The organism is Ruegeria sp. AD2(2025), from assembly GCF_056542385.1.
On sequence record NZ_JBQFZS010000008.1, the window covers coordinates 57,672 to 173,014 of the forward strand.

96 protein-coding genes (1 of these 96 only partly in view) are annotated in these 115,343 nt (G+C 60.0%); 49 read left to right on the forward strand and 47 right to left on the reverse strand.

Translation table 11 applies throughout. From position 1 onward, the window contains the following. From ACR1XV_RS15695 to ACR1XV_RS15720, 6 genes are all read right to left on the reverse strand, one after another. Positions 1-269, reverse strand: the beginning of a protein-coding gene (locus ACR1XV_RS15695) for an ABC transporter substrate-binding protein (protein ID WP_480532979.1). Its footprint begins 1,180 nt before the window's first position; only the first 269 of its 1,449 coding nucleotides appear in the window; the start codon lies at positions 267-269; its stop codon lies beyond the left edge, outside the window. A gap of 31 nt (positions 270-300) precedes the next feature. Continuing rightward, positions 301-1,338, reverse strand: a complete 1,038-nt coding sequence (locus tag ACR1XV_RS15700; RefSeq protein ID WP_480532981.1) for an ABC transporter ATP-binding protein — start codon at positions 1,336-1,338, stop codon at positions 301-303. After that, positions 1,335-2,561, reverse strand: coding sequence for a Tm-1-like ATP-binding domain-containing protein (locus ACR1XV_RS15705; RefSeq protein ID WP_480532983.1), 1,227 nt, complete (start codon positions 2,559-2,561; stop codon positions 1,335-1,337). Before ACR1XV_RS15705 ends, ACR1XV_RS15700 begins: the two co-directional genes overlap by 4 nt. Positions 2,562-2,575: 14 nt before the next feature. After that, on the reverse strand, positions 2,576-3,430 hold the full coding sequence (locus ACR1XV_RS15710; RefSeq protein ID WP_480520958.1) for a phosphoenolpyruvate hydrolase family protein: 855 nt from the start codon (positions 3,428-3,430) through the stop codon (positions 2,576-2,578). Further along, complete coding sequence (locus ACR1XV_RS15715; protein ID WP_480532985.1) at positions 3,411-4,187, reverse strand: alpha/beta fold hydrolase; 777 nt, start codon at positions 4,185-4,187, stop codon at positions 3,411-3,413. The genes ACR1XV_RS15710 and ACR1XV_RS15715 overlap by 20 nt, the downstream gene beginning before the upstream one ends. 203 nt (positions 4,188-4,390) lie before the next feature. After that, positions 4,391-5,185, reverse strand: a complete 795-nt coding sequence (locus tag ACR1XV_RS15720) for a helix-turn-helix domain-containing protein (protein ID WP_480532987.1) — start codon at positions 5,183-5,185, stop codon at positions 4,391-4,393. Between the two features lie 209 nt (positions 5,186-5,394). Between ACR1XV_RS15720 and ACR1XV_RS15725 the strand changes: the two genes are divergently transcribed. Next, a complete protein-coding gene (locus ACR1XV_RS15725) occupies positions 5,395-6,876 on the forward strand; it encodes a sulfatase-like hydrolase/transferase (RefSeq protein WP_480532989.1) in 1,482 nt (493 codons plus the stop codon). On the opposite strand, the gene ACR1XV_RS15730 is transcribed toward ACR1XV_RS15725, so the two are convergent. The 3 genes from ACR1XV_RS15730 to ACR1XV_RS15740 are packed head-to-tail and all read right to left on the reverse strand — an operon-like array spanning position 6,873 to position 9,531. After that, a complete protein-coding gene (locus ACR1XV_RS15730) occupies positions 6,873-7,694 on the reverse strand; it encodes an amidohydrolase family protein (protein WP_480532991.1) in 822 nt (273 codons plus the stop codon). The genes ACR1XV_RS15725 and ACR1XV_RS15730 overlap by 4 nt on opposite strands. Before the next feature lie 13 nt (positions 7,695-7,707). Continuing rightward, positions 7,708-8,868, reverse strand: coding sequence for a mandelate racemase/muconate lactonizing enzyme family protein (locus tag ACR1XV_RS15735; protein WP_480532993.1), 1,161 nt, complete (start codon positions 8,866-8,868; stop codon positions 7,708-7,710). A 9-nt stretch (positions 8,869-8,877) separates the two neighbouring features. Then, positions 8,878-9,531, reverse strand: a complete 654-nt coding sequence (locus ACR1XV_RS15740) for a GntR family transcriptional regulator (RefSeq protein WP_480532995.1) — start codon at positions 9,529-9,531, stop codon at positions 8,878-8,880. A gap of 203 nt (positions 9,532-9,734) precedes the next feature. Between ACR1XV_RS15740 and ACR1XV_RS15745 the strand changes: the two genes are divergently transcribed. The 6 genes from ACR1XV_RS15745 (at position 9,735) to ACR1XV_RS15770 (ending at position 15,977) form a co-directional block, all read left to right on the forward strand. After that, positions 9,735-10,844: an ABC transporter ATP-binding protein gene (locus ACR1XV_RS15745; protein WP_480532997.1), complete on the forward strand. Its 1,110-nt coding sequence runs from the start codon at positions 9,735-9,737 to the stop codon at positions 10,842-10,844. Between the two features lie 29 nt (positions 10,845-10,873). Then, the gene (locus tag ACR1XV_RS15750) at positions 10,874-12,151 is read left to right on the forward strand and encodes an ABC transporter substrate-binding protein (RefSeq protein ID WP_480532999.1); all 1,278 of its coding nucleotides are present in this window, start codon (positions 10,874-10,876) and stop codon (positions 12,149-12,151) included. Positions 12,152-12,213: 62 nt separating this feature from the next. After that, complete coding sequence (locus ACR1XV_RS15755; protein WP_480533001.1) at positions 12,214-13,125, forward strand: carbohydrate ABC transporter permease; 912 nt, start codon at positions 12,214-12,216, stop codon at positions 13,123-13,125. A 7-nt stretch (positions 13,126-13,132) separates the two neighbouring features. After that, positions 13,133-14,023 (forward strand): carbohydrate ABC transporter permease, encoded by an 891-nt coding sequence (locus tag ACR1XV_RS15760; protein WP_480533003.1) that lies wholly within the window; start codon positions 13,133-13,135, stop codon positions 14,021-14,023. Then, positions 14,020-14,973 (forward strand): aldo/keto reductase, encoded by a 954-nt coding sequence (locus ACR1XV_RS15765; protein ID WP_480533005.1) that lies wholly within the window; start codon positions 14,020-14,022, stop codon positions 14,971-14,973. Before ACR1XV_RS15760 ends, ACR1XV_RS15765 begins: the two co-directional genes overlap by 4 nt. Further along, entirely contained in the window at positions 14,970-15,977 is a 1,008-nt protein-coding gene (locus ACR1XV_RS15770; RefSeq protein WP_480533007.1) for an alpha/beta hydrolase, read from the forward strand. The genes ACR1XV_RS15765 and ACR1XV_RS15770 overlap by 4 nt, the downstream gene beginning before the upstream one ends. Positions 15,978-16,089: 112 nt before the next feature. Here ACR1XV_RS15770 and ACR1XV_RS15775 read toward each other — a convergent pair whose 3' ends face one another. Genes ACR1XV_RS15775 through ACR1XV_RS15800 form a run of 6 tightly spaced genes read right to left on the reverse strand, consistent with a single transcriptional unit; the run spans position 16,090 to position 23,057 of the window. Further along, positions 16,090-17,763, reverse strand: a complete 1,674-nt coding sequence (locus ACR1XV_RS15775; protein ID WP_480533009.1) for an amidohydrolase — start codon at positions 17,761-17,763, stop codon at positions 16,090-16,092. A 15-nt stretch (positions 17,764-17,778) separates the two neighbouring features. Then, complete coding sequence (locus ACR1XV_RS15780) at positions 17,779-18,699, reverse strand: oligopeptide/dipeptide ABC transporter ATP-binding protein (protein WP_480533011.1); 921 nt, start codon at positions 18,697-18,699, stop codon at positions 17,779-17,781. After that, entirely contained in the window at positions 18,696-19,676 is a 981-nt protein-coding gene (locus ACR1XV_RS15785) for an ABC transporter ATP-binding protein (protein WP_480533013.1), read from the reverse strand. The genes ACR1XV_RS15780 and ACR1XV_RS15785 overlap by 4 nt, the downstream gene beginning before the upstream one ends. Beyond that, positions 19,673-20,530: an ABC transporter permease gene (locus tag ACR1XV_RS15790; protein WP_480522141.1), complete on the reverse strand. Its 858-nt coding sequence runs from the start codon at positions 20,528-20,530 to the stop codon at positions 19,673-19,675. The genes ACR1XV_RS15785 and ACR1XV_RS15790 overlap by 4 nt, the downstream gene beginning before the upstream one ends. A 10-nt stretch (positions 20,531-20,540) precedes the next feature. Beyond that, positions 20,541-21,479: an ABC transporter permease gene (locus tag ACR1XV_RS15795; RefSeq protein ID WP_480533015.1), complete on the reverse strand. Its 939-nt coding sequence runs from the start codon at positions 21,477-21,479 to the stop codon at positions 20,541-20,543. 15 nt (positions 21,480-21,494) lie between these two features. Further along, positions 21,495-23,057, reverse strand: a complete 1,563-nt coding sequence (locus ACR1XV_RS15800; RefSeq protein WP_480533017.1) for an ABC transporter substrate-binding protein — start codon at positions 23,055-23,057, stop codon at positions 21,495-21,497. Positions 23,058-23,281: 224 nt separating this feature from the next. Here ACR1XV_RS15800 and ACR1XV_RS15805 point away from each other — a divergent pair, with 224 nt between their 5' ends. Beyond that, on the forward strand, positions 23,282-24,061 hold the full coding sequence (locus ACR1XV_RS15805; protein ID WP_480533019.1) for an XRE family transcriptional regulator: 780 nt from the start codon (positions 23,282-23,284) through the stop codon (positions 24,059-24,061). Positions 24,062-24,161: 100 nt separating this feature from the next. Here ACR1XV_RS15805 and ACR1XV_RS15810 read toward each other — a convergent pair whose 3' ends face one another. Continuing rightward, the gene (locus ACR1XV_RS15810) at positions 24,162-25,889 is read right to left on the reverse strand and encodes a M28 family metallopeptidase (RefSeq protein WP_480533021.1); all 1,728 of its coding nucleotides are present in this window, start codon (positions 25,887-25,889) and stop codon (positions 24,162-24,164) included. Between the two features lie 144 nt (positions 25,890-26,033). Further along, positions 26,034-26,822 (reverse strand): IclR family transcriptional regulator, encoded by a 789-nt coding sequence (locus tag ACR1XV_RS15815; protein WP_480533023.1) that lies wholly within the window; start codon positions 26,820-26,822, stop codon positions 26,034-26,036. A 212-nt stretch (positions 26,823-27,034) separates the two neighbouring features. Here ACR1XV_RS15815 and ACR1XV_RS15820 point away from each other — a divergent pair, with 212 nt between their 5' ends. The 13 genes from ACR1XV_RS15820 (at position 27,035) to ACR1XV_RS15880 (ending at position 42,397) form a co-directional block, all read left to right on the forward strand. Further along, positions 27,035-28,690 carry an ABC transporter substrate-binding protein gene (locus ACR1XV_RS15820; protein WP_480533025.1) on the forward strand — a complete coding sequence of 552 codons (1,656 nt, stop codon included), beginning with the start codon at positions 27,035-27,037 and terminating at the stop codon, positions 28,688-28,690. An 87-nt stretch (positions 28,691-28,777) separates the two neighbouring features. Next, positions 28,778-29,755, forward strand: coding sequence for an ABC transporter permease (locus ACR1XV_RS15825; protein WP_480533027.1), 978 nt, complete (start codon positions 28,778-28,780; stop codon positions 29,753-29,755). Further along, a complete protein-coding gene (locus ACR1XV_RS15830; protein ID WP_480533029.1) occupies positions 29,748-30,647 on the forward strand; it encodes an ABC transporter permease in 900 nt (299 codons plus the stop codon). Before ACR1XV_RS15825 ends, ACR1XV_RS15830 begins: the two co-directional genes overlap by 8 nt. Before the next feature lie 2 nt (positions 30,648-30,649). Continuing rightward, positions 30,650-31,669 (forward strand): ABC transporter ATP-binding protein, encoded by a 1,020-nt coding sequence (locus tag ACR1XV_RS15835; RefSeq protein ID WP_480533031.1) that lies wholly within the window; start codon positions 30,650-30,652, stop codon positions 31,667-31,669. Continuing rightward, the gene (locus ACR1XV_RS15840) at positions 31,666-32,643 is read left to right on the forward strand and encodes an ABC transporter ATP-binding protein (RefSeq protein WP_480533033.1); all 978 of its coding nucleotides are present in this window, start codon (positions 31,666-31,668) and stop codon (positions 32,641-32,643) included. Before ACR1XV_RS15835 ends, ACR1XV_RS15840 begins: the two co-directional genes overlap by 4 nt. Before the next feature lie 73 nt (positions 32,644-32,716). Further along, positions 32,717-34,528: a hydantoinase B/oxoprolinase family protein gene (locus ACR1XV_RS15845; protein ID WP_480533035.1), complete on the forward strand. Its 1,812-nt coding sequence runs from the start codon at positions 32,717-32,719 to the stop codon at positions 34,526-34,528. Next, positions 34,515-36,560 (forward strand): hydantoinase/oxoprolinase family protein, encoded by a 2,046-nt coding sequence (locus tag ACR1XV_RS15850; protein WP_480533037.1) that lies wholly within the window; start codon positions 34,515-34,517, stop codon positions 36,558-36,560. Before ACR1XV_RS15845 ends, ACR1XV_RS15850 begins: the two co-directional genes overlap by 14 nt. Further along, on the forward strand, positions 36,560-37,930 hold the full coding sequence (locus ACR1XV_RS15855; RefSeq protein ID WP_480533039.1) for a M20/M25/M40 family metallo-hydrolase: 1,371 nt from the start codon (positions 36,560-36,562) through the stop codon (positions 37,928-37,930). The genes ACR1XV_RS15850 and ACR1XV_RS15855 overlap by 1 nt, the downstream gene beginning before the upstream one ends. Positions 37,931-38,083: 153 nt before the next feature. After that, positions 38,084-38,989: a LysR substrate-binding domain-containing protein gene (locus ACR1XV_RS15860; RefSeq protein WP_480533041.1), complete on the forward strand. Its 906-nt coding sequence runs from the start codon at positions 38,084-38,086 to the stop codon at positions 38,987-38,989. Between the two features lie 88 nt (positions 38,990-39,077). Beyond that, positions 39,078-40,259 (forward strand): CaiB/BaiF CoA transferase family protein, encoded by a 1,182-nt coding sequence (locus ACR1XV_RS15865; RefSeq protein ID WP_480533043.1) that lies wholly within the window; start codon positions 39,078-39,080, stop codon positions 40,257-40,259. Further along, positions 40,256-40,966, forward strand: a complete 711-nt coding sequence (locus tag ACR1XV_RS15870; RefSeq protein WP_480533045.1) for a glutathione S-transferase family protein — start codon at positions 40,256-40,258, stop codon at positions 40,964-40,966. Before ACR1XV_RS15865 ends, ACR1XV_RS15870 begins: the two co-directional genes overlap by 4 nt. A gap of 29 nt (positions 40,967-40,995) precedes the next feature. Further along, entirely contained in the window at positions 40,996-41,409 is a 414-nt protein-coding gene (locus ACR1XV_RS15875; RefSeq protein WP_480533047.1) for a GFA family protein, read from the forward strand. A gap of 79 nt (positions 41,410-41,488) precedes the next feature. Next, positions 41,489-42,397: a carbon-nitrogen hydrolase family protein gene (locus tag ACR1XV_RS15880; RefSeq protein ID WP_480533049.1), complete on the forward strand. Its 909-nt coding sequence runs from the start codon at positions 41,489-41,491 to the stop codon at positions 42,395-42,397. Positions 42,398-42,579: 182 nt separating this feature from the next. Here the strand turns inward: ACR1XV_RS15880 and ACR1XV_RS15885 are convergent, their stop codons facing one another. The 9 genes from ACR1XV_RS15885 to urtA form a co-directional block, all read right to left on the reverse strand. Then, entirely contained in the window at positions 42,580-43,440 is an 861-nt protein-coding gene (locus tag ACR1XV_RS15885) for an ABC transporter permease (protein ID WP_480533051.1), read from the reverse strand. Further along, positions 43,437-44,303, reverse strand: a complete 867-nt coding sequence (locus tag ACR1XV_RS15890; protein WP_480533053.1) for an ABC transporter permease — start codon at positions 44,301-44,303, stop codon at positions 43,437-43,439. Before ACR1XV_RS15890 ends, ACR1XV_RS15885 begins: the two co-directional genes overlap by 4 nt. Positions 44,304-44,306: 3 nt before the next feature. Next, entirely contained in the window at positions 44,307-45,413 is a 1,107-nt protein-coding gene (locus ACR1XV_RS15895; RefSeq protein WP_480533059.1) for an ABC transporter ATP-binding protein, read from the reverse strand. A gap of 66 nt (positions 45,414-45,479) precedes the next feature. Further along, on the reverse strand, positions 45,480-46,541 hold the full coding sequence (locus tag ACR1XV_RS15900) for an extracellular solute-binding protein (protein ID WP_480533061.1): 1,062 nt from the start codon (positions 46,539-46,541) through the stop codon (positions 45,480-45,482). 283 nt (positions 46,542-46,824) lie between these two features. Continuing rightward, on the reverse strand, positions 46,825-47,520 hold the full coding sequence (urtE, locus tag ACR1XV_RS15905; RefSeq protein ID WP_480533063.1) for an urea ABC transporter ATP-binding subunit UrtE: 696 nt from the start codon (positions 47,518-47,520) through the stop codon (positions 46,825-46,827). A gap of 3 nt (positions 47,521-47,523) precedes the next feature. Next, entirely contained in the window at positions 47,524-48,264 is a 741-nt protein-coding gene (gene urtD / locus ACR1XV_RS15910) for an urea ABC transporter ATP-binding protein UrtD (RefSeq protein ID WP_480533065.1), read from the reverse strand. Next, on the reverse strand, positions 48,261-49,490 hold the full coding sequence (gene urtC / locus ACR1XV_RS15915) for an urea ABC transporter permease subunit UrtC (RefSeq protein ID WP_480533067.1): 1,230 nt from the start codon (positions 49,488-49,490) through the stop codon (positions 48,261-48,263). Before urtC ends, urtD begins: the two co-directional genes overlap by 4 nt. Before the next feature lie 3 nt (positions 49,491-49,493). Next, positions 49,494-51,446, reverse strand: a complete 1,953-nt coding sequence (urtB, locus tag ACR1XV_RS15920) for an urea ABC transporter permease subunit UrtB (protein ID WP_480533069.1) — start codon at positions 51,444-51,446, stop codon at positions 49,494-49,496. A 60-nt stretch (positions 51,447-51,506) separates the two neighbouring features. Beyond that, entirely contained in the window at positions 51,507-52,787 is a 1,281-nt protein-coding gene (urtA, locus tag ACR1XV_RS15925) for an urea ABC transporter substrate-binding protein (protein ID WP_480533071.1), read from the reverse strand. A gap of 361 nt (positions 52,788-53,148) precedes the next feature. Between urtA and ACR1XV_RS15930 the strand changes: the two genes are divergently transcribed. From ACR1XV_RS15930 to ureG, 8 genes are all read left to right on the forward strand, one after another. Further along, on the forward strand, positions 53,149-54,003 hold the full coding sequence (locus ACR1XV_RS15930; protein WP_480533073.1) for an urease accessory protein UreD: 855 nt from the start codon (positions 53,149-53,151) through the stop codon (positions 54,001-54,003). A 1-nt stretch (position 54,004) separates the two neighbouring features. Continuing rightward, on the forward strand, positions 54,005-54,307 hold the full coding sequence (locus ACR1XV_RS15935) for an urease subunit gamma (RefSeq protein WP_152460019.1): 303 nt from the start codon (positions 54,005-54,007) through the stop codon (positions 54,305-54,307). A 15-nt stretch (positions 54,308-54,322) separates the two neighbouring features. Beyond that, a complete protein-coding gene (locus tag ACR1XV_RS15940; protein ID WP_480533075.1) occupies positions 54,323-54,484 on the forward strand; it encodes a peptidase M23 in 162 nt (53 codons plus the stop codon). After that, positions 54,481-54,786 (forward strand): urease subunit beta, encoded by a 306-nt coding sequence (locus ACR1XV_RS15945; RefSeq protein WP_480533077.1) that lies wholly within the window; start codon positions 54,481-54,483, stop codon positions 54,784-54,786. Before ACR1XV_RS15940 ends, ACR1XV_RS15945 begins: the two co-directional genes overlap by 4 nt. A 548-nt stretch (positions 54,787-55,334) precedes the next feature. After that, positions 55,335-57,044 (forward strand): urease subunit alpha, encoded by a 1,710-nt coding sequence (gene ureC, locus ACR1XV_RS15950; RefSeq protein WP_480533079.1) that lies wholly within the window; start codon positions 55,335-55,337, stop codon positions 57,042-57,044. Between the two features lie 18 nt (positions 57,045-57,062). After that, positions 57,063-57,515: an urease accessory protein UreE gene (gene ureE / locus ACR1XV_RS15955; protein WP_480533081.1), complete on the forward strand. Its 453-nt coding sequence runs from the start codon at positions 57,063-57,065 to the stop codon at positions 57,513-57,515. Beyond that, a complete protein-coding gene (locus tag ACR1XV_RS15960) occupies positions 57,499-58,152 on the forward strand; it encodes an urease accessory protein UreF (protein ID WP_480533083.1) in 654 nt (217 codons plus the stop codon). Before ureE ends, ACR1XV_RS15960 begins: the two co-directional genes overlap by 17 nt. Continuing rightward, positions 58,149-58,784 (forward strand): urease accessory protein UreG, encoded by a 636-nt coding sequence (ureG, locus tag ACR1XV_RS15965; RefSeq protein WP_480533085.1) that lies wholly within the window; start codon positions 58,149-58,151, stop codon positions 58,782-58,784. The genes ACR1XV_RS15960 and ureG overlap by 4 nt, the downstream gene beginning before the upstream one ends. Before the next feature lie 499 nt (positions 58,785-59,283). Here the strand turns inward: ureG and ACR1XV_RS15970 are convergent, their stop codons facing one another. Together ACR1XV_RS15970 and ACR1XV_RS15975 are read right to left on the reverse strand one after the other, a co-directional pair. Further along, positions 59,284-60,390, reverse strand: coding sequence for a ParB/RepB/Spo0J family partition protein (locus tag ACR1XV_RS15970; RefSeq protein ID WP_480533087.1), 1,107 nt, complete (start codon positions 60,388-60,390; stop codon positions 59,284-59,286). Next, positions 60,387-61,694 (reverse strand): AAA family ATPase, encoded by a 1,308-nt coding sequence (locus ACR1XV_RS15975; protein ID WP_480533089.1) that lies wholly within the window; start codon positions 61,692-61,694, stop codon positions 60,387-60,389. Before ACR1XV_RS15975 ends, ACR1XV_RS15970 begins: the two co-directional genes overlap by 4 nt. A gap of 469 nt (positions 61,695-62,163) precedes the next feature. Between ACR1XV_RS15975 and ACR1XV_RS15980 the strand changes: the two genes are divergently transcribed. The 3 genes from ACR1XV_RS15980 to ACR1XV_RS15990 all read left to right on the forward strand — a co-directional run bounded on the left by ACR1XV_RS15980 (position 62,164) and on the right by ACR1XV_RS15990 (position 65,648). Next, complete coding sequence (locus ACR1XV_RS15980) at positions 62,164-62,856, forward strand: DnaA N-terminal domain-containing protein (protein ID WP_480533091.1); 693 nt, start codon at positions 62,164-62,166, stop codon at positions 62,854-62,856. 114 nt (positions 62,857-62,970) lie between these two features. Beyond that, positions 62,971-64,752 (forward strand): ABC transporter ATP-binding protein, encoded by a 1,782-nt coding sequence (locus ACR1XV_RS15985; protein ID WP_480533093.1) that lies wholly within the window; start codon positions 62,971-62,973, stop codon positions 64,750-64,752. Continuing rightward, positions 64,749-65,648: a glycosyltransferase family 2 protein gene (locus tag ACR1XV_RS15990; protein WP_480533095.1), complete on the forward strand. Its 900-nt coding sequence runs from the start codon at positions 64,749-64,751 to the stop codon at positions 65,646-65,648. The genes ACR1XV_RS15985 and ACR1XV_RS15990 overlap by 4 nt, the downstream gene beginning before the upstream one ends. Positions 65,649-65,836: 188 nt before the next feature. Here the strand turns inward: ACR1XV_RS15990 and ACR1XV_RS15995 are convergent, their stop codons facing one another. The 5 genes from ACR1XV_RS15995 to ACR1XV_RS16015 form a co-directional block, all read right to left on the reverse strand. Next, positions 65,837-66,517 (reverse strand): 4'-phosphopantetheinyl transferase family protein, encoded by a 681-nt coding sequence (locus tag ACR1XV_RS15995; RefSeq protein WP_480533097.1) that lies wholly within the window; start codon positions 66,515-66,517, stop codon positions 65,837-65,839. Beyond that, positions 66,514-71,133, reverse strand: coding sequence for a MupA/Atu3671 family FMN-dependent luciferase-like monooxygenase (locus ACR1XV_RS16000; RefSeq protein WP_480533099.1), 4,620 nt, complete (start codon positions 71,131-71,133; stop codon positions 66,514-66,516). Before ACR1XV_RS16000 ends, ACR1XV_RS15995 begins: the two co-directional genes overlap by 4 nt. Before the next feature lie 2 nt (positions 71,134-71,135). Continuing rightward, the gene (locus ACR1XV_RS16005; protein ID WP_480533101.1) at positions 71,136-72,146 is read right to left on the reverse strand and encodes a glycosyltransferase family 2 protein; all 1,011 of its coding nucleotides are present in this window, start codon (positions 72,144-72,146) and stop codon (positions 71,136-71,138) included. Further along, positions 72,125-78,547: a type I polyketide synthase gene (locus ACR1XV_RS16010; protein WP_480533103.1), complete on the reverse strand. Its 6,423-nt coding sequence runs from the start codon at positions 78,545-78,547 to the stop codon at positions 72,125-72,127. Before ACR1XV_RS16010 ends, ACR1XV_RS16005 begins: the two co-directional genes overlap by 22 nt. 454 nt (positions 78,548-79,001) lie before the next feature. After that, positions 79,002-80,303, reverse strand: a complete 1,302-nt coding sequence (locus ACR1XV_RS16015; RefSeq protein ID WP_480533105.1) for an oligosaccharide flippase family protein — start codon at positions 80,301-80,303, stop codon at positions 79,002-79,004. A gap of 558 nt (positions 80,304-80,861) precedes the next feature. Here ACR1XV_RS16015 and ACR1XV_RS16020 point away from each other — a divergent pair. The 11 genes from ACR1XV_RS16020 (at position 80,862) to ACR1XV_RS16070 (ending at position 91,004) form a co-directional block, all read left to right on the forward strand. After that, positions 80,862-81,764: an ExeA family protein gene (locus ACR1XV_RS16020; protein ID WP_480533107.1), complete on the forward strand. Its 903-nt coding sequence runs from the start codon at positions 80,862-80,864 to the stop codon at positions 81,762-81,764. Continuing rightward, positions 81,761-83,320 carry a GumC family protein gene (locus ACR1XV_RS16025; protein ID WP_480533109.1) on the forward strand — a complete coding sequence of 520 codons (1,560 nt, stop codon included), beginning with the start codon at positions 81,761-81,763 and terminating at the stop codon, positions 83,318-83,320. Before ACR1XV_RS16020 ends, ACR1XV_RS16025 begins: the two co-directional genes overlap by 4 nt. 12 nt (positions 83,321-83,332) lie before the next feature. Then, positions 83,333-84,175 carry a CpsD/CapB family tyrosine-protein kinase gene (locus ACR1XV_RS16030; protein WP_480533111.1) on the forward strand — a complete coding sequence of 281 codons (843 nt, stop codon included), beginning with the start codon at positions 83,333-83,335 and terminating at the stop codon, positions 84,173-84,175. 73 nt (positions 84,176-84,248) lie between these two features. Beyond that, positions 84,249-85,124, forward strand: a complete 876-nt coding sequence (locus ACR1XV_RS16035; protein ID WP_480533113.1) for a class I SAM-dependent methyltransferase — start codon at positions 84,249-84,251, stop codon at positions 85,122-85,124. Positions 85,125-85,256: 132 nt separating this feature from the next. Beyond that, complete coding sequence (locus tag ACR1XV_RS16040) at positions 85,257-85,889, forward strand: PI-PLC domain-containing protein (protein WP_480533115.1); 633 nt, start codon at positions 85,257-85,259, stop codon at positions 85,887-85,889. Continuing rightward, positions 85,879-86,511 carry an HAD family hydrolase gene (locus ACR1XV_RS16045; protein ID WP_480472327.1) on the forward strand — a complete coding sequence of 211 codons (633 nt, stop codon included), beginning with the start codon at positions 85,879-85,881 and terminating at the stop codon, positions 86,509-86,511. Before ACR1XV_RS16040 ends, ACR1XV_RS16045 begins: the two co-directional genes overlap by 11 nt. Further along, the gene (locus ACR1XV_RS16050; RefSeq protein WP_480533117.1) at positions 86,508-87,254 is read left to right on the forward strand and encodes a glycosyltransferase family 2 protein; all 747 of its coding nucleotides are present in this window, start codon (positions 86,508-86,510) and stop codon (positions 87,252-87,254) included. The genes ACR1XV_RS16045 and ACR1XV_RS16050 overlap by 4 nt, the downstream gene beginning before the upstream one ends. After that, positions 87,251-87,571, forward strand: coding sequence for a cupin domain-containing protein (locus ACR1XV_RS16055; RefSeq protein WP_480533119.1), 321 nt, complete (start codon positions 87,251-87,253; stop codon positions 87,569-87,571). Before ACR1XV_RS16050 ends, ACR1XV_RS16055 begins: the two co-directional genes overlap by 4 nt. Continuing rightward, complete coding sequence (locus tag ACR1XV_RS16060; RefSeq protein ID WP_480533121.1) at positions 87,565-88,323, forward strand: glycosyltransferase family 2 protein; 759 nt, start codon at positions 87,565-87,567, stop codon at positions 88,321-88,323. Before ACR1XV_RS16055 ends, ACR1XV_RS16060 begins: the two co-directional genes overlap by 7 nt. Further along, positions 88,316-89,395, forward strand: a complete 1,080-nt coding sequence (locus tag ACR1XV_RS16065; RefSeq protein WP_480533123.1) for a WavE lipopolysaccharide synthesis family protein — start codon at positions 88,316-88,318, stop codon at positions 89,393-89,395. Before ACR1XV_RS16060 ends, ACR1XV_RS16065 begins: the two co-directional genes overlap by 8 nt. A gap of 31 nt (positions 89,396-89,426) precedes the next feature. Further along, positions 89,427-91,004 (forward strand): hypothetical protein, encoded by a 1,578-nt coding sequence (locus tag ACR1XV_RS16070; protein ID WP_480533125.1) that lies wholly within the window; start codon positions 89,427-89,429, stop codon positions 91,002-91,004. Position 91,005: 1 nt separating this feature from the next. On the opposite strand, the gene ACR1XV_RS16075 is transcribed toward ACR1XV_RS16070, so the two are convergent. The 3 genes from ACR1XV_RS16075 to ACR1XV_RS16085 all read right to left on the reverse strand — a co-directional run bounded on the left by ACR1XV_RS16075 (position 91,006) and on the right by ACR1XV_RS16085 (position 94,315). Next, complete coding sequence (locus ACR1XV_RS16075; protein WP_480533127.1) at positions 91,006-91,992, reverse strand: polysaccharide deacetylase family protein; 987 nt, start codon at positions 91,990-91,992, stop codon at positions 91,006-91,008. A gap of 3 nt (positions 91,993-91,995) precedes the next feature. Beyond that, positions 91,996-93,201 carry a glycosyltransferase family 4 protein gene (locus ACR1XV_RS16080; protein ID WP_480533129.1) on the reverse strand — a complete coding sequence of 402 codons (1,206 nt, stop codon included), beginning with the start codon at positions 93,199-93,201 and terminating at the stop codon, positions 91,996-91,998. 133 nt (positions 93,202-93,334) lie between these two features. After that, a complete protein-coding gene (locus ACR1XV_RS16085) occupies positions 93,335-94,315 on the reverse strand; it encodes a glycosyltransferase family 2 protein (protein ID WP_480533131.1) in 981 nt (326 codons plus the stop codon). A gap of 432 nt (positions 94,316-94,747) precedes the next feature. On the opposite strand from ACR1XV_RS16085, the gene ACR1XV_RS16090 reads away from it, so the two are divergent. After that, complete coding sequence (locus ACR1XV_RS16090; RefSeq protein ID WP_480533133.1) at positions 94,748-99,151, forward strand: PA14 domain-containing protein; 4,404 nt, start codon at positions 94,748-94,750, stop codon at positions 99,149-99,151. A gap of 124 nt (positions 99,152-99,275) precedes the next feature. Here ACR1XV_RS16090 and ACR1XV_RS16095 read toward each other — a convergent pair whose 3' ends face one another. Further along, positions 99,276-99,485: a hypothetical protein gene (locus tag ACR1XV_RS16095; RefSeq protein ID WP_480533135.1), complete on the reverse strand. Its 210-nt coding sequence runs from the start codon at positions 99,483-99,485 to the stop codon at positions 99,276-99,278. 541 nt (positions 99,486-100,026) lie between these two features. On the opposite strand from ACR1XV_RS16095, the gene rfbC reads away from it, so the two are divergent. From rfbC to rfbA, 4 genes are read left to right on the forward strand one after another with little or no spacing between them, the layout of a single operon-like run. Then, positions 100,027-100,587, forward strand: coding sequence for a dTDP-4-dehydrorhamnose 3,5-epimerase (rfbC, locus tag ACR1XV_RS16100; protein ID WP_480533137.1), 561 nt, complete (start codon positions 100,027-100,029; stop codon positions 100,585-100,587). 3 nt (positions 100,588-100,590) lie between these two features. Next, entirely contained in the window at positions 100,591-101,634 is a 1,044-nt protein-coding gene (rfbB, locus tag ACR1XV_RS16105; RefSeq protein ID WP_480533139.1) for a dTDP-glucose 4,6-dehydratase, read from the forward strand. Continuing rightward, positions 101,631-102,482 (forward strand): dTDP-4-dehydrorhamnose reductase, encoded by an 852-nt coding sequence (gene rfbD, locus ACR1XV_RS16110; RefSeq protein ID WP_480533141.1) that lies wholly within the window; start codon positions 101,631-101,633, stop codon positions 102,480-102,482. Before rfbB ends, rfbD begins: the two co-directional genes overlap by 4 nt. Further along, positions 102,479-103,354 (forward strand): glucose-1-phosphate thymidylyltransferase RfbA, encoded by an 876-nt coding sequence (gene rfbA / locus ACR1XV_RS16115; RefSeq protein WP_480533143.1) that lies wholly within the window; start codon positions 102,479-102,481, stop codon positions 103,352-103,354. Before rfbD ends, rfbA begins: the two co-directional genes overlap by 4 nt. A 15-nt stretch (positions 103,355-103,369) precedes the next feature. On the opposite strand, the gene ACR1XV_RS16120 is transcribed toward rfbA, so the two are convergent. Further along, positions 103,370-104,332: a hypothetical protein gene (locus ACR1XV_RS16120; protein WP_480533145.1), complete on the reverse strand. Its 963-nt coding sequence runs from the start codon at positions 104,330-104,332 to the stop codon at positions 103,370-103,372. 142 nt (positions 104,333-104,474) lie between these two features. Between ACR1XV_RS16120 and ACR1XV_RS16125 the strand changes: the two genes are divergently transcribed. Beyond that, complete coding sequence (locus ACR1XV_RS16125; RefSeq protein ID WP_480533146.1) at positions 104,475-105,695, forward strand: glycosyltransferase; 1,221 nt, start codon at positions 104,475-104,477, stop codon at positions 105,693-105,695. A gap of 63 nt (positions 105,696-105,758) precedes the next feature. On the opposite strand, the gene ACR1XV_RS16130 is transcribed toward ACR1XV_RS16125, so the two are convergent. From ACR1XV_RS16130 to ACR1XV_RS16170, 9 genes are all read right to left on the reverse strand, one after another. Continuing rightward, complete coding sequence (locus ACR1XV_RS16130; protein WP_480533147.1) at positions 105,759-106,451, reverse strand: sugar transferase; 693 nt, start codon at positions 106,449-106,451, stop codon at positions 105,759-105,761. Between the two features lie 376 nt (positions 106,452-106,827). Then, complete coding sequence (locus tag ACR1XV_RS16135; protein WP_480533149.1) at positions 106,828-108,294, reverse strand: hypothetical protein; 1,467 nt, start codon at positions 108,292-108,294, stop codon at positions 106,828-106,830. A gap of 88 nt (positions 108,295-108,382) precedes the next feature. Beyond that, the gene (locus ACR1XV_RS16140; RefSeq protein WP_480533151.1) at positions 108,383-109,120 is read right to left on the reverse strand and encodes an SDR family oxidoreductase; all 738 of its coding nucleotides are present in this window, start codon (positions 109,118-109,120) and stop codon (positions 108,383-108,385) included. Beyond that, positions 109,117-110,442 (reverse strand): FAD-binding oxidoreductase, encoded by a 1,326-nt coding sequence (locus tag ACR1XV_RS16145; RefSeq protein WP_480533153.1) that lies wholly within the window; start codon positions 110,440-110,442, stop codon positions 109,117-109,119. The genes ACR1XV_RS16140 and ACR1XV_RS16145 overlap by 4 nt, the downstream gene beginning before the upstream one ends. Beyond that, complete coding sequence (locus ACR1XV_RS16150; protein ID WP_480533155.1) at positions 110,439-110,864, reverse strand: GtrA family protein; 426 nt, start codon at positions 110,862-110,864, stop codon at positions 110,439-110,441. The genes ACR1XV_RS16145 and ACR1XV_RS16150 overlap by 4 nt, the downstream gene beginning before the upstream one ends. Beyond that, positions 110,861-112,324, reverse strand: a complete 1,464-nt coding sequence (locus ACR1XV_RS16155) for a UbiA family prenyltransferase (protein ID WP_480533157.1) — start codon at positions 112,322-112,324, stop codon at positions 110,861-110,863. The genes ACR1XV_RS16150 and ACR1XV_RS16155 overlap by 4 nt, the downstream gene beginning before the upstream one ends. Continuing rightward, complete coding sequence (gene galE, locus ACR1XV_RS16160; RefSeq protein WP_480533159.1) at positions 112,325-113,347, reverse strand: UDP-glucose 4-epimerase GalE; 1,023 nt, start codon at positions 113,345-113,347, stop codon at positions 112,325-112,327. It abuts the gene before it with no gap. After that, the gene (locus ACR1XV_RS16165; protein ID WP_480533161.1) at positions 113,344-114,228 is read right to left on the reverse strand and encodes a glycosyltransferase family 2 protein; all 885 of its coding nucleotides are present in this window, start codon (positions 114,226-114,228) and stop codon (positions 113,344-113,346) included. The genes galE and ACR1XV_RS16165 overlap by 4 nt, the downstream gene beginning before the upstream one ends. 2 nt (positions 114,229-114,230) lie before the next feature. Beyond that, positions 114,231-115,040 carry a WecB/TagA/CpsF family glycosyltransferase gene (locus tag ACR1XV_RS16170; protein WP_480533163.1) on the reverse strand — a complete coding sequence of 270 codons (810 nt, stop codon included), beginning with the start codon at positions 115,038-115,040 and terminating at the stop codon, positions 114,231-114,233. Between the last annotated feature and the right edge of the window lie 303 nt (positions 115,041-115,343).

Sequence of the window (115,343 nt, forward strand, 5' to 3'; positions counted from 1 at the left end):
TCGGACACCAGCATCTGGTATTTCTGCTCGCCCGAGTTCAGCGAAGCATTCACCCGGTCAAAGAAATTCGGCCACGGGATAAAGTCGATCTCAAGCTTGACGTTGTTGCCCGACGGGGCGGTGTAGGTTTCATTGGCATAGTCCTGCATGAAACGCGTGGGCCCCCAATCGGGTGCCGCCATGCGGATGGTGATGTCTTCTGCGGCGACGGCCGATCCGGCCAGTATCGTCGCTGACAGAAACGCCCCCGTTTTGCTGAATCTGGTCATTCTCTCCTCCGTTGGTTGTTCAGTTGCGTTGTTAGACCTGCACACCCTCCTCTGCGGGCAGGTACATGGCGTGATTGATTTTGAGCGGTAGTTGATCGCCGATCCGGACCCGCGCCGCGTCCGCCCCGTACAGAACGGTGCGCAGCTGGGCGTCACCGGCCTGAACCGTGACGACGCTGACATCGCCCAGGGCCTCGGTCAGAACGACCGCGCCTTCGAAATCGGCCTCATCCGGGGCGACGGTCAGATCATGCGGGCGAATGGCACAGACCGTGCCGTCAGGCGCCGCGATCGAAAGCTGCGCAAAGCCCAGCCACGTGCCCGCGTTCGAGCGTGCACGGATGGGCACAATATTGACCGGCGGTGAGCCCACCAGCTGCGCCACCCGCGCATCCGGCGGCGCGTGATACAGGTCCTGCGGCGTGCCGGTTGCGATGATCCGCCCTTCGTCGATCACCGCGATCTGATCGGCCATCGTCGTGGCCTCTAGCTGATCGGGAGTGGCATACAGCATCGTGATCCCCAACTCGCGATGCAAGCGCTTGAATTCGACCCGCATGGCGTCGCGCAGTTTGGCGTCCAGATTGGTCAGCGGCTCATCCAGCAACAGAACCTGCGGCTCGCGGATCAGAGCGCGGCCAATGGCGACGCGCTGTTGTTCGCCGCCCGAAAGCTGGTCGGTGCGGTTGCCCAGCCGGTGCTGGATGTTCAGCGTTTCGGCCACGCGCCCGATCTTTTTGTCGATCTCCTGCGACGGCAGACCGCTGCGGCGCAGGGGATAGGCCAGATTTTCGCGCACGTTCAGATGCGGATAGAGCGCAAAGCTTTGAAAGATCATCGCCAGCCCGCGCCCCTGAATAGGCGCGTCATTGGCGCGCTGGCCAAATAGGGTCACTGTCCCTTCGTCTGGCGTTTCCAACCCGCAAATCACCCGCAACGCCGTGGTTTTACCGGCCGAGGACGGCCCAAGCAGCGCATAGAACGCGCCTTCGGGAACATTCAGATGCACGCCTTTCAGCGCGTGCAGCCCGCCATAGCGTTTGTGGATATTGCTCAGCGACAGGGTCATTTGCCCGCCGCCTCGATATTGCCGATCAGCGTGTCGACGGCCCGTTCGATAAAGGCGGCGTCTTCGGCGGCGGCGTCGACCTCGATCACCGGGCCGATGCCGGACAGGGCGTCATGGGCCGCCGCAAACAGGGCCTTGTCGGCCTCTTTGTCCTGCAGCGGCCCGCCCTCGACCGAATAGGCGCTGCCCCCCTTCATCGGCAGCAAAAAGCTGGTGTGCTTTGCCTGCGCCGCCCGGCGGCCAAGCTCGGCCATCATCTGCTGGCCTTCCCCGGCGGTGGTGCGCGGCACGAAGATCACCGGGTTGTGGAAGGCATAAGGCCGGTCGGCATATTGATCCGGCACGGTGTTGGGCTCATCCAGCAGAATGCCCAGATGATCGATCCCGCCCGGCACGATCACCTGCGGCAGGCCCAGTTCCGCTGCCACAGTCAGGCGCGTGTCGTCACAGGCGCGGATGCCGCCGAACATCTGATCTGCCAGCTCACCCAGCCCGTAATCGAACACCGCCGAGATCACGCCCTCGCGCATCATCGCCTCCATCGCGGCCCCGCCCGAGCCGACCGCGTGGAACACGATCACCTCGTATCCCTTGTCATTCAGCAGCTCGATGGCGCGCATGGTGCCTTGCGTCAGCACACCCAGATTGGTCATGCCGATCACCGGGCGGTCGGATTGAAAGTTCAGATCGGCCCCCGCCTTGGCCATCCCGGCGATGGCCCCGGCGGCATTGGTCAGCATGGCGCGGGAAAACGGGTTGAGCCCCAGAATATCGCTGACCGAGAACATCATGGTCACGTCGCGAATGCCCACATAGCCAGACGTATCGCCCGACGCCATGGTCGAGAACATCACCTTGGGCACTCCGTACGGCAGAGCCTGCATGACGGTGGCAATAGCAGCGGTTCCCTGCGTGCCGCCCAGCCCGATCACACCCTGCAACTGACCCTTTGCCAGACGGTCCAGCAGCAGCTTGGTCATGCCTGACGACATGGTGGCGCTGGCTTCTTCGCGTTTGCCATCCGCGCGCAGGGTAGCCAGATCGGCCCCGCCCACCTGCGCGATCTGATCGGCGCTGACATCGACCGCGATCTGCGGGTCACCCATCACACCGAAATCGAACACCCGGGCCGTGACGCCCTGTGCGGTGATCTGATCCCGCAGAAAGGCAATCTCGTGCCCTTTGGTATCGGCTGTGGCCAGAATGGCGATGCTGGGGGTCATGTCACACCTGTCGATTACTGAAATGAAAGCTTGCGAAAATCCGAGGCCGCCTGCGTCACCGCACGTTCAATCGGCAACCGCTCGGTCGAGGATCCGGTCCAGAAACCGTGGCCGCTGGTGTTGTTCAGCATGAACTGCGCGTCTTCGGGGGTTTCCATCGCGGCCCCGTGGCCGACCAGAATGGTGTCGGGTGCGATCTCAAGCGCGCGCTGGTACACGGCCTCGGTGTCGCGCGCGGTGTCGGCGATGGTCGAGCCATTGTCATACCCGGTGCGCCCGCCCTTGGTGGTCCCCGCGTGGTAGCAGAAGATATGCGGCTGTGCCTCGGCCACGATCCGCTCGGAGTCTTCGGGCGTGAAGGCCAGACCGACCGCGACCATGCCCATCTCTTTGGCCAAACGCAGCATCTCGATCTCATTGTCCAGAGTGACACCGGCGCTGGTCAGGACTTTCTTGATCTCGCTGCCCTCGTCCACATAAGACACCGACGGCCCGATATTCGAGACCGCATTCGCCCCCATGCGCTGGCAGTCCTCAAGCACCATGCGCATATCCCGCAGGGGATCATTGGCGTTGAGGCAAGCGCAGATCATCGCCTTGCCGGATAGCGCCGGCATGATGTCTTCGCGGGTGTAGTTCAGCGTCTGCGCGTTGCTGTCCAGAATGGGCCACATCATCGACATTGTGCCCATCCCGTTGGCCCGCAGCCGCGCGCCGGAAAAGGTGTTGATGATATCGACCCCCTGCTCTTCCAGCAGCTTGGCGACCAGCCCGCTACCGGCGCTGGCGATCATGATCGGATCGCGGTTCTGCACCTTCTGACGCATCCGGGTCAGAAAGTCCTGCGGGTCAACTCGCTTTGTAATCATCTTGTTCTCCGTCAGACAGGGCGACCACATCCCGGATCAATTGCTTCAGGGCACACGCATGTGCCTCGGGCTCCAGATACCGGGGGGGCAGAATTTCAAGGCGCGCATTCGGCAGCGCGTTGGCCGTCTGATGCGCCAGTTCAACCGGGTGCAACGCATCGGCGTTGGTACCGACAACACAGACCGGGCAACGGATCTCGCGCAATTCGGCAACACGGCGAAACGGCGCGTCCTGCACCATCGCCGCCAGAACCGGCGCGTGCTGTTTCGCGTGCGGACGTTTGATGGCCGACAAAACCGACTGAGCGGCGCGTGGCACATCCTGCATCATGTCGCAAAATTCCGGTTCGGCCTCGATCTTTGCCTGCACCTGTTCGCTGTCGAGATCACGGAACAGTTCACCGATCTGCCCGATAAAACGTAGGTTTGCCGGGCAGTTCTCAGTCAGCCATGCGGGTCGAATAGCCATCACATAGCTGCACAGGTCCGGTCGTCGCGCGGCGACCATCAAGGACAGTGCCGAACCCATGGAGATACCGCAGAAAACTGCGTTTCGAATGCCAAGTTCATCGCAAAGCCCGATCAGAAGATCGCGGAACGCGGAAAACCCAACGGGGTCGACTTGCGGATCGCAGACATTATCCCCGTGTCCCGGAAAGTTGACACAAATCAGCCTTACCCGCGAAGAGGCGAGATCAACCAGCTCATCGAACTGCCGTGCCGAGGCCCCAAGCCCATGCACCAGCACCAGAGTCACCCGAGATGTATCCGAGCCATGGGACTCGAACTCTATCTTGTTGATTAAAGACAATATTTCTTATCATTCAGACAGATCGCCTGAATGCCTCCTCCCAGTTTCCATGGCCATTCATGCCATGAACAGGGAAAAGCTTTTCACGTTCCGAGCGCGATATCTTGCACGAACTTCGTCGTATTTTTGAACTATTCGATCATTTTGGCTTAGTTACTGCGCCATCTCAGCCGATATTTCTTGGGGGATTGTCCAAAGAACCGGGCAAACTGGCGGGTGAAATAGCTTTGATCCGAAAAGCCGCATCTTAACGAAATCACCGAGAACGGATCGGCGCTGTTGGCGATCATCCGCGATGCGGCAAGCAGTCGTGTGCGCAATATGAACTCCTGCGCCGACACGCCAAAGGCTGCTTTGAACCGTCGGCGGAAATGGCTTTCGGACATACCCGCCATAGCAGCCAGATCCGGAACCCGGATGGCGCGCGCAATGTTATTCTCGATATGCGCAACGATTTCGCGAAACCGTTCCAACGGCCCCGGAAGCGCACCGCTTTCCGGAAGAATGCGCGTCACGCCCGCCAGACCCAGCGCCTCTCCGCTCGTGTTGAGAATGGGAAGCTTGTTCGTCACCACCCAGATGAGTTGTCCACGCTCATCCGCGATCAGTTCGAACTTGTTGATGATACGGACCTGATTGCGGATGACGTTCAGGTCGTCCTGTTTGATGGCCTCGGCGATCAGAGGCGGGAAAAAGCTCTCTTCCCGCGCCCCGAAAATCTCGTGCCTTTTGGTCAGCGACAGCAATCTAAGGCTTGCAACATTACAGGTCACCCAGCGCCCCGTTGTGCCCTTAACGTAGAAATAGATGTCGGGGATCAGATCAAACAGCAATTCAAACTGCCGCACGTCCGAACGGCTAAGTATACCGTCGACCGGCAGCGTGAACTGCCGGGCCAAAAGCTCCGGGTCGATCGGAGTAAGATGGGCGTCGTCTTCTTTCACATCTCTACCGCATCATTGGTCGTACCGGCGACTATAGGCATAGGTTCTGGCGATGTATCCATCCCTTCGGGAAACATCCGCGAAATACCGTTTTCACCGGGTTGTCGCATACAAGCACAGAGTCGAATTCTTCAACACCCAGGGCGATATCGGTGAAGGCGGAAACTCTTGGCTAGGCATACTATTCTAGGCATGGCATGGTGAAAATCATGACACCCGGATCACCTGACCGCCCTAACATCCTCTACATATTCAGCGACCAACATGCTGCCCGTATCATGGGCTGTGCGGGCGGCATCGGCGCGGATACGCCAAACCTCGACCGGCTTGCCCAGAGCGGGGTGCGCTTTGATCGCGCCTATTGCCCGTCGCCTGTCTGCCTGCCGGCCCGGATGTCCATGCTGACAGGTCTGCGGCCACATGAACAAACCTGCTGGACCAATGACGATATCCTCGACAGCGCGCACCCGACATGGCTGCACGGTCTTGGCGCTGTGGGATACAAACCGGTTCTGATCGGACGTATGCACTCGCTTGGTCCTGACCAACTGCGTGGCTACGTCTCGCGCCCAATCGGAGATCACAGCCCCAGCTGGCCCGGCGTAGCGCGGCGCAGTCTTGGAGAGCTGAGCAAAACCAGCGGCCCCTTCAAGGACAGCATCGAGAAATCGGGACCCGGCCAAAGCTCTTATCAACTCATGGACGAAGATGTCTTGGCGGCCAGTATCGCGTTTCTCAAAGACCATGCGGCGCGGAAGGCGGACGAGCCCTTTTGCCTGACAGCAAGCTTCATGCTGCCGCATCCGCCTTATGTCGCCGGCGAACAGGATTTCAACGCCGTGGCCGCGCGCGTACCCGTCCCGCATATTGCCCATCCCCCGAATGACGAACATCCCTGGATCCGCAGCTGGCGCGAGCTGAAACAGGTCGGCGACGTTTCACCTGAAGAGGTTCAGCGTGCGCGCCAAAGCTACTATGCACTGGTTCGTCAACTCGACCGTCACATCGGGGACTTGTTGGCAACGCTGGATCAAATCGGGTGTGCAGACAATACTTTGGTCGTCTATGTCTCGGATCACGGGGATCATATTGGCGAGCGTGGACTGTTCTGGAAACACACCTTCTATGACGACGCGATCCGCGTACCGCTGATCATGCGCTGGCCCGGTCGCATCGCGCCCGGTCTCGAAATCCGCGAACCGGTCGAGACGGGCGGGTTGGGTAACACGATCCTGTCTCTGGTCGATGCACCGACGTTGCCGAACGCAACCATGACCAGCTTTGCCGACCTGATCACAAACCCGGATGCCGCAGCAACGCGACCCATATTCATTGAGTATTGCACCGATGACATGCCCGCCTGGGCGGAAGGACAGGCCGTGCAACAACGTGCCGTCATCGAGGGTCGATACAAGTTCATCTACTACCATACCTATCCGGCGCAGCTTTTTGATCTGGAAACCGACCCTTTGGAACTGCGCGATCTTAGCCAGGCCCCAGAGTATGCCGAGATCGCGGAAAGGCTCAGAAATCTGGTCCTGCGGGATTGGGACCCCCAAGAGATTGGCGATCTGATTGAACGCCGTAAGGCAGACAAATTGCTGCTCAAGGCATGGGCTGAAAACACCAACCCGGCCGATCCTTGCCGCTGGGACCTGCAAGAAGATCAGAATTACCTGCTGCGGGATTAGCTGTCGTCTGACGCGCGGCGATAGAAACCAAGTGCTGTTCGATGCAGAATTTGCTCCCTCTCAGCCGCCGTGAGGTCGGCGAGAAGGTCGCGCGTTATCTGCCGCCATTCACCGTAGTCAGAGGTCCCCAGCAGAACGGGGTAATCGCTGCCCCACATCAGCCGCGCGGGTTCAAAAACCCTTATCAGGTGCTCGAAAACCTTACGGTGATGATCGGGCTCCACGCTTTGCTGCGTGAAGCCTGAAACCTTGCAAAATACATTACGAAGATCGGCAAACTGTTGGATGGCTACTGACCAGCCGGGCAAGTCCTGTGGTGCAGGTTTTGCGGCATGGTTGATGACGATGCGCAAATGGGGATGCGCGCGAGCGACGGCCGCGACTGAATCGAGATGATGCGGTAAGGCCAGCGCTTCCAGCGCAAGCCCTGACTGTGCCAGCGCCGCAAGTCCGGCAGTATATTCAGCGGTCGCAAGCCACTCGATCCCGCGCGCGGCACCCGGCATGGGTCGGATCGCCCGCAGCTTGGGGAACCGCCGAAGACGCTCAAGCGTCCGGTCGATCTCAGCGGACGTCAGATCGGCCCAGCCTGTGACGCCGATGATCCAGGGATGCTGCTCTGCAAGGTCAAGAAGATAACGCGTTTCGTCCTCGGTCGGGGCCGCCTGCACCGCAATGCATCCCGACACGCCTGCCTTGGCCATGACATCCGCAAAATCGGTTGGAAGAAAGTCGCGAAATAGCTTTGGACGCGCATCGGTCAGCCAGGAATAGTCGCCTCGCGCCAGATGCCAGAAATGGACATGCGTATCGATCACGAAGGGTCGCCAATCAAAGCGACAGATCAAAGCTGCCGACGGACATGGCCTTTATTGCGCCAGCGTCCGGCACGAACCCGATGCCGGGGCCCTCCGGGACGGCGAGCCGACCCGCGGAAACGGTCAGGTCAATCTCTCCCAACTCTGTTCTCAGCGGATTGGGATTTGCATCCAGCTCAACCAGTCCCTCACCACCTACTGCGGCAAGAACGTGAAGCGACGCCGCAAGCCCAAGCCCGGTGCCCATGTAGTGCATCGTGCAGGTTGCCGCCGCTTTTGCCGCGTGCTGACCGACCGCGAAACTACCGCTAACGCCTCCCCATTTGGCCACATCCGGCTGGGCGACACCCAGCCTGCCGATATCCATGAAATCCTGAAACTGCGTCAGGGACGTGATGTTCTCTCCACCTGCAATGGGCACGTCCACCGCCCGCGCCAGTTCGGCCCAATCGCTGAGCGGCGCATCAGCCCGCAGGGGTTCTTCGACGAAACCCAGCCCTGCATCAGACAAGGCCGTCACGGTTTCGATCGCATCGGAAACAGACCAGTTCTGATTGGCATCGACCATGATGGCGAGCCGATCCCCGACAACCGAGCGGACATCGCGCAGGATTTCGCGATCCCTGGCCAGCCCGTGGCCGATCTTGAGCTTCACACCCCGGTGCCCATCGCTGATGATCTGTTCCAGCGAGTGGTTCATATCCGACAGGTTCGGCGTGCTGGCATAGACAGGCACGGATGCGGGCGGGGCCGCCGACAAAAACTCGGACAAGGGTACACCGCGCCGCCGCGCCGCTATATCGGCCATTGCGGTATCGATCCCCGACAGGCAATGGGCAAAGGGTCCGTATTCGCCGGTGTGAATGATCATCCGCGCAAGGCTTTGTTCCAGAGTTGCGCGACAGTCCGAGTAATGATCGAACTGCGCCCCGATCAAAAGCGGCGCGATCACATCCTGCATCAGGTTTTGCCGCGCCAGATTTCCCCGGGGCGGGAAATTGCACCAGATTTCACCCCAGCCGACAACGCCATCGGTTGAGGTCAGCGCGATCAACAGCCCGTTGCGAACCGGCATGGCGCCAAGTGAGGATTCAGGGCCGACCGGGGGACGGGCCGACACCGCGAAGGCCTGCACGCGGTCGATCTTGATGGGGTCCGGATCAGAGGGGGTCATGTCGCTGTCCTAGTAACCGACCAGAGTGTTGCGGGCCGAAGTTGTGAAATGCGCATCCAGCGCCTTTTGCACGCGCGCCAGATCACGCGTTTTCAACGCGTCAAGGATTGTCAGATGATCCTGCATCGCGGTGATATTTATCTTGCGCGGCGGCACCCGGCGGTGGACCTGCCGGGCGATACGCAGTTTGGTCTGCGTATATTCATGCGCCTTGGTGATCGCCTTGTTTTCCATCGACGCCACGATGGTGCGGTGAAAGTCGCGGTCGAAATCCAGAATGAACGCGTTATGGGCCGTCAGGTCTTCGGCGGTTTCCAGACCTTGCAGGGCCGCGTGGTGGCGTGCGATCTGATCCTCGATCCATTCATCCGTGACGATATCGATGAAGAAGGTCAGCGCATGATTTTCTATCATCACACGGAACTGCATATTTTCGCGCATGAAATCGAGATCGGGATAGATGATCTTGAAACCGGCGCGCGGCTTGACCTCAACCAGATCCAGTTCTTCCAACAGCACCAGAAGTTCGCGCAGCGGGGACATCGACGTTCCTAGAATCTCGCACAGTTCAGCCTGGCGCACGACTTCGCCAACCTTGATTTTCCCGGATAGGATGGCCTGAACGAACTTTTCCAGGTCCTGGGATTTATGCGTTATCTTCATTGCCCCGCAGAGCTCCTGGCTGATCTGGCATCAGAATTGACTAATGATTGCCGACTTAAAAGGCTTCGTCAATCTCGCAATTGCCATTTTAAATATATTTAAACTTGCCGTAAAGAATTTTCCCGTCTAGGCTCCTGTCAAGCCGCCCCACCGCATTGGCGGGCCAGGTGGATCAGTATCAAGACCGGGAGGCGACCTGAAACATGGCTCAGGTTTCGTTGTCGAACATCAAGAAATCCTACGGCAGCGTCGAGTTGTTCGATGGTGTCGACCTTGACATCGACGCAGGTGAGTTTGTCGTGTTTGTCGGCCCCTCCGGCAGCGGAAAGTCCACGCTGCTGCGCATGATCGCGGGGCTGGAATCGGTGACAGATGGCGTCATCGAGATCGAGGGGAATGACGTCACCTATGACGAGCCCTCTGATCGCGGCATCGCCATGGTGTTTCAGAATTACGCTCTGTATCCGCATATGGACGTTTACGGCAACATCGCCTTCAACCTGCGCCTCGCCAAGATGCCCAAGTCTGAGGTGCATGAACGTGTGATGGAGGCCGCGCGCATCCTGCATTTGGATGAGCTGCTCGACCGTTCGCCGGCGCAACTTTCTGGCGGACAGCGCCAGCGTGTTGCCATCGGCCGGGCCATTGTCCGCAAGCCCAAAGTGTTCCTGTTTGATGAGCCATTGTCGAACCTTGACGCGGCCCTTCGCACTCAGATGCGGCTGGAGATCGAAACCCTGCACCGCGAAATCGGGGCCACAATGATCTATGTGACCCATGATCAAACCGAAGCAATGACGCTGGCCGACCGCATCGTCGCGCTGGATTACGGGCAGGTTCAACAGGTCGGCTCGCCCGACGATCTATATAATGCACCGACAAACAAGTTCGTGGCCGGGTTCATCGGCTCGCCCAAGATCAACTTCCTTGCGGCAACAGTTCTGTCCGTCGAAGGGGACGCTGTTGTTGCCCGGATCGAAGGACATCCCGACACTCAGATTACCCTGGCCGCATCTGGCCTGCAGGAAGGCGACCAAATCGACCTTGGTATTCGCCCCGAAGAATTTCACATCACCGAGGCCGATACCCAGCAGGACAATGTGCTCAGCCTTCAGGGAACCGTCGAGATTGCCGACCGGCTGGGCAATATCACCTATGCCTATGTCAATGCGGGTCTGGGCCAGAACCTGACGGTCCAGACATTTCAGAAACGTAAAATCCAGACCGACACCACCGTCACTCTGACGGTTTCCGCTGACCGGATCGATGTCTTCAATCCGCAGGGAAACCGTTGTTCACCGGCCAAGCCATAAACTGACGCGCCCAAGAGGGAGGAATTGGGATGAATAAGACATTGAAAACACTGGCGTTCGGATGCGCCGCCGCGATCTGCGCCACGGGTGCTTTCGCGCAAGACAAGGTTAAGCTGTTGGTCTGGGGCGACCCGGTCCGCGAGCCCTTCTATCAGGCATTCGACGAAGCCCGCGACGACATCGACGTCGAGTTCGTGTCGGTTGCCCGCAACGAAATGGTCGCCAAGCTGCAACTGGCCCTACGTTCGGGCGAAGGCGTTCCCGACGCGATCTTCATGCAGGATGTCAACTTTGCCGCCCAGTTGTCGACCCGGCGCGCGAACTACCTGATGGAGCTTTCGGACAAGGTGGATCAGGAAACGGTGGACGGGTTTTACCCCACCTCACTGGCCCCCTGCGAAAAGGCCAACGGATCGCTGATCTGTCTGCGCAACGACGTGGCGCATTTCATGCTGTGGTACAACAAGCCCCTGATGGACGAACTGGGCCTCAGCGTTCCCACCACGTGGGAGGAATATGAGGCCGTGGGCGCAGCAGCGGCGGCCAATGACTCGGGCATCGTGTCCGGTGCGGTGGCGATGCATATCCCGCTGATGAATTTCCTCTACTCGAACGGGTGCGAACTGGCGGTACCGCTGGCGGATGATCCGGAGACGCTCAAGATCAACGCAACCGCACCCCAGTGTGTCGAGGCCGCGCAACTTGTGGACCGGATGCTGGACTCTGGCGCGCTGGCCCGCGTCGCGCCGTTCGATCCCGAGTTTCTGGAACTGGCGAAGGCCAACAAGCTGCTGATGATCCCCGGCCCCACATGGTTTGGAGAGTTCATCATCAAGCGCCGCTATGAATTTGCCGATGGCGTGACCGGCGTTGCCATGACCCCGAAATGGGCGGCACAGGATGAGCCCCTGATCTGGAGCTGGGGCGGCGGCGTCTGGGGTGGCTGGAAAGACACCGAGCACCCCGAGGCAGTTGTCGACCTGCTCAAGTTCGTGACCACCGATGCAGACGTGAACCGCACCGCTGTGACCATGCCCGCTTATCAGCCCGCTTCAGTCGAGTGGGGTGCTGAGTTTGACGGGTCCGGCTACTACGGCACTGACGGGTCCTTCGGAACCATGGTAGATGCGGCAGCGTTCGGCCATCCGGGCTACGCTTCCCTGCGGCTGGACACACGCGCCAGCTTTACCAAAGCGGTCGTCAACGATCTGGCCAGTGGGGCAAGCTTTGAATCTCTGCTGCCGCAGCTGCAGGAAGAGTTTGCAAACGCCGCGCAACTGGCCGGTTACAAGGTCGTGACAGACTGAAACCGTTAACGGGTGCGCCGCGACCCACATGCGGCGCGCCCGGTCCAAAGGGCTGAGAGACCATGCCATCACTCACGGAAACCGAACGAGAGACCCGCAAGCGCCGCGCGGCACGCAGACAGACATCGGTGTCTTATGCGCTGCTGCTGCCCTATCTGGCGCTGATGGTCATGTTCGCGGTCTTCCCCGTTCTCTACGCGTTCGGGCTCAGCTTCTTTGACACTTTCGAGAACGTGTTCTGGGGTCTGACCAATTATCGCGAAGCCCTCAATGATTATCGTCTGGTGCCGGCAATCTGGAACGTGCTGCAATATGTGGTGGTCTGGGTCTCGATGATGGTGATCGGCGTGACGTTGCTTGCGCTGCTGCTGGACACTTTGTCCGAGCGTCCCGCGGCGATTGTACGCTCCGTCTATTTCATGCCTGGGGCCATCGCCTCATCCGCTGTTGTCGTGCTGTGGCTTTTCTTGCTGGACCCCTTGGTGTCGCCGTTCAGCTTTGTTTTTGAGGCAGTAGGCTGGGACAACCGGCAAAGCACCATCAGCGGGTTGGGAGAGGTCTGGATCTTTGCGCTGATGGGTTTTCTGGGCAATTCAGGCGGCTGGATCGTAGTTCTGGGTGGAGCGTTGTCGGGCCTGTCCCGCGATATTCTCGAAGCCGCGCGGATTGATGGCGCAAATCCGTGGCAAATGGCCATCCGGATCAAAATACCGATGATTTCGAAGACCATCACGCTGATGGCGATCATGACGCTGGCGGTCGGGATGCAGATCTTTGTCGAGCCCCAGCTGATGTCTCTGGCAGGCGGTCAGTTCGACAAACCCGACTGGTCGGTCACGCAGCTGGCTTACTTCTACGCCTTCCGCTTTGGTGATTTCGGTGTTGCCGCCGCGATCAGTACGCTGTCGCTGGTCCTGCCCCTGATCATCGCCTTCACGTTGATCTTCGCCACCCGTTTCTACAAGATCGACTAGGCCCGCCATGGATACGCTTCTTCCCAAAAACAAACTGCGCCTCAGTTCCTTTGTGATCTGGTCGATCCTTGCCTTCTTCGTCGTGGTCTACGGCCTGCCCCTGCTGTGGTTGTTCATAGCGGGGACGCGCAGCGAAAGCTCGCTCATATCCGATCCGCCGCTGGCCTTCGGCAGCTTTGCCACAATGAAAGAAACCTTTCTGAACCTTGCGGGTTATAACAACTTCCAGATCCTGACCTGGGCCCTGAACTCGGTCATCTACACGGTGGGCAGCGTGACGCTGACACTGGTCTCATGCATTCCCGCCGGATACGCGCTGGCAATGTCAGAGTTCCGGGGCCGGAAACTGATCCTGATCATGACGCTTGTGGCCATGATCACCCCGTCGCAGGCGATTATCCTGCCGATCTTTCTTGAGATGACGCTGCTGGGTCTGACCAACACCTATCTGGGGCTGATCCTCGCCTCGTCCTTCTTTCCGTTCGGCGTTTATCTGTCTTATATCTACTACACCACATCGCTGCCCAAAAGCGTGGTGGAAAGCGCCCGGATTGACGGCTGCGGGCACTTTCAGTGCTTCATTCACATGGCGCTGCCTCTGGCGAAACCGCTGCTGGCGCTGGTTGCGTTCTTCAGCTTCGTCAACAACTGGAACAACTACTTCCTCGCCTTCGTGCTGATCTCGGATGACAGCAAGCAAAACCTGCCGGTGGGTCTGACCACGCTGATCAACTCATCCGGAGCCCTGAACCCGCAAGCGGCGGCAAACAACCTTCCCATCGGCCAGCCCGAAGCAATTCAGGCCGCAATTCTGGTCGTCCTGCCCATCATTCTGGTCTTCCTCGTGTCGCAGAAATACGTGCGCTCGGGCCTGAATGCCGGGGCCGAAAAGGGATGATCCCAACCCGCAGGCTGACCCGATCCGGGCTTGAATTATCCGAGTTGGGTTTGGGCTGCGCAACACTGGCCTTTGATGCGTCCCCAGACGCCCTCTCCGACGCGCGCCAGATGCTGGGACAAGCCGTCAAAGCCGGTATCGCGTATTACGACACCGCCCCCTTTTATGGGCGCGGACTGTCTGAACGTTTGGTAGGGGACGTGCTGCGCGAACAGGATGGTGTTGTAATTTCAACCAAGGTTGGACGCCTTCTGAAGCCGGAAATCCAAGCACCGACGCATATGCCCTTTCGTGTGGAATTTGACTATACCTACGATGGCATCATGCGCAGCTTCGAGCATAGTATTCAACGGCTTGGGCTGTCCAAGATCGACATCCTTCTCTGCCACGACCTTGGCCAGCACACCCATCGCGACGCCGCCCCTGCGCAATTTGCCGCTTTCTTCGACAAAGGCGGATATCGCGCCATGGAAGAGCTCCGCGGCTCGGAAGACGTACACGCGATCGGGTTGGGGGTGAACGAAACTCAGGTCTGTCAGGATGCTTTACAGCATGGAGATTTTGATCTCTTTCTACTGGCTGGTCGGCATACATTGTTGGAACGGACCAATGCGTTAGCCCTGTTCAAAGCATGTAGCGCCATAGGGACCGACATCGTGATTGGCGGACCCTTCAACTCTGGCATGCTTGTGGGCGGAACCACCTATAACTACGGTAAAATTCCAGAAGATATGGCGCTGCGGCATCAAAACCTTCTGGCCTATTGCGAAGCATGGGATGTGGAGCTGGGAGCGGCAGCCCTGCAATTCCCCCTGCGTCAGTCCACCGTCAAATCGGTAGTACCGGGGTCAAAGTCACCCTCAGAACTACATCAAATTCTCGATTGGTTCGAAACCGAAATCCCTCAGGACTTCTGGGCAGGCCTCGAAAAGGGAACGTCAGGCGAATGAAAGCCCCATGGATCGACCCCGAACTTCAGTATTTGCTCGAAACCACTCCAAATCGACCACCGCTTACGCCGGCGACCGTTGAATACTATCGCACAACCAGAATTGAGGCCGATCCAAAGCCGTTTTTTCCCAACGCAAAACAACCAACACGCCACAGGGTCGATGCCGAACATGGTGCGATCGACGTCTACGAGTTCAGGCCGTCCGAGCCGAACGATGACACAGGCGCGCTACTCTGGCTGCACGGCGGCGGCTATGTGATGGGCCATGGCAATGACGCTTGGTTCGGAACCTTGTTTGCCGAATCCGCAGGCGTGCGCGTCTTCTCAGTGGACTACCGGCTGGCACCGGAATACCCCTACCCCGCTGCCCTGGATGATGCATGGGCCGTCTTGAACTGGATGGCAGATGAGGCCCAAGCACTCGGGATCTCACAGTCGCGCATCGCAATTGGCGGAGCAAGCGCGGGTGGCGGGCTGGCCGCGGGCCTTGCGCTGCATAATCGTGATCTGGGCGGGCCTGAGGTTGCGTTTCAACTGCTCCTTTACCCCATGCTCGACCACCGCCACGATACAGCGTCAGGAAAGATGAACGTCCCGCGCTGGCCACGCGCGACATCTTTGGCCGCCTGGGACATGTATCTTGCTGGTAAGCCACCGCAGGCTGCGTCGGTTCCAGCGGTTGCGAAGAACCTATCAGGATTACCGCCCGCCTTTCTGACGATCGGCGAGGCGGATTTGTTTCTTGACGACATCCGAACTTATGCGACCCGGCTAACGGATGTTGGTGTATCCTGCCAGATCAAAACCTATCCGGGCGTGTTTCATGGGGCCGAGATACAAGGATATTCCGCATCTATTGGCCAAAAGATGACGGCAGACTATGTCCAGGCGCTCCAGCAAGCTTTGGCCAAAACACATCTCTCCTGGGATCCTCTCTCGGACACAGAGAGCCCGAGCCGCTGTCTTTTCCTCGTGCGAAGGCGTGCCCATCCTGACTTTTGACCACGAAGTCGCTTCAAGTTGGGCCCAAAAAGATTGCCGCCTCGCTGATGCTCATGCAGGGCGCGACGTAAAGATGTGCCACATCCTGCAGATGTGTAAGACTTGATCTGGTTCACTTAGCTTCGAGCGGTTGCATATTCGCCTTGCGTTCACATGCGCCGCCCTGTTCAAAAACAAGCTTCCCACACCGGTAGGTCTGCGTGACCAATATCTCTTTCAGGCGTTCAGGGGCCAATAGCGGATTCTGCGACAACACCGTCAAATCGGCCACTTTACCAGGCTCAATTGATCCGCGTTTGTCTTCGAGAAAGACTTGCCAGGCCGCGTCGATCGTCTGTGCCTTAAGCGCTGACATCACGGAAATCCTCTGATCCTGCCCCAGCAACCGCCCGGAGGCCGTCAGCCGGTTCACCGCGCAATGGGCCAGATGCAGGGGTCGCGTTGGCGTAACCGAAGCGTCATTGTGCAGGGTGAACCGCACACCGAACCGTTCCGCCGATCCGGCGGGGGTCAGGCGGTTGGCGCGTTCGGGGCCCATGATAGTGTCGTAATGCCGATCGCCCCAGAAATGCACATGAGCCGAGAAGAAACTGACAGTCATGCCAAGCCGGGCCATGCGCTTTAGCTGATCGTCGCGCAGCACCTGCCCGTGGATGACCGTGTGCCTATGATCGTTGCGCGGGGAGTCGAGTAGTGCGGCCTCAACTGCATCGATGAACATTTCGGCACCGGCGTCGCCGTTGCAATGGCAATGGACCTGAAAGCCAAGCCTGTGCAGGCGGATGACCTCGGACCGGAACAGGTCCGGGTCCATATAGGGCATGCCATTTGGACAATCCGACTTGCGAACCTCGTGATAGGGTTCACTCAGAAATGCGGTTTGCAACTGGAACGAACCATCCGAGAACAGCTTGCGCGGTCCGGTGCGGACATGCGGGGTGTCTTGCCAGTCCACCTCAGCCCGTCCTTCGGACAATGCGGGTTCCAGTTCCGCGATGGGCAACAGCATCAGGCCGATACCCGGATCACCCTGCGCGGCCAGCGCAGCGAAATGCTCAAGTAACTCGGCATTGACCCAGGCGTTCTGCGCAAAGGTCACACCATGTTGCAGATACTCGTCACGGGCGGCGGCGCATCCTTGCAGGAAACGCACACGGTCGATCAGAAAACAGGTCTCGCCCAGCGGTCCCATCGCGGACAGACCTTCGATCAGGCCAGTTAGTTCTCCGGTCTCGGGGTCGCGATCAAAACGCCCTCCGACTGGGTCCGGCGTGTTCGCATCGGCCCCCAGAAACGCCAGCGCAGCCGAATTCGCAACGCCGTTGTGGCCCGAGGCGTGGATGACCCACACCGGATGATCGCGTGACACCGCATCCAACTCGGCGCGGGTGGGCATCCGGCGGTCGGCAATGGCGGTGTTGTCAAACAGAACGCCCATGATCCACTCGCCTTTCGGGGTCTGACGGGCGCGGTTGGCCAAACGGCGCAGGGCTGTGGGAATATCCAGACAGTCGCCGCGTGGCGGTGCGGACAGATCCACCCGGAACAGTTCGACAAAGCCGGAATCCGGGAAATGCCCGTGCGGATCGATAAAGGCGGGCATCAGGGTTTGTCCCTGCAGATCAACCTCTTGCGTATCCGCAGGCATCCGGGCGCGCAAGTCCGCCTCGGACCCGACCGCAGCGATCTGCCCGCCCCGTGTCAGCACAGCCTCGCATTCCGGGTTCTGTGCATCCATGGTCAGGATCGGGCCGTTGAAAAACAGTTTGGCGTCCGGGTTGGTCATTGGGGTCTCGTCATTTCATAATGGTTTCAGACAGCGCAAACCGTGGCCATCGGTCTGTTCCCAGACGGGGGTCTGTATGCAGATATCGGCGGCCACCGGGCAACGCTCGCGAAACTCACAGCCCGAGGGGCGCTTGAGCAGGCTGGGCGGTTCGCCTTTCAGCGCAATTCGCTCCAGCCGCGCGTCGGGGTCGGGTTCGGGATTGGCCGACAACAGGCAGCGGGTATAGGGGTGGCGGGGCGTGTCAAAGATGGCCTCGGTCGTGCCTTCCTCGACCAATCGGCCCAGATACATGATGCCCATGCGGTCCGCCACATGGCGCACCACGTTCAGGTTGTGGGTGATGATCACCATTGCCAGCCCCAACCGCTCGCGCAGGTCGTTCAGCAGGTTCAGCAATTCGCCCTGAACCGACACATCCAGCCCTGCGGTGGGTTCATCTGCCAGGATCAGGCGCGGTTCCAACGCCAGCGCACGGGCCACACCAACACGCCGCGCCTGCCCGCCCGACAGCTGGTAAGGGTAGCGATCCGCAAAATCCGCAGGCAGGTTGACCATTTCCAGCAGTCGCCGCGCCTCGGCCCGCAGATCACCGTCTTTCAGGCCCTGAATGCGGTAGGGTTCGGTGATCAAACTGCCGATGGTCAGGCGCGGCGATAAGCTGCCAACCGGGTCCTGAAACATCATCGCGATGTCCTTGCGCAGCGGACGCAGTGCCCGTTCCGGCAGGCCGCGTATTTCCAGCCCGTTAAAGCGGACATGGCCCGCCTGTGCCGGGGCCAGCCCTGCAATCGCGCGGATCACCGTGGTCTTGCCCGAGCCGCTTTCGCCCACCAGCGCATAGGTTTCGCCCTGATCCACCTTGAAACTGACCCCGGCCAGCACATTGACGCGGCCATAGCTGGTTTGCAGGTTTTCCACCTCAAGCAGGCTCATGTCGCGGCCTCCGCATGGTTCAGCCAGCAGGCGGCCAGATGGCCTTGCTGCACCTTTTCAAGCGGCGGGACGTCGCTGGCGCAGCGCGGCATAGCCTGATCGCAGCGGTCACAGAAAATGCAGCCGCCGGGCAGATTAGCCAGATCGGGCACCTCGCCCGGAATGGTCGGCAGAACGCGCGCTCGGGTCTTGATATGCCCCGGATCGCAGTCGATCAGACGGCGGGTATAGGGGTGTTTCGGGTGGTGGAATATCTCGCGCACCTCGCCGCTCTCCACAACGGCGCCTGCGTACATCACCACCACCCGATCACACAGCTCTGCGATCACCCCGAGGTGGTGCGAGATGAACAGGATCGCGCAGCCGAAATCCTGTTGCAGGTCTTTCAGCCGTTCGATGATCTGCACCTCAAGCGTGGCGTCCAGTGCTGTTGTGGGTTCATCGGCAATCAGAAGATCGGGTTCCGACATCAGCGCCATGGCAATGGCGATGCGCTGCCGCATCCCGCCCGAGAATTCATGCGGGAACTGCGCCAGCCGGGCCTCGGGGTCCGGAATGCCGACGGCCCCCAGCATCTTCGCGGCCCGCGCGCGTTTTTCGGATTTCGACGCGCCCGAGCGATGCTGGATATCCAGCATCTGCTGCCCGATGGACAGCACCGGGTTGTGGGTCTGCATCGGGTCCTGAAACACGATCGAGATATCGTCGCCCCGCAAAGCCCGCATCTGGCGTTCGGATAGCGACAGCAGGTTTTGCCCTTTGAACCGGATTTCGCCCTGCCGGAACCGCGTGTTCGGCGCGGTCAGACGCAGGATCGAAGAAATCAGCGTAGACTTGCCGCAGCCGGATTCGCCGACGATACCGACAATCTCGCCCGGCTTGATATCAAACGTGATGTCGCGCAGGGCTTTCAGATCACCCCGGACTGTTTCGTAGTCGACACTGAGGCCGTCAATTTCCAGCAAAGGGGTGCTCATCGCTGTTTCCTCAGTTTGGGATCCACCACATCGCGCAGGGACTCGCCCAGAAAGGTAAAACCCAGCGTGGCCAGAATGATCGGCAGGCCACCGGCCACGACCAGCCACGGGGTCTGCCGGATCAATGCGTATCCGTCCTTCAGCAGCGATCCCCAGCTTGGCGTCGGTGGTTTGACCCCCAGACCCAGAAAGGACAGCCCGGCCTCAAGCGCGATCACCGTGGGGATGTCCATCGCCGCCAGAACCGCCAGCACGCCGATGATATTGGGCAGCATATGCACCCCGAGGATGCGGAAGATGCTGGCACCCATCGACCGCTCGGCCAGAATGAACTCGGAATTGCGCAGGGTCAGAGTCTGCGTGCGCGCCACCCGCCCATAAGTGGGGATCGAGGTCGCCATGACCACAAACACCACCGTTTGCAGGCTGGGCCCGACCAGCGCGACCACCGCAAGCGCGAACATCACCGTGGGGAACGAGCGGATGGTGTCAAAGAACAGCATCAGCAGGTTATCCAGCCATTTCGGCCCATAGCCCGCAATCATCCCCAGCGTCAGCCCGATTACCATCGCACCGAATACCGCAGGCAAAGCCACTTTCAGCGCCACCTGCCCGCCCATGATCACCCGGCTGAACGTATCGCGGCCCAGCTGGTCCGTGCCCAGCAGATGCTCGGCCGAGGGGCCTTGCAACCGGTGGGTCACGTTCAGCGCAACCGGGTCATAAGGTACGATCCAAGCTGCAAACAGGGCGCAGAACACGATGGTGCCGACGATGATCAGCCCGGCAAGGCCCAGTGGATCGCGGGCCACCCCGCGCAGAATGGTGGACAGTTCTGATCTCGGTTTGGTCATCCCTGCCCCCTCAGCCTGCCGTCCGCGCCCGCGGGTCCAACCAGGCATTGATCAGATCCGCCAAAGCGGTCGACAGAACAAACAACGCGGTCGACACCAGGACCGAGCCCATGACAATCGGATAGTTCCGCGTGGTAATGGAATCGATCACCAGCTTGCCCAACCCGGGGCGGGCAAACACGATCTCAGCAAACACGGCCGAACTCAGCAGGAATCCCATTCCCACGCCGATCACGGTGACAACCGGCAGGATCGCGATACGCAGGGCATAGACCATGACGATCCGCCGCTCGCGCAGGCCAAAGGCGCGCGCGGTGCGGATATGGCTTTCGCCCAGCACCTCAAGCATCGAGGCGCGCACCAGCCGCGCGATATAGCCGACCCAGCTAAGCCCAATGGCAAAAGCCGGGAGGGCAACGTGGTAAAGCCTGTCGACAAAGCCGTCACCCACTCCGATGGCGGGAAACCACTGTAGGTGGACAGCGAAGACCAGCAACGACAACAAAGCGATCACGAAGGACGGGGCCGCCACGAAGCTGACGGAGACAGCCGCTGCGAACCGGTCGATCAAAGTGTTGGGGTGGGCCGCCGCGTAGGCCCCCATTGCAATCCCCAGCACGGCCGACCACAGGATTGAGGCAAAGATCAGTTCCAGCGTGAACGGCAATTGCTGAAACACGATCTGGGTGACAGGACGACCCGAAAATACGTCAACGCCCAGATCACCGTGCAGCAGGTTGCCATAGAAAATCAGCAACTGGTTCCAGATCGGCTGGTCCAGCCCCAGCTCAGCCGTCAGCCGCGCCTGAAGTTCGGGCGTGGCACGCGGGCCCAGCATGATCTGGACCGGATCGCCGGGCACCGCGCGGATCATCAGAAACATCGCGGTGACGGCAACCACAAGGATCAGGGCCGCAAGGGCGAACCGTCTAAGGACATAAAACGCCATTGCGGCCCCACTTGATCAGGATTTGCCGAAATACCGCAGCAGCGTGGTGCCATCGGGCCGCAATGCAGGTACAATCCGCGAGGTGTGGATGATCGGTGTCGCCTCATGGGTGATGAACCGATACGCCCCGCTTTCCTCCATCAGATCCTGTGCGCGCTGGTACATCTCGGCGCGCTTGGCCAGATCGGTCTCACGGAAGGCTGCGTCGTGAACGGCATCGAACTCTTCGCTGCGGAAGCGTTCCCAGTTCCAGACACCCGCTTGTTCGGTGGTGAACCATGCGGTCGCGTAATAGGGGTCGGGGGTCATCGAGAAACGGTTCAGGATCAATTGCAGGTTCTCGTTGTCACCACTGGCCCAGAATGCACCGGATTCCAGCACATTCACCTCAACCGTGATGCCGATCTGGCCCAAGGTGGCCTGAATGATCTGCGCAATGGTGCTGTAGGTGGTCTTGTTCAGGATATCCAGCGTCAGGGTCACGTTGGTTTCACCGGATTCTGCCAGCAATTCAGCCGCTTTGGCAAAATCGGCCTGCGGTGGCACCAGACTGTTAGTGCGGTTGCCGGTCAGCCCCGGCGCGATGATCCCGGTCGATGGCTCAGCCGCCCCGAAATACGCCGCCTCAAGAATGGTCGGTACGTCGATGGCATGTTGAATGGCCTGCCGCAGCTTCTTGTTCTGCAGCTTGGGGTGATCCATGTTCATGCCAAGCCAGACATAGTACAGCGACGGGTTCTCGATCAGCGTCCCGCCATTGGGCACCCCTGCCCGATAACGTTCGACCGAACCCAGGGAGACGCGTGTCAAATCCAGTTCACCGGCTTCAAAGGCGATCTCGGCGGTGTTTTCATCGTCGATCGGCAGAATCTCGATCGTCTCCCAGGCCGGAGCATCCCCTTTCCAGTCGGGGTTGCGGGTCAGCACCGTCTTTTCCTTCGGGTTCCAGGCCGACCGCAGATAAGGACCAGACTCTGCCACCGGATCGGTGCCGATACGCCCGCCCGCGGCCTCGACCGCCGCTTTCGACACGATATTGCCGGTGATATAGGGCAGCGCAATGGACCAGAGCGGTGCAAACGGATCGTTCAGAACGATGGTCCCTTCGCGTTCGCCCGTCACTTCGACATGGCTGAGAGGGCCCATATCCGGCTTATTCGGGCTGCCGGTGGCCTCGTCAATAATCCGCTCGAACGAGAACTTCACGTCTTCCGCCGTCATCGCGCCGAAACCGTTGGTGAATCCGATATCATTGCGCAGCGCGAATTTGATATGGGTCGGGTCGGCCTGTTCGATCATGGCCGCAGCATCCAGTTGCCAATCCCATTCTGTGCCGGGTTTGTACTGGATCAGCTTGTTGTAAATCGGGGCCTGAATCTGTTCGTCACTCTGACCTTCGGAATGCGCCGGGTCCAGCGTCTGCATGTCACGATACGAACGGATGCGCAGAACCCCATCTTCTGCCGCAATCGCCCGCCCCGGCCAAACGCCAGTGAGCGCGGAGCTTGCACCTAATGCGGCGGCCGTTTTCAGAAATCCGCGCCGATCCAGCGGCGCTTGCATCCATTTCATTTTCATGTCGTTCTCCCTTTGGCTTTCCGGGCCGTGCTGTGTGCAGCGTGGGACCAAACCCCGCATCCGCTATTCTGCCGCTTTCTGATTGCATACGCATGACACCCGGTCTCATGCGCAGCTTTAGGGCAAATAACCACGATCGAGGGGCATGTTGAAAGTAAGCGAGTTTATGCTAGTGTATGTATGTTTACGCACAACTGCAGCAACTAGTGTAAGAAGCAAGACCAATGGCCGAGGATTTTTCAAAAAACCTGCGGGCGCTCTGCGCGCGATTTGCCAGCATATCAGCCGTCTGCCGCGAGATTGGAATCAACCGCCAGCAGTTTAACCGATATTTGAACGGGGGCGGACTGCCTTCGGCCTTTAACTTGCGCCGCATCGCCGGGTTTTTCAGCATTGCCGAGGCAGAGCTGCTGCTGCCTCATGACACGTTTCATGCAAGACACATCCGTCAAAACAAGGTTACGCGCCGTGTTCCGGAACAACTGATAGGTGACGTTTTTCGGGATCAGGCCCGGGGCCTGCGCCGCTATCTGGGGTTTTATCACGGGCATTTTCGTACTCCCACGTGGGAAGGCGGCATCCTGCGAACCCTGATCTGGCTGCGTGAACAGGACGGATATGTCGTCTCTCACAGTTTTGAACGTGCCACAGACGCCAATGGCAACATCCGACAGCGGACACGTTACTCGGGTCTGGCTGCATATCGCGGTAACCGCATCTACATTTTCGAACGCGCTTTCAGCGATGACGGGTTTTTGTCCGAAACGATCCTCTACCCCGCCCATCGTCAGCAGATTGTTCATATCAAAGGGCTAACCACAGGCGTCGCGACACGACCGCGGCTAGCGCCCTTTTCATCGCCCACCATCTGGAAACGCATCAGCAACGCGACCTCAGCGCGAGAGGCGGTAAGCAAGACAGGTGTATATCCAAACTCCAGTGCAAGGATTGAACCTCAGATCAGACGGTTCCTGACAGAAAACGAAGGAACCCTGCTGACGTAGCAGGCGCGCTCGGGCCAAGAACAAATCAATAGCAAGCTCCTGTGTCACGCTTCGGAGATCTGGGGCTTGGGCTACCTTGGAGGTCGGATTGTGTCCGATGCTATCCCAGCACAGCTTTTATTCTGTTCCGAGCGCTCCTTATCCCGGCAATCACATGGTTCTGACCACGCACCAATTCGGTTCGGGAAAAGCCACGAAGCGTTTCGGGTCTGGCGGCAATCTTTGTCGCCTCTTCCAGAGCAGGAAGTGGTGGAATGGTCAGGGCCGGGTCATGCCTGAAACGATCAGAGCGATTGAAATTCAACGGCACCAGAATGCGGGCAAGATCCTGGATGATCGCATTGGCCGCAGTCTCCGGAATCTCTCCGGCATGGGCCCGCTCGTAAAACGTTTCAAGGTCCGTCAGCAGGCCATCAACGGCTGCGGCTGGCCCCGAAAGGTCAAAGCAATCGCCAGCTTGCGTTTGATAGTCGGCAATCGTCGCCCGAAATTCCCGCGCGGTCGCGCGCCAGTCCATTGGCAGAATGCCAGCATTTGCATTGCGAAAAACAGCCAGCAGATAGACCTTGATGTCGCGCAACAGGATATCTTTATCCGCAATCTCCAACGTATCGTTCTCGGTGTGCCAGGCGATGTTCATACCGCACCCGCCCACGGCGTAATATCCAAGCTCTTCTCGGTGCGCATCTGTCATGGCCGAGGACAGCATCAGATAGCTGGAGATGCCGATATCGTTGAACGAATAATCCCCGGCCCGATGTGGACGTTCGGATTGCAGCGTTTTGCCCGCGACATCCTGAATGACCCCGGCCAGAAAATCATGCGCCTCGGACATGACCGAGACGTTGATGAACTCGGTCGCCCACCGGCAGCCGGGGCTGTCGCAGTTCACCTGCGCGACGCAGTTCTCGTCAAGATCGAGCGCGAAGGTATCCGAATACCATGTCGATCCCGCATAGCGCCCTGTCGAATGCCCGGGCCACCAGCAGATCTTGACCGTGCGCCGCAGCTTGTCGCGATTGGCCCAAAGGACCCGCGCCACCTCCAGCATTGTGGCATCGCCGGTGGCGTTGTCACCCACACCCACATCCCAACTGTCCAGATGGCCGTGCAGCAACACATATTTTTCGGGCTCTTCGGTGCCCGGAATGGTGATTTCGGGCAGTTTTGAGCGGAACCAGCCCTCTTCCATCTCGGTGAAGACCGTGGCCTCGCCCCCCGCTTTGGCCACTTCCATCAAGGCTTTGCCGCTTTCCAAATTCACCGCCGCTGCCGGAATCGACGGCTTGCGGTGCAAATCGCTTGCGCTGGGGATACCCCAGATCGTGGTGCAGATGCCCCAGTGAATATCGACGCCGGGATTGATTGCGATCACACCGACCGCGCCGCACCCTTCCATCAAAGAGATAATCGCGGGACTGGCGAAGCCTTCGGTCAGAACGATCTTGCCGCGCACCCGCCCCTCCATTTCCGGCCCGGCCTCAAGCTGGCTTTCAAAGGCGTCCTCTTCATCCATATTGGTCGTGCCGCGGATATAGACCAGCGGCCCACTGAATCCGCTTGGAGCGTTGGCACTGAAGGCAGGCGGCTTGGCGCGATAGGTGACGCCCGCAGCCTCAACCCGCGCTTCGCCCGGCAGGCTCAGGAACAGATCCGGTTCATGCACCTTCACCTCGACCCCGTGTTTGGTCAGCCGTCTCACAACCTCATCCATGCCGCGATTGACGTCGTCGGGGTGTTCCCGCTTGAAGGTCGAGAAGCTTTCGACAAGGGCCCAGGGTTCGTCGATTGTGACCTGATCAAGCAGGGCGGTTTCTTCAGGGGTCATGGACCTCTCCAATGTTTTATTCAGCGAAACGTTGTAGCAATGAATAAAACATAGACAGACAAACTGATTCCACGCAAGACCCCTGCCCTGGCGCGTCAGACGGGACGAATTGGGAATAATCTTAGACTTCTAATGCGACGCAGATCAGCCCAATGTCAGCTTTTCTGAGATCTCGTTGGCCGCTGCTACAGCCTTTTCAATGTAGCTCGCACGGCGCACTTCATCGAGCCGAACAGACGCACCTGCTACGGAAATGCCCGCGATAATTTCGCCCGCGCTGTTCTGTATCGGTGCCGCGACCGAGAAGGCCCCGTCGTCCAGATCGTTGATCGCAACGTTGTATCCGTTGGCCCGGATCAGCAGCAGAACCTCGCGCAGACGCTCAGGGTCGGTAATCGTATGCGGGCTGAACCGTTCAAGGTCGCTGGCCAGAACACTGTCACGGATGCTGGGTTCGGCATAGGCCAGCAGCAGCATCGAGGCACCCCCGGCGTGCAACGGCCCGCGCCGCCCCAACTGTGCAAAAAGCCTTATACTATGGAGCCCTTCACGCGTTGCAATGGCCACCGACGCGGTCGCCTCGCGGATCACGAGATTGACGTTTTCACCGGTGTCATCGCGTAAGGCGTCCATCACCGGGCGGGCGACCTGCAACAGCGCGCCCTCCCGCCCAACGCGCTCTCCTAACAGCGCGACGCGATAACCCAGCGAGTAAATTGCCCGTTCCTCGTCGCGCTGGACGTAACCATCTTCTTCCAGCGTTTGCAAAAGGCGAAAGACAATTGACTTGGTCAGACCAAGCTGCTCTGCCAAAGCCGTTGCACCGATCCCCGGCGTTTCGGCCAGAGCTTCCATCACACGCAAGGCTCGGGCCACCGCATCGATCCGGTAAGATTTTCGCTCGGGGGCCGCTTCGGTGGTTTCTTGCGACATCGGTGACTTTGACTCTCTTGCTTTTAAACGAATCTGTGTTTTACTGACTGAACGATAGCAAACCTGTTTCATTGAGTAAAACAATAATCGCCCACAGCCTCGGCTTAATCGGGCGTCCATAAGAAAAGGTGTTGCGCATTTGGCGGCAGGCAACGACCGCCGCGATCTAAACTGCCCGCGTGCCCCGTGGGCCAACCAACGGGAGAACGACCTTGAAGACTCTTGTTACAGCTGCTGCCGGACTTGCTGTCTCAGCATCGCTCTGGGCGGCAAGTGCCAGCGCACAGGATCAAATCCGAACCATCGAATTGTTGACCCGCCCGCAGGCGGCACAGCCTGCCGAGTTTCAGGCCATCCAGCTGATCGCGCAGGAATGGCGCAAGTTGGGTCTGGACGTGAATGTCAACGTGATGCCGTGGTCGCAAATGGCCGATGCCGTCTGGTACAACCGCGACGATTGGGACGTGACCGCGTGGCAGATGACCGGACGGCCCGAACGGTCCGACCCGGACGAGATCATCTATAACCTGTTCCATTCCTCCACCGCCGAGAACGGGTATAATTTCATCGGCTACAAGAACCCAGAATATGACGCGTTGGTCGAAGAACAGCGGGTGACCGTTGACCCCGAGGCGCGGCAAAAACTGGTGCTGAAGGCACAGGAAATTCTGGATGCGGATCAACCCAACATGATGCTGGTCCATCCGCAACAGGCCTTTGCCTTTGACAAAACCGTCTTCGACCCGGCCTCGGTTGTGGATCAGTCGGGCATCGGCATCCGTAGCTATTGGACATGGCTGGGCCTGACGCCGACCGGCGATCAGAAGGACATCATCGTCAACAGCTCGGACAATGTGATTGCGGTGAACCCGCTTTATATCTCGGGCGTCACCGACAACTGGCTGACGGAACTGATCTATGACCGTCTGTTCCGCGTGGGCCCTGATGGTCTGCCACAGCCCTGGGCGGCGGAAAGCTTTGAATGGCGCGATGACACAACCATCGCCGTCACGCTGCGCGACGGGCTGACCTTCCATGATGGCAAGCCGGTTACCGTCGATGACGTGGTCTTTTCCTATGAGGCGACCACGGGCGGCGAGGCCCCAATGTACGCCCCGTTCGGCAGCAATGTCGCCAGCGTAGCTGTCGAGGGTGACAACACGATTGTCTTCTCGCTGAATACGCCTTCGGCCTCTTTCCTGACCTCCAGCTTGGCCAAGATCAACATCATCCCTAAACATGTGTGGGAGCCCATTCTGGCGGATCTGGCCACCAAGGACGAAAACGCGGAAAGCTATCAGGAAGATGTTCCGATCGGGTCCGGGGCCTATAAGTTCGTGCGCTGGCTGCCCAACGAAGAAATCGTGCTTGAGGCCAATGCCGACCACTTCAACGCCCCTAAGGCCGAGCGCTTTATCCTGCGTCTGGTGCCAAACGCCGAGGCCGCGCTGGGTATGCTACGCTCGGGTGAGCTGAACTTCCTGACCGATTTCCAGGGTGATCCGCAAGTCCTGCTGGATGCGGCTGAACAGGATGGTGATCTGGAGGTGGTTTCGACCGTCGATATCGGTTTCCGCTATGTCGCCTTCAACCTGCGCCGCCCACCGTTCAACGATCCGGCCTTCCGCCGCGCGCTGTCTGCGGCAGTTGACCGCCGCCTGATCGTGAACGCGGCCTTCAAGAAGTTCGCCGTGCCGTCGAACTCGGTCGTCTCGCCGGCGCTGGAATACTGGCACGCCGAAGACGTGGTGAACGGGTTCAAAGCAGGCAGCGATGTGGCCAAATCGATCCTGGAAGAGGCCGGTTATGGCGGCGTCGGGGATCGACTGACCTATCCCGATGGTGTCAAGGAAACACTCGCGGACTAACGCCCGTCGGGCTGGCGCGGCGGGCAATCGCCGCGCCCCACTTCTCACCACTAGTACCCGACCCTCCGGGGCTCTTTCAGGACAGAGATGAACACTCTCAAGCCTTTCCTCATACGCACGCTGCAACTGATGCTGGTCCTCTGGGCGGTCGTGACGATCCTGTTCCTGATGTTCCGCCTGATGCCCGGCAATCCGCTGGCGGCCTATATCGATCCGACCTTTACTGCAGAACAGCAAGAGGCGCTGATCCGGCAATTCGGATTGGATAAGCCTTTGTGGCAGCAGTATTTCACCTATCTGGGCAATCTGTTGCAAGGTGAGCTTGGCTATTCCTTCCGCTATCGCAGTCCCGTCTCAGAGCGGATCATGCTGCTTTTGCCGAACACTCTGATCCTGACATTTTCCTCGCTGATCGTGGCCTATACTTTTGGCATCCTTGCCGGGGCTTGGCTGGCGTGGAAACGCAATTCGCGGTTCGAAGCGGCGGCTTTGCCTGCGGTTCTGGCCACCCGTGCGATGCCCGAGTTTTGGCTGGGCATGGTGCTGTTGGCGATCTTTTCCTTCTCGCTGGGTTGGTTCCCCGCGGGTGGTACACGGTCCGCAGGCACCAGCTATGACAGCCTGTGGCAGCTTTATACCTCGGCCAATTTCCTGTCGCATCTGTTCCTGCCGATGATGACGCTGGCGATATACTCGCAAGGGCTGCCGCTGTTGCTGATGCGGTCGAACATGTTGGATGTGATGAAAGAGGATTTCGTCACTATGGCCAAGATCAAGGGGCTGTCACCCTCTGCCGTCGTGATCCGTCATGGTGCGCGAAACGCATTGCTGCCGGTGATGACCTCGTTCGCCATTGCGGTGGGCTATCAGTTGCAGGGCAATGTCGTGGTCGAAAGCGTGTTTTCATGGCCCGGGCTTGGGCGAGAGCTGGTGAATGCGGTTGCGGCCTCGGACTATCCGCTGGCGCAGGGCGCGTTCCTGATGATCGCGATCGTGGTCATCATTATGAACCTGATTGCCGATCTGCTCTATACCTTCCTGGACCCGAGGATTTCTCATGCCTGATGCGACGATCAAGGCGGCCCCCTCGGGCATCGCGCGGATATTCGAGGCGATCAAACTGCCGGTGGGCGATCCCTTTGCCCTGGCCGGCCTGTTGATCTATGCATTGTTCATCATCACCGCGTTGGCCGCGCCGGTCATCGCGCCGTATGACCCGACCGAGATCCTCTACACCGAAAATTTCGACCTCGCCTCGGACCTTTTGCCGGGTGAACAGGGACATATTTTGGGCACAACGTCATTGGGCCGCGATATCTTTTCCCAGATCGTCTGGGGGGCCAGATCGGCATTGTTGGTCGGGTTCACAGCGGCGTTCATGGTGGCGTTCATCGGCTCGGTCGTGGGGTTGCTGGCCGGGTATTTCGGTGGCCGCATCGACGCCTTTCTGATGCGTCTTGCCGATGTCGCCTTCGGCATCCCGTTCCTGCCCTTCGTCATCGTGATCTCGGCCTTTTCCGAGCCATCGATCTGGAACACGGTCATCGCCATGGCGCTGGTGCTGTGGCGCGACACGGGCCGGGTGATCCGCTCGCAAGTCCTGTCGCTGCGCTCGCGCGGATATGTCGAGGCCGCGCGTGTCGTCGGGTCCTCAGACCTGAAGATCATCCTGCGCCACATCACCCCGAACATCCTGCCGCTCAGCTTCCTCTATGGCTCCATCGCCATCGGCTGGGCCATCCTGACCGAGGCATCAATCAGCTTTCTGGGCTTCGGCGATCCGGATGCGATCAGCTGGGGTTTTATGCTGCAGGACGCTTTTGCCAGTCAGGCTTTGGCGCGGCAGGCCTATCACTGGTTCATCCCGCCGGGACTGGCGATCATCCTTGTGGTCAGCGCTGGTTTCTTCATCTCGCGCGGATATGAAAACCTGTTGTTTCCGAAGCTGGGGCGCTGACCATGGCAGACGCGCTTCTTTCCATCCAAGATCTGTCGATTGCCTATCAGGTGGGCGCGCTCGATGTGGGCGCGGTCAGCGAGGCGTCTTTTGACGTTCCGCAAGGCGCCATCGTCGGTCTGGTCGGGGAATCCGGTTGCGGCAAGACCACCATGGCCCGTGCCCTGACCCGTGTGATTGCCGATAACGCGCGCATCGCGGGCGGCGCGATGCAGTTCGACGGGCAAGACCTCGCCGCGATATCCGAGCGTGAAATGAACGCCCTGCGTTGGCGCGATATTTCGTTCATTCCGCAATCGGCGATGAACTCGCTCGATCCGGTGTATCGCGTGGAATATCAGATCATGGAGGTTCTGCGCGACCGGGGCGGGATGAGCAAAGCCCAGGCCCGCGCGCGTGCCGTAGAATTGTTTGAGATGGTGGGCATCGACCCGGGCCGTCTGCGCGATTTCCCGCATCAGTTCTCGGGAGGCATGCGGCAACGTGCGGCGATCGCGCTGGCTTTGGCTTTGAACCCGAAACTCGTTGTGGCGGACGAACCCGTCACGGCGCTGGATGTCATCATCCAGCGCCAGATTCTGGACCAGTTGCGCAGCCTGCAGCGCGACCTTGGCCTGTCCGTCATTATGGTGACGCATGATATCTCGGTTGTGGCCTATATCTGCGACCGCACGGTGGTGATGTATGCGGGCAAGGTTGTTGAAAACTGCGATACCACGACCCTGCTGAACGAACCGCTGCACCCCTACACGATGGGGCTGAAAAACGCGTTTCCCGATCTGCAATCCGCCGGAACTGGCGTTTTGACCCCCATCGCGGGCAGCCCGCCGGACCTGATTGATCCGCCCAAAGGCTGCCGCTTTGCCCCGCGCTGTCCCTTTGCCACCAATCTGTGCCGCACGACCGAACCGCCCCTGACCGAAGCGGCTCCTGACCATCATGTCGCCTGCCACCGCGCCGATGAGGCCACCGCCTTGCGTGAAATGGCCCGCAACCCCTCGACATGGGGGACAGCCGCATGACCGAGACGATGATCGAAATGGAGAACGCACAGCTTCACTATAAGATCGGAAACGCGATCTCGGCGATGATGGGTCTGCCGTCGACTGTGAAAGCCGTGGATGGCGTGACGCTGACCCTGAACAAGGGCGAAAGCGTCGGGCTGCTGGGTGAATCGGGCTGCGGCAAAACCTCGATGGGTCGCATCCTTGTGCGGTTGGAGGAGGTCACCGGCGGTTCGGCCCGCTTTGACGGGCAAGAGATCAAGGACCTGTCGGGCGATGAGCTACGCGCGTTTCGCAGCCGGTCGCAGATGATTTTTCAGAACCCGTTCGACGCGGTGAATCCCCGCTATTCGATCCGAAAGACGCTCGAAGAACCGCTGGCCAACGCCCGCATTCCGCGTGATGAATGGCACAGCCGCGTTATCGACGCACTAAAGCTTGTTGGTCTGGGCGATCCGGAACAGTTTCTCGAACGGTATCCGCACCAACTCTCGGGCGGGCAGTTACAGCGCGTTGTCATGGCACGCGCGCTAATCCTTGAACCGGAATTCGTTGTCGCGGACGAACCCGTCTCGATGCTGGACGTATCGGTGCGCGCGGGCGTGCTGAACGTGTTTCGCGATGTGCGCGATCGGCTGGGGCTGACGGCGATCTATATCAGCCACGATCTGGCGCTGGTACGCTACGTCTGTGACCGCACCATCGTCATGTATCTGGGCCGGATCATGGAGGACGGCCCGACCGAAGACATCGTGCATGCCCCGCTGCACCCTTACAGCCAGGCTCTGGTTGCTGCGGTGCCCACACCGCATGTCGATCAAAGCCACGATCCCCTGCCCATCGGCGGCGGCGCGCCAGACCCGCGCAATCCGCCCTCGGGCTGCGTGTTCCGCGACCGGTGCCCGCGCGCGCAGACCCGATGTGCCGACGAAGTCCCAATGCCTCGTCCAATAGGAACACGCCGCGTCGCGTGCCATTTCGCCGAAGAATGACGCAGCCCGCCACATATACAGGCACGTCCGGTCGGACGGTGCTCACCCTCACCTCACCAGAAGGGAGATGACCATGAACAAACCATCACGGCTCAGCCAATCCGCGCTGTGCGATCCGGTCTCGCTCGAAATCATCCGGGGGGCCATTGCCGCCGCGCAATCCGAGATGGAGGCGCTGATCGAGCGCACGGCCATTTCCGCCTTCATCCGCGAAAAGAAAGATTTCTATACGGCGCTGTTTGACGGCAACGGCACGATGGCTGTGGGATCGATGGTGCCGATCTTTGGCGACATGACCCGACCCGTGCTCGAGAAATTCCCGATTGAGACGATCCAGGATGGTGACGTCTATTGGTACAATGACTGCTACGGCTCATACGGTGCGATTTCCCATTCCAACGATCAGGTCCTGCTGGCGCCAGTTTTTCGCGAGGGCCGTGTCTGCGCCTTTGTCATGAGCTGGGCGCATTTCGCCGATATCGGCGGCTTGCGCCCCGGCTCGATCAGCCCGGATGCAACGGACATCTTTCAGGAAGGCGTGATGATCCCGGTGACCAAGATGATCGAGGCCGGTCAGGTCAATCAGGCCGTGCTGGACATCTTCCACCGCAATTCCCGCTATCCGGAGCAGAGCGAAGGCGACATGCGCGCGCTGATGGCCAGTGTTGAGCTTGGCGTGCGCCGGGTTGGCGAAATCCTTGATCGGTTCGGGCCGGACGTGACCGAGGACGCATTGGCACAATTGCTGGAACGCACCCGAAATCTGGTGCGGGACAAGATGGCCGAGACCTTCGATTACGGCACTTATTCCTTCACCGATGCGATTGACACCGATGGGCACGGCAACGGCCCGTTCCATATGCGCTTCTCGCTGACCCGTGCGAAAGGCGCAGACGGAGCGGATCACTTCACCTTCGATGCCCGCGACACTGACGATCAGGCCCCTGGCCCGATCAATTACCTGATGAACAAAGGCGTGCCCGGCATGGCCCTGGGCTTGTTCTATCTGGGGGGCGATCCCAGTCAGGTCTGCAATGCGGGCGGGCCCAATGCGCTGGACGAAGTGCTGTTTCGCAAGGGTAGTTTTCTGCAACCGGAATATCCCGCCCCGCTGGGACTGCGGGGACTGACCGCGATGCGCATGATCTCGGCCATGTGCGGCTTGCTGAACGCAGGGGGAGGTGAGGCCCCTGCCGCAAACTCGGCCTATGTGGTCAACATCATGCGCGGGAAATACCGGACCGAGGCCGGAACGTTGGAGCCCTACCTGCTGGCCGACGGGATCGGTGTCGGCTACGGCGCGCGCTCTACGGCAGACGGGATTGATGCGGTCTATTTCGTGGCGCAAGAAAACTATCCGGTCGAATTTCTGGAGGCGGGTTATCCCGTGACCATGCGCAGTTATGGGATTGTCGCGGATTCCGGCGGCGCCGGTCGGTATCGGGGCGGTTGCGGCATCGTGCGTGAATACGAAATTCTGGCCGAAGAAACCATGGTCGCGATCCGTATCGACAGCGTTCAGAACCCGCCTTGGGGTATTCACGGCGGCAAGTCCGGCCGCCACGGCATCGCCATCGTGAACCCCGGCACGCCGCAAGAGGTGCGGCTTGATCCGCTGTCGGACGGCAACATGCTCAAGCGCGGCGACATCCTGCGGATCGAAACCGGCGGCGGTGGGGGCTATGGTCACCCGTTCGACCGGCCTGCGGAAACCGTGCTGCAGGATGTGCTGAGCGGGTTTGTCACCGCGCAGGCCGCCCGCGCGGAATATGGCGTGGTGGTCGCGGGCGACGCGCTGGACGTGCGCGCCACGCAGACCCTGCGCGCCAACCGCCCGGAAACCCGCCGCTTTTACCGACAGGAGTATGTCGATGCCCTCGTCTGATATGTCCTTTGACCCGTCTTTTGCCGTAGCCGTCGATATAGGCGGGACCTTCACGGATATCTCTCTGCTCGACCGCAGTTCGGGCGCGGTGTGGCGGGCCAAGACCGCCTCGGTGCCCAGCGATCCGTCGCAGGCCTTCATGACCGGCGTGAATATGGTGTTGGAGGATGCGGGCATTCGCGCAGCCGACCTATCGCGCGTTCTGCACGGCACGACGGTTGCAACCAACATGATCCTCGAAGGCAAGGGGGCACGCACAGCCCTAGTGACAACCCGCGGGTTCCGCCACGTGCTTGAGATCGGACGGCAAGACATTCCGCGCCACGCCAATCTGTTCACCTGGGTCAAACCGGCGCGGCCCGTTCCGGCAGACCGCATTCACGAGGTCGATGAGCGGATCGGCACGGGCGGACATGTGATCGAACAGCTGGACGAAGCCAGCGTGACGGCACTGGCGGACCGTCTGCGCAGGCAACAGGTCGAGGCTGTCGCCATCTGCCTGCTGCACGCCTATGCCAATCCCGCCCATGAAAAACGCGTGGCCGAGCTGTTGCGCGCGGCGCTGCCGGATGTTGCCATCACCTGTTCCACGGATGTCCTGCCCGTGGTGCGCGAATTCGAACGCTCGCTCGCGACGGTGCTGAATGCAAATGTGATGCCGGGGGTGTCGACCTATATCTCACGGCTGGAAAACCGGCTGAGTGAGGCCGAGGCCAGCTCACCCCTATTGCTGATGCAATCCAATGGCGGCGTGGCAGGGACCGGAGCGATCCGCACCGCGCCGGCTTTGACCGCGCTGTCCGGCCCAGCGGCTGGCGTGGTAGGCGCGGTCGATGCCGCGGCGGCTTGTGGGATCAAGGACATCATCACCGTGGATATCGGCGGCACATCCGCTGACATTTGCCTGATCCGGGACGGAGAGATCAACCTGACGCAACAAGGCAAGGTGGGCGAATGGCCCCTGTCGCTGCCGATGGTGGACATGGTGACAATCGGCGCGGGTGGCGGGTCGATTGCGGCTGTGGCGAACAACACGTTGTCGGTGGGCCCCAATTCGGCCGGGGCGCGACCCGGCCCCGCGGCCTATGGGCATGGCGGGACCGAGGCGACCGTGACCGACGCCCATGTCGCCTTGGGCAACCTGCCGCAAGCCCTGCTGGGCGGGGCCATGTCTTTGGATCTCGATGCAGCCCAAGCCGCAGTGACCAACAATGTCGCGCGTCCGCTGGACCTGACGCCCGAGGCGGCGGCGCAGGGCATTCTGGCCATCATGAACAACAACATGGTCGGGGCAGTGCGCACCGTCTCGGTCGAGCGGGGGCATGACCCGCGCGATTTCACTCTGGTTCCGTTCGGTGGTGCTGGGCCCCTGCATGGCTGCGCACTGGCCGAACTGCTTGGCATCCGTCAGGTCATGATCCCCGCAGCGCCCGGCCTTCTGTGTGCCGCCGGGTTGCTGGCCGCCGATATGAAGGCCGAATTCACCCGCGCCCTGCCCACGCCCGGCGCAATCAACCAGACCCAGGGTGACGGTATTGTGGCAGAGCTGACCAAAGACGCCACCGACTGGATGGATCACGAAGGCATCGCCCCGGATCAGCGCGCCCTGAACGCCCGCGCGCTGCTGCGGTTCCACGGGCAAGGCGGCGAAATCGCGGTCGACTGGGCTGACAGCCCCGAAGAGACCGAAGCCCGCTTCCGCGCAGCGCACACATCGTTGTACGGGTTTGTTCTGGACGCACCGATTGAGCTGGTCACATTGCGCATCGAAGCCGTCGGTCGAACCGACCCGGTCAACAGTCCCGCCCTTGCCAAAGCCGATTTGCCAGATGCGTTGCAAATGCAAAAGGTACACTGGCCCGGCGGCGTCGTTGAAACGCCGGTCTATGACCGCGCTTCGCTTGGGGCGGAAACCACGATCCACGGCCCGGCCATCCTGACCCAACTGGATACGACCGCCCTCATCGCGCCCGGGTGGACCGCTACGGTCCACGCCTCGGGCGCGGTGCTGCTGACCAAGGACCCCGCCTGATGCAAGCTCTGTTCGATCACATCGACGCCCATGCCGACAGCTTTGTCGCGCGGGTCATGGACTATGTGCGCCACCCCTCAATCTCGGCCCATGACATTGGCATACGCGAGGTGGCGGATATGCTGGTCGGACACCTGACCGAACTGGGCTTTGACGCCGGGCTGGTCGAAACACCGGGCCACCCCTTTGTTCTGGGTCATGCCACGGTTGATCCCGAAAAGCCCACTGTCCTGCTATACGGCCACTATGACGTGCAACCACCCGATCCGCTGGACCAATGGATCAGCCCGCCCTTCGAGCCGACCCTCAGAGACGGCCGCATCTGGGCCCGCGGGATTGGAGATAACAAAGGCCAGCATTTCGCCCAACTGCTCGCGATTGAAACCCACCTTGCCGTCAACGGCACGCTGCCCTGTAACATCATCTTCCTGCTGGAAGGCGAGGAAGAGATCGGCTCCCCTCAGATCGCCGATTTCGTGCGTGAAAATGCGGATCGTTTGCAGGCCGATCTGGTGGTGACATCAGACGGCCCGCTGCATGAAAGCGGCGCGCCGGTGATCACGTTCGGCGTGCGTGGTGTCGCCTCGTTCGATCTGGTTGCCAAGGGGGCCGCGCGCGATGTGCATTCGGGCAATTACGGCGGCGTGGTGCCCAACCCGATCTGGACGCTGGTGCAACTGCTGGCCACGATGAAAGACGCCGAGGGCAACATCACCGTCGAAGGCCTGACCGAACCGGTGATCCCGCCCACCAACCTGGAACGCGATGCAGTGGCGCGTTTGCCGGATGATGAACAGGCGGTGATGGAGGACCTGAAGCTCGACCAGATGGACGGCCCCCGCGACCGGCCCTATTGGGATCGGCTGATGTTCCACCCGACGCTGACGATCAACGGGTTGCATGGCGGCTATGGCGGGCCGGGCAGTAAAACTGTGCTGCCGAACGAAGCCATCGCAAAATGCGACGTGCGGCTGGTTGAGCCGCTGACCCCTGATTACGTCTTCGAACGGATCGAAGCCCACGTCGCGCAACACGCGCCGACTGTTGAAGTTGTTCGGCACAATGGCATGTTGCCTTCAAAAACACCTCTGGACAGCCGTTACGCAAAACCCCTGCGGGACGCGATCATCGCTGCGCGTGGGATGGAGCCGCTGATTTATCCGACCGTCGGCGGGTCGCTTCCCGACTATGTCTTTACCAAGATTCTGGGAAAAGACGCGTTCGTTGTCCCCTACGCAAATGCTGACGAAGCCAATCATGCCCCGAACGAGAATCTGGAAGTGGTGAGGTTTCTGGACGGTATTAAGACCGGTGCCGCCGTCTTGAACGAACTTGGGACATTGCACCGCGCTGACCTGAAGGAAGCCTGAAAGTTCCTATACAGCAATGTGTTAATCCGGTGGCTTACGCAGCGGGCAATCCACGTCTTGCAGGATTTGGTCCACGCATCGGCGCGTACGGCCTCTCGAACATATGCTCTCTACTAGGCTTCCAATCTTGTCTCTTCGCGCTAACCTGCAGCCATGTCAGACCCAAAACACCCCGGTAAGCATGACCGTTTTCCACCCTTCGGAGGGCTGAAATCGTTCTATGAGGTCGCGCTGACAGGCAGCGCCGTCAAAGCGGCGGAACGCTTGAACGTTTCGGCCTCGTCCATCAGCCACCAAGTTAAATCCCTTGAGGCTGAATTGGGCGTAAGACTGATCGAGAACCGCAAAGGGCGGTTGTATCTGACCGCTGATGGAAGCCAGTTTTTCGATCGCATCAAAGGCCCGATGTCCGAGATCTTGCGTGCCACCGAAGCCATCCGTTCCATGCCCGGTCGAAAGCGAATATCCCTGACGCTGACCCCGTCCTTTGCTGCCGGGTGGCTTTTGCCAAGACTGGCTGATCTAGAGCGAAGCCATCCTGACCTCGAGGTCAACTTGGTGACCACAACCCGGGTGGTCGATCTGGAACGCGAGAACATCGATCTGGCCATCAGACGAGGTGCCGGCGGGTGGGACCACGCCATTACCACACCGCTATTGCGAGAACAGATTGTACCCGTGATGTCGCACAAGCTGGCGGATGAACTCAAAGAAACGCCCCTGCCCGAAGTTCTAAAGACGCAACGGCTTCTTGCCAATTCAACCGTCGACGCGGAATGGGACGCCTGGTGTCAGGCACGGGGTTATGAACCACCGGAAACCAGCCAGCGCTATAGCCTTGAAACATATGAATTGACGATTCAGGCTGCACAGGACGGGCTGGGCATTGCCCTTGGCCGCAGACCGTTGGTCGATCCGCTGCTGTCTGCGGGTATACTGGTAGCCCCCTTTGATGTGCCGGACGCCGACAATATTGGCTATTTTGTTGCCCGGGCCAGCGCCTCTATGCGGTCCGATGTCAAACGGTTCCATGACTGGCTCTTGGCTCAGAAGGGTTGAATTTTTTTCATCTCCTACTGAGGTTTTTGCATTTTTCACCCCGATCTCTGGATTTTAGGCTCAACTCAAGAACTGCAGGAGTTTGGCTATGGTCCAGCACAGCGACATTCAACGAAACGGTCCGCTTTCGGGCATTCGCGTTATTGACCTGACCGCCGTCGTCTCGGGGCCTATGTGCACCATGATACTGGCCGATCAGGGCGCGGATGTCATAAAGATCGAACGCTCAGATGGCGATTTCACCCGTCATGTAGCGACGCGCCGGGGCGGGCATTCTGCGTCATACCTCAACAACAACCGAAACAAGCGGTCTGTTGTGGCGGATCTTAAGAACCCCGACGACATCGAGATGATCAAAGCGCTTGTGGCAGAGGCCGATGTCTTCATCCAGAATTTTCGACCAGGTGTCGTCGACCGCCTGGGCCTGAGCTACGATGTTCTGAGCGCGCTAAACCCCCGGCTGGTCTATATGTCGATTTCCGGGTTCGGGTTCGACGGGCCGCTTGCCAACAAACCCGTCTATGACCCGCTGATTCAGGCATTGTCGGCACTGACCACGGTTCAGGCCGGCTCGGACGAGGAGCGCCCGCGTCTGGTGCGCACGATCCTACCCGACAAGCTGACGGCCGTTCAGGCCAGCCAGGCCGTGACCGCCGCCCTGCTCGCACGTGAACGCACGGGCAAGGGGCAAAAGGTGACGCTGTCGATGCTCGACACGGTTGCAGCCTTCCTCTGGGCCTCGGATATGAACGGCCACACCTTCGTCGGCGACGAGATGGAAAAAGAGGAAAGCCAGTCCTTCCACGATCTGATTTACGAGGTCAAATGCGGGTATCTCAGCATCTCGATCATGCAGAACAAACATTGGGAGGCGCTGGCCCACGCGACGGGTCGTCCTGACATACTGGATGATGAGCGATTCAAGACAACCGAACTGCGCGACATCAACCGTGATGCGCGCCTTGAATTGACCCAGGAAATTGTACGCGAGGTCAACCGCGATACGCTGCTTGCAGCATTGGAAGACGCAGGCGTGCCCTGCGCCCCTGTTCTGACCCGCCGCGAAATGCGCCAGCATCCCCAACTTCAGGCCAACGGCACCTGCGTCGAATACGATCACCCGACGGCGGGCCGCTTGCGGCAGGCGCGGTCAGCGGCAGTCTTTCATGGCACTCCGGCAACCGATCTGCGCCCTGCCCCGGAACTGGGTGAACATAACGAGGACATACGCGCCAGCCTGCGGGCGGGCAAATTGGCGGATGCATCATGATCGATTTCTATTACGCCCCTACGCCAAACGGCTGGAAAGTGGCGATTATGCTGGCGGAAACGGGGCTGGATCATCGCACTATCCTGATGAACCTGCGCGCCGGCGACCAGTTCACGCCCGAGTTCCGCGCCATCAGCCCCAACGCCAGAATGCCTGCTATCAAGGATCATGACGCCGAGGGTGGCCCTTTGACCGTGTTCGAAAGCGGCGCAATCCTGTCATACTTGGCTGACCGCAGCGGGCAATTCGGACCACAGACCGCCAGAGAACGCGTTGCGTTCAACGAATGGTTATTCTGGCAGGCAGCCAATCAGGGTCCCATGGGCGGACAGCTAAGCCATTTCGTGAACTACGCGCCGGAAGATCAGCCCTATTCGTTGAACCGCTACAAAGGCGAGTTTGAACGGGCGCTTGCGGTGATGGAGAACTGGCTGGACGGGCGCGACTATATGTTCGGGCGCTACACGATCGTAGATATGATGTGTTTTCCCTGGGCGTTCATCGCAAAACCCCTGAGCGTCTCGCTGGAGGCCTTCCCGAACGTGGCGACCTGGCGACAACGCATCAAAACACGTCCCGCTGTGCGCGACGCGATCAATCTGCACAAGGGCGCCCAATTCTCTGGCAACACCTCTGCTGAACAGAACGCAACCCTGTTCAACCAGTCGGCTGACCATCTGATGTCCGCCCCAAAGCCATCCCGATAACAGAACCAACCACCAGCAAGGAGAACCCAATGCCAAAGATCGAAGGAAGCTGCCTGTGCGGACAGGTCACCTATAGTTCAAGCGCCGAAGAACCTGCAATGATGGTTGTCTGCCATTGCCCTGACTGCCAGCGTCAAAGTGGATCGGCCTATTCCACAAATGTTCTGGTGCCAACCGCCTCAATCGCGTTTGAGGGTGACAGCCGCAAGCAATTTGTCGTCAACGGTGCGTCGGGGCAACCGGTCACGCGCAATTTCTGTGGCAATTGCGGATCGCCGTTATCGACGGAAATGCCCGCCTTCGGCAATCTCGCAGCCGTTAAGGCCGGTACGTTGAACGACAGCTCATGGGTGAAACCCACAATCCAGATCTGGTGCGATTCCGCACAACCCTGGGGACCGGTCACCGACGATATGGATACGGCACCCGCAAACCCGGGCTAAGCAGCCGGTTTGACACACCTACCCGCGCCTGATCTGATCGGGCCCGGGTTACACGCGCTCAATTGCAGGACACGTTCCAATGAAAGTAGCCGCTGTTCAGGCCGCTCCGGTTTTTCTCGATCCCCAGGCCAGTACGGACAAGTTGATCGCTTTGCTGCGGGACGCCGCAGCACATGGGGCAGAGTTGGTTGTCTTCCCCGAGGTCTTCATTTCGGGCTACCCCGTCTGGTTGCGGGCAAAAGCCGTGGCGCATAATGACGAGTTGTTGAAGATCGGCCATGTCGCCTATTTGAAATCAGCCATCACGACGGACGGGCCGGAGATTGCAGCGATCTGCGCCGAAGCCTCCGCGCTGGGTGTGGCAGTCATGACCGGTATCGTCGAACGTTCAGGGTCCGGCGGTTCGGTTTATGCGACGTTGGTAACGATCCATCCCGACAAAGGGGTTGTGAATGTTCATCGCAAGCTCAAGCCCACCTTCCACGAACGCCTCTTGTGGGCGGACGGGGATGGACATGGTCTGGCGGTTCAGGACTGGAAAGGTGTCCGGATCGGCGGTTTGAACTGCTACGAAAACTGGCAACCCCTGGCCCGCCAGGCGCTGTACCAGCAGGGTGAGCAACTGCATATCGCGACATGGCCGGGCGATCTGGACGTTACGGATCATATAACCCAGTTCATCGCGATGGAGGGCCGTATCTATGTCGTTTCTGTCTCAGGCCTTCTGCGAAGCAGCGATATTCCAGACAGCTTTGCCCTTCGAAAATACGTGACGGACGGTCGCGACATCATCAACGACGGGGGCAGCATGATCGCCGCGCCCGGCGGCCAATTAATCGCAGGTCCGGTCGTAGGGGAAGAAAAAACGCTTTATGCAGATGTCGACGTCGATAAAGTCGTTGCGGCGCACATGAAACTGGACCCGGCCGGACATTACAGCAGGCGCGACATCCTCAGCCTCAATCACAACAAGCAGCGATTAGACTGAGGGGTCACGTTCGCCCCGTCGCTTCGAGCTCATGCTCGGTAAACGGCAACTGCAGTGACCCCCGGCAGCAGGTAGGTACCTCAAGGTCTTTCTCTGTTGTCGATGTCACCTTGGTCCGCCTTCGGCTATGCCATTTGCGTCCATGCATAGGTTTGTCCTGCAGCCTCAGGTCGAACGAGCAGCTACCGAGCCCTCCCCGACTTCTGAAATAGCAGCGATAGCAGCCCCAGCACAGCAGATACGATGATCAGCAGCAAGGACACGGCGTTGAGAACCGGGGTCGATCCTTGCTTGAGCTTGTCGAACATCGTGATCGTCAGCGGCGACTCGGAGCCGACCAGTATCAGCGTCGTATTGAAGTTCTCGAAACTCATCAGCAGCGCGACCACGGCTGAGGCGACAATCGCGGGCAGCAGGAACGGCAGGGTGATCTGACGGATCGCGCCCCATTTGCTGGCCCCGAGGTTCAGGGCCGCTTCTTCGAGGCTGGGGTCGAACTTCTGCAAGCGCGCGGAAATCACCAAGGTTGCAAAGGTGGTGATAAACGAAAATTGTCCGAGGATCACCAGCATCAGACCGGGCCTCAGGCCGTCGAACCACAGGCCCGTCGCATCTTCCAAACTGTTCGCCACCGAACTGAAGAAGACGAGGATCGAGATGCCAAGGATCACACCGGGAATGATCAGGGGCAGCAGCATGAGCATATAGAGGAACGCCTTGCCTCTGAATTCGTGCCGGACGAACAGGAAGGCGTTGCAGGTGCCGACCACGACGGAAAGCCCCGATACCCAGGCCGCGACAAAGGCCGAGATTCCGATGGACCGCATGATCGAACGTTCGTTGAAGACGCCGATGAACGGCGCGTCGGTGCCAAAAAACCATGCCATCGTGAAGCCTTCCCACGGCAGCGACGGGAAGACGCTGTTGTTGAAGGCAAAGACGCAGACGACGGCCAGCGGCAGCGCGAGGTAGATGAAGAAAACCGCGACATAGGCCCGATAGCACAGCCTCGTAAAGGCGGGTTGGGGAATACTAGGTATCATGAGCGCCCCATCGTTCCGGACAGCGACTGGCCCGACAGTTTCAACCCAAGGAACACCACAAGCGACGACAGCGCCAGAAGCAGGAAGCCGAAGGCCGAGCCGAGCTCCCAGTTAAAGCGGGTGATGAATTGGGTGTAGATCATGCCGGTGAACCACAGGCTGTCCTTGCCGCCCAGCAGGATCGGGGTCAGATAGTTGCCCAGCGACAGCATGAAGACCACGATGCAGCCTGAAACAATGCCGGGCATGGCATGTGGAATCACGATCTCTCGCATGATCGACATGCTGGTTCCGCCCAGATCATAGCCCGCCTCGATCAGGCTGTCGTCAAGGCTGTCCAGCGTGGTCACAAGCGGTACAACCATGAACAGGATCGAGGTATAGACGAGGCCCACCATGATCGCGGCGTCGTTATACAGCATCTCGACCGGTCCGCTGACCAGCCCGAGATATTGCAGGACGTTTGAAAACACACCGGTTTCGCGTAGCAGGATCATCCAGCCGAAGGTGCGCACCAGTTCGGACACCCAGAACGGGATCATGCACATCAGAAACAGCGTGGTCTTGGTGCGCCCGCGGGTGAGTTTGGCGATGTAATAGGCAATCGGAAACCCTAGGATCAGCGTCAGCGCGGTGGCCAGTATCGACATGATCGCGGTGCGCGCAAATGTGCGCCAGTAAAGCGGCTCGGTAAAGAAGGCGGCGTAATTGTCAAACCCCGTCTCGTATTCGCGCGGCCCGATCTTTTCGCTGATCGATACCAGAAACAGGCCCACATGCGGCAGGATGATCAGCACAATCAGCCACAGCAGAATCGGCGCCAGCAGCAGGTAGAACCCCAGCCGTGAGGTGTCGGATACCATGGCTCAGCCCTCCGCCGCCGGATAGCACCGCGCCTGTTTGGGCTGCCAACGGGTGCGCACCGCATCACCCTTTTGCAGCGTGGCAAATTCACCGGTTTGCGGCAGCGCCGCTTTCCAGCTGACGCCGTCGGTGCCCGTCACGGTCACCATGCTGTTGGCCCCGTTGAACAGGACATTCTCGACAATGCCGGGGCTGACGTTTGCCGCATCGCCCGCGTCGGCCCCGTTCGGCAGCAATTCGATGGCCTCGGGTCTGAGGAAAACCTGGACGTTCTGGCCCGCTTGCAACTGCGCTGGCCCGGCGGCGACACGAATGTCCGAACCGCCATCCGCCCGCAGGGTCAGCATCCCCTGATCCGTTGCGATAACCTGCGCCGATATCTTGTTGGCGTCTCCGACAAACCCGGCGACAAAGGCCGTATCGGGCGCGTGATAGACATCATGCGGCGTGCCGATCTGTTCGAACCGCCCCTTGTTCATCACGGCGATATTGTCGCTCATCACCAGTGCCTCGGACTGGTCGTGGGTGATATAGACAAACGTTGTGTTAAAGACCGACTGCAGCGACTTGAGCTCGACCTTCATATGTTCGCGCAGCTTCAGGTCCAGCGCACCCAGCGGTTCGTCCAGCAACAGCACATCCGGTTCCAAAACCATGCAGCGGGCAATCGCGACCCGTTGCTTTTGCCCGCCAGACAGCTGATCGACCCGGCGGTGGGTCACGTTCGGCAGGCCGACACGGTCCAGCACCTTTTCCACGCGGGTCTTGATCTCGGACTTTGACACGCCGCGCTGGCGCAGACCGAAGCCCACATTGTCCCCGATATTCATCGTCGGAAAAAGCGCAAGGTGTTGGAATACCATCGATACCGGTCGTTTGTTCGGCGGCACCCCGATCATCGATCTGCCCTTGATCAGAAGGTCTCCGGCCGATGGGGTCTGAAACCCGGCGATCATCCGCAGCAGCGTGGTCTTGCCACAGCCCGAGGGGCCGAGGATCGAAAAGAATGAGCCTTGCGGCACGTCGAAACTGACATGATCGACAGCACGGAACGCGTCGAAATCCTTGATCAGATCACGGCATTCAAGGTCAGGGGTGGTATTCGTCAAAATTGCAACCTCGCAAGAAGCAAAAGGGCACCCGAAGGTGCCCCCTTTTCGTCCGGTGTCTGTTCTTTAGTTGGCCGCGTTGATCCTGTCCAGCGTCGCGCCTTCCATCGCCTCGAGGCCTGCGGGGACCGGCGGGTACCATTTGATGTTGTCGATCGCTTCCTGATCGAAACTGCCCTGATACCGCGCCTTGAGATCGGCGTTGACGCCCGCGTCACCATCGACGGCAGCGGTGAAGTTACCGGCAGTATTGGTGATCATCGCCGCGATTTCGGGGCGCATCACGAAGTTGATCCAGTCATAGGCGGCATCATCCGCACGACCACGCGCAGGCAGGACAAACGTGTCGATCCAGCCCAGTGCGCCTGCTTCCGGTGCCACAAATGTGATGTCGGGATTGTCCGCGTTCAGCTGCCAGCCGCCGGTATCCCACGCCATCGAGGCCACGACCTCGCCCGAGCGCAGCAGATTCTTGATCTCGTCACCGCCGCCCCAATAGGTTTTCACATTGGGTTTGCATTCGGTCAGCTTCGCTTCGACCTGATCCAGAATGCCCTGATAGGCGTCGCTGTCGCCATAGGCCGCAAAGGGATCAAGCCCCATGGAATAGGCGAACCCGATCAGCGTCGGACGCTTGAGGCGGTACGAGACCTTACCGGCAACCGATGCATCGCACAGGTCGGTATAGTCGGTCACATTCCCGGCCTCGGCCGTATTCACCACCAGACCGCTGGTGCCCCAGACATGCGGCAGGCCATAGACCTCGCCATCAAAGGTCGTATTCCCCGCAGTCGCGCTGAGCATCGACGGAATGAACAGTTCCGCATTCACGCGGGACATATCGATGGGCTTGTAGATCCCGAACTCTTCCTGCGCGCTGGTGATCCGGTCCTGGCTGGGTTGTGCCAGATCGAACCCGCCGCCGTTGGTCGCGCGCAGCTTTGCGATCATTTCCTCGTTGTTCGATGTCGTAACCTCGACCGTGTGGCCTGTTTCGGCCTCAAACTTCGCGATCACGTCTTCCGGCGCGTACCCTCCCCACGTCAGCAATCTCAGCGTGTCGGCCTGCAATGCCGGCGCCGCGAGCGCGGACACTACGACAGATGATACGAGCAAAGAATATTTCATGGTTTTCCCCTTGGTAGATCCAGTAACCCGAAGCTAGATGGATGTTTTTTGTAACAGCATTAAGTCAAACTATCCCGGGCGAGTCCATGACCATCTTTTGCGCTCGCGCAAGCGACACTGGCCAGGGATGTTGTGCCGGGTCAGGAGCCTCGAAAATCTGACACTTCTATCAGCTGCAAGCTGTTGCGCCGTGTCGGACGCGCCATCCATCCCTGGTGTGGTAGATGCACTGATCGACAATCAAGGTGAGCTGGTCATCAACGCGCTGAGCTCGGCTGCTCTTTCAAACCGTCACCCCTTGCAGAACCTGCTCGCGCGACAGCTCGTCCCGCGTGCCTTGCATCAGGACCGCGCCGCGCCGCAGAACGATGAACCTGTCGGCAAGATCATAGGCGAAATCGAAATACTGTTCGACCAGAATGATCGCCATCTCGCCTCTGGTTCTCAGATGGCGGACAACCTCTCCGATCTGCTGGATGATGTTGGGCTGGATGCCTTCAGTCGGTTCGTCCAATAGCAAAAGCTGAGGCTTGGTGATCAGCGCCCGGGCGATGGCAAGTTGCTGTTGCTGACCCCCTGACAAGTCGCCCCCGCGCCGGTTCTGCATTTTCTTCAGTACCGGGAACAGATCGAAGATCTCATCCGGAACGAAATGCTCACTTGCTGGCAGGCAGGCAAAACCGGTTTCCAGATTTTCGCGCACGGTCAGCAGCGGGAAAATCTCGCGCCCCTGCGGCACATAGGCCACGCCCTTCCACGCCATGCGATGGGCTGGCAGAGGTGGCAGGGTCTCGCCATTCAGCATCAGATCGCCGCCCGAGCGCGGATGCGTCCCCGAGATCGCCTTGATGAGGCTGGTCTTGCCGACGCCATTGGTGCCCATCACGCAGGTGACTTCGCCCCGAGCGGCCTTCATCGAGATACCGTTGAGGATTTGCGAATGCCCGTAATGCAGGGTCAGATCAGTCAGTTTCAGCATTGCTCAGCGCCCCAGATAGACGTCGATGACGTCCTGATTTGATGTGACGTGGTCCAGCGAGCCTTCGGCCAGAACCGAGCCTTCGTGCAGCACCGTGACCCGGCAATTCAGGCGGCGGACGAACTCCATATCGTGTTCCACCACCACCACGGCGCGGGTCTTGGCGGCGTGTATCAGCAGATCGGTCGTATGTTCGCGTTCCTGCGGGGTCATCCCCGCGGCGGGTTCGTCGACAAGCAGCAGACGCGGCTCCTGCGCCAGCAGCATCCCGATCTCAAGCCATTGTTTCTGCCCGTGGCTGAGTTCGCCGGATTTGCGGGTCAACTCATCCTTCAGACCAATTTCAGCAGCCAGTTCCTCAACCTTTTCCAGATCATCTACCGAAGGGCGATAGAACAGCACGCCCATCCAGCCGCGCTTGTTCTTCAACGCCATCAGCAGGTTTTCCTGCACGGTCTGATCCTCGAACACTGTGGGTTTCTGGAATTTCCGCCCGATCCCGGCTTGCGCGATCTTGGCCTCGCTCATACGCAGCAGCGATACGGATTTCTCACCCCAGATCACGCGGCCTTCGTCAGGTCGGGTCTTGCCGGTGACGATATCCATGAAGGTGGTCTTGCCCGCCCCGTTCGGTCCGATCACGGCGCGCAGCTCGGCGTTGCCGATCTGGAAAGACAGGTTGTTGATGGCGCGGAACCCGTCGAAGGTGACCGAAACACCGCTGACTTCTAGCAGAGTGTTCATTCCGTGGCCTCCTTTTCGCGCAACGCGCTTTCATCGGGCCCAAGGGCCGCGCCGTGGCGCTGTGGGGCGCGGCGGTTAGTCCAGAGATCGAACAACCCTCCGATCCCCTTGGGGGCAAACAGCGTGACCAGTACGAAGGACACGCCCAGAAGCACCTGCCACCAGTCGACCCACTTGATCGTGTAAAAGCCCAGAGGGATGTCCGGGGCCTGCCCGCCTGTGAACCATGTGCTGAGCAGGCTGACAAACGCCGCGCCGATGACGGCACCGTACAGGCGACCGCGCCCGCCGATGGCGACCCAGACGGCCAGATAGATCGAGGCGATGGGGGCTATTTCCTCGGGGTTGATGATGCCCGCCTGCGGATAATAAAGGGCGCCCGCGATGGCGGCGATGCAGGCGGTCAGGGTGAAGACGGCGAGCTTATAGACCTCGACCGAGTATCCAAGGAACCGCACCCGTGCCTCGTTATCGCGAATGCCGCGGATGACCGAGCCGAACTTGCCCGACACGATCCACGCGGACAGCATATAGCCCAACCCCAGGGCCAGCGCCGAGGCCCAGAGGAACCAGATCGACACCACATCTTGCGAGGCGGTCACACCCGGTAGGTTCTGCAAGCCCGACAAGCCATTGTTGCCACGCAAGCCGCTGTCGTTCTGAAACAGGTACAAAGCCAGTGCCAATGTCATGGCTTGGGTCAGGATCGACAGGTACACGCCCGTGACCCGGCTGCGGAAGGCCAGCCACCCGAAGATCAGCGCCAGCAGACCCGGCACCAGTACGACCAGCGCCAGTTGCAGGAACAGGCTGTCCGAAAAGGCCCAGATCAGCGGAAATTCGGACGATCCGACGACGCCGAAGATTTGCGTGCCGATGGCGTCTACCACCTCGGATGGCGTTGGCGGGATATCGGCTTGGGACAGTGACTCGACCACGATCAGGCGTGTGCGTTCGTACATCAGCCACATGCCGATCATATAGCCGCCCAGCCCGAAAAAGGCGAAATGGCCCAGCGACAGGATGCCGGTGAAGCCCCAGACCAAATCCATAGCCACAGCGATCAGGCACAGGCACAAGGTCTTGCCCAACGTCTTGACGAAACTGGTCGAGATCACACCGATGCCGAACCCTTCGGACAGGACGGTTACGCCCAAGGTGAACAGGGACAGGATGGCCAGAAAGACCAGCACCGAGGGGTTCTTGGCGACAAAGCTGCGTTCCATGGCTCAATCCCCCGCCGCGCGGCCTTTGAGGGCGATGATGCCTCTTGGCCGGAACTGGATGAAAATAATGATGAAGATGATCATGTAGGTTTGGGCCGCGAGGGTGTTCGAGGGGTTCATCCACTCGATCCCCTTTTGCAGGAAGCCGATCATGCCTGCCCCTGCCAACGCGCCCCAGATATTGCCGACCCCGCCGACAACCACGGTCATGAAGCTTTGCACGATATAGTCGCTGCCCAGATCCGAGGTGACTTTGGCAAACAGCCCAATCGCGACCCCCGCAATCCCGGCGATTCCTGAGCCCAGCCCGAAGGTCAGCATATTCACCCGCCCCGGATTGATCCCCATCGACCCCGCCATGCGCGGGTTTTGCGTCACCGCGCGCATCTCAAGCCCCAGCCGGGTGCGCTTCATGATGTATAGGAACAGCCCCAGAAAGATCATCGCCAGCACGAAGATCGCGATGCGGATATAGCTGATCGAGACCACGTCGTTCAGCACCCACGCCCCGTCCAGCCAGCCGGGCGCGGTCAGAGGCCGGGCCTGTGTGCCGAAGATGTTCTTGGCCAGCTGTTGCAAGGCAATCGAGATGCCAAAGGTCGCCAGCAGCGTCTCCAACGGGCGCGAATACAACCAGCGGATCACCAGCCGTTCCATCGCGACGCCCATGGCGAAGGTAACCGCAAAGGCCATCGGGATGGCGACGATGATCGAAAGCGTGTGGTCGGGGATGAATTGCTGCACCACATAGCCGGTGTAGGCGCCCATCATGATGAATTCGCCATGAGCCATGTTGATCACGCCCATCACGCCGAAGGTGATCGCCAGACCGATGGCGGCGAGGAAATAGATCGACGCCAGCGAGATAGCGTCCAGCGTCAGGTCGAGGGTCTGGTTCAGGCCGACCTTCAGCTCAATCTGTTCCAGTGCCTGCGCTGCGGCGGCGGTCACTTCGGGCGAGGGTTCTGTGTAGGTGTCAAAGAACACATGTTCAGCCAGTGCCGCGTCTTTGTCGGCCTCGGTCACCAGTGCAGGAACGGCCCCGGTTTCGGCCAAGGCCGCATAGGCCTGCGCGCGGGCTGTATCGGTGTTCAACTGCGCAACCGGAACGCCACCCGCGCGGCCCCCGTCAATATTGGCTGCCAGTGCCGAGCGGATATCATCCGGTGACACGCGCGGTTCGGCCAGATTGCTGGCGATCAACAAGTCATAGGCCTCGTCCCGCGACAGCGCGTCCGAGCCGGGCTGAAGCACGGTGGCAATATTTTCATCCGAGGGCAATTCGGCAGCGGCCCGCCGTTTGGTCACGACCAGAGGGTTCAACGCCGCGCGAACATCGACACCCGGATCACCAGACATTTGCTTGATCGCGGCCACGCGCGCGGCGGTATCCTCGTCATGTCCAATCGTCAGCAACCGTTCGATTCGCTGTTTCTGGGCTTTCAGATCAGCGTCAGGTTCATCGTCAATCGACGCACGCAAGGGCTCCAGCAAAGCCCCCTCGGGGTCACGTTGGATGGATTGCAAAGCGGCCAGCCGCCGAGCGGGGTCTGGGTCAGTCAGTTGGAATTGAACCAGCGCCGTCCCGATCATCGCACGGATCCCGCTGTTGGGTTTCAGTTGCTTGAGGTCGGATTTCTTAAACGTCCCGATAACCGCGCCGGTGTCGAAATCGGTCAGCTCATAAGACCGCCCCTCGGCCTTTTTACCGACAAAAAACAGACCATCCGACTTGCGCATCCACATGTCCTTGGCGGCCCATGTCTCTAACATCACCTGCGCCTGCGGCAACCCGCTACTGGCAATCGCATCGATCGCAGGCCCGATCGTCTTGCGCGAGCTTTTGGCGATGATCTCCTGATGTTCTTGCAGGATCGGTTGCAGACCGGCCTCTTGCGCGTTGGCGGTCAGGCAGGCGCACAGGATTGCGAGGCCCGCAAGGTATAGTCGTAACATGTGGTGAAACCCGAGGTGTCTTTGGGGCAAGGCGGGCATCACACCCGCCTTGCGTGTCGTTTAGTAGTTCGACAGGGTCTGAACGCAGGTCTTGGTCTCGGTGTTGTACATACCGCAACCCAGTTCTTTCCAATCCGATACCAGAACCGCCGATTCCGGCAGGAAGTCGGTCCAGGCATCACCCGGCACAACGTCGGTTTCGCTGATGATGTCAAACTGGCCGTCTTCCTGAATTTCACCGATCAGAACCGGCTTGGCCAGGTGGTGGTTCGGCAGCATGACCGCGGTGCCACCGGTCAGGTTCGGGAATTCCTGCCCGTACATCGCGGCGCGCACGGCGTTGACCTCGGTCGAACCGGCATCGGTCGCGGCGTTCACCCACATATTGAAGCCGATGTAATGCGCCTCCATCGGGTCATTGGTCACGCGCTCGTCGCCCATGGTGGCTTTCCACGTTTCGACGAATTCAGCGTTCGCATCGGTGTCCGCCGACTGGAAATAGTTCCATGCCGCCAGATGGCCCACCAGGTTGGTGGTATCCAGACCGGACAGTTCTTCCTCACCCACCGAGAAGGCCACGACCGGAATGTCATCCGCCGAGACGCCAGCCGCAGCGAGTTCCTTGTAGAAGCCAATGTTGGCGTCGCCATTGATGGTCGAGATCACACCGACCTTCTTGCCATCCGCACCCAGCGCAACAACGTCGGCCACGATCTTGGACCAGTCAGAGTGGCCAAACGGAGTGTAGTTGACGAAGATATCGTCATCCGCGATGCCTTTACCCTTCAGGTAGCTTTCGAGAATATTGTTGGTGGTCCTGGGGTAGACATAGTCCGTGCCGAGCAGAGCGAATTTCTCGACCCCCAGTTCCTCCAGGAAATAGTCGGTCGCAGGGATTGCCTGCTGGTTCGGCGCGGCACCGGTGTAAAAGACGTTTCTCGAGCTTTCTTCGCCCTCGTACTGAACAGGATAGAACAGCAGGCCGTTCAGTTCCTCGATCACCGGCAGAACCGATTTGCGGCTGACAGACGTCCAGTTGCCAAAGATCACATCCACCTCGTGCACGGTCAGCAGCTCGCGCGCTTTTTCAGCAAACAGCGGCCAGTCGGATGCGGGGTCGACCACCACGGCCTCAAGCTGCTTGCCCAGCAGGCCGCCCTTGGCGTTTTGCTGGTCGATCAGCATCAGCATGGTGTCTTTCAGCGTAGTTTCCGAAATCGCCATCGTGCCTGACAACGAGTGCAGTACACCGACTTTGATCGTGTCTTCAGCAGACAGAGCGGCCGTTGCCATGGCAGCAAAGACAACCGATCCGGCGAGCGTGGATTTAAGAGATGTCATTAGATTCTCCTGGCGGGGCGGGCACAGAAGCCTTGCGTTTGCACGCTGTCTTCTTCTACCTGATCCCCGCAACTGTTGTTGCGTTTCCGTGTGGCGGTTGTGTTCGAGGTCCAATTCGCGCAGCCGTCACACACCCCCGGGCGTTTTCCCCGTGGTGGGCACCCGTACGGTTTCTGCATTGCAGCGAAGTTGGCAAATGCTTAACCGGACATTCCCGAGCATTCGGCAGTTGTGCTTAAATTTTGGACGAAAGTCGGGATGATTGCCCAAGAAGTAATCTACTGCTCTGAAAAACGAACAGGATTGGCCGTTCGGGAATAGAGTTCTGACAGTCAAGCGCTGAAACAGGCGGCACCGAACGTTGTCTCGCAGGTGCGCCATTACACATCACACCCCGATATCGCCCCCCAAGGCCACGACCCCGCCACGCGCGCAAGGCGCGGTTCGGCTGAGCGTCAAGCGTCTGGGCAAAGCCTCGGTTCTGGACGGGTTTCGCCAGTCGGGGTCGTTCAAGTGCCTGTTCCCCCGAACCGACGGGGATGCACTGGATGCCGTGTTGCTGAACACCGCGGGCGGGATCACGGGTGGCGATTCGTTTCGATTACAGGCTCATGCGGGTGAAGGCACCACGCTGACACTAACCACGCAGGCCTGCGAGCGCGCCTATAAGGCCAAGCCGGGCCCATCCGGGCAGGTCGTCAATCACCTGACAGCCGCACCGGGCGCGCGGCTGAACTGGTTGCCGCAAGAGACGATCCTGTTCGACGGCAGCGCGCTTGACCGCCGCTTGCAAATCGATCTGGCCCCGGATGCCAGTGCGCTGATGGTCGAGCCGCTGATCTTCGGTCGGATGGCCATGGGCGAACGCCTGACCGATATCCGCCTGCGCGACCGGATCGAGATCCGCCGGAACGGCACGCCCCTGTTTCTGGACGCGCTGCGGTTCAGCGGCGATCTGCAAACGCATCTGGCCCAACCCCATATCGCAGGCGGCGCAGGTGCGATGGCTTTGGTAGCCTTCGCCTCGGCTACGGCCCAAGGCCAGTTGGCCGCGATCCGCCAGATGCTGCCCGACACGGCCGGGGCCAGCTTGCTGAACCGCGATCTGCTGGTGATCCGGATACTGGCCGACAACAGCTTTGCCCTGCGCCGCGCGTTGATGCCGGTGCTACGGCGACTGAACAACGACTCGCTTCCCCGATGCTGGATGATCTGACATGAACCTGACGCCCCGAGAAAAAGACAAACTTCTGGTCGCCATGGCCGCCGAGGTCGCCCGCAAGCGGCTGGCCCGTGGCGTCAAGCTGAACCACCCCGAGGCGATTGCCCTGATCACCGACGCCGTGGTCGAAGGTGCCCGCGACGGGCGGTCGGTTGCCGATATGATGCAAGCCGGGGCCGAGGTGATCACCCGCGCGCAATGCATGGAAGGCGTGCCCGAGATGATCCACGAGGTTCAGGTCGAGGCCACTTTTCCCGACGGCACCAAGCTGGTGACCGTGCACAACCCCATTCGCTAAAAAAGGAACACTGATATGACCCGTATGCTTTTCCCTGCCCTGATCCTGGCCGGCCCCGCCGCCGCCCATAACGGCACCCATATCCACGCGCATGGCACGGACTATGCCGCTCTGGCCGTGGGTCTGGCGGTGGTCACGCTGGCCGCCGTTGCACTGATGGTGAAGCTGAACAAATGATCCCCGGCGAGTTGTTCCCTGCCGCGGGCGAAATCACGCTCAACCCGGGCGCTGAGCCGGTGACGCTGATGGTGGCCAATACCGGCGACCGCCCGGTTCAGGTCGGCTCGCACTATCATTTCGCCGAGACCAACCCGGCGCTGGAGTTTGACCGTGACGCAGCACATGGGATGCGTCTGGACATCGCCCCCGGTACCGCTGTGCGGTTCGAACCGGGGCAAGCACGCGAGGTTTCGCTGATCCCGATCAGTGGCGCGCGCAAGGTTTACGGGTTCAATCAAAAGGTCATGGGGCGGCTGTGATGGGTGTTATTGATGTAGGTCGACACTACGAACTGAGGTTCGCCCCCGGCCCGAGGGTGGGGGCGTATTCGCCCCCGCCCTGGGGGGCGGGTCGGGGGCGAACCGGGGCTGCCGCCCCGGAGTGCGCTCAGAACCAGCCACGGTATTTGCCTACTAGCAAAACGACTGCGATTGCAGTTGGAACGAGCAGACTTGCGAGTCTTAGCCAAAACTCAACAGGTGCCAAACGATACACTCCATTCTCGATGCAAGTTTCCGTCAGCAATTTTCTAAGCACCATTGGGCGAAGCAAAAGCGGAAAAAGGAAATGCAGTGGCGGGGCACTGACTAGAAATCCGTCTTCTATCGAAACAAGTCATAGCGTTAGCCGGAATTTCGTTTTGGCGAAGCAGTCTTGGAGAACCAATGATTTCAGAAGGTTGCGGCCCGTTCACTTTTTTCGGCGCCGAGAATTAAATAGTTATTTTCAGCACCTTACCCGAACATCCGAATAGCCAAAACTCGGACGATGAAACAAATCGAAACTGTCGTGAGGCGCACGTATCAAAATGCCAGCACAAATCAAACGCTCTGACTATGCCGCCATGTTCGGCCCCACCACTGGCGACAAGCTGCGGCTGGCCGATACCGATCTGATCATCGAGGTGGAACGCGACCTGACCACCTATGGCGAAGAGGTCAAGTTCGGCGGCGGCAAGGTGATCCGCGACGGGATGGGGCAGTCTCAGGTCACGCGCGCCGACGGGGCCGTTGATACGGTCATCACCAATGCGCTGATAGTGGATCATTCAGGTATCTACAAGGCGGATGTGGGCCTGAAAGACGGGTGCATCGCCAAGATAAGCAAGGCCGGCAACCCCGATACGCAGCCCGGCGTCGACATCATCATCGGCCCCGGCACCGAGGCCATCGCGGGCGAAGGGCGTATCCTGACCGCAGGCGGCTTTGACAGCCATATCCATTTCATCTGCCCGCAACAGATCGAAGACGCGCAGCATTCCGGCCTGACCACCATGCTGGGCGGCGGCACCGGCCCCGCGCATGGTACGCTGGCCACCACCTGCACCCCCGGCCCCTGGCATATCGGGCGGATGCTGCAGGCGGCGGACGCCTTCCCGATGAACCTGGCCTTTGCGGGCAAGGGCAACGCCTCGTTGCCCGCCGCACTTGAGGAACAGGTCAAGGCAGGCGCCTGCGCGTTGAAACTGCATGAGGACTGGGGCACCACACCCGCGGCCATCGACTGCTGCCTTTCGGTCGCGGACGCTTGGGACGTGCAGGTGATGATCCACACCGACACGCTGAACGAATCCGGGTTTGTCGAAAATACGGTGGCGGCCATGAAAGGCCGGACAATTCACGCCTTTCACACCGAAGGCGCAGGCGGTGGTCATGCGCCGGATATCATCAAGATCTGCGGTGAGAACCACGTTCTGCCGTCCTCGACCAACCCCACGCGCCCCTTCACCGTGAATACGGTCGAAGAGCATCTGGATATGCTGATGGTCTGCCATCACCTCGACAAATCCATCCCCGAGGACGTGGCCTTTGCCGAAAGCCGCATCCGGCGCGAAACCATCGCAGCAGAAGACATCCTGCACGATATGGGCGCGTTCAGCATCATCGCGTCCGACAGTCAGGCCATGGGCCGGGTCGGAGAGGTTTTGATCCGCACATGGCAGACCGCTGACAAGATGAAGAAACAACGCGGTCGCCTGCCCGAGGAAACCGGCGAGAACGACAATATGCGCGTGCGCCGCTATATCGCCAAATACACGATCAACCCCGCGATTGCCCACGGTCTAAGCCATCAGATCGGCAGCATCGAAGAAGGCAAACGCGCCGATCTGGTGCTGTGGAACCCAGCTTTCTTTGGGGTCAAACCCGAGATGGTTCTGCTGGGTGGCACCATTGCCTGCGCGCAGATGGGCGACCCTAATGCTTCGATCCCCACACCGCAGCCGGTCTATAGCCGGCCTATGTTTGGGGCCTATGGGCGCTCGGTGGAACACTCGGCGATCACCTTTGTCTCGGCCGCCGCGCAGGCCGACGGGATTGGCGATACGCTTGGGCTGGCGAAACAGACCGTCGCCGTGCGCAATACCCGCGACATCGGCAAGCAGGATTTGCTGCTGAACGATGCAACGCCGCAGATCGACGTCGACCCCGAAACCTATGAGGTACGCGCCGACGGCGAATTGCTTACTTGCCAACCCGCCGACGTGCTGCCCATGGCGCAGCGCTATTTCATGTTCTGAGACAGGAAGAAGGCCAAGATGACCACCGCGATCAAAACCGCCCGCATCTATCACGATCACCCTCATACCCCGGCCTATGCGCAGGTGTCGCTGGACTATGACGGGCGCTTCCTGCGCCGCAAGATGCTGGCAACCGATGAGGGTGAGGCTTTTCTGGTCGATCTGGCCCAGACCAAATCGCTGGATCATGGCGGGGTTCTGGTGCTCGAGGACGGGCGCGAGATTGAGATCATCGCCGCGCCCGAGGAATTGCTGGAGATCACCGGCGACCATCTGCTGCAACTGGCATGGCATATCGGCAACCGGCACACGCCCTGCCAGATCGAAGCTGACAGACTGCTGATTCAGCGCGATCACGTCATCCGCGACATGCTGATGAAACTTGGGGCTGACATTCGCGAGGTCGTCGAACCCTTTACCCCCGAAGGCGGCGCATATGGTCATGGCAGGACCCATGGACACACCCACTAACGCTGACATCCTGACGCTGACGCAATGGCTGTCCCCGGCCTATCCGGTGGGCGGCTTCGCCTATTCCCATGGGCTGGAAGCCGCGATCGAACAGGGCCGGGTCGCCAGCGCAGACCAGACAGGCGACTGGGTCGCAACGGTGCTGCAACATGGTTCGGGCTGGAATGACGCGCTGTTTCTTGTGGCCGCCTATGATGCCGCTGACGGGGCTGCTTTGACCCGGATCGACGCTACCGCCCGCGCCTTTTGCGCGGGGTCGGAACGGCTGATGGAAACCGCCCTTCTGGGTCAGGCTTTCGGATCCGTGACCGGGGATGTCTGGAGGCTGGACCTGCAGCGCCTGACCTACCCGGTCGCGGTGGGCCGCGCCGCGCGGATGCAGAACCTGCAGCGCCTGCTGGTGACACAGATGTTCCTGCAGGCATTCACCAGCAATCTGGTCGCCTGCGCCACCCGCCTTGTGCCTCTGGGTCAGACCGAAGCGCAGCGGTTGATCCGCGACCTGACGCCGCTCTGCGCCAATATCGCCGAAACAGCCCAACAGACAGGTCTGGACGGGCTGAGCTCGACCGCTTTCCTGCCCGACATCGCTGCAATGCAGCATGAAACGCAATATTCAAGGATTTTTCGAACATGAACAGTATGAACGGCCCCCTGCGCGTGGGCATCGGCGGTCCGGTCGGAGCCGGCAAGACCACCCTCACCGCCGCCCTCTCGGAAGCCCTGCGCGACGTCTGTTCCGTGGGCGTCATCACCAACGACATCTACACGCAAGAGGATGCCGAGGCCCTGATGCGGATGCAGATCCTGCCGCAGGACCGGATCATCGGCGTCGAAACCGGCGGCTGCCCGCATACGGCAATCCGAGAGGATGCCTCGATCAACCTGGCCGCCGTGGCAGAGATGCAGGCGCGCCACCCCGATCTGGATGTGGTGCTGATCGAAAGCGGCGGCGACAACCTGTCGGCCACGTTCAGCCCCGAGCTGGCAGACCTGACGATATATGTCATCGACGTCGCCGCGGGCGAGGAAATCCCACGCAAGGGCGGCCCGGCGATCACGAAATCGGACATTCTGATCATCAACAAAACCGACCTCGCCCCCCATGTCGGCGCGTCGCTCGACGTTATGGAGCGCGATGCCACACGGATGCGAAAGGGCCGCCCGTTCGTGTTTTCGGCCCTACGCCACCGAAAAGGCACTGATGCGATTGTCAGCTTATTGGCGCAGCATGGAGGACTGAAGACAGCGGCTGGTTCAGCTGCGTGACTTTTGGGTCGTTTTCACAGAATCCCCGTCCTTGAATGCGATTGTCGTCGTCCGCCCCTGCCATGCTCCCACACGGGTTGCCAGAATTGTGTTCGATCTGGTGGGTTGGGAACGTCGCTTGGAACAGAGTGGATACACCCGCGCTGTTCACATATCGCTGATAGAACATATTGTGCTCATTACTGCACCATTATGCGCACTACATAGGTCAACTGTCCAAGCAACCCATTGGTGTCCTTGAGCCCAATTTGAGGTCCATTCTACGTCTGCTTCAGTTGGACCACTGGAATGGGAACACAGCTTTCCCGCCAAGGGCGCGGGAACGGCCTACCGGGCCGATTCCGAGGCTCTCTTGCCCACATCGCACTCACCCAGACACCGGCCATCACTCCCCCCTACCCGACCCGCAGTGACAGGTGTTAGAAACAGCCGAGCAACAAATACGATCAAGACCGCTCTCACCCACGGGCCGCCCTTGCGGTCAGCCTTTCGTCAATTCTTACCCGTGGGTAAGATCGTCCTCTTCCCACAAGTCCTCCAGCAACGCAGTAACGGCCCGCTCAAGTCTGGCACGGTCGACGCGAGTGAAGTCGAGATCATATTGCACTTCGATCCGCCCGCTTGAGGCTGCGCATTTTGCGATCCCTGCCCTGCCCCGCACCTGGAACGTGGTTTTCGCGCGGCGCGGTTTGCCTGTCGACGCCGGGCGTGCCTTGGGTGCCGTGCCGCTCTCGGGCGTCAGGACGCCGCGCAAGATTGCGACCTCTCGCGCGCCGTCGCGGTTCGGCTCGCTCATCAATGCGGTGTTAAGCTGCCCGATCAGTCCCGGGTCAGCATCGAGCTTGCGCTTGAGCTCGACCCCCACATTCCGGGGAATGTCGTTGGGGTGCATCAGGACCTTCTCCAGCCGCACAAGCAAACTGGCAAACGCGCGGATATAGCTGCGCTTGGTGTAGCTGGCCGATTTGAACAGGGTCGATACGGCCTTGTCCACGTCCTCGCAATTATTCGCAGGATCCTCGGCATATGCCCGCGCCAGCGCGCCCATTTCCGCAAATGAGATATCCTTGCGGATCAGGTTCTCATCCACCATCCGACGATAGCTGTCATCCAGCTCGGCCGCATCAGAGATGCCAGCGGGAATGGTCGCATAGCGATCATCGCCGGTCTCCTCGAACAAGGCGCGATAGGCCGACAGTCGCCGCATCCCCTGCACAAGCTCGAACCGGCCATCGGCCCGGCGTTCAACCCGGATCGGGTTCGACAGGCCGATATCCTGGATCGAGGCTTTCAGTTCGTCCAGTTCCGGATCCGGGCCCGGCTTGCGGTCTCGGGCCAGCCGCTCGGACAATACGTCCGCAAGCGCCACCTGCTCAGTCACCAGGCCTTCGCTCCGCAGCCGAACCAGTTCATGGGCCAGCCGGTCATTTTCCACACGGATCGCATCTTCGGTCGACTGCTGATCCCGCAGCGCATCGGCGTTTTCAGAAATCGCCGCCGCCATCGGACCGCGCCGCCGTTCCAGCACCTTGTCCGGCACTTTGCCAACCGGGATATCCTCCATCGCTGGCATATCGATATCGAACATTCTGCGTTTGCGGCTCATGCGTCATCCTCCAGCTTGTCCCAGGCCGACAGCATCACGCCCCGGAATTCGTCATAAACATTGTCGAAGGTCGAGCGCGCGCGGCGCCAGGTTTCGCGCGTCATCTCGCGATAATCCATCTCGTAGACCGAACTCAGGAACCGGCCCGACTGTTCGACCGCCCGGGTCATTTCAACCGGGTGCTCGGCCAGGTGATCGCCAAAGACCTTGCGGAAGGCATCATACATGGCGGTGTGCAACGCGTTGCCTGGCTCGTACCGGGTCAGCAGGAAGCGCAATTCGCAGAAGGTCTTGGGTAAGCCAATCTTACCCGTGGGTAAGGTCTTGTCGAACCCGTAAGCGAGGTCCTCGAGCGCTTCGGCCAACTGACCGATGAAAGAGGTCGTCGAATCGTATTCCCAATATCCGGGGCCGGACGGGATATAGAGCATATCCGCTGCGAACACCGCGTTCATCGACTGATAGCCGATCGCGGGCGGGCAATCGAACAGGATCAGGTCATAGGCGTCATCGGGAATCTGATCCAGATACCGCGACACGGCGGCAAAGAACGACCATTCGGGATTCAGGTGGCGATACTGTGCTGATGCGAATTCGACAAAGGCCGCATTGGCGCATGAGGGGATCGCGTCGATCGTCAACCATGAGGTCTGCTTGATAAAGTCCGATATCCGCAGGTCACCAAGGCCCATATCGGTGATCGAGGGCGGCAATTCGCGTTGGGGCAGGGCGGTGCCGGATTCGGCGGCGGCAGGGCGGTTGTTCATCCGCGCCGTCTCGCGGATCAGGTCGCGGGCCATGATGCCCCAGACCGTATAATCCTCGGCCACATCGGTCAGGCCCATCGAATGGCTCAGCGTCGCCTGCGGGTCGAAATCAACCACCAGCACGCGATAGCCATCAAGGGCTGCCGCATGGGCAAGGTGTAGCGCCACGGTCGACTTGCCTGCACCGCCCTTGAAATTCGCAACCGCAGCGCGGATGGCGCGTTTGCCAGCAGGGCGGGGCGGGGTGAGCGCCTTGCGATTGATCCGCAGCCTGCGGCGCAGCTCGTTTACCTCTTCCAGGCTGAACCAGCGTTGACGGCCATCCGGCTCGACCTCGCCACCGGGCAGGGACGGATCCGCCGCGAGCTTGCCGCGAAAGGTCGACTGGTTCACCTTGAAGATCAGTTCGGACACTTCCCAGCTTGAGAAGCGGCGCAGGGTCTTCTCCATCTCAGGACTGAAGGTCTGCTGGCGAATCCACCCCTGCAGTTTCAGCGACTGGGTGCGCAGGTCGTTCAGGTCTTCGTGCGTATACATGCCTCAGCTCTCGTTCATTGGACGCTATTTTTTATGATTTCACTATTTACGCCCGATTTGCGCTTTTGGCAAAAGAAATTATTATGAGGAAGCGATGTTACCCATGGGTAAGAAAACAAGGCGTTGGACCACCCCAACCGATTCGGTGGCCACCATGACAGTGCCAGAGCCGATGCGCGCGCCAGCGGGCCAGATTTAGGGGGGCAGCTTTGCAGATGAGAACCCATTTAGGGGGACAACATAGGCCAATGCGGGGGCAGCCAGGATGTCCCCCATCACCATAAATTCACCGATTTCTTTTCTTTTTTGAATGCTGATTGGGGACCGTACCGAGCGCTGGCGCAACGAAGTCTTGACAGAATCGAGTTATTGGACGCTAATCAGGGCACAATCATGAAAAGCGTTGGCAAACGGCGCATTCGATGCGGGACCACCCCGTCTGAGGCACTAAGGAGCGGTGAGGGCACCTATGCAGGTCGCGAAACCGGTCGGGCGCAATGCGCCCGCACTGAAGTACGATATCCTGTCAGCGCTGGCCGTCCATGCGTTGTCGGGCGATAAACACCGTCACCGCAGCATTCTGCGTATTATGACGCTGATCACCACCCGATATAACTGGCGCTCGAATGAGCTGTCGATCGGACGAGAGGAGATCGCGCGGCTGTGGTCGGTAAACGAACGCACGGTCAAGCGCGAGATGGCGCGGCTGCGCAGCGCCGGATGGATTGCCGTCAAACGCCCGGCGGCGCGGGGCCGGGTGGCGGTCTATGAGCTGGATCTAAAACAGATCATGCTGGACACGGTCGAGGTCTGGCCGGTCATAGGCTCGGATTTTCGGGACCGGATGCAACAGGAACCGTCCCCCGATACCCCGGATACGAATGTCGTGCCATTTCAGACGAAGCCCGCCATGCTGCCACCCGCTGGCGATGACGTCTGGGCACAGGTGCAGTCGATCCTGCACGGACGCGACCCCGAGCTTTGGGCCAGCTGGTTTCAACACCTCGTCGAGGCTGAGCGGGCAGGGGGCCGTGCGACGCTGATCGCGCCGTCGCGGTTCATGGCGGACTACATTGCGCAAAAGTGGTCGGCGCGCGTTCTGGCGGCTTATGGGCGGGTTGATCCGTCGGTCAGAACCCTGAGGATCGAAGCCGCCGAATAGGGCAGGGAGCAAGCGGGCTTGCTCATGCGGGGCGGGCAGACTATCTAGCGGCCATGGTTTTTGGGGCCGGATGCAATCTCTGGCCCAGCCTTTGGTCATTTGTGGACGCGTGACTTGCTGAAGATCAAATCGAAATTGGCCGCCCTTACCGAAGACTCGATCCTGTGGCGACTGCTGGCCGAGAATATGCGGGCCCAGATGGTGCCCTATATCGTTGCAATCATTGCGATGGTTTTCGTCGCGGGGACGACGGCTGCCGTGGCGTTCATCATGCGCGACGTAGTGGATTCGCTGTTTGACAGCGAAAATTCCGGCAAGATTCTGGGTGTCTCGCTTGCGGTCTTTACCATCTTTCTGATCAAGGGCGTGGCGACTTATGTGCAGGTGGTAGCGTTGACCCGGGCAGGCAACCGGATCGTCGCGCAACAGCAGATCAGGCTGTATGACAAGCTGCTGCGGCAGGGGGTTTCGTTCTTTAACCTCACCGAAAGCTCGGACCTGCTGATGAAGGTGACCCAGTCGGCCCAGGCTGCACGCACGGTGATCGAGATCATGGTCACCACTGCGGTCCGTGATACCCTGACATTGATCGGCCTGTTATTTGTGATGTTCTATCAGCAGCCGGTTCTGTCTCTGTTTACCTTGGTCATCGGTCCCTTGGCGATCTGGGGTGTCCGCTCGCTGCTGCGCAAAGTGCGTGAGATTGCGGATATGGAGCTGCAGTCCATGTCGGCGATCATGAAGGTGATTCAGGAAACATCCGCTGGTATCCGCGTGGTCAAGTCCTTCGGGCTTGAGGAACGTATGGCCGGACAGATGTATTCCGCAGTCAAAAGCGTTGAAAAACGGCGGAACAAGCTGGCGCGCCTGCAGGCGGCGACCAGCCCGCTGATGGATATTCTGGCCGGTTTTGCCATCGCCTCGGTCATTGGTCTAAGTGCGGCCAACCTGTTCGGCTCGGCGGGCTCGACCCCGGGTGAGCTGATGTCGTTCGTCACCGCCCTGATGATGGCCTATGAACCCGCCAAGCGCCTGTCGAAGGTGCGGGTCAAGATGGAGATTGGGCTGCGCCGGGTGAAGATGCTGTTTACCCTGCTGGACCAGCCCGAGACGCTGCCGGAAGAGGCCGATCCCAAGGCGCTGCCGGACGGACCACGCGAGGTCGTGTTTGAGGATGTCACCTTCGGCTATCGCAAGCGCGATCCGATCCTCAAGAACCTGTCGCTGACCTTCGAGGCCGGTCAGACCACCGCCCTTGTCGGCCTGTCTGGAGGCGGCAAATCGACCATCCTGAACCTGGCGCTGCGGCTTTACGATCCGATCAGCGGCTCTGTGTCGATCGACGGTCAGGACATCAAGTTCGCCTCGTTCGAGACCCTGCGCAAAAATATGTCCTTTGTCGGTCAGGAGACGTTCCTGTTCTCGGCTTCCATCGCCGATAATATCCGATTTGGTCGCGAAGGCGCCTCGCAAGAGGAGGTGATCGAGGCGGCGAAGGCGGCCAATGCCTATGAGTTCATCATGGGGCTCGAGGATGGGTTCGACACGATGGTGGGCGAAAACGGCGCGTTCCTGTCCGGCGGCCAGAAACAGCGCCTTGCGATCGCGCGCGCGCTGCTGCGCGACAGCCCGATCCTGTTGCTGGACGAGCCCACCAGCGCGCTGGATTCGCGATCCGAACATCTGGTGCAGGAGGCGCTGAACCGGCTCACCAAGGGGCGCACCACGATCATCGTGGCGCACCGGCTGTCTACCATCATGCACGCGGACAAGATCGTCGTGATCGAAAGCGGCGAGGTTCTGGAGCAGGGCAGCGCGGCGCAACTGCTGGAACATGAGGGCCCGTTCAAGACGCTCTATGACCATCAGTATTCGAACGCGGTCAACGCGGAATGAGCCCGGTGCCAGACCGTCAGCAGCCGGACGCCTCGGTCATCATTCCGACCTATCAAAGCTGGGACCAGCTGCAACTGTGTCTGGACGGGCTGGCAGCGCAGAGCGTCGATCCGGCGCGGTTCGAGGTCCTTGTGGTCAACAACGACCCCACCGATCCAGTGCCGGACAGCCTGCAGCTGCCCGCCAACGCTCGCATTCTGGCCGAGGCCAAGCCGGGTTCTTACGCGGCCCGCAACCGGGGCATCGAAGAGGCATCCGCCGAGCTGCTATTCTTCACCGATTCCGATTGCCAGCCCGACCCGCGCTACGTTGAGGCCGGGTTGAGCATCGCTGTGGACCACCCCGAGGTCGGCCGGTTCGGCGGTAATGTGGTGCTGATTCCGAACGGTGACGACTGGACGACGACCGAGCTCTATGACGCTCATCTGGGTCTGGAACAGCAGAAATGGGTCGAACGCGGGCGGGCGGTGACCGCCAACCTGATAGTCCGCCGTCCGGTGATGGAACGGGTGGGGTATTTCAATGACACGGTGCTGTCGGGCGGCGACATGGAGTGGAACGACCGGGCCAAGGCCGCGGGCGAACCGATCCTGTTTGCCGCAGACGCCATTGTCCGCCACCCTGCGCGCGGTAGCCTGAGGGAGCATATCACCAAGGCCCGCCGCATCGAAGGTGCTCGCCTGCGCCGCAACGCCCACCGAGGTTTGGGGAACTACATCCCGCCGATCCACAAGCTGATCCCGTCCTTCAAGACCCTCAGGACGCTTCTGAGGGCTCCGGACCTGTCGGCAGGGCAGGCCTTTGGTGTTTGGGGCGTCCACTATGTGCTGCGTGTCGTGAAGATCACCGAAACGGTGCGGCTGCTGTGGCTACGGCGACCGGATCAGCGGAAATAGGGGCGAAAACGCAGCTAGATGGGTGCTGCGCATTTTAGTGACATTACGCGCATAATGTGGCGCGATGCTCATCGCTGCGGAAGTTAGTGGGTTTGTCCTAAACCCTCCAAACCTGTCCGACTACAATGCCCGGCGGCCAGACAGCGGGTCCGAAGCAATCTCTACATCCAGCGGCCGCAGTTCGGCGCTCAGCGCCAGTTGTCCGAGGCATTCGCAGCTGAGGGAGCAATGGACAGGCTGAGGATGTGGTTCTCTAAGCGCACCAAATGGCCGCTAATGTCGGGTGCGCCATGTGTTTGGGCCACGAACGACGACTGATCCTGCGCCATGGTGACCTGCATGCCGGTGAATTCGATCAACGTTCGGGTCAGCGGGTAGATGGCCTTATAGGCGCTTTCCTTGGCGCAGAAGATCGATTTGACTAACGCGCCGTGGTCAGACGCGGGTTGTGTCTCGAGCCAATCGCGCTCGGCGCGGGTGAGAATGATGTCGTGCATTTCAGACGGCATGGCTGCGTCTGGTTCGATGTCGATGCCAAGGCCTTGCAGCATCTTTTGGTGAGCAACTGCTGCGATGCACAGATCAGCACAATGGGCTATCGACCCGACGATACCTGTGGGCCAGACGGGGCTACGGTCGGGGGCGCTGGGGATCGCTACCGCCGGATGGCCGATCTGAGTCAGGGCAGCGCGGGCCGCGACCCGCCCGGCGGTGAACTCGAGTCTACGCGGCGGGATGGCGCGCGCGACGGCGGGCTTTTCTTCGGGCAGAAGCGACCCGCCCGGATCAGTGGGGTCGGTGAGGGCGATCCCGACACCTGCGCCGAGAATCCGGCGCAGGGGGGCGATGATCGCCGCCGGGTCCGTCATGCAGAGGTTTGACGTCGCGATCGCATCTGACGGCGGCGCGCCATGGCGTCGCTGCGCTCGGCGGCGCGTTCGGCCTTGGCGGCGGCGACCTCTTCGGTGTTTTCTGTCGGCTTGGTGCCTCGGGTTTTTTGATCCACCACTTCCGCAAGCGCCGACAGGGTCGGGCAACGGAAGATGTCGGTGATGCTGAGCGACGGAACCTCAAGCTCGGTGCGAATCTCACGATGGGCCTGCACGGCCAGCAGGGAATGCCCGCCGAGATCAAAGAAACTGTCGCGCCCGGTGACGCCGGTGACGCCCAGAATGCGCTCCCAGATCGCGGCGATCCGTTGCTGATTGCTGCCACCCGCAGGCTGCGCGGCTGCAGGGGTGCTGACCCGGCGCGGGGCCGGGGCGGGCAGGGCCTTGCGGTCGATCTTTTTGTTTGGGGTCAGCGGGAACTGTTCCAGCGTGACAAAATGGGCGGGGACCATGAAATCGGGCAGTTGCGCCGACAGCGCTTCTTTCAGCGCGGTCTCAATCACCGGCCCGTCGGTGACCATGTAGGCCACCAGCTGCACGACCGAGGGGGTGTCCTCGCGGGCGATGACGACCGATTGGCGGATGCCGGGGCAGGCGTCCAGCAGGCTTTCGATCTCGCCCAGTTCGATCCGGTATCCGCGCAGTTTGACCTGATGGTCGGCACGCCCCAGGAAGTCCAGCTTGCCATCGGTGCGCCACCGCACCAGATCGCCCGTGCGATAGAGCCTTGCACCGGGCAGGTCCGAGAACGGATCGGTCACGAACCGCTCGGCCGTCAGATCTTCGCGCTGCCAGTAACCGCGCGCGACCCCCGCGCCGCCGATATACAGCTCACCGGCCGAGCCGATGGGAACCGGGTTCATCGCCTCATCCAGAACATAGACCTGCGTGTTGGCGATGGGGCTGCCGACATTGACGACCCCGGCAACGGGCGCGGCCATCTCGGTGGTTGACCAGATCGTCGTTTCGGTTGGGCCATACATATTCTGGATCCGGGCCTGGGTGATCTTGTTCAACTCGGACACCAGCGCGCCGGGCAGGGCTTCGCCGCCGATCATCATATGGTCCAAATGACCCAGCGCGTAACGCGCCTCATCATTCATCACCAGCATTTGCGCCATTGAAGGCGTGCATTGCATATGAGTGACCTTGTGGCGGATGATCTGGGCCGCGATGGAATAATCGTTGTCGTCCAGCGCGGTTTCCAGATTGGCCAAGCGCAGAACCTCGGCCAGCGGGCGCAACCCGTCCAGCACTTGTGGAACCGGGATGCCATAATCGATCAGGCAGGTAATCTCATCTACCCCGATACGCTTGAGCTCTTCGACCCGCTGCAGGCAGTCTTCGACGGTGCCGAACAGGCCCGAATCCTCGAAATAGCGCTGGAACGCGAAATCCAGAATGCCCTCAAGCTCATCCTCGGACAGGCTGCCGAGGTCCAGCTGGAACGGGTTGGTCACGCCCTTGGGTTTCTTGAAGGCGGGGAAGGCCCAGGCATATTGCTTGATCAGGCCAGCGGCGGCGCGCAGGTAATCCTTCATCGGCTCACGCGCAATCTCGCGCACCGCTTCGCGGTCGTCGCCGACGAACGTGTGCAGCATCAGTGTGACCTTGAAGTCTTTCGGGTCGTACCCGGCTTCGCGCAGCGCCTCGTGGTAGATACCTATCTTGTCCGACACCTCTTCGATGCTCTGGCCCAGAAGGTGGGTCAGGACGTTTGCACCAATCGCGCCAGCCTCGCGCCATGTATCGGGGTTGCCAGCCGTGGTGACCCAGATCGGCAGCGTTTTCGACACCGGGCGCGGTTGGGTGACGACGCCGTGCATGTCACCCGATTTGGTCGGGAACTCGACCGTTTCCCCGGCCCAAAGCTGGCGCAGGGTGGCGATGGATTCGAGCATCGCGGGCTTGTTGTTAGGCGGCGTGTTCTCGGGCCGCAGCACAAAGTCATCCGGCTGCCAGCCTGACGCGATCGCCAGCCCGGCGCGTCCGTTGGTCAGGTTGTCGATCACCGCCCATTCTTCGGCAATACGCGCGGTGTGATGTAGCGGGGCCACGCAGCTTCCTGCGCGCACGCTGATATTCTGCGTGACGGCAGCCACGGCGGCACCGGTGACCGAAGGGTTGGGGTAGGGGCCGCCGAATGCGTGAAAGTGCCGCTCGGGCGTCCAGACGGCGCAGAACCCGTTCTGGTCGGCGAATTGGGCGCCTTCCAGAAGCAGCTTGTATTTGTCGCGCCCGACGCCATCGTCATTGCCCCAGTAGAACAGGCTGAACTCCATCCCGCGGCCCGTGATCGCTTTGGAATAGTCCGCGTCGCCCGCGACTAACGTGCGGTTTTCATCATCGCTGAGCACGATCTTGAAGCCGCGTGCCAGCGTCCAAAACAGTTCGAGCACCGAGATGTCGAAGGACAGGCTGGTGACGGCCAGCCACACGCCCGGAGGATCATGGCGGATGCGCCCGTCCATGCCGGTGAAGAAGTTCGATACATTGCGGTGTTCGATCATCACACCTTTGGGGCGACCGGTCGAACCGGAGGTGTAGATCAAATAGGCCAGATCATCTGCGCTGACACCGCTGTCGATATTGTCGGTCGCGGCGGCAGCGATGCGGGGATCGCTGTCCAGTTCCAGAACCTGCGCCTTGTGTGGAGGCAGGTCGGCGGCGAGGCTTGAATCGGTAAGGACAACCGCGGCCCCGCTGTCCTCAAGATAGAGCGCCACGCGATCTGCAGGGTAGGCCGGGTCAACGGGAACATAAGCACCACCGGCTTTCAGAACCGCCAGCGCACCGATCAGCAAGGCGGGCGAGCGGCGGGTATGGACACCGACCAGCACGCCGGGTTTGACGCCCATGTCGCGTAGCACATGCGCCACGCGGTTGGCGGCCGCGTTTAGATCGGCATAGCTGTAGACGATGTTTTCAAACACCAGCGCTTCGGCGTCAGGGGTGCGGGTGGCCTGTGCCTCGAACATCTGATGCACACATGAGGTCTGGTCGTATTCCGTTGCGGTGGCGTTCCAGTCCAGCACGATCTGCTGCCGTTCGGGTTCGGGCAGAATAGGCAGGTCGGTGACGGGACGCTCGGCCATGCCGGGTTCGGCCAGCGCAGCCAGCAGGCTTTCCAGCCGGGCCGAGAACAGGCGTTGCGCGGTTTCTTCCACATGGCCACTGTCGGCGATCAGGATCACCTGATCCCCGTTTTGTGCCAGCGTCAGGCTGGTACCCGGAACCAGCCCCGACGCGACCGAGCTGGTGATGCCGATCTGCGGCGTCTGGGCTGGGGTCGGAACACGCGCAGGCAGATCGCAGGCGAATGGCCCGCGTACCTGAGCGTTGGCGCGTTCGGCATCGAATTTGGCGCAGGAGGCTGCAAAATTGCTGCCCGTGCCGAACCGCACCGGGACCCAAGGTGACAGGTGGGGGCTGTCGCCCGGCATCTGCTGCGCAAGATCAATCGTGTCACTGCCAGCCAGACGGCAGAACAGCGCGGCCAGCGCGCCGTTGATCTGCGCCTCGGTCACGCCCGAGGGGACGTGCAGCGTCTGCATCCGGGGCGCACCGGATGCGGCAGAGATGTCGATCATCGGAATGTCGGGATGGCTGAGCCTTTCCAGATCGGCCCGCCATGCGAGTTCCGAGGCCAGCGTCGAAGTCAGCTCTTTGCTCAGCGCCGCGGCCTCATCGACCGACGGGGACGCCAGGACCTTGCTGCCATTTGTGACCGCTTCCGCCGAGACCGCCGCGCCGAAGCAATCGCGGAATCCGCTCAGCGTCACGGCACCCTCGGCAGTGGTGATGGTCAGGCTGTCTTCGGTGCGCGACAGGATGGTGCCGGGGGCTTCGGTGGTGTCAGCCTCGGCCAGTTCGGCCTTACCGACCAGCCAGATGCGACCGCCGCGTTCCAGCTTGGCGCAGGTCAGTGGGTTCCAATATTCGCCATGATCCAGCGCCCGGACCAGCATCGCAACCTCTTGCGCCGATTTGGTGAAATCCAGCCGTCCGGCCGCCGCAGGGCGCGCGTCTTTGGCGAAATAGCTGCGCAGGCCCAGATCTTGTTTGGTCAGCGCGGGCTGATCGCTTGCCAGCGCGGCAATCACCTCGGGGAAGCTGTCGATGGCAGCGGCATAGCATTTGGTGTTCAGCGTCAGCGCCGTTTCGCTGGCGTCGATATCGAACATGCGTTGGGCAATGATGTCGCCTTCGTCCACACCGCCCGAAATCATGTGCCACGTGATGCCGTGCCGGGCCTCGCCGTTCAGGATCGACCAGACCGGCGCATTCAATCCGGCGTAGCGCGGCAGCGGGCCGTCGTGGAAGTTGACCGCGCCTCGTGCTGCGCGATCCAGCAGAGATTGCGGCAACAGATCCAGATTGGCGATGCTGAGAAGCCAATCGAACGTCGCCTCGCCCAGCCGGTCTGCGAGGTCTTTGCCGGGGGCGTGAACGGGTAGCCCCTGGGCCTCGGCCCATGCGCGGACGTCATCATTGCGTGTCACCACCCCCTGAACGCCATGGCCCGCCTCGCGCAGCATGGTTCCACATTGAATCACGAGGGATTCGTGGCCGATCAAAAGCGTGGTAAAGGACATCATTACTCTCCAACAACAGGTTCGGGGGCGCTGACGGGCTTGTTACGACCCAGAACTGCGCGAAATAGCGCACGGGTATCGTGCCAGAGCAGGGTCAGCAGAAAATAGGGTGAAACGCCGCGTTCCTTGCGGGTGATCACGCACCGCAGCCAATGCAGGAACCCCGCTGTCAGATGCGCCAGCGTAGCCCCGGCGGCGTAAAGCGCGCCGTGATTTTTCACGAAATAGTGCAGCCTTGAATCGTACCAATAACCGGGCACGCGCTTCCACGTCTTCATGCCGGTCGAGGCCGATCCGATATGCATGACCCTGCTGCTTCGCACATAATCCGTGCGATATCCGGCAAGGGCGGCCCGGCGGCACAGGTCGGTTTCCTCGAAATAGAGAAAGAAGGTTTCGTCAAACAACCCGATCTCGGACAACACGTTGTCGCGCATCATCAGGCTGGCCCCGGCCAGCCAGTCTACGGGCTGTGTCTCGGTCGGGATCGGGATGGGAACGGCCTTGTGACCCAGCAGCTTGGTGATCGGGCCGAAGTTGATCGCGCCTTCGAATTCGCTGGCGATTGACGGGAAGCGGAAGCTGGTCAGATGCGGCTCGCCATCATCGCCATAGATGTAGCTGCCTGCGAAACCCGCCTGAGGCGTGGTTTCCAGGTGGTTCAACAGGATACGGATCGCATCGGGGGCCGGGAAGGCGTCCGAGTTGACGATATAGCAGTAATCGGGCCGCGTGCCGTCGCTCAGCCCCGCGCGGATGCCCACATTGTTGCCTGCGCCAAAGCCGCCGTTGTGACCCGACTGGATCACCCGGACGCGCGCGTCCTTGTCCCAACCCTGTTTGGTCACATGGGCCGAGATGGCCTCATACGAGCCATCCTGCGAGTCGTTGTCGACGATGATGATCTCGCCCTTGATACCTTCCATCGCCGCGCGCACGGCTTCGGCCGCGCGCAGGGTCATGTCGGCGGTCTTGTAGTTCAGCAGAACGGTCAGGATGCAGGGGTCAGACATTTTCTCTCCGCCTCATCCAGGCATCGTTTCATACGCGAGGCAAGGACGCGCACATTTGGTTCCAGCACCATCGAGTCATGGTCGCCCGGCACCTCGAATACCTCGATCTTCGGAGCCCATGGGGTCCAGTCATTGTCGGGTGTGATGTAGTCGCGTTCGTGATTGACCAGGCGGTCCGGGGCGACCTTCCATTTCGCCACCAGCGGCGGGCGGAACAGCGTCAGCGGACCGGACCACGGTTTCAGCGGGTAAGAGCCGACGCTTTCCAGAAACGCCTCTTCGATGGCGGCGTTGTGGAATTGCTGGCCCTCGGCAACCGGTTCGTCGCCGGAGTTGCGCTTTTCCATCTCCCACGCGATCCGCTTTTTGGCCCATTCCACCGGATAGCCCGGGCCGCGTTCGCGCAGTTCCAGCAGCTGGATGATGATCCGGTCGCGTTTGCTGACAGAGGGTCGGACCGGCAGCGGGGTATCCAGCATCACCAGCGCGCTGACCTCTTCGCCCGCGGCGGTCAATTGCTGCGCGATCTCATAGGCGGTGATGCCACCGCCCGAGAAGCCGCCCAGCATGTACGGCCCTTTTGGCTGCACCTGCCGCATCTCGGCAATGTAGTCCCGAGCGGCTTCTTGCAGGTCGCGGTGGGGATCCTCATCCCCGAACAGACCACGTGCCTGCAGGCCATAGAAGGGCCGGTCGGCGCCGATCAGATGCGCCAGATGACGCAGGTTCAGCACGTTGCCGAACATGCCCGCCACAAGGAAGAACGGCGTTTTGGGTCCGCCCTCGCCAGAGTGCATCGGCACCAGATGCGTGAACCGCCGTTCCGGGGCCGCCGGGGCGGCAGCTGGTGCATCGCCACCGCCGCCTTCGGTTGGCACTCCGCGCGCGGCGATCAGTTCGGCGCATTTTCGGATGGTTGGCGCTTCGAACAGGACCGAGATCGGGAAATCCACGTTATAGGTTTTGCGGATTTGCGCGAAGAGGCGCACGGCGATCAACGAATGACCGCCAAGATCGAAGAAGCTGTCTTCGACCCCGATCTGATCAACGCCCAGCAGTTCCTGCCAGAACCCCGCCAGACGGATCTCGATATCGTTTTCAGGGGCCACGTAATCCGAGTCGAGCTCGGGCCGTTCGAATTTCTGCTCGGATCCGGCAGCATCGGCTGTGCTTTCGCCCGCCTGTGCCACAAGGCCATTCAGATCGAGCGAGGACAGGATGACCTGCGATTGCTTTGCAGCCAGCGCGCGGAAGAACAGGTCGGCCCCTTCGCTGGCCAGAATACCCTGCGACAGGTTATGGCGCAGGCGTTCCTCGGCCGGTGACAGCGGGGCCGGAGTATCCAGCTCGCTGGTCTGCGCGGCCGGAGCCTCGGATGCGGCAAACCCGGCGGCCTCTTCCATGCGGCGGATCGAGAAACCCTCGACCTCGACACAGACGGTTCCATCCGGGGCTGCAATTGTGACATCGAAACTGGCGGTTTCGCCATCTGCACGGTTGTCGCCGGCGTTGCGCACCCAGCTGACGATTTCCGCGGGCAGGGGCTTGTGAATACGGACTGAACGATAAGAGACCGGCACCCACAAATGGGTCGGTTCATAGCCTTCGATCAGCGCCATGGCCCAGCCGGTTGCCAGATCCATCAGGCCGGGATGCAGGCGATATCCGGCATCAAGATCGCCGCGCAGATCATCCGTCAGGGCCAGATGCGCAAGGCCTTCGTCCTGCCCAAGCGCGGTCGAGGTCAGAACGCGCCAGCGCGGGCCAAAGGCCAGATGCGCCTCTTGGCTGGACCGCAGGCGTCCGCCTTCCGGCGCTTGCCGCGGATCGGAGCAGCGCGCGGCGATTGCGGCAATGTCGACAGGGTCGGGCGAGGGCAGCGGCAGCAGAGACAGACCGGCCTGTGCATTCATGTCAAAGCTGTCGCCTTCGGCAGCGCTTTCGACAACCAGATCATATCCGACATCGCTGCGCGGCAGGCGCAGTTTGACCTGCTGGTCCTTGCTGTCCGAAACCGCCAGTGGGCGCAGGAAATACAGATCCCTGATTTCGAACGGAGTGACCTCACCCTGCGCGTCCATCGCCTGCGCGGCCAGTTCAAGATAACCGGTGCCGGGGATCAGCGCATCGCCCGCCTTGGTGCGGTGATCGTTCAGGAACCAGCGATCCTTTGCGTTATAGGTCGCTGTGAACAACCGGTTGCCCGCTGGATCGAACGTGGCCTCATCCAGCATCGGAACTTGCGCGGGTTCGGTCGGGGGCGGTGTGCCGCCGGTTCGTGCCTCCATCGCGTCTGCGGCCATGCCGACATCGGACCAGATGCCCCAGTTGATCGCCAGTACCTGCGTCTTGTCCCCTGCGCGCGCGTGGGCGTAGGCGTTGAGGTATTCATTCGCCGCCACGTAGTCGACCTGACCAATCGGAGCAGTTGCGGTCGACGTCGAGGAGAACAGAACCAACCAGTCGAGTGTTCCATCAGGGAACAATTGGTCGATGACCTGTGTGCCGTGGAGTTTCGGGGTAAAGACGTCTTCAATCTCCATCATCGACTTGGTCATGATGGGGGCGTCGTCGATCAGACCGGCGGCGTGGATGACGCCGTTGATTTGGCCAAACTCTGCAGTCACCTGATCAATTGCGGCGCGCATATCCTCGACATTCGAGACATCGGCGCTGATCGACAGGACCTTGCCGCCCGCAGCCTCCAACGCCTCAATCGCGCGGATGCGGCGGGCCGTGCTGTCTTGCGGTGCACTGTTTTGCAGAATACGGGGCCACTGGTCACGGGGCGGCAGCGCGCCGCGCGAAACCAGAACTATATTCGCCTTGCAACGATTGATGAGCGATTCTGCAAGTGTCAGGCCAATGCCACCGAACCCGCCGGTGATCATATAAGTGCCGCCATCGCGCAGAGGCAGATCCTGAGGCATTGGATCGGGCAGGGTTTGGGCGCGGTATTGCTGCGCCATCCGCTTGCCGCCGCGCAGGGCCGCCGTCCAGTTGCCGGGGGTGGCCAGCAGGTCTTCGAGCACCTGATCAGCCAGTTCGGGCGACGGGGCCGGGGCTTTGCGTTTGCCGTTCTGTTGCGGCAGGTCGACGTCCAGAACGCCACAGGTGATGCCCGGATATTCGCGCGGGATCACGCGGGCGGGGCCGGTCAGCGTGGCTTTTTCTGGATGGGGCAGACCTTCATCCCGAACGTGAAACGCGCCAGAGCTGAGGATGCTGATATGCATCGGGGCCGAGAGGTCCTCTTCCCCGATGGCCTGCGCCAGGAAGAACAGGCTGAAGAAGCCCTGCTCGAGATTGCGGTGGAAGAAGCTGCTGCCGGAGCGGAAGCTTTCGTCCTGCGTAAGCAGCCAGCCATGGACGATCCGGTTGGGAATGCGGTCATTTGCAACCAGATCGGCAAGCAAGGCCTGATACCCTTCGCGCCCGCGTTCGGGGGCAAGCCGATAGGTATCGGCATCAATGCGTGCAAACGCATCGCCAGTGGTGACAAGGGTCACGGTATGCCCGGCTTTGCGCAGGCGTTCGGCCAACCCGCCGCACAACCCGGCCTCATCCGCGAAGATCAGCCAGTTTTCCCGCGTGCTGTCTGACAGATCGCCCGAGACATCCACATCACATTCGGCATATTTCGGCGACCAGGCCACGCGATAGCCCCAGTCTTCGGGGTTTTCGGTTCGCATCAGCCATTGCTTTGCGGTGTCAGACTGCACCTTGCCCGGTTCGATGAAATAGGGCGAGCGCTGGAACCGATAGGTCGGCAGCGGCACCCGGTTGCGCCGCGCCTCGCCCCATATCTGGTCCCAATCGAACGAGCCGCCAAGAGCCCAGACACGGCCCAGCATCGCCATGAAATAGGCATCATCCGCGACGGTATCATCGGGATGGCGCAGGCTGCTGATGACCTGATTGGCGTCGACCTTGTCGTGCTGCCCGGTCAGAGAGGCCAGCGCCTTGCCGGGGCCGACCTCGATAAAGATACGCTCAGGGTTTTCTGCCAGCGTACCGATGCAATCCGCAAAATGGACGGTGCCGCGCAGGTGGCCGACCCAGTATTCGGGATCGGTGGCCTCGGCCTCGGTGATCCAGGTGCCGCTGCGGTTTGACGGGAAGGGTATCTTGGGCGCGTTGAGTTCGATTGACCGCAGATAGTCACCGAAATCCTTCAGGATCGGTTCCAGCATCCGCGAATGCGCGGCGATATCGATCAGAATGCGCTGACAGTCGACGTCCTGTTTCGCCAGCCGCTCCTGCAAGTCATCCAGCGCGGCTTGCGGTCCTGTAGCGACGGTCAAACCCGGCGCGTTCACAGCCCCCAGATCAAGGTCATCCCCCAGCAGCGGGCGCAGTTCATCTGCGGGCAGAGGCACGCTGAGCATCCCTCCTGCGGGCACGGTATCGAAAAGTTTCCCGCGCAGATGGACCAGCCCGATGCAATCCTCGAACGACATCACGCCTGCAACGCAGGCGGCGGTGTTCTCGCCCATCGAATGGCCGACCAAGGCCGCCGGTTCGACGCCCCATGCCATCCAAAGCTGCGCCAGCGCATATTCGGTGATCATGATCAGAGGCAATTGCACCGAAGGCGTCTTCAACCGCTCATCCGCCTCTGTCATCTGGTCCGGCTCGGGCAGCCAGATGGCGCGGATGTCATAGTCGAGCTTGGGCTGAAGAATATCCAGCCCCTTGTCCATCCAGTCGGCAAAGACCGGCTCGGTCTCATAGAGGTCGCGCGCCATGCCCGCGTATTGCGCCCCGCCGCCGGGGAACATGAACACGTGGTCGGGATTGTCCGAGATCACCGTATGGGTGAACACGCGACGCGGGTCGTTTTCCTCCAGCATCGCGGCGGCTTGCTCGTGTGTTTCGGCCACCACAACCCGGCGTTTCTCGAACCCGCGCCGCCCTTGTTTCAGGGTCCAGGCAACATCGGCAAGGTTCTGGCCGGGGTTCGCGCGCAGATGCGCGGCGAGCGCCTCGGCCCCCTGATCCAGTGCTTTTTTGCTGCGGGCCGAAACGGTCAGCAACTGGAACGGCCAGTCCGAGGGGTCGGCCTCTTGCCGCGCAGGTGCCTCCTGCAGGACCGCATGAGCGTTGGTGCCGCCGACGCCCAGAGAGTTCACGCCAGCCCGGCGCGGGCCTTTTTGCGGAACCCAGTCGGTCAGCGTATCATTGACACGGAAGGGGCTGGTTTCGAAATCAATGGCGGGGTTAGGCTTTTCGTACCCGAGGCTGGGCGGCAACTGGCGGTGATGCAACGACAGAGACGCCTTGATCAGGCTGGCCACGCCAGCAGCGGTGTCGAGGTGGCCGATATTGGTCTTTACCGACCCCAGACGACAGAACCCGGCTTCCTGCGTGGTTTCCGAAAACGCTTTGGTCAGTGCTGCCACTTCGATGGGATCACCCAGATAGGTGCCCGTGCCGTGGCATTCGACATAGTCAATCGTGTCGGCGGTCACGTCCGCCATCATATGCGCCTCAGAGATCGCAGCAGATTGGCCATCGACGGAAGGTGCCAGATAGCCAGCCTTGGCGGCACCGTCATTGTTGATCGCCGTGCCGCGGATTACGGCCCAGATATGATCTCCGTCCTCAAGCGCATCGGCCAGCCTGCGCAGGACGACAACGCCAGCGCCCGAACCAAAGACAGTGCCCTGCGCGCGGTGATCGAACGCATGGCATTGACCATCGGGCGAGAGTACCTCGCCCTCTTTATAGATATAGCCCCGGTTCTGCGGCAGTTCGATCGTGACCCCGCCCGCAAGCGCCATGTCGCACTCGCCGGTGATCAGTGCCTGCACGGCATAGTGCGCAGCAACCAGCGAGGTCGAACACGCGGTCTGCACATTGACGCTGGGTCCCTTGAGGTCCAGCACGTGGCTGACGCGCGTCGACAGGAAGTCCTTGTCGTTGCCCGTATGGCGCAGCAGGAACATGCCCACGTCGTCGACCAGATCGGGGTTCGAGCAGACGTTGAAATAGAAATAGCTGCCCATGCCGCAGCCGGCGAACACGCCGATGGGACCGGGAAAAGTCTCGGGCGGGTGGCCGGCGTTTTCCAGCGCTTCCCAGGCACATTCCAGTAACTGCCTGTGCTGTGGGTCCATGATGGCGGCTTCTTTGGGTGACAGGCCGAAGAATTCCGCATCGAACCGGTCGAACCCGTCCAGAGGAGCCGCAAAAGGCACATAGTCAGGGCGCTTGAGAAGATGCGGCGCCTCGCCCGAGGCCAGCAGATCCTCGTCGCTGATGCGCTGGATCGATTCCACGCCGCTGCGCAAGTTCGACCAGAATGTTTCAACCGAATCGGCACCGGGCAGATGCGCCGCCATGCCAACGATCGCGATATCGCAGTCCCGGACCGGGTTATCCATTTTTGAACCGTCCATCACCTTAACCGAGCAACCTTTAACCATATATAACAAAGAACTGACGCGGACACATGCAACCCGGGTATCCGAGCTGTGAGCTCATGTCGGCGTGCGATCAGCATGTTTTTTCCAAATGAGAAATGGAACCAATACAACCAGTTTAGCGAAGAACGTGCCTGAATTATGACCAAAGAGACAGATTTTGCCGGGGGATCTGATCTCCGGATTGCTTATGTCGATAATGGAAACAGTATTCCACATTGCGAGGAATTGTGGTGCCAGCCGAGCTGCCGGGCGTCACGCCGCCGACTCCGATGCTGACAGCCGCGGCCGGGTGGTTTCATGGGCGAGAGGGGTAGAGAAACGGATACTGACACAAAGCACACCTTAAATAACTTGAGGACACCAAAACGATTCGGTCCGGATAGCGTGAAATTAACCCTTCGCCCGGGCGGGTGCCAAGGTTGTGCGGTCAGCGGATCAGGGCTATCGCGTCAGCATTCAGCCAGATGGCCAACAGTCCAAGCGCGATTCCCCCCAGACCAAAGGCGAAATCATGCAGCGGATCCCAGGCTTTGTGCCGCCGGGCCAGCAGGATGAGCATCGGGAAAACTGCAAGACCAGCAAGGAATTGCCCCGCAAGGGCACCGATCAGTCCAAACTGGCTGACGCCGATCAGGAAGAATGTGATCTGTGTCGTGGATCTTGCGACCACATAGAGGCAGAAATTGCGCGAGTCCCCAGCCGCTAGGGCGACCCGGTCGTAGGTTTGCAGAATGATCTGCGGGATCAGCACCACCGAGATCAGCGTCGCGATCCCCCCGGCAGCCATATAGCGCGGATCGTACAGGATCGACACGATGGCGGGGGCCAGCGCGGCCAGCAGAAGCGTCATGGCCAGCAGGCCGCTGGTGATTGCGCAGCGCATCTTGCGCAGCTTACGGAAGTTCTCGGCGGATTCCGACGGGGGTTTTTCCCGGTAGAGAGGGATCAGGATACGGCCCAGAACTGCCTCACCCAGCAGAAACGGGAAGCTGGCGATGAAAAAGCCGATGCTGTAAATGCCCAGCATGTCGATGGTCAGGAACTTGCCCAGAATGATGCGGTCGCCCTGGGTCGAGATGAACCCGGCAATCGTGCTGAGGTAGATCCACTTGCCAAAGTGGAACAGTTCGCTGACCGACTGTTTCTCCCAGCGAAAGCGGTTCTTCTGGCCGCTGAGGAACAGGAAGTGAAGGGCCAGCTTGACCGCGCTCGAAGTTATCGCGCCGGCAATCATGACCCAGATCGACTGAAAGAACAGCGCCAGCCCGACCATCAGGATGACCCCGGCGGTTTGCCCCAGAAAATCCAGCAGCATCAGCCGCCCGATCATCAGGTGGCGTCCGGCGGTTTCGACCCGTGTCGGTCGGAAACCGTCAATAAACAGGGTGATTCCTGCGACCGGCAACAGGGCGGCCAGCGAGGGTTCGTTGTAGAAATTCGCCAGCGGGAAAGCCAGCAGACAGGACGCGATCCACAGGATGCTGCCGCGTGCCACCTGCATCGTCCAGGCGGTGTTGAGGAAATCGGGGTCGTCGCCACGCTTGCTTTGCTGGATCGAGGGGCTGATGCCGGCGTCCGAGACCATCGACAGACCCACAAGCACAGCCAGTATCAGGGCAATCAGGCCAAAGGCTTCGGGAAACAGCAGCCGCGTCAGGATAAGATTTGACGCCAGCCGTACCGCCTGCGTCGCGCCGAAACCCAGCAGCGACCAAAGCGAACTGCGCATGGCGCGGGCCTTCAGCCCCAAATCGGACAAACCCAGCTGCTGGCGCCTTGAAATCATAATCCAGTATTACCCACACATAATGACAAACTGCCCCGATAGCTCTTGATCGGAGTACCAGATATCCGAGTCGCGCCCATGCCTAATTTAGCAATCTGGCATTTTTTTGGTGATCGCGTCCCGGCCGCTCAGGCGTTTTGCCATGTTGCGCCATCCCGATTCGCCGGGTAAGAGACATCCTTGTGCTGCCCGCCTTGCGGCTGGTGGCTTGTGTTGTTTGTTGTGTGTTTCCAGGTGTTACGATGGATAAGTGTGATCTGGCAGGGGGCGTCAGCCGCCCATCAGGTTTGGTCCCGTGTCAGGGATCAAATGGTCGCAAAGCAGAAAATTCGGTTCAACAGGGGGTTGCGGCAAGCGATTTTGGGTCGCAGTCTGGTTGCTGTCGGAAACGACATTAACCGGGTTATTTGTTACATGCCTCAAACTCGCCCTTTTTTGGTGTAGGATACTGCCTGCGCGAGCGTGGATTTTGCTCGTGGTTTTGTGAAATGAGTGAATAGGTTGAATATTCGTACTGGCAATACGTCCGGCAACCATACGACTGGTAGCTCTTTGGATATTTATACGGATCACTTCGGATTGACCGAGCGGCCCTTCTCGCTTGTGCCTGATCCGGGTTTTCTGTTCTGGTCGGATTCGCACCAGCGCGCGTTTACCATGCTGGAATATGGTATTCTGACCCGCGCCCCGATCACGCTGATTACCGGCGAGGTCGGTTCGGGCAAGACAACCCTGGTTCATCACCTGCTGAAATCGGTCGGCGACGACGTCAAGATCGGCCTGATTTCCAACGCGCACGGGGACCGGGGCGAACTGCTCCGCTGGGTCTTGATGGCGCTTGATCAGCCTGCGCCAGCCGGGGGGACCTATGTTGATCTTTTTGCGGCGTTTCAGGCCTATCTGATCGACCAGTATGCGATGGGGCGCCGGGTGATTCTGATTTTCGACGAGGCTCAGAACCTCAGTACCGAATCTCTGGAAGAGCTGAGGATGTTCACAAATATCAACTCGAACAAGGATGAGTTGCTGCAGCTGGTCTTGGTTGGCCAGCCCGAGCTTCTGGATATGATCAGACGTCCCGAGATGCGGCAGTTCGCGCAGCGGGTCGCGTCAAGTTTTCATCTGAACGCGATGGATGCCAGAACAGTTCGGAAATATGTCGGCCATCGGCTGGCCGTGGCAGGGGCGAAACGGAACTTGTTCAGCCGCGCGGCGACCGATCTGGTCTACGAGGCCACCGGCGGGGTGCCTCGGCTGGTCAATCAGCTTTGCGATCTGTCAATGGTTTACGCGTTTACCCGTGGCAACAAGAGCATAATTGGGCATACCGTGCAAAAGGTTCTGGATGACGGCGCCTTCTTTGCGGCGCGCCAACCCGAACAAGGAAGCGATTTTCAACTATGATGAGTGAGTTTCGGTTTTATCTGTCGCTGTTTCTCCGGCGGTTTCACTTTCTGGCCCTGATCGTGGTCGGATGCACGGTTGCGGGCCTGGTGCTGGCCTTCACCCTGCCGCCGATCTATCGGGCCGAGGCGCGTCTGGTGGTCGAGTCGCCGCAGATTCCGGGTGAGTTGGCATCGTCAACGGTGCAGGCCAGCGTCATCGAGATCCTCGAGGTGATTCAGCAGCGCCTGCTGACCCGTTCGAAACTGCTGGAACTGTCCGAACGTTTCGATGTGCATGCCGATCAGCCGGACCTGCCCAGCGACGCCATCGTTGAGGATATGGAAGAACGGATTACCATCGAGCTGCCCATCAACAACTTCAACAACCGGGCGTCATTTGTGCGGGTGTCGTTCGCCGCACCGACAGGAGAGACCTCGGCGGCGGTGACGAACGAGCTGGTGGCGCAGATTCTTGAGCAGAATGTCGAAATGCGCACCAGCGTCACCAGTCAGACGCTTGAGTTCTTCATCAGCGAGGTTGCCCGTCTGGACGATGAACTAGCAGAACAGGGCGCGCTTATTCTCGAATATCAGGAGGCAAACAAGGATGCGCTGCCGGACAGTCTGGAATATCGGCGCAACCGTCAATCATCCCTGCAAGAGAGGGTGCTGCAGCTGGACCGGGAATTGTCCGGCCTCAGGGATCGCCGTGCGCGGTTGGTTGAAGTCTATGAAAGAACCGGGCGGCCGGATTTTCTGGGGGAAAGCCTGACGCCTGAACAGCGGCAGCTGCGCCAGTTGCAGGACGAGCGGGCCTCGGCCAGTGTCATTTATTCGCAGGATCACCCGCGGATCAGGTCTCTGGACGCGCAGATTGCGGCGCTCGAGGCGGCCAATATCAGGCTGGGTCTTGGGACCGAAACGGCCCCGAACATTACCGCGTTCGAGTTGCAGCTGGCCGATATCGATGGTCAGATCGAGTTCATCGAAGAAGAACGCGCCATCAACGAACGCGAGCTTGAAAAACTGGCCGCTTCCATTGAGGAAACGCCGGGGAATGCCATCACGCTGGGCACGCTGGAGCGGGATTATGACAATCTGCGCCTGCAATATGCGCAGGCAACCGCAAGTCTGGCAGAAGCCCGTACCGGTGACCAGATCGAGGCGCAGTCGCGCGGCCAGCGTGTGACGGTGACCGAGATGGCAGCGGTCCCGCTGGCCCCTGCGGATCCGAACCGGAAACTCATTGCGTTTTTCGGGCTGGTGGGCGGTCTTGGCCTGGCGACGGCACTTTTCCTGCTGCTGGAAATATTGAACAACAAAATCCGCAGGCCATCGGAGCTCGAGGCGCAGTTCGGCGGCCCTGTTTTTGGCACCGTGCCCTATATCCAGACGACCGAGCAGATCGTGCTGAGGAAAGGGATTGTGGCGATGTCCGTTCTGGTGCCGGTCGCGGCGATTTGCGGGGTGCTTTATCTTGCCCACATCAACTATGAACCCATTGAAGCCTTTATTTCCATCGTGACCGAAAAGCTGGGGATCGGCGATCCGGCCAACCTGTCGGATAACGGCTGAGAAGGATTACTTATGGAACGTATCCAATCTGCAATTCAGAAAGCCCGCGAAGCCCGTCAGCAGACCGAGCCCGAACCCAAAGGGCCGTTTGCGGTCGCGGAACCCGTTGCACCGGCCCCCAGTGCCGAAGCAACACAGGCAGAGGCCATCGACAAGGCCTGGGCCGAGCTGCCGACGGTTGAGTTCAAACCCAAAACGCTGAGCCGGGCGCGGATCGTGACGGATCAGGCGGGGCCCAACTCGGGCTCTTTTGACGGGATGCGCACCCGGATGCTGCATGAAATGCGCAAGAACAACTGGCGCAGGGTTGCGGTGACATCGCCGGGCAGCGCCTGCGGCAAGTCGACCCTTTGCCTGAACCTTGCTTTCGGGCTGGGCCGGCAGCGCGATATCCGGACCATGCTGATTGATCTGGACATGCGCAAACCGTCAATTGAAAAGATGCTGAACTTCAAGGAAGCCCATAACTTTGCCTCGTCGCTGGCGGACGAATCCCAGCCCGAGGATCATATGTGCTGCTATAAGCAAAAGCTTGCCTTTGCCACCAACCGGAGACCGGCGCAGGATCCGTCCGAGCTGTTGCAAGGCAAAGATGCGGCGCGCGTGATCGACGATCTCGAGGCGCGGTACGCTCCTGACATCATGATTTTCGATACACCACCGCTGCTGACCTGCGATGATACGCTGGCGTTTCTGGATCAGATCGACTGCGTCCTGCTTGTTGCAGCGGCCGAGGCATCGACGGTTGAAGAGATGAAGACCTGTGAGCACGAGATCCGGCAGAAAAGTAATCTGCTGGGCGTGGTGCTTAACAAGTGCCGCTATATGGAACAGCCCTACAACTATGGGTACTGAGCGGAGCGCGTCTGTATGCGGAAACAGCCCTGTGTGACGGTTATCTGCTGCAGTTACGCGCCGGGGGGCTGCGATGTGGTCTGAGGCCGAACTGAACCAGATTCGTGACCGGTTGCTTGCACCCGAGGCCGAACAACTGATCCGCTTCATGGGTCAGAAAAGCATGATGGCCGATGCGACGGCGTATGCGGCTATTGCGGCCCCGGTGGCCGAAGGTCTGGGCTGGATCGATGGACCTGAAGGACAACTGACCGCGCAGGGTGGCATGGCCGCTGATTCCTGCCGGGAATATGCGTTCTGGCTGGGCCGGGACAAAGCGCTTCCGTTCGAGGGGGCGGCACCGCACCTGACGGCCGAATATTTCAGCAACCGGAAGGTCATGGAAATTGGCGCAGGTATGGGTGCGAACCTGTTGTCGCTGTCTGCGGCGGGGGCCGAGGTGTGCGGGATCGAACCTGTTGCGGGCTATCGGCAGATGGGCGCAATATTTGCCGAACGCGAGGGGCTGAAGGCTGCCGATATTCGCGATGGCCAGGCTGAAAAGCTGCCATTTGCCGATGACGAAGTCGATATGGTTCTGTGCGTAACCTCTCATCAGTATTTTGAGATTCAGCAGGCGCTGGCCGAGATATCGCGCATTCTGACTCCCGGAGGAGAGTTGATCATCGTGGGCGGAACCCTGGGCGCGTATGGCTGGTATGAAGCGCCTGCGCTGTTCCGGGGATTGGGGCAGGCAAAGGCCTATACCATTACCATGGTCAATACGCTCGCCTATACCGTGTCGGGTCGCCGCCTGCTGCGCCCCCCGGGGGCCTATTCGACGTCGCGCCCCGTCTATCCAAGCCGCAGCGCGATGCGCCGCTGGCTGTCCGCGGCGGGTTTGACCCAGATATCACCGGAATGCAGCGCGGGGGTTGAGACGTGTTTCCATTACTCCGCGGCGTTGTAAAAGTGGCCACAATACCGGCGCTGTCGTGGCAATGTTTCGAAAAGCGACGCAGATTTGGCGGGGTTCCCAAATTTCTTGAGCGGGTCCTGCGTTAACCTTAGAGTAGAATCGTTTTAGTGAGTTGTTCCAGTCATGCAGGTACTTAGCCACAGGGGTTATTGGCAAACGGCGGAGGAAAAGAACCTGCCGGTTGCCTTCAAGCGCTCGTTTGAAATGGGTTTCGGTACCGAAACCGATCTGCGTGATCTGGCCGGGGCGCTGGTGGTGTCTCATGACCCGCCGGTTGACGCGTGCATGTTGGCGGCCGAGATGGCCGAGATTCATCGCGAACTTGGGCCGGATCTGACGCTGGCGCTGAACGTCAAGGCGGACGGGCTGACCGATATGACCCGAGATCTGCTAGACGCGTTTTCGATCCGCGATGCCTTTGTCTTCGATATGTCCGTCCCTGACGCTCTGCGCTGGTTGTCCTCGGGCATTCCGGTCTTCACCCGGCATAGCGACGAGGAGATGGACCCCAGCTTTTATGACCGCGCAGCAGGGGTGTGGCTGGATGCGTTTCATTCGGACTGGTGGGGCCCAGACGTGGTCGAGCGCCATCTGGATGCGGGAAAGCGGGTCTGCATCGTTTCGCCCGAATTACATGGCCGCGATCATCGCCCCGTGTGGGAGATGTTGCGCGGTTCCGACACATCGGGCCATGAAAATGCCCTGATTTGCACCGATTATCCTGAACAAGCCAGAGAGTTTTTCGATGACCATTGAAGCCGTAGTATTTGACATGGACGGCGTGCTGATCGACGCCAAGGAATGGCATTTCCACGCCCTGAACCGGGCGCTGGAACATTTCGGATATGAGATTTCGCGAGCCGATCACCTGTCCACCTTCGACGGGTTGCCGACCCGTGTTAAGCTTGAGATGCTGTCGAAAGAACGCGGCCTGCCGCGTGAATTGCACGGGTTTCTGAACACGCTGAAGCAGAAGTTCACGATTGATCAGGTACATCTGAACTGCAACCCGATCTTCGTGCATGAATACGCGCTGTCGAACCTCAAGGCGCGCGGCTACAAGCTGGGCCTTGCCTCGAACGCGGTGCGCAGCAGCGTTGAACTGATGATGGATCAGGCGGCGCTGTCGAAATACCTCGATGTGATGCTCAGCAATGAGGATGTGAAAAAAGCCAAGCCGCATCCCGAGATTTACCTGACCGCCGCCGAAAAGCTGGGCCTGAAACCCGAGCAATGTCTGGTGGTCGAGGACAACCCAAATGGGATCAAGGCTGCAGAAGAGGCAGGCTGCCCGCTGCTGGTTGTCCAGACCGTATTTGACGTGCAACTGGATCGTATTCTGGATGCCATTGCTCAGGTAGAGGAGCGCGCCGCATGAAAATCGTGATCCCAATGGCGGGCGGAGATGATCTGTTCCGCAAACATGGTTTCCCCTTTGCCAAACCGATTATCGAGATCGACGGTCGTCCGCTGATTGATCACGCGACCGAGCCGCTGACAGGTATTGACGGGGCTGAGTTTGTCTTCATCGTTCGCAAAGAAGATGATTTGCGGTTCCATCTGGGCGACGTTCTGCGCTTGCTGATCCCCGGCTGCTCGGTCGTGCGTGCTGATGGCAAGACTGCCGGTGCTGCCTGCACCGCCCTGTTGGCGGTGGCGCATATGGACAATGATGAGGAACTGGTGATCACCAATTCGGATCAGGTTCTGGCCTTCGATATCGGGTCGGTGATTGATGGGTTCCGGTCGCGCGATCTTGATGCGGGAACGGTTGTTTTCGACAGTGTTCACCCGCGCTGGTCTTTCGTCAAAACCGATAGTGACGGGCTGGTGATCGAAGCCGCCGAGAAACGCCCGATCAGCCGCGACGCAACGGCCGGGATCTATTACTTCCGCAAGGGTGCTGATTTTGTCGAAGCGGCGAAAACCATGATCCTGAAAGGGGCCGATGTGAATGGCGGCTTCTTTGTCTGCCCCTCGTTCAACGAGATGATCCTGTCGCAGAAGAAAATCGGAATTCATCGGATCGAGCGGGATCAGTATATCTCATTGGCGACGCCGCAAGCGGTCGAGGAATATGAACAAGAGCTGGTCGCGCGCAGAAAGGCGGCGCGGGCATGAAGACGTTTCGCCTGAATGACATGACCAAGGGCTGGTTCGTGGGTGATTTCGACCCGGCTGTCTTGCGGACGGACGCCGCGGAGGTTGCCGTTAAAACCTACGATGCGGGCAGTCTTGAGCCGCGCCACATGCACAAGGTCGCGCCCGAGGTGACGCTGATTGTGTCGGGCCGCGTACGCATGAATGATCAGGAATACTCGGACGGCGACATCGTCCTGATCGAGCCGGGCGAGGCCACGGATTTCGAGGCGCTGACCGATACCACCACTGTCGTTGTAAAACTGCCCAGCGTAGCCGGAGACAAATATCTATGTTGAACATCGTCGTGCCGATGGCAGGTCGCGGCAGCCGGTTCGCGACTGCTGGTTATGAGTTGCCCAAACCTCTGATCCCGGTGCACGGGATTCCGATGATTCAGGTTGTCATCGCCAACCTGACCCCCAGCATCCCGCATCGTTTTACCTTTCTGATCCTGCGGGATCACGACGCGGAATACGGGCTTGCGGACAAGCTGCAAAGCTGGGCACCGGGCTGCGGCATCATCTATGTGGATGAGGTGACCGAAGGCGCAGCCTGCACCGTGCTACTGGCGCGGGATGTGATTGATAATGACGATCCGCTGATGATCGCCAATTGCGATCAGTACATCGATGCCGATATCGACGCCTATCTGGCCGATCTCGGTGAAGCTGACGGACTGATCATGACCATGTGGGCGGATGACGACAAATGGTCCTTTGTGCGTCGGGATGACACCGGACGCGTGGTCGAAGTGGTGGAAAAGGTTGTTGTTTCGGATGAGGCGACGGTTGGTATCTACAACTTCGCCAAGGGTTCTGATTTCGTCGCGGCGGCGGATCGCATGATCGCGGCGGACATCCGGGTGAATGGCGAGTTCTACGTGGCCCCGGTCTATACGGCCATGGCGGATCAGGGTGCGCAGATTGTCTGTCATTCGATCGGGAAGGTCGGGGCGGGTATGCATGGGATCGGCGTGCCTGTCGATCTGGATGCATTTCTGGATTCTGCCGTTTCGCGGGTCGCGGTCGAGGGATTGGCAGATGAATAACGATCCCGAAGGCGAAAACAGTATCCCGCTGAAACTCGGCCGCCGGGTTCTGCTGTCGACGATGCACAGGATGAACCGGTGGGGCGAGGCTTTTCTGACCTATACCAGCAGGCCAAAATACAGCTACCAGGTGGCCCCGATGGCCGAGCCTGAAAAAGATCTGGGGCCCATGGCGATTGTCATGCAGGGCCCCATTCTCGAAGACGATAACTTCACCCTCGAAACGATGCGCATCTATGAGAAGACGATGCCGGGGGTCCGGCGGTATCTTTCGACCTGGGAGGATACGCCCGAAGCCCTTTTGGCACCGCTGCGGGCGGAGGGGGTCGAGATCGTTCTGTCGGCCAAGCCCGAAATTCCGGGGATGTCCAATCTGAACATGCAGCTGGTAAGCGCAGGTGCCGGGGTGCGCCGGGTCCATGAGGACGGCGCCGACTGGATCATGAAAACCCGCACCGATCAGCGCCTGTATCGCCACAACGTCATGGGATTTCTGGCCAGCATGGCGCATACGTTCCCGCCCAACGGCGGGTTTGATCAGAAGTTCCGCATTTTTGGCGTGGGTCACGGAACCCTGAAATACGCCCCTTATCATCTGGGGGATCAGACCGTGTTCGGTCATGCGGATGATATGCTGAAATACTGGACACCCGGTCTGAACCTGTCGCCACCGCCCGACGACTGGCCCCAAACCGTACCTGAGATGTACGCCAGCAAGCCCCTCGGCGAGATGTGCCGGATCGCGGTCGCCGAAAGCTATATCGCGTCGCGCTTTCTTGAGAAAATCGGCCGCCCGCTGGATTGGACGATCGAGGACAACTGGGCCGCCTACCGGGATTGCTTCGGCGTGGTCGATTACGCCACGACCGACTTTTTCTGGGCCAAGGTGCAGACCGGTACCTTGCGTGAGTTCATCAACCGGTACGATCTTGTCTGGACCCGCAACGAACTCACTTTCTCGGACTGGCTGCTTCTGTATTCCGGCACCGTCACACCAGCGGACGGGCGAAAATATGAAAAGGCGCTGGATCTGCGGTTTATGGAGGTCATTGAACCCGGATCATCGGGGTAAGCCCCCGCTCTGATCAGGACCTGATGTGCTTATGAGTAGAAAACTTCTTTTTATTGCGATTATTGCCGCGTTCATCATTGGCGTGATTTATCGCCTTTTCCCGATTGTCGCGGGTGAAGAGGCGCTGGCGCAGTTCTTCATTACCGAAGACGGCTACCTGATGCTGACGATTGCGCGAAACATGGCCATCGGGCTGGGCATGACCGTCTCGGAAGGGACGATTGTCACAAATGGTGTCCAGCCGCTGGCAACCTTTCTGTTCACGATCCCCTATTTCATCACCGGGGGCGACAAGGTGGACAGCCTCGCCGGGATCATTCTGATTTCCGCGGCGCTGTCGGTAGCAGGGTATTTCGCGCTGCAACGCTTCGCGCGAACCATCCTTGCCCCACACACCGACGATCCGGTCTGGAGCTGGTTCGTGGCGACCCTGTGGTTTGTCGGACCGCTGCTTTTGCTGCACAGCATGAACGCTCTGGAAACCGGGCTTTATACCTTGATGGTGCTTCTGACGCTGCTGCAGTTCGGAAAGATTCTGGACAAGGGGCTTGAGGCGACGGGGGCCGACCGGCTGTATCTGGGCGCTCTGTGCGGGGTGACATTTCTGGCGCGTATTGATGGTGCGTTGCTGGTTGTGGCCATTTTCGCGGTCTGGGGACTGTTTGAGCTGCTGGTTCTCAGGGTCCGGTTCTTGTCGGTTATCCGCCGGCTGGTCCCGCCCGGAGTGCTGTCGCTGCTGTTTGCGGCGCCATGGTTGATCTACAACAAGCTGCTGTTCGGCTCGATCACACCCATCAGCGGGATTTCCCAGTCCCATGGTGCGGGGTTCGGCAGCAACCTGTCTCTGCTGCCGACCCGTCTGTTTGAGCATCTGTTCCCGATGTTGCCGCTGCCCGCTGCGGTCGAAGGGATGCAGGTCGTGATAGTTGTCTGTGGGTTGATCGTCGCATTGGTACTTGCCGTGTTCCTGACCCTTGTATGGCGCACGGGCCATCGGTCTCGTCTGGTGGTCGCGGCCTATTTTCTGTTTGGGGTCTTTCTGGCGTCTTACTACGGGCTCTATTTCGGGGCACCGCATTTCCTGAGCCGTTATATGGCGCCGCTGGCCCCTTTGCTGATCATCGCTACCGTGGTCATCGGGCTGAAATCGGCCGAATGGTCGCGGGGGCGTGTCACCCGGCCGATGCTGCAGGTGCTGGGCGTTGTCGCGGTGGTCATGTGTCTGGGTCTGCTGGGGCGTTTGCTGATCCCCGGAGTCAAGGATCAGGGGCATTTCCAGGTTGTCGGCTGGGTACAGGACAATGTGCCCGACGGTGCGTGGGTTGGGGCCGTGCAGACGGGAACGCTGGGCTATTGGCGCGACCGGACCATAAATCTGGACGGCAAGGTGAACCCCAACGCGTTGCGCGCGCTCAAGCAGGAGGGCCATGTCCTCAACTATGTTGTCGCCAGCGACATTGAGTTCATAGCGGACTGGAGCGGTGTTGCCGACTGGCCGGATCATGAGCCGGGCCCGGACAAGCCGTTCAGGCAGGCCTTTGAAGTTCTGGTCAAGGACGAGGCCGCCAATCTGGGCGTCTTGGGCCGCCGCTCAGACCCTTCGTCCTGAATTAATAGCCGATGAACCTCAGGCGCAGGCGCGCAAGACTGTCATAGCGCCCCACCAGAACCCGCGGGATGGCATAGGGATCGGGGGGCGTGGTCGGGCTCAGCGTCCCCTCAAGGACCGTTGCCGAACGGAATCCGGCCCGCTGGACTGCTTCTCCAAGCTGGGGGGTATGGTTCCCGTTGGGATAGGCAAAATGATCGATGGGCTGACCGGTCCAGTTCTGCAGCAGGTCGCGTGACTTTCGGATGCTGGCCTCGGCCTGATCCAGAGGGATCTGGTCCAGAAGATTGTGGCAATGGCTGTGCGCCCCGATGGTGATATGGGGGTTCGCGGCCAACTCTCGCAGTTGTTCGACGGTCAGCGGGGCCAGCGGTGTGAACTTGCTTTGCGCTGGTCCGGCCTGTTCCAGAATGGTGCGGGTCAGGTCCTCGCGCTGTTCGGGGCTGACGGTCTTGAGGGTTTCAAGGATGTCCGATATCACCATCCACCGCGTGGCACCGGTCTCGGGTCCCACCCGCCATGTTCTGACACCATCGGCATCGAGGCTGATCGTTGTTGGCCCGGGGTTTTGCAGCGCGTTCATAACACGGTCAAACCAATAGGGCTGACCGCTTTCGATTTGCGCGGTCGCGATATAGAGGGTGACCGGTATCGCCTCGGCTTTGACGATTGGCAGAAGATGTGTGAACAGGCCGGTATCGCCGTCATCGAAGGTGATTACCGCCCGGGGTCGGTGGGGTTTTGGCGTGGCCGGGTCCAGCGCCTCATCGAGGCTTACAATATCGAACCATTGCCGCAAAAGGGCGATCTGGTCTCTGAAATCCACCGCGCGGGTCACGGTCCAGGCGTCGATGGTGTCGGCATCCGGCCCCAGCGTATGGTAACAAAGCACCAAGGTCGGTGCATCGCGCAGCATCCGCGCCCGCAATACGGCGTGCACCGGTCCGTTGCTGAGCAGGGCCAAGGCGGTTGTCTTGAGCGCCCGCATCTCTCAGCACTGCTCCTGATACAGTGTGCGCAGCTTTTCGACCTCGGTGTTGATGCTGTGGCGCGCGCGCACCCGGTCCAGCGCCGACCTGCCCATTTCGATCCGTTGCTCGGCAGAGGCGGCCAGGGCGGTCCGCATCGCATCAGCCAGCGCTTCGGCATCGCCTGCGGGGACAAGCCATCCGGTTTTGTCGGGCTGGACCAGTTCGGGTATGCCGCCCACGTAGGTCGTGATGACGGGCCGGGCTTGCGCCATGGCTTCCATGATCACCACGGGCAGGCCCTCGATCAGGCTGGGTTGCACCAACGTGTGGCACTGCTGAATTTCGTCGCGCACCTGATCCGATGAGATCCAGCCGGTGATGCGGACCGCATCGGTCAGGCCAAGCTCGGTCAGGCGGGTTTCGATGGTGCTGCGCAGCTCGCCATCCCCGGCCAGAATCAGCCGGGCCTGCGGATGGCTGCGCCGGATGTCGGCGAAGGCCTGCAACAGGATCAGATGGCCTTTTTCCGGGCTCAGCCGACCGATGCACAACAGGTGCGGCGTGGTGACAGCGGAGATTGAATTGGCTTCCGCAAAGGCATCCTGTTCCAGCCCGCAATGGACGACTTTGAGCCGTGGCCAGTTTTGCGGCGGGACATGCCGCATAAGCTGGCTGCGGCTGAAAGCGCTGATTGCGACGGCAAAGCGGGCCTCGGCCACTTTGCGGTCGAACGCCAGTTTTGGCGCGTTGTCGGCCTCATCCATCCCGTGGATCGTGAAGCTGTAGCCCGGACCGCCAAGCTGGCGGATCAGCAACGCCACTTCGGTCGGGTTCGTACCGAAATGCGCGTGCAGGTGAGAAACGGGGTTTTCATCCAGCCAGCGTTTGATCCGGCAGGCATGGGCCAGATAGATCAGATGGTAGGGCCACGGGCGCATGGCATTGCGCGACAGAGACAGCGCCGCCTTCAGCCCGCGCCAGAACGGCCCGGGGTTTCGCACCGCGTATCGCAGGCCATCGATTAGCAGCGATCCCAATCCGTTTTGAAGCGTATAGCGGGTCTTGCCGCGTTCGGTTTCATCCTGAGGGTCTACGACATCAGCGTCCCAGCCCCGGAAGGCAAAGCGTTCGACCTCGACTCCTTGTCGTTCAAGCTCGTTGATCTCGCGCCGGATGAAGGTGTGGCTTACTTTGGGGTACTGGTTGGTCAAATAGGCCACACGCATTGGGCATACCTTACTGTTACCTGCCGCCGACCCCGGACCGGGGTCTTTGGGAAATCATATGTTCAAATCGCAACCTTGCCGTTGCAGAAGGGCAGAAAGAAGGCACATCTGCAAGCTTTCGCGAGGTCCCGGATCATTTGTATTCAATAATTCCTGCCGGTTTGCCACGCCATTGCCGCAGGTGAAACTCGACAATACCCAGTGCTTCGGGGAAGTTGCCCAGAACCAGAAAGAAAGCATGTTCCCAGGCGGACTTTCTGCCCAGGCCGTCCCGGCGGGCGATGCGGATGACTTGAAGCGGGTATATCAGACCGAGGCACAGCGCCCAGGGCGACACCAGAGCGGCCGCCAACACCAGCACGACCGGCAGCACGGCACCCCATGCCAGAATCCGGCGCACCTCGCGGATGCGGTGCCGTTCGGGGGCTGCGCCATGCAGGGCTGCGCCCTCGGCGAAGGCGTGACCGCTGCGGCGGGCCCGGCGCCACCATTGCCCCAGATGGGTGATGTCCGCGTCGTGCAGCGTCATCTCTTCGTCCAACCGCCAGACCTGCCAGCCTTGGGCGCGCAATCGCACGCAAAGCTCGGGTTCTTCGCCTGCGATCATGGTCTCGCGATAGCCGCCGACCTGATCCAGCGCCTCGACGCGCATCATCGCATCACCGCCGCATGAATCCGTTTGGCCGACAGGGGTATCCCATTCAATGTCGCATAGCCGGTTATACACGGTGTCATCGGGAAACCGTTCGCGTCGACGGCCGCAGACGACGGCGGTTTTGGGGGATTGAGCCAGAAAATCCGCGGCAGTTTTGAACCAAGCGGGCTGTAGTATGCAGTCGCCGTCGACAAACTGCACAAAGCTGATCTCTGCGTATTCCCTCAGCACGCGGAACCCTGCATTTCTGGCACGGGCCGCGGTAAAGGGTTGATTCATATCCAGTTCGACGGTTCTGGCCCCGGCGCGCCGGGCGGCTTCGAGGCTTCCGTCGGTCGATCCTGAATCGACATAGACGATCTGCCCGACGTTTTGCGGAATCGAATCCAGACATGCGACAAGCCGGCTGCCTTCATTTCGCCCTATTATGACGATTCCAATGCGCGAGTTGCCGTCCATACCCTCTCCTATAGGGAGAAAACGAAAGAAAATCGGCGTTTTTGCGCCCATATGGCAAAAAATTGCGCTGCAAATTGCTTGCCGTCAATGTTCCCATCATCCTTAACTTGAACTGTTACAAGATTTGAAACAGTCCAATAACAGGTACGCGGTTGAACCGCAAAATGATGGGCGAGCAGTAAGTATGTGGAATCATTGGGGCAAAGGCGCCAAAGGACGGCTTAATTGCGTCCGAAGCCAGATGTGCCCGGAACATCGTCCAGAGGTGGCTGACAGGGCCTCCGAAAGTAGTGCTCAAGTTGTTTCTAGTTTGCGGGCGAAGACGACGGCATCTGCCGCCCGACACAGTTTTGCCGTACTTGGGCCTCTCTGAGGTCAGTAAGTGGAAACAATCATCCCGAAACATCGGGATTTGACAGAACGGGCGTAGCTATGAGTCTCATCGCAGAATATTTCAACCTGGATTCGGGCTATACCGGACTCGCGGATGTGGATTTTGCCGGTAGTCCGACGGATATCTCTACCGTGGATGCCCTGGACATCTATAGGAAGCGGGGCGCTTTCTGGGAAGGTGGGGCCAAGAATTACTTCGCGGCGCGCTACCACGGCGATCTCAACGTCTTTGAGGGGGGATCGTATACGTTCTACCTCAAGTCCGACAGCAACGCGATGCTGTATCTGGATGGAGAGCTGGTTGCCGAAAACGTAGGTGGCCGGGGTGGCCGCAAAAGCGAAATCACTCTGGATCTGGAAGCGGGAGCGCACAATATCGAGATCCGGTATTTCGACGCACGCGGGCGTTCCACGCTGCAGCTGGACTGGAAAGGCCCTGACAGCGGCGGTGTTCGTGAGAACATCCGCGGCGAGGCGTTCTCGAACGGGGATACGACAGATAACTACGATCAGGGGTCTGACGGCGATACCGATGGGGATAGCGGCACCGGGACCGGCGGCGATACAGGTGAAGGCAGCACCGATAAGCCGGACACTGGTGACGATACCGGCAACACCGGGTCGGGTGAAGATACTGGGCAAGATGACACCGATGGCACCGACACAGGTGACCAGACCGGCGGCGATGCAGATACCGGCGGTTCGGGTGATGAGACTGACGGCGAAAGCGGAGAAGGTGACGGCGATCAGCCTGATACGGGCGATCAGTCCGGCGGTGATACAGGTGACACCGGATCGGGTGACGACACCGATGAAGATGGTTCCGACGGTTCGGAAGAGGGCGGTCAGACGGATGAAGATACCGATCAGTCCGGCTCTGACGGCACCGGCGACGGCGGTCACGACACCGGATCGGGCGCGGCGCGGCAGGGTTTGCAAGGGGCTTACTTCATCCTGTCACAAGCGGCGCACAGTATCCGCGACATCGATTTTGACGCCACCCCTTATGGAACCGGCACGGTCGAGAACCTGAGCTTCATGAATGGCTACGAGCCCTTCTGGGAAGGTGGTCCCGGTGACCTGTTTGCAGTGCGGTACGCCGGCAAGCTGAACGTGGCCGAGGCAGGCACCTACACGCTGTATCTGACATCGGATGACGGCTCGGCGCTGTATATCGATGGCGAGCCTGTGATCGACAATGACGGGATCCATGCGACCCTTGAGCAGCAGGTGACGCTGGAGCTGACCGCTGGCGCTCATGACATCGAGATTCGGTATTTCGAGGCCTATGGTGGGGCGACGCTGCAGCTGGAATGGGCGGGGCCGGATAGCGATGGCCGCCGTGAAGTGATTGATGGCACAGCGCTGAGCTACGCCGATGCCACCGATACCGGAAGCGGTGGGCATGGTACCGACGGGCATGATGGCTCGGACGGTGGCACCGATACAGGTGATGGCGATCAGACCGGCGACGGTGACCAAGGTTCGGGCGGACATGATGGCTCGGATGGCGACACCGGCACGGGTGACGGCGATCAGACTGGTGATGGTGACCAAGGTTCGGGTGGCCATGATGGTTCGGACGGCGACACCGGCACGGGTGACGGCGACCACGGTTCGGACGGGCATGATGGCTCGGACGGCGACACTGATACGGGCGACGACGGTCAGACTGGCGACGGCGACCACGGCTCGGGCGGCGACACCGGTACGGGCGATGGTGATCATACCGACGGCGGCGATCATGGTTCGGACGGGCATGATGGCTCGGACGGAGACACCGATACAGGTGATGGCGACCATACCGGCGGCGGAGACCACGGTTCGGGCGGACACGGTTCAGGCAGCGGTCACGACAACCACAGCGACGGCCACGTTCCGCCGCCGACCAGCCCCGACGAGGTTGACGATTATGTCGCCGCAGTCATGGCGCAGCCGGAATCCCATGCGCATAGCGGCGACGCTGGCATGGCTGCCGAGCATATGCAGGTTCTGAACCTCGTACCCCGTGCCGAGGCGACTCATGTTGCGATCAGCGACGGCGATTGGTTCGATGAGAGCACTTGGTACGAGGGCCGCATTCCGGGCGAAGGCGCGCAGGTTCTGATTCCCGAGGGGATATCGGTGAACTACGCTGGCGTTAGCGATGCGTCTCTGTTCACGGTACGCGTTGATGGCGAACTGTCATTTGCGCATAATGCCGACTCGAAGATGTTGATCGACACGATGATCGTCTCTCCGACGGGTCGTCTGGAAATCGGGACCGAAGAAAACCCGATTGGCGACAACGTTGATGTCGAGATCGTGATCGCCAATAACGGTGACATTGATACCGGCTGGGACCCCATGCTGCTGTCGCGCGGCGTGATCTCGCACGGTTCGGTCGAGATTCACGGGGCCGAGAAGACAAGCTTCCTGACCGTGGCCGACGCGCCGATGGCCGGCGACACCGAAATCACGCTCAGCGAGATTCCTGAAGGCTGGCAGGTGGGCGATACCATCGTTCTGACCGGCACCCATAAGCAGGGTTGGTACCGCGCCCCGGGTGAAGACGTCATTCGCCACCACGAGAGCGAGGATGAAGAGGTTGTCATCACCGCGATCAACGGCAACACGCTGACGATCGACCGCCCGCTGGAGCACGATCACGATGCCCCGCGCGAGGACCTCGCGGCATATGTCGCGAACACCTCGCGCAATATCACTTTCTACAGCGAGGACGGAGAAGATACCGCAACCCATCACCGCGGCCATACGATGTTCATGCATTCGGATGACGTTGATGTGCGCTATGCGGCCTTTGATGATCTGGGCCGGACCGACAAATCAGAACCGGCATTTGATGTGACCACGCTGGACAACGTCCAGGCGGATTCCAACATCAAGACCCGCTATCCGTTCCATTTCCATCGGACCGGTACCGAGGATCAGGAAAACCCCGCAATTGCAATCGGCAACTCGGTCAGCGGGTCGCCGGGCTGGGGTTATGCCCACCATGACAGCCACGCAATCTTCAGCGACAACGTGGCCTTCGATATCTTTGGCGCGGCGTTTGTGGCCGAAGATGGCAATGAAACTGGTGTCTGGTCGCACAACATCGCAATCAGGACCGTCGGCATCTCGTATGGCGAATCCGAGGTTAAGCTGGGCCCTGACGTGGCGCGGCACGACAATGGCCGGACCGGTGAAGGGTTCTTCTTCGCAGGTCGTCTGGTTGAGGCTGCGGACAACGTGGCGGCCAATACGACCCATGGATATGTGTGGATGACCCGCGGCCATCCTCGCGATCCGCTGAGCGAGAATCTGGACCAGCCTGAAATTGCATATGGCAGTGAGTATACGCGCCTCGATACGCCGCCGATCCAGGGGTTCCACAATAATGAAGCCTTCGGAACCGAGGTTGGCATTATCGTGGTCAAGGCGAGCCCGAGCCAGAACCACGATGTCCGCTCGGTGATGGACGGGTTCCTCAACTGGGAGACGTCGCGCGGCGTCGACCTGTCTTACAGTTCGCACTATACGCTTATTGATTTCGATCTTCTGGCGGCGCAGGGCGGCTATCCGCAATATCCCGAGATCGGTTTCCAGCTTGGTGCCAACGCCTTTGACATCGTGGCTAACGGGTTGACCATTGATGGCTTTATCATTGGCGCCCATCTGGATCAGCCTTTCCACTTTGGTGAGGACGGCGTCGACTATGATGATGTCTTTATCGACGTGGTCATGCGCAACGTCGAGACAGATTATGTCGGCTATAATCCTGACCGGCACACCATCATGTCCTCGGATGAGCTGGTGGCCGGTCGTCTGGGTTACGTTCTTGGTGCCGACAGGGCGATCTCCGAGAATGAAGACTATCAGCTTGGTGGCATCAAGACCGACTCGATCGGGACCCGGCCCCGCGACTTCGAAGGCGATGTGCACACATTGTCCTGGCATGATGACATTGCGTCGTTCATCGCCACCCAAGGCTACTACAAGACCGAGTCGGGCCAGAATGTTCTGGTGATCGAGGATTTTGTGGCCGATCGCGCGACGGGCGAGCTGCTGAAGCTGAGCCACGTGATTACGCTGGATATGACGGACGAACAGATCGCCAGATCCTGGGCAATCAACTATTGGGGCGGCGCGCAGTATAACGGTGTCATCTCATTTGATGGCGTCGGCCCGACCACGCAGGATGACACGGCGTCGACCGCCGCCGGTGGCGACGGGGTTCTGATCGACGTGCTGGCGAATGATTCGCACGCAGCGGGCGATGATCTCAGAGTTGATGGCCTGTCCACCACTCCGAATGGCAACATCTATGTGCAGGACGACGGGCAGCTGCTTTACGTCCCCAACCCGGACTTTGTCGGAGTGGATACGTTCAACTACTGGGCTGCCGATGACGATGGTGAGTTCACTCAGGCCACGGTAACCGTGGAAGTGTTCGACCTGTAAGCAAGGCTGAGGTCCACCCCCAATCAGGGTGGACCTGCACACTGGATGGTGTTTTGCGGGCTCCGAGGATTTCGGAGCCCGTTTTCCTGACTGCTAGAGAGATTGCGCCGCGCAAATGCCGGATTCAGCGTTTCTCGGCGCTTGAGATTGTGGCGGTCGGTAAGACCGCTTTGATGCTGGTCAGCAGGCGTTGCCTGAACAGCACGACAAGAAATACAACCATACCGGTAATTGAATATGCTGCCAAAGCAACCCAAAGGCCAAGGCCCATTGCCAGAATGGCAATGCTGGCCAGAAGGCCAAAGCAGATTGAAATGATGAGCGCGCCAATCACGGGCCTGTTCCTGATTCGATGCCTCGGATTGGGCATTTTGCCATAAAGACATAGAACGTCGGACTGCGACAGGGGTAGCGCGTTCAGCATCGAAGAGGCGCAAAACCTCGCCGGTGTCCGGCAAGTCTCTGCCGATGTTCGGGTGTGAGGTTCTACGGGTTTATCTTATGATGCGTACTAGAGAAACACGTATAGGAAGAGTAACTCTCTGACGCCAGCTTGTATCAGGACGCGGGCAGATGGGACGTTGAGCGGATGGCCCTGACGTCGAGCAGCGGGATGGGAAGGTTGCGTTTTATTTCACCTTGGCGCGGCGCCGTCATTCTTTTACCAATTTTCCTTGTAAGATGCCGGTATTGTTGACTGTTCCGCCACATGAAGTTCATTTTTGCCAGAGTATCTGTATAGTGTTGAAAAGATTGGATGACCCCAGGGCGCTCGTGGCGCTTCTGCATGTGTATGGGCGAGTTTGGTTGTTTGTTACGAGTGCGCGCGGTCTGCAGATTGGATGGTGGCCGGGCCGACAAGAAAGGTCTGAAATATGAAGGTGGAGGTCACACCACTGGCAGGCATCCTGATCCTGACACCAGCCCGCTTTGAGGATGATCGCGGTTATTTCAGTGAAAGCTGGAATCAGGCCCGACTGCAGGAACACGGGATCGATGTGACGTTTGTTCAGGACAACCATTCGCTGTCACACTTGGCGGGAACGTTGCGGGGGTTGCATTACCAATCCCCACCTCATGCGCAGGACAAATTGGTGCGGTGCGCGCGCGGGGCTCTGTTTGATGTGGCCGTGGATATCCGCAAAGGCAGCCCGACCTTCGGCCACTGGTTCGGGGCAGAGTTGAGCGCGGAAAACGGTCGTCAGATGCTGATCCCCAAGGGCTTTTTGCACGGCTTTGTGACTCATGCGCCGGACACCGAGATCTGCTATAAATGCAGCGACTATTATGCGCCCGACTGCGATGGTGCGATCCGGTTTGATGATCCCGATATCGGGATCGACTGGGGGCTTTCCGGGCCGCCGGTATTGTCGGACAAGGACCGGGCTGCGTCGGGGCTGGCCGATTTCGACAGCCCGTTCGTCTGGGAAGGATAAACCATGAGGCTGGTGGTAACGGGCGGCGCAGGATTTATTGGCTCGGCGGTTGTGCGTCTGGCGATTGCGCGCGGGTATGAGGTGGTGAATATCGATGCGCTGACCTATGCAGCCTGTCCCGAAAATGTTGCAAACGTCGCGCTGCACCCGAATTATCGTTTTATTCAGGCCGATATCCGCGACCGGGATGCGATGAATGGGGCGCTGGCGGAACACAGGCCCGACGTTGTCATGCATCTGGCAGCCGAAAGCCATGTGGACCGGTCGATCGATGGCCCCGGCACATTTGTCGATACAAATATCACCGGCACCTACATCTTGCTCGAGGCCGCCCGGAAACACTGGAGCGAACGGGGCAAGCCCGAGCGTTTTCGCTTCCATCATATCTCGACCGATGAAGTGTTCGGCAGTCTTGGCCCGACGGGCCTGTTTACCGAGAATACGCCCTATGATCCGCGCAGCCCCTATTCTGCGTCCAAGGCGGCCTCGGACCATCTGGTGCGGGCATGGAACGAAACCTATGGCTTGCCGGTCGTGCTGACCAATTGCAGCAACAACTATGGCCCGTTTCATTTCCCGGAAAAACTGATCCCGGTGATCATCCTGAACGCTTTGGCTGGCGAGCCTCTGCCCATCTATGGCGACGGTGCAAATGTCCGCGACTGGTTGTTTGTCGAGGATCACGCCGATGCCTTGCTGCTGGTTGCCGAGAAGGGGCAGGTGGGCCGGTCCTACAATATCGGCGGCAATAACGAGCGGTCCAATTTGGATCTTGTTCACATGCTTTGCGCTATTCTTGACGAGCTGCGCCCGCGTTCGCAGGGTCGCTACGCGGATCAGATTACATTCGTTCCCGACCGTCCCGGGCACGACGCACGCTATGCCATCGACGCCTCGCGCATCCGCGACGAGCTTGGCTGGCAGCCTTCGGTCACGCTCGAGGAAGGGCTGCGCCGGACGGTGCAGTGGTATCTGGACAACGAAAACTGGTGGCGCGCTTTGTTGGATCGCCACAATGTCGGCGGTCGGCTGGGGGTTGGCGCGTGATCCTTGTCTTCGGGTCATCGGGTCAGCTGGCGCGCGAGTTGCGGATGCTGCCAGATACAGAGTGTCTGTCGCGCGACGTCGCTGACCTGTCAGTCCCTGAAAGCTGCGCGGCTGCGATCGCTCAGAGACGGCCTGCCGCGGTGATCAACGCCGCGGCATACACCGCGGTAGATCAGGCGGAAGAGGAAGAGGGGCTGGCCACAACGATCAACGCCCGCGCCCCCCAAGCCATGGCGCAGGCCTGTGCCGATCTTGGTATCCCATTCGTCGGGGTCTCGACGGATTATGTCTTTGACGGCACGGGTCAGGCACCGTGGGCACCGACGGACGACCCCGCCCCGTTGGGTGCCTATGGGCGGTCAAAGCTGGCGGGTGAGCAGGCCGTGGCTGGCACGAGCGCCCAGTGGGTGATGCTGCGGACCTCGTGGGTCGTATCGGCGCATGGCAATAACTTTGTGAAGACCATGCTGCGCCTTGGGGCCGAGCGCGACAGCTTGAACGTGGTTGCCGACCAGATTGGCGGCCCGACGCCGGCGCGAGATCTGGCCCGCGCCTGCCATCAGATCGCACTCCGGATGTGCGAGGACCGGGGCAAGCGTGGCATTTATCACTATGCTGGCGCACCAGCCGTCAGCTGGGCCGATTTTGCGCGCGAGATTTTCCGGCAGGCCGGTCTGACCTGTGCGGTCACGGATATTTCGGGGTCCGATTATCCGACAGCGGCGCAACGACCCCAGAATTCTCGCCTGGATTGCGCTGATACAGCGCGTGATTTTTTCATTTCGCAACCTGACTGGCGGCAGGGACTGGCCAGCATCCTATCAGAGCTAGAAGGACATTCGCCGTGACACAGCGCAAAGGCATCATACTGGCAGGCGGCTCGGGCACACGGCTGTATCCTATTACCGAAGGGGTCTCGAAACAGCTATTGCCGATCTATGACAAGCCGATGATCTACTATCCGATCAGTGTGCTGATGCTGAGCGACATCCGGGACATTTGCATCATTACCACGCCGCAGGATCAGGATCAGTTCATGCGCGCGCTAGGAGATGGCAGCCAATGGGGCGTTTCGCTGACTTACATCGTTCAGCCCAGCCCCGACGGTCTGGCGCAGGCGTATATTCTGGCCGAGGATTTTCTGGCCGGTGCACCAAGTGCGATGGTCTTGGGTGACAACATCTTCTTTGGCCACGGCCTGCCCGAATTGCTGGCACGGGCGGATCAGTCACCGCAGGCGGCAACGGTGTTCGGCTATCACGTGAACGATCCGCAGCGTTACGGCGTTGTCGATTTCGATGCGCAGGACCGGGTGCGGGCGATCATCGAGAAACCTGAGACCCCGCCGTCGAACTATGCGGTCACGGGCCTGTATTTTCTGGACGGGTCGGCCCCGGAACGTGCGCGCAAGGTTGCGCCATCGGACCGCGGAGAGCTTGAGATCACCAGCCTGCTGGAACAATATCTGGCCGAGGAACAGCTGAACCTGCTCAAGATGGGGCGGGGATATGCCTGGCTGGATACCGGAACGCATGGCAGCCTTCTGGATGCCGGCAATTTTGTCCGCACCCTACAAGAACGTCAGGGCTTGCAGACAGGCTGTCTGGAAGAGATCGGGTTTCTGAAAGGCTGGATCACCGCCGCGGATCTGACCGAACGTGCCAGACTGCTGGCCAAGAACGGCTATGGCCGCTATCTGGCAAATCTGGTCGGTGGCTGACCGGCACGCGCTTGTTTACTGCTGGGGCACCCCCGTCGGGGCGTAGCTGGTGACCACATCCCAGACCACCTCTTGCATGACCCGGGCAGCCTCGGCGCCGGGATCGTCCGCGTCGGAACCATCTGCCCGCTTCAGCAGATGGGGCAAGCCCAGCGGCGATTGCTGGTAAAGTACCGCGTAATGCGTCAGCGCAACCAGATAGGCACCCAGATCGTTGTAGTGGATGTTGTCCTGCGTGCCATCCTCGGCCTTTAGGAACAAGTCTTCGCGCCGCTGAATGGGCCCGATGCCGCCGCGGTTTTCGACTTCGCGGACAAAGCGGGCAAATACCTGCCCGGCGGGGATCACATAGATGGGGTTGGGCATGTCGTCATATGCCAGGGCACGACGCAGAAGTTCGGTTTCCCAATAGCGGCCCAGATCCAGATCAATCCGGTTCAGCCAGCCTTCCTTGTGATCAAGAGGATGCCACGTTTCATAGAGAAACACGCGGGTTTCCGGGTTCGCATCCCAAGCGGCCTTAGCCCAGCGGTGCAGGTAGTCGCCGCTGTCAAAGTATTTGATCGCATCCCGGATTTCGACCATTTCAGTGACGACCAGCGCATCGTACTGGCCCGAGTCCACGCCCTCATGTGCATCCCGATATCGGGGGTGGTCATTTTCGACATCGAAACCGTTTATCGGCTCATCGGGTTCCCAATGGGCCTTCAAGGCTGTGCCCCAGCCCAGCTGGCTGTCATAGGAATGCCCGTCCCCCGCCAACTGAGCCAGCATCGCCGGCATGTTACGGCCAACAAGGCTGTGCCCGATGTGAAAGACGTTCTGCGCTGTTGTCGGGCTTGGGGCCGGTACGCGATAGAGTTCTTCGAACTCGGATTTCTCGATCGGCTTTGGTCCACCGCATTTGGTCAGGCTGCCACAAGCCGCCAGCAGTAGAAGAAGTCCGGGGGAAAGAACACGCTTGAAACTCTTGAACATGGGCAGCTAACTCGTTTTTTATGCGTCACAATTTTGGCGTATCGCGATGGCAATATCCTGTAACATATAGGTGTGCCGCGCCATCGTGACAAAGCATTTCGAAACCGGCATTCCAAATGGGAAACAGTAGGTGAATCTGTTGATGAGTAACGACAAGAAGACACTGATGATCTATGCTCCGGTTCCGCTGTTTCGGGGGTCTTCCGGCTTTCTTCTAGAGGATCAGGCCTGCAACGGGCTGCGTCTTTGGGCCGAGAATTTTGAGCGCGTGATCGGATTGTATCCGGTTGATCCCGGGCAGCCACCGCAAAGCTGGTGTCCGATCGAACGGGTCGGCCCGGCGTTGCAACGGGTCGATCTGGTGCCGTTGCCCATGGCGTACCGTCCGGACCAGTTTGCGCGTCATTACCGCAAGACCCGTGATCTGATCCGCAAGAAGATCGCTCAGGCCGACTATCTATCCTTTTCAATCGGCGGCCTGTTCGGCGACTGGGGCTCGGTCGCCTGTTATCAGGCGCATCGGATGGGACGTCCTTATGCTGTCTGGACAGATCGGGTCGAATCCGAAGTGGTGCGCCGCACGGCGCATACCGGGCGATGGCGCAGGCGGATGCTGGCCCATCTGACCCACAGGCCGATGGCGCATCTTGAACGGTTCCTGATCCGGCGAGCCGAACTTGGGCTTTTCCACGGCCGCGAGACATTCGACACCTATTCGCCCTATTGCTCTAACCCACAGATGGTGCACGATATTCACATCAAGAAGTCTGAGCACATTTCGCCGGAACAGGTCGCAGCAAAAGCCGAACAGGCGCAGAGTGGGCCGCTGCAGATTGTCTATGTCGGACGTGCCGATCCGATGAAAGGCGGGTTCGACTGGGTGGATGTGCTGAGCGGTTTGAACCAATCCGGCATCAGCTTTCAGGCGACCTGGTTCGGTGAGGGAACCGATCTTGAAGGCATGAAGGCACGCGTTACCGAAAAAGGTCTGGAGGGCAGCGTGTCATTTCCCGGTTTCCTCCGTGACCGCGGCGCGGTTCTTGAGGCTTTGCGTAAAGCGGATATCTTCTTGTTCTGCCACAAATCGCCCGAGTCGCCGCGATGTCTGATCGAGGCGTTGGTGTCGGGCACGCCGATTGTTGGATATGACGGCGCCTTTGCCAGAGACCTTATCTCGCAACACAAAGCCGGGCGGCTTGTCCCCCTGAACGATGTCGCTGCGCTTGAAGGGGCGGTGCGCGATCTGAACAGCGATCGCGCCGCACTGGGTCGTATGATTGCGGACGCAGCCCGAGATGGTGCCGACTTTGACGACGAGCATGTCTTCAAACATCGCAGCGACGTGATCCGCCAGTTTCTTTGAACGCAAAGAAAACGCCGGGCGGCGAGCCCGGCGTCCTGAATGGGTTATGTGATTGGCGGTGGATCAGTATCCGGTCGCCCGGACGACCACACCAACAGTTGCATACAGAATGCCCAGATCGGTCCGCAGGGTCAGGTCTTCGGCATAGCTGGTGTCAAACTCGGCGCGGCTGGCGAATGTGCTCGCGTTGCGCTCGGACACCTGCCACGAACCGGTCAGCCCGGGGCGCAGCGAGAAATAGGCCTGACCCGGGTACAGCTCCCGCTGCTCGGGCATCATCGGACGCGGACCCACGAGGCTCATTTCCCCGATCAGAACGTTCCATAGCTGGGGCAGTTCATCGAGCGATGTCTTGCGCAGAACCTGTCCGAAGGGGGTGATCCGGGGATCGTCCTTCAGCTTTTGCGTCTCCTGCCACTCAAGCCGGGCCAGCGTGTTTCTGGCCAGATAGTCTTCCAGCAAAACATCTGCATTTGGCACCATGCTGCGCAGCTTCCACATCGTGAAGACCCGGCCGTCTTTGCCAATGCGGCGCTGGCCATAGAAAGGATTACCCCCATCAACTGCAATGCACACCGCCAGAACAACCACGATCGGCAAAACGATCGGCAACGCAAGAAGGACAAAAGCCACATCCATCAGGCGCTTGAAAACCTTGCGGTACAGCTGAGTCGGTTCGGTGGAAACGTTATCGGTATGACGGGCAACCTGTTGTTGCTGGCACTTACCGGGAATACTCGTATCCTGAATCGTCATCTTCTTAACTTTCAAACCAAGCCAAAATACGGCTTCACTATTTCAACGCACTTCAAGAGGCCTCAAATTGGTCTCTGAACTCAGTCACAACATGGAAAAGACACACATGGCCGACGTAGCGGCAACCTCTTCCACTCCACATGTTTACACTATCTTAACGAACTCCACAAATCACCTGTGCCACAGTAATGCTGAATTTTTGCCTTAATTCGGATTAAGTCCGGTTAAACTAACGGTATTGTTTCTTAATAAGGCAAGGCAGTATCGGATAGGTTGTTATCATATTTATTGTACCACTCAAGGTTATCGGCGTCAGTCCCTCAGCTTTCGGCTTGTTGGTCTCCCTAGAATCGTCTGAGGATCCTCTGCTGGGGCGTCAGGCTCTGGACTTGCGGATGTGCTTGGGCGGTGGCGGGTGCTGAACGCCGGTTGCAGTACGGCCGACGCCGTCTGTCGGATCAGCTGCGGGACGCTTGTTGGTGACATAGCCGGCAAGCGATCCGCCAATCAGCCAGGTCAGCGGCGTCAGGGCCGAATTGGGGATCAGGTCGATGAGATTTGCTGCCATCACAAGGGCGAGGCCACTTGTGACCAGAGGGATAGATCGCTTGCGTCCCCGGGTCATCATTAGCAGCAGGGGGAAGGTCAGTATCCCGAACCGTGCGATGTAGCCAAGCCAGCCATAATAGCCGATGAAGATGATCCACTGTCCATCGACAATTACAAGATCGAGTCCGGTTACCGGGTCATAGACCCGGTTTCGGGCCCATCCGCCCCAGCCGAACCATGGTTTTTCCTGAGCCCGGTCCAGCAGGATGTCTTCGTTTCTGACGCGGGTATCGAACGACGACGCACGCTCGGGGTCGATTTCACGGGCGATGCTGGTGACCTCGTTGACCGGGACCCAATCCAGAGCCCGCAACATCGGGTAGGTGAGTACGATCAGAGCAATGACCGCCGCTGCGCGCATGATCCAGCGGCTGGTTCCGAAAAGCACCAGAGGCAGCAGCAGCACTGTGATGATCAGCGCGCCAAGCGACTTGACGAAGACCAGCGTCATAAGCAACCAGAGCAGACTTAAAGACCAGATCAGTGTGTTTGACGCGGCGAGCTTCTGACTTCGCAACATCGCGGCACCAGCCAGTGTCGCCATTGAAAAGAAGATGCCGACCATCAATCCGTGTTGCAGAAAGACAATGGGTCTGAAGCCGCTGCCTCTTATGTGCTGGTCAAAAGCGTGAGGGAAGAACCCGTAAAACCAGATGTTGAGCTGCGGGCTCATCCTGACTTCGAAAAGGGTGGGAAGGCTGTATATCAGCCCTGCAACCGCCAGAAGGCCGAGCATCGTCTGATGGTCCGCCTTGGTCGAAAGATATCGCCATCCCAGGTAGAAGGGCAGAAGCATCACGATCGTGTCCATCGCAATCGAAAAAGCGTCGTAGATTCGCATGGGACGCAGATAGGCGGGGCCAAAGATCAAAGCTTCCTGGTTGACCAGGACCGAGCCGAATATGCCGACCCCGAGGATCAGCAACAACACGATCAGTATTGCGCGACCGCTGGCAGAATAGTCGGGCGACGGGGGCAGTTTCTGGCGATACCCGGCGGTTTGGGGGCTGCCGTCTTTGATCAGCAAACACATAATGATCGCGCTGAGGGCCGGTATCAGCGCCTTGTCAAAGGTCGGCAAGAGCGGAAGGTCAAAACCGGCAACCAGCGGCAGAAACAGATAGCCGCCCACAATCGAAATTACGATTGCCCGGGTTCGGTCAAACATCTTGAACAGGATCACGACCATCACCGGCCACGAAAACAGAACAAAATAGGCGAACACGTTGGGCATTGATGGTCTGTCTCAGGTGGCGGTTCGGGGACCAGGTCTGGGTCGGTTGGGATCTAAAAGATTACGGCGGTGCTTTGGTTGGGTGGGTTCAGATACGCAGCCTTTTGAACAGGGCTTCGGGAATGCACTTTATCACTGTCATCACCACTGCCCAAATGGGTTTGACATAAATTGTATTCTTCCGCTTCCGTATGGCGCGCCCGATGGCCGAAGCGACCTCGGTCGGTTGCGCGGTCAGTTTCTCTGGCAGGTCCAGATCCTCGGTCATCTTTGTGTCGACAAAGCCGGGCAGAACAGTGACGACGTGGACACCCTGTTTGGCCAGCCGGTTGCGCAGCCCCGAAAGGTAGGCGGTGAATCCGGCCTTGGCGGACCCGTAGATGTAATTGGTCGCGCGTCCCCTCTCACCCGCGACCGAGCTGATGCCGACCAGCACGCCCGCGCCGCGGTGCTCGAACCTGTTTGCCAACAGGGCGAGGATACTGGCCGGACCCTCGAAATTGGCGCGCATCACCTGCGCTGCTGCTGCGATGTCCTGTTCGTCGTCTTCCTGATTGCCCAGCACGCCGATCGCGCAGACGGCGATGTCCGGCAATTCCGGCAAACCGTCAACAAAGACGGCATGATGCCCGAGATCGAGAACGTCGAAATCGTGCAGCGACACCGGAACCTGATATCGGAGTTCCAGATCGTCTTTTTCAGCCTGAAGCGTCTGCGCGTTGCGCGCCGCAAGCTGTATCGGATGGCCGGACGCGGCCAGCTCATGCGCGACGGCAAGCGCGATATCCGAGCGCGCACCAAGAATCAGCACCGGGCCATTGCTCATAGTTTCAGCCTTTCTGATTGCACCGAGGCAAAGCGCTGTGCTGCCCCGCTATTCTGTCTCATCTGTTCAAACGCATCGACGCGGGCCGCATCGGTCGCGCGCACAGCCTGCGCATCCATCATGCTGTCCTTTGCCAGATAAATCCGCCCGCCATTCTCAGCAGTCATCTGTCCAAGCTCTCGGATCAGCTTGGCCGAGGTGTCGGACATCGGAAAGTCCAGCGCCAGGGTGTACCCTTCCATCGGGAACGAGAACCGGCTGTCCTGCTGGCCAAACCGTTTCAGCACCGCCAGAAACGAGCCGCGCCCCGAGGCCGATATCTCGTTCAGCATGTCATGTAGGCCCGACCGTGCCGTATCCATCGGCAGGACGCATTGAAACTGCGCAAAGCCTCTGCGCCCGTAGATCCGGTTCCAGTCGAGGATCGCATCCAGCGGGTAGAAATAGCTGTTCCAGTTCACATAGCTGATCGGCTCGCCGCGCTTGCCGTTCCAGTAATAGAGGTCATTGAAGGCGCGCACCGAGTATCGGTTCAGGCAAAATCCTGGCAGGTTGAAGGGCACGCCCAGCCTTTGCCGCGCGACGGAGGGAAAGGGCGCTTTGCGCTGTTTGTCCGGCAATTCAGCCAGCGATGCATGTTCGCCCAGCATCACGAGCGACCGGCCAAGTGAGTCCCCGCTGCTCAGGCAGTCGATCCAGGCGACTGAATAGGTGGCGTCGAGCGAAGCTTCGAAAAGGTCGATCGCGGCGTCGAGGTTTTGCGCCGCATGTGTCGTCTGCCGAATCCAGCCAGTCTCGACCGGGCGCAGCCGGAAGGCAATGCGTAGAATGACGCCGGTCAGACCCATGCCCCCGATGGTCCAGTCGAACAGCTCAGGGTTCTCGGTGCGAGAGCATCGCGTGACGGTCCCATCGGGCCCGGCAAGGTCCAGCCAGTCGACACAGTTTCCGAACGAGCCGTCGATATGGTGGTTCTTGCCGTGTACGTCGGCGGCGGCCATGCCACCCAAAGTCACAAACCGGGTGCCGGGCGTGACCGTGGGAAACCATCCTCGGGGCAGAAAGGCGGTGATGACGTCCGACAGCAAAACGCCCGCTTCCGCGACCAGTTGCCCGGTTTCGGGGTCGAACGACAACATATGATTGAACCGGCGCATATCCAGCGTGTTGGTTCGGCTCAGCGCGCTGTCGCCATAGGACCTTCCGTTGCCGCGGGCGATGGCGCCGGATTTGCTGATCGCTGCGATCAGTTCCCGGTCGTCTCGCGGGCGGCTGAGCTGGCAATCGACCACCGGGTATTTTCCCCAGCCGGATAGTTTCATCGCGACGCTCCGATCGAAAGCGTGGAATCGGTGAACACAAACCGGCGATCCAGATTGAATTTCACGATATAGCCGATCGCCAGACCTATAACCGCACCGGTCTCGCGCATGAGGTCGGTGTGCCAGATCAGCCAGAAGGCGGTCTCCATCCCCCAGAAGATCGCGGTAGTGACGATTCCCATCGCGGTATAGGCCGAGAATTTTCGGCTATGGTCCGAGACACCGGTGCCCAGATCATAGAAAATCCAGCGCTTGTCCAAGACGTATTTCAGAACCAGCCCCACGGTCGTGCCGACCAGAATCGCGGGGATCAGGGCGCTGTCGCCCAAAGCGCCGAACACAAGTCTTTGCGCGCCCAAATTCGCCACCGTCGCCAGAACGGCGAACAACGCATAGCGCAGGACCAGCGATCGAAGACTCACAACACCGATCCCCCCAGTGCAAGCGCGGCAACCAGCGCAAAACAGATCTGGCTGTTGCGGTCGCGCGCCGCAAAGACGATCGGATCGTCGTGCATCTGGCCCCGATGGGTGATCATGATGACCCGGCTGATCCAGTACAGCAGGATCGGGCAAATCCCCCAAAGCACCGTAGGCCAGGCATAAAGAGCAACCACGGCGGGCGAGTTGAGATAGAGTGCCAGAACCAGAACCGAGAGATATCCCGCCGCGACCGCCATCTGCGTCATAACCGGCAGATCATCGACATGGTATCCGCGCCCCGACGCGCCCAGCTTGCCGCGTTTTGCGCTGTCCACCAGTTCGGCCTGCCGTTTAACCGCAGCCAGCGAGAAGAACAGGAAGATCGAGAAGGCCAGCAGCCAGACCGACAGCTCGATACTTGTCGCGACACCGCCCGCGATGATCCGGATTGTATAAAGCCCTGCCAGCGTGCAGACATCCACGATCAGCTTGCGTTTAAGCGAAACGGAATAGGCGGTCGTGATTGCAAAATAGACCAGCATGATCCCGATGAAGGCCAGATTGGTCAGCGCCGCCAGTAAGAACCCCCCCAGCAATAGCCCCGATGCCATCCAGACCCCGTGCGACACCGGAATGGCCCCAGAAGCGAACGGCCGGTTCCGTTTGCGCGGATGGGCGCGATCGGCCTTCAGGTCCAGCAGATCGTTCACCACATAGACGCTTGAGGCGATCAGGCTGAAGGACAGGAACGCCAGCAGGCTGTTCATCAGAGTACCCGGCGCAAAATTATGCGCGGCGATCATCGGCAAGAAGACAAGAACGTTCTTCAGCCATTGATGCGGCCTCAGGGCCTTGAGATAGGCTTTGCGAGAGACATTCGGCGCGACCAGATGCTCGACCTCACATTCCAGTTTGCTCAGCTTGTTTCGGATCGCGGGCCGAGCGTTCACGGTGATCGCCTTTGCGGCCTTGTTCCAGACCGCCAGATCGGCGGCGCTGTCACCCATATAGGCGAAGCCGTTGGTCCCGTATTTCTGTTCAAGAAACCGGGCCTTGTTCTCACCTTTGAGGTTCAGAGTACCGTCAGAGCCATATACCTCGTCGAACAACCCGACATGGGCAGCGATCTGATCCGCAATGCGCTGATCCGAAGCGGTCACCAGAACGGCCTGCCGCCCGCTTTCGCGCCAGGATTTGATGTAATCGATCACAGGTTGATTGTAGGGCAGCGCATCGACCTGCACCCGAGCTGTGTCCTGCAGGACGGATTTCAGGGCCGCCCGCCCCTGCAACAGCGCCATTGGGGCCCGGAAAAGTGTCGTCCAGTCCAGAGACAGCGAAGCCCAGAAGGTCTCGTGCAGCATATCCGAGGCAATCAGTGTCCCGTCCAGATCGACCACCAGAACGGGGTCGGCAACCTTTAGGGCCTCTGTTTCGGACAAAACAGCCTGATCAGTCATCTATTTCGCCTCCTTCAGGAAGTGCCAGTTTCCGGCGCACATTTCTTCAAGGCCCAACTGAGCCTCAAAGCCCAGCACCGTCCCTGCCTGCGCGGTCGCCGCACAGGAAACCGCAGGATCTCCGGCCCGGCGATCCGTGATGGTATAAGGAATAGGCCGTCCGCAGACCCGTTCATAGGTTTTGACTACGTCCAGCACACTGTACCCTCGGCCTGTCCCCAGATTGACACAGTGACTGCCCTGATCGCCGAATAATGCATCAAGTGACAGCACATGCCCCCGGGCCAGATCCTGAACGTGGATATAGTCCCGGATGCCGGTTCCATCCGGTGTGGGATAATCTCCGCCAAAAATCATCAGCTCATCCATTTGACCCATGGCGACGCGGGCGATGACCGGAACAAGATTGGTTGGCTTCTGGCTGGGGTCCTCGCCGATCAAGCCCGAGGGGTGCGCCCCGACCGGATTGAAATAGCGCAAAATGCCAAGTTTCAGCGCCGGGTCCGCGCTGGCCAGACCGGTCAGGAAATCTTCGCCTATGCGTTTTGTCTGGGCATAGAAACTTTGCGGAGAGGCGGGCGTATCTTCGACAATCGGCATGGTTTCTGGGTTGCCGTAGATTGCCGCGCTTGATGAGAAGACGATGCGGCTGACGCCATGCGCATTCATTGCTGCGGCGATATTGTAAAGGCCAACGCAATTGGTCTCAAAATACCCCATCGGGTTTGCCTGGCTTTCCGGCACGCTTTTCAGGGCGGCGAAATGGACCACCGCATCGAAGGCCTGATCGGCAAAGACACGCGACACTTCATCGGTATTCCCGATATCGCAATCATAGACCTGTGCCGGTGCGCCGGTGATCTGCGCCAGCCGGTCAGGAACGTCGCGGCGCGCGTTCTCGAAATTGTCGAGGATCGAGACCTCATAACCCGCCTCGGCCAGCGCGACATAGGTGTGCGAGCCGATGAAACCCGCGCCACCCGTCAGCAGAATGCGCCTGATTTTGTCTGCGGTTTGGTTCATCTGCCCCGCGCCCATTCCGAATTTCCCGGCCCCAGCCGCACCAGAAGGTGCAGCGCGGAATAAACCGCAAAGCTGAGCGGGGCCTGACAGACCAGACGCAACAGGCCGGTCGGGGTCAGAGGTTGTTTGTTGTCGTTGTCCGCGAGATCCGGATACAGCCGCCGAATTTCCTCGACACCGGCATCCTGACGCCGCCGGACGCGGATCAGGTTTCGCAGCCCTTCGACCATGGGCCAGTGATAGCGTGCGGGCACTTCGACCCTTTCGTCTGGGGCGAAATTCAGCCGAACAAACGTGTCGTCCGAGATGATCGAGGGGAACTGCCCCCAGCGTTGGCGCCCGGCGGCGTTGACCGAAAAGAGACCCGCCCCGACCGCACCGCCCCGAACGAACGGTAGCCGGACCCAGAAATCGGAATACCGCCGCGTGATCCATGTTCGCGCCGGGGCAACCTGCAATTTGCCTGTGGCATAAAGTGGTCTGGTCTCGTTCAGCGCCTTCCGCAGCTGTCCCAGTAGGTCGGGATCGCATCGGACATCTGCATCCAGATAGATCGTGGCCGCGCCAGTCTTCACCTTGTCTCCCTGATTGAAGGCGTTGGGTTTGCCGGGTTCGCTGATGTTCAGCAGCACCAACCGCCAGTTGCGGCCTTCGAACTGGCCTTTGAAACCTGACACGATTTCGGCTGTCCGGTCGGTGCAGGCATTTGCCGCAACCACAACCTCGATACGGCCAGCGGCGTTGTCCTGTTGAACAAGGGAGTTCAGACAGTCCCCGATATAGTTCTCTTCGTTATGCGCGGCGATGTTCACGCTCAGGATGCTTGTGGGATCAGCATCGTCCCAACTGGCGCCGGACAGTATGATCTTTTCGTCCGGCATGGTCATTTGCCGTCAAAGGGATCGCGGTAGAGACCCAATTTCTGTTTGAGCAGCGCCCAGAGTACCGGCGGGTCCTGCAGGACATAGCGACGCCAGCGCTGGCGCGGCTCCTTGATCAGACGGTAGAACCATTCAAGACCCAGATTGGTGACCCACGGGGCAGGGCGGGGCAGGGTTCCGGCCTCATAGTCGATCGTCCCACCCAGCGGTAGGAACAGCCGGACGTTTGGCATCCGGTCCCGGTAATCCATGATGAACTTTTCCTGCCGCCCGCCGCCAAGCCCGACCAACAGCACCGTCGCGCCGGATGCATTGATCCGCTCGATCGTCCGATCGACGGCGGCGGGGTTGGTTTCATAGTCAAAGGGTGGGGCGTCGGTTCCGACGATAATGCGCCGACCGGTCTTATCATTGATCCGGTCCGCAGCGATATCGGCGATGCCCGGTTTGCCGCCGCACAGGAACACCGTGACATCAGGATTGTCCTTGTGGTGCATATAGAACTTCGGAAAATAGTCCGATCCTGACACCCTTTCGCGCACCGGGGTTCCCAGCAACTTGGCCGCAAAATAAAGGATCTGGCTGTCGCAGGTGATGATATCAAACTTGTCGAAAATCTCGCGAAACTCGCGATCTTTCTGCAGTTTCATCATCATGTCGACATGCAGCGTCAGGATCGCGCCCGCGCCGAAGTTCTGCAGCAGGTCGTCCATGGAGATATCGTGAACGTAGACATTCAGCAGGTCGATGCGGGGATAGCTGTTCCGCGTTGTATCCATTGTCATCCCGATTGGCGTTCCGTCAGCCATCATGCAGCCCTTCTCAGGTGCCGACATACCGGTCTTGCAAGGGGCAGGTTCAGTGCGGGGCGCATTGTCTGGCCCTGGGTCATAATCGTTACTTTCACGCCCATGCTTGCATGGCCTTCTCAATTGTTAACATCAAACAAACGCCCAGAAACCAGCGCGTCCGAGGATCGCTTTTGTGTCAGGGCTGTGCGACAGCCGGCGATCCGACCACGACAGAAATTTCAAACTCAAAAATGCGGCCGGTTCCGTTTACTGCATACCTTTGCGTTTCAGACAACTTGCGGTGACTAGTTTCACGAATTCCCG

What these genes read in the sequence shown, in the direction of transcription:
- ACR1XV_RS15700 (WP_480532981.1), bottom strand. Translation starts at nt 1,338, where the DNA reads ATGACCCTGTCGCTGAGCAATATCCACAAACGCTATGGCGGGCTGCAC.
- ACR1XV_RS15705 (WP_480532983.1), bottom strand. Translation starts at nt 2,561, where the DNA reads ATGACCCCCAGCATCGCCATTCTGGCCACAGCCGATACCAAAGGGCAC.
- ACR1XV_RS15710 (WP_480520958.1), bottom strand. Translation starts at nt 3,430, where the DNA reads ATGATTACAAAGCGAGTTGACCCGCAGGACTTTCTGACCCGGATGCGT.
- ACR1XV_RS15725 (WP_480532989.1), top strand. Translation starts at nt 5,395, where the DNA reads ATGACACCCGGATCACCTGACCGCCCTAACATCCTCTACATATTCAGC.
- ACR1XV_RS15735 (WP_480532993.1), bottom strand. Translation starts at nt 8,868, where the DNA reads ATGACCCCCTCTGATCCGGACCCCATCAAGATCGACCGCGTGCAGGCC.
- ACR1XV_RS15740 (WP_480532995.1), bottom strand. Translation starts at nt 9,531, where the DNA reads ATGAAGATAACGCATAAATCCCAGGACCTGGAAAAGTTCGTTCAGGCC.
- ACR1XV_RS15745 (WP_480532997.1), top strand. Translation starts at nt 9,735, where the DNA reads ATGGCTCAGGTTTCGTTGTCGAACATCAAGAAATCCTACGGCAGCGTC.
- ACR1XV_RS15750 (WP_480532999.1), top strand. Translation starts at nt 10,874, where the DNA reads ATGAATAAGACATTGAAAACACTGGCGTTCGGATGCGCCGCCGCGATC.
- ACR1XV_RS15755 (WP_480533001.1), top strand. Translation starts at nt 12,214, where the DNA reads ATGCCATCACTCACGGAAACCGAACGAGAGACCCGCAAGCGCCGCGCG.
- ACR1XV_RS15760 (WP_480533003.1), top strand. Translation starts at nt 13,133, where the DNA reads ATGGATACGCTTCTTCCCAAAAACAAACTGCGCCTCAGTTCCTTTGTG.
- ACR1XV_RS15765 (WP_480533005.1), top strand. Translation starts at nt 14,020, where the DNA reads ATGATCCCAACCCGCAGGCTGACCCGATCCGGGCTTGAATTATCCGAG.
- ACR1XV_RS15770 (WP_480533007.1), top strand. Translation starts at nt 14,970, where the DNA reads ATGAAAGCCCCATGGATCGACCCCGAACTTCAGTATTTGCTCGAAACC.
- ACR1XV_RS15775 (WP_480533009.1), bottom strand. Translation starts at nt 17,763, where the DNA reads ATGACCAACCCGGACGCCAAACTGTTTTTCAACGGCCCGATCCTGACC.
- ACR1XV_RS15780 (WP_480533011.1), bottom strand. Translation starts at nt 18,699, where the DNA reads ATGAGCCTGCTTGAGGTGGAAAACCTGCAAACCAGCTATGGCCGCGTC.
- ACR1XV_RS15785 (WP_480533013.1), bottom strand. Translation starts at nt 19,676, where the DNA reads ATGAGCACCCCTTTGCTGGAAATTGACGGCCTCAGTGTCGACTACGAA.
- ACR1XV_RS15790 (WP_480522141.1), bottom strand. Translation starts at nt 20,530, where the DNA reads ATGACCAAACCGAGATCAGAACTGTCCACCATTCTGCGCGGGGTGGCC.
- ACR1XV_RS15795 (WP_480533015.1), bottom strand. Translation starts at nt 21,479, where the DNA reads ATGGCGTTTTATGTCCTTAGACGGTTCGCCCTTGCGGCCCTGATCCTT.
- ACR1XV_RS15800 (WP_480533017.1), bottom strand. Translation starts at nt 23,057, where the DNA reads ATGAAAATGAAATGGATGCAAGCGCCGCTGGATCGGCGCGGATTTCTG.
- ACR1XV_RS15805 (WP_480533019.1), top strand. Translation starts at nt 23,282, where the DNA reads ATGGCCGAGGATTTTTCAAAAAACCTGCGGGCGCTCTGCGCGCGATTT.
- ACR1XV_RS15810 (WP_480533021.1), bottom strand. Translation starts at nt 25,889, where the DNA reads ATGACCCCTGAAGAAACCGCCCTGCTTGATCAGGTCACAATCGACGAA.
- ACR1XV_RS15815 (WP_480533023.1), bottom strand. Translation starts at nt 26,822, where the DNA reads ATGTCGCAAGAAACCACCGAAGCGGCCCCCGAGCGAAAATCTTACCGG.
- ACR1XV_RS15825 (WP_480533027.1), top strand. Translation starts at nt 28,778, where the DNA reads ATGAACACTCTCAAGCCTTTCCTCATACGCACGCTGCAACTGATGCTG.
- ACR1XV_RS15830 (WP_480533029.1), top strand. Translation starts at nt 29,748, where the DNA reads ATGCCTGATGCGACGATCAAGGCGGCCCCCTCGGGCATCGCGCGGATA.
- ACR1XV_RS15835 (WP_480533031.1), top strand. Translation starts at nt 30,650, where the DNA reads ATGGCAGACGCGCTTCTTTCCATCCAAGATCTGTCGATTGCCTATCAG.
- ACR1XV_RS15840 (WP_480533033.1), top strand. Translation starts at nt 31,666, where the DNA reads ATGACCGAGACGATGATCGAAATGGAGAACGCACAGCTTCACTATAAG.
- ACR1XV_RS15845 (WP_480533035.1), top strand. Translation starts at nt 32,717, where the DNA reads ATGAACAAACCATCACGGCTCAGCCAATCCGCGCTGTGCGATCCGGTC.
- ACR1XV_RS15850 (WP_480533037.1), top strand. Translation starts at nt 34,515, where the DNA reads ATGCCCTCGTCTGATATGTCCTTTGACCCGTCTTTTGCCGTAGCCGTC.
- ACR1XV_RS15855 (WP_480533039.1), top strand. Translation starts at nt 36,560, where the DNA reads ATGCAAGCTCTGTTCGATCACATCGACGCCCATGCCGACAGCTTTGTC.
- ACR1XV_RS15860 (WP_480533041.1), top strand. Translation starts at nt 38,084, where the DNA reads ATGTCAGACCCAAAACACCCCGGTAAGCATGACCGTTTTCCACCCTTC.
- ACR1XV_RS15865 (WP_480533043.1), top strand. Translation starts at nt 39,078, where the DNA reads ATGGTCCAGCACAGCGACATTCAACGAAACGGTCCGCTTTCGGGCATT.
- ACR1XV_RS15870 (WP_480533045.1), top strand. Translation starts at nt 40,256, where the DNA reads ATGATCGATTTCTATTACGCCCCTACGCCAAACGGCTGGAAAGTGGCG.
- ACR1XV_RS15875 (WP_480533047.1), top strand. Translation starts at nt 40,996, where the DNA reads ATGCCAAAGATCGAAGGAAGCTGCCTGTGCGGACAGGTCACCTATAGT.
- ACR1XV_RS15880 (WP_480533049.1), top strand. Translation starts at nt 41,489, where the DNA reads ATGAAAGTAGCCGCTGTTCAGGCCGCTCCGGTTTTTCTCGATCCCCAG.
- ACR1XV_RS15885 (WP_480533051.1), bottom strand. Translation starts at nt 43,440, where the DNA reads ATGATACCTAGTATTCCCCAACCCGCCTTTACGAGGCTGTGCTATCGG.
- ACR1XV_RS15890 (WP_480533053.1), bottom strand. Translation starts at nt 44,303, where the DNA reads ATGGTATCCGACACCTCACGGCTGGGGTTCTACCTGCTGCTGGCGCCG.
- ACR1XV_RS15900 (WP_480533061.1), bottom strand. Translation starts at nt 46,541, where the DNA reads ATGAAATATTCTTTGCTCGTATCATCTGTCGTAGTGTCCGCGCTCGCG.
- urtE (WP_480533063.1), bottom strand. Translation starts at nt 47,520, where the DNA reads ATGCTGAAACTGACTGATCTGACCCTGCATTACGGGCATTCGCAAATC.
- urtD (WP_480533065.1), bottom strand. Translation starts at nt 48,264, where the DNA reads ATGAACACTCTGCTAGAAGTCAGCGGTGTTTCGGTCACCTTCGACGGG.
- urtC (WP_480533067.1), bottom strand. Translation starts at nt 49,490, where the DNA reads ATGGAACGCAGCTTTGTCGCCAAGAACCCCTCGGTGCTGGTCTTTCTG.
- urtB (WP_480533069.1), bottom strand. Translation starts at nt 51,446, where the DNA reads ATGTTACGACTATACCTTGCGGGCCTCGCAATCCTGTGCGCCTGCCTG.
- urtA (WP_480533071.1), bottom strand. Translation starts at nt 52,787, where the DNA reads ATGACATCTCTTAAATCCACGCTCGCCGGATCGGTTGTCTTTGCTGCC.
- ACR1XV_RS15935 (WP_152460019.1), top strand. Translation starts at nt 54,005, where the DNA reads ATGAACCTGACGCCCCGAGAAAAAGACAAACTTCTGGTCGCCATGGCC.
- ACR1XV_RS15940 (WP_480533075.1), top strand. Translation starts at nt 54,323, where the DNA reads ATGACCCGTATGCTTTTCCCTGCCCTGATCCTGGCCGGCCCCGCCGCC.
- ACR1XV_RS15945 (WP_480533077.1), top strand. Translation starts at nt 54,481, where the DNA reads ATGATCCCCGGCGAGTTGTTCCCTGCCGCGGGCGAAATCACGCTCAAC.
- ureC (WP_480533079.1), top strand. Translation starts at nt 55,335, where the DNA reads ATGCCAGCACAAATCAAACGCTCTGACTATGCCGCCATGTTCGGCCCC.
- ureE (WP_480533081.1), top strand. Translation starts at nt 57,063, where the DNA reads ATGACCACCGCGATCAAAACCGCCCGCATCTATCACGATCACCCTCAT.
- ACR1XV_RS15960 (WP_480533083.1), top strand. Translation starts at nt 57,499, where the DNA reads ATGGACACACCCACTAACGCTGACATCCTGACGCTGACGCAATGGCTG.
- ureG (WP_480533085.1), top strand. Translation starts at nt 58,149, where the DNA reads ATGAACAGTATGAACGGCCCCCTGCGCGTGGGCATCGGCGGTCCGGTC.
- ACR1XV_RS15970 (WP_480533087.1), bottom strand. Translation starts at nt 60,390, where the DNA reads ATGAGCCGCAAACGCAGAATGTTCGATATCGATATGCCAGCGATGGAG.
- ACR1XV_RS15975 (WP_480533089.1), bottom strand. Translation starts at nt 61,694, where the DNA reads ATGTATACGCACGAAGACCTGAACGACCTGCGCACCCAGTCGCTGAAA.
- ACR1XV_RS15980 (WP_480533091.1), top strand. Translation starts at nt 62,164, where the DNA reads ATGCAGGTCGCGAAACCGGTCGGGCGCAATGCGCCCGCACTGAAGTAC.
- ACR1XV_RS15990 (WP_480533095.1), top strand. Translation starts at nt 64,749, where the DNA reads ATGAGCCCGGTGCCAGACCGTCAGCAGCCGGACGCCTCGGTCATCATT.
- ACR1XV_RS15995 (WP_480533097.1), bottom strand. Translation starts at nt 66,517, where the DNA reads ATGACGGACCCGGCGGCGATCATCGCCCCCCTGCGCCGGATTCTCGGC.
- ACR1XV_RS16000 (WP_480533099.1), bottom strand. Translation starts at nt 71,133, where the DNA reads ATGTCCTTTACCACGCTTTTGATCGGCCACGAATCCCTCGTGATTCAA.
- ACR1XV_RS16005 (WP_480533101.1), bottom strand. Translation starts at nt 72,146, where the DNA reads ATGTCTGACCCCTGCATCCTGACCGTTCTGCTGAACTACAAGACCGCC.
- ACR1XV_RS16010 (WP_480533103.1), bottom strand. Translation starts at nt 78,547, where the DNA reads ATGGACGGTTCAAAAATGGATAACCCGGTCCGGGACTGCGATATCGCG.
- ACR1XV_RS16015 (WP_480533105.1), bottom strand. Translation starts at nt 80,303, where the DNA reads ATGCGCAGTTCGCTTTGGTCGCTGCTGGGTTTCGGCGCGACGCAGGCG.
- ACR1XV_RS16025 (WP_480533109.1), top strand. Translation starts at nt 81,761, where the DNA reads ATGATGAGTGAGTTTCGGTTTTATCTGTCGCTGTTTCTCCGGCGGTTT.
- ACR1XV_RS16030 (WP_480533111.1), top strand. Translation starts at nt 83,333, where the DNA reads ATGGAACGTATCCAATCTGCAATTCAGAAAGCCCGCGAAGCCCGTCAG.
- ACR1XV_RS16035 (WP_480533113.1), top strand. Translation starts at nt 84,249, where the DNA reads ATGTGGTCTGAGGCCGAACTGAACCAGATTCGTGACCGGTTGCTTGCA.
- ACR1XV_RS16040 (WP_480533115.1), top strand. Translation starts at nt 85,257, where the DNA reads ATGCAGGTACTTAGCCACAGGGGTTATTGGCAAACGGCGGAGGAAAAG.
- ACR1XV_RS16045 (WP_480472327.1), top strand. Translation starts at nt 85,879, where the DNA reads ATGACCATTGAAGCCGTAGTATTTGACATGGACGGCGTGCTGATCGAC.
- ACR1XV_RS16050 (WP_480533117.1), top strand. Translation starts at nt 86,508, where the DNA reads ATGAAAATCGTGATCCCAATGGCGGGCGGAGATGATCTGTTCCGCAAA.
- ACR1XV_RS16055 (WP_480533119.1), top strand. Translation starts at nt 87,251, where the DNA reads ATGAAGACGTTTCGCCTGAATGACATGACCAAGGGCTGGTTCGTGGGT.
- ACR1XV_RS16060 (WP_480533121.1), top strand. Translation starts at nt 87,565, where the DNA reads ATGTTGAACATCGTCGTGCCGATGGCAGGTCGCGGCAGCCGGTTCGCG.
- ACR1XV_RS16065 (WP_480533123.1), top strand. Translation starts at nt 88,316, where the DNA reads ATGAATAACGATCCCGAAGGCGAAAACAGTATCCCGCTGAAACTCGGC.
- ACR1XV_RS16070 (WP_480533125.1), top strand. Translation starts at nt 89,427, where the DNA reads ATGAGTAGAAAACTTCTTTTTATTGCGATTATTGCCGCGTTCATCATT.
- ACR1XV_RS16075 (WP_480533127.1), bottom strand. Translation starts at nt 91,992, where the DNA reads ATGCGGGCGCTCAAGACAACCGCCTTGGCCCTGCTCAGCAACGGACCG.
- ACR1XV_RS16080 (WP_480533129.1), bottom strand. Translation starts at nt 93,201, where the DNA reads ATGCGTGTGGCCTATTTGACCAACCAGTACCCCAAAGTAAGCCACACC.
- ACR1XV_RS16085 (WP_480533131.1), bottom strand. Translation starts at nt 94,315, where the DNA reads ATGGACGGCAACTCGCGCATTGGAATCGTCATAATAGGGCGAAATGAA.
- ACR1XV_RS16090 (WP_480533133.1), top strand. Translation starts at nt 94,748, where the DNA reads ATGAGTCTCATCGCAGAATATTTCAACCTGGATTCGGGCTATACCGGA.
- rfbC (WP_480533137.1), top strand. Translation starts at nt 100,027, where the DNA reads ATGAAGGTGGAGGTCACACCACTGGCAGGCATCCTGATCCTGACACCA.
- rfbB (WP_480533139.1), top strand. Translation starts at nt 100,591, where the DNA reads ATGAGGCTGGTGGTAACGGGCGGCGCAGGATTTATTGGCTCGGCGGTT.
- ACR1XV_RS16120 (WP_480533145.1), bottom strand. Translation starts at nt 104,332, where the DNA reads ATGTTCAAGAGTTTCAAGCGTGTTCTTTCCCCCGGACTTCTTCTACTG.
- ACR1XV_RS16125 (WP_480533146.1), top strand. Translation starts at nt 104,475, where the DNA reads ATGAGTAACGACAAGAAGACACTGATGATCTATGCTCCGGTTCCGCTG.
- ACR1XV_RS16130 (WP_480533147.1), bottom strand. Translation starts at nt 106,451, where the DNA reads ATGACGATTCAGGATACGAGTATTCCCGGTAAGTGCCAGCAACAACAG.
- ACR1XV_RS16135 (WP_480533149.1), bottom strand. Translation starts at nt 108,294, where the DNA reads ATGCCCAACGTGTTCGCCTATTTTGTTCTGTTTTCGTGGCCGGTGATG.
- ACR1XV_RS16140 (WP_480533151.1), bottom strand. Translation starts at nt 109,120, where the DNA reads ATGAGCAATGGCCCGGTGCTGATTCTTGGTGCGCGCTCGGATATCGCG.
- ACR1XV_RS16145 (WP_480533153.1), bottom strand. Translation starts at nt 110,442, where the DNA reads ATGAAACTATCCGGCTGGGGAAAATACCCGGTGGTCGATTGCCAGCTC.
- ACR1XV_RS16155 (WP_480533157.1), bottom strand. Translation starts at nt 112,324, where the DNA reads ATGACTGATCAGGCTGTTTTGTCCGAAACAGAGGCCCTAAAGGTTGCC.
- galE (WP_480533159.1), bottom strand. Translation starts at nt 113,347, where the DNA reads ATGAACCAAACCGCAGACAAAATCAGGCGCATTCTGCTGACGGGTGGC.
- ACR1XV_RS16165 (WP_480533161.1), bottom strand. Translation starts at nt 114,228, where the DNA reads ATGCCGGACGAAAAGATCATACTGTCCGGCGCCAGTTGGGACGATGCT.
- ACR1XV_RS16170 (WP_480533163.1), bottom strand. Translation starts at nt 115,040, where the DNA reads ATGATGGCTGACGGAACGCCAATCGGGATGACAATGGATACAACGCGG.